Genomic DNA, 115,343 nt, shown 5'->3' with positions numbered 1-115,343 from the left:
ACCGTATAGCGTTATTATGACGGATTATATTATACGTTCAATTGGTATGTCATTCATTATGATGCCAATTATGACAGCTGGTATGAACGCGCTGCCGATGAAATTAATTTCTCACGGTACAGCAACGCAAAATACGTCAAGACAAGTAGCTGGTTCAATTGGAACAGCGATTTTAATTACACTTATGACGCAACAAACAACTGCCCACGTAGCAGATTACGGCAACATGTTAACAACATCAAACCCAATTTTAGTTGATAAAGTACACGGCATGGGTCAAAGCTTAGCGGCCTTAGCTGGATCAGCTCAAGCAGGAGACGCGATGAGCACACAACTATTATATGGACAAATTTCAAAGCTATCTGCAATTAACGGTATTAACGATGCCTTCTTAATCGCAACGATACTTGCAGGTATCGCTTGGGTGTTATCGTTCTTCTTACAATCAGGCAATAAACCAAATAGAAAAGCAGGGAATTAATTTCCCTGCTTTTTTGCCTTTTTAAAGAGTGAGATATAAAAAATGATAACCAGTTACGGAGCACAGCCCTGTTATAAACAAAATTGTCCCCATAGAACAAATACTCGATATTTGCCTGCCGCTTATAATAGCTAATAGTCCAGCTAAAGAGAAGAAGCACCAATATAAAGTTCCCGAAATTGGAACCATCCCCTCTAAATCTATTCCAGAACCTATACAAACAATAGGAACAACGATGAGTAATATGCTAGTGAAACCAGCTATAATGGTAAGTATTTTACGATGTTTCATGCCAGCAATAATTAAAAAAATGCCGACGATGAATTCGCATAACATTAAAGTAAGAGCTAAAATCATCCAAGTTAATATTCCAAACACTTCTGTATTACCTCCGATTTGTAGGTTGCTAAAAAATATTATATATAGAATGAATCACCTACAGACATGAGCTCCCAGAAGATAACACCTAATATTCCAATGGTAAAAATAATGAATCCCATATTACGTATACTTTTAATTTTGGCTTGTACTCCACTTACCCCTGCTAATAATCCAGTTAAAGAAAATGGGGTCCAGTAAAGAGCAGTTGGAATCGGGAAAATTGTATCGATATGAATCCCTACACTTAAAAGAACAAAAGGTAGTGTGACAAAGGATAGGCTAAGTAGCCCCATTAAACCAACGAGTAATTTCCGATATTTAATCCCCGTTACTATTAAAAAAATACCACCAGCAATCCCGCATAGTAAGAGAAGTGGCGTGAAAAGCATCCAAATAATACTGAACATATGTAAACTCCTTTATGTGAATTAAGTTATATTTTACTACATGAGGTTTATTTTGGATATTATTAATGAGTATATATAAATTGAAGGAAATGGGTAATAACGATACGGATTATCAAAAACGCTAACCGCAGAAGAGTTTGAAGTTATGATAAAAGAGTAAAGAGAGGTATCGCGATGATACCTCTTTTTAACTCAAGAATGCCAACATGTTATTCATAATATGAAATAACATAGCTGGAATAATGGACTTTGTTTTTTTACATAAAATGGCCATTAATAATCCCATAAAGAAAGTAATTACCATTACCCCAAGTGAGTATGTATGAGCGATACCGAAGAAGAAACTTGTTACGATGGCTGCAATCCAAAATGGAAAGCGTTCTGAGAAGAAGCGAAGTATAAAACCACGGAAAATAAGTTCTTCAAAAATGGGTGTGAGTATTGCAAAGCTGAGAAGTAATAATATTTGATATTGCTTAAAGACGTCTAAGCTTAGTGCGGAAGATTGCTGCTTTGTTGCGTCTTGGAACACATAATTTAACAAGATGTAATTGAGTATGATGTTGATAACGAAGAAAAGAAGTAAGTATACGTATGTGCGCCATTCTTTCAGTGTTTTAAAGTTAAAAGATTTTAGTAGTAATTTTTTTGCGGGTTCGAATTTAAAAATGAAGAATAACAATACAGCTAGTTGTAATACGGTACTTGCAGTATTTGCAATAGATTCATACAGGGCAACTTGTTTTTTATCTGTAAGACCTGCTGTATAAATTGTTAATGGCATTGCGAGGAACATAGTAATAAGTCCAGTTCCAAAAAAGGCGAATAAAACAGAGCTAATAAATTGTCCCCATGACATCGAGTGTTTTTGTTCATTAGAAAGCTGTGTAGCGGGTTGCATTTGTAAAATCACCTCTTTTATATTTGCATATTTAATTATAAAGTAAGATGTTTTTGAATGTAACATTTAAATATTACATATAAAGTGAAACTTTAATCATTGGGGAGGTTCATCCCCCACTGATTATCAGCCCTCACCAATCGGGCTTTTACGGGCAGTTGATTCTCCACCTAACTTCCTCGTCTTTGCTGAATTTCGAGGTGGGGGTCTTACTGCTCGTTAATGCGGGATAAAGGTTTATTTTCCATAAAATAATAAAAGAGGTATCACCCTGTAGTGATGCCTCTTTCTCATTGATAACTATGTTCTGTCTTGTTATTCAATTTTGCTTGCTCTATTTGCAATTCACGCTCTACCAATCGATCTAATTGCTGAATTGCTTTAAGTGCTTTTTCATAAGAAATTGTTCGATAATGATGCGCTCCGCCCGGTTCTTCATCTGCTTCGTCTGCCCATTTAATAATATTTTGAAGAGATGTTCTTTCAATTTCTTGTTCCACTAAGAAAGAATCTGTATGAAGAAGAATTGCAATAGAAATTTCTTTTGCTAGTTTTGGATGTTCTCCTAATCTAATAAGTAATTTATGTGCTCTTTCAGCGCCTTTAATTGCATGGATATCATTCTTTTTATATAAGTCATAATCCCATTCGCCGCCTGTGTACCACGTATGATGTCCGATATCATGAAGGAAGCCAGCTTTTGTGGCAGCATCGACTGAGGCGTGATGCTTTTTGGCTAGGTGAAACGCATGGTAAGCGACAGCGATCGCGTGGACCATTCCAGAACGGTTTACGTATTTTTGTGTAATGTGGTGTTTAAAAATTTGTTCAAGCGTAATACGGTGCATAAAACATTCACTCCTTTTATCTTATGGTGTATATGAAGAAAAATCGATCGGTTTAAATGTATTTTGAACATTGTACTCCATCATAGTTCGTTAGTAAAGTAGAAATGTTTAGGAGAAGAAAAAATTTTTCTGCAAAAAAATCACCTTAGCTTATGCAAAGGTGATTTTCAAATTGCTTATTTTTTTAATCCTTGCTCTAGTGTTTCTAACATTTCGTGCTTTTCATTTTCATCAGCGTTTTTCCAAATGACTTCAAATAAAACGCCAAGACCTGGAAGCATTTTTTCTTCACCGCTTTGAATTGCATCGACGATTGTTTCTTGTAATTGATCTTGTGAATTTCCAGATACATTCGCTAATACGGCACCGCGTAAATTAAAACTCATTGCTTTCACCTCTTCTTCAGAATTGAAACTGACGTTAGTTTTTGTTCTTTTTTATGTAAATATGTATGAAAAATAGGCTATAATGATAAGACAAGAAGAGAGGGAAATACATATTATGAAAAACATTGATTCAGTACAAAATCCGCGTGTAAAGCAGTGGAAAAAGCTGCAAACGAAAAAAGAACGCGATAAAAAAGGTTTATTTTTTGTAGAAGGATTCCACTTAGTCGAGGAAGCTTTGAAGACAGGAATTGTAACAGAACTTATCGTTTCAGATCAGACAGACCTTCCGAAAGATTGGACAGTTAATGATGTGGAAATGTACATCGTACCTGAGGCGATTGTAAAAATACTTCGTGAAACAGAAACGACGCAAGGTGTATTTGCTGTTTGTGAGAAGCATGAGAAAGAAGTAGCTCTTACTGATGGGAAATTCCTTTTATTAGATGGCCTGCAAGACCCAGGTAATTTAGGAACAATTATTCGTACAGCTGATGCAGCTGGTATTCACGCCGTTGTGCTTGGAGAAGGTTGTGTTGATGTTTACAATAGTAAAGTACTCCGCTCTACACAAGGCTCTATTTTCCACTTACCAATTGTAAAAGGGAACTTAGAAGAATGGGTAGACAAGTTAAAAGAAAATAACGTTCCTGTATATGGAACAGCTCTTGAAAATGGAGTTCCGTATGGTGAAGTAACGCCGGCTGGCAGTTTTGCATTAATTGTAGGAAATGAAGGAAATGGCGTACGCCAAGAAATTCTTGCAAAAACGGATCAAAACTTGTATATTCCGATTTACGGCGGGGCAGAATCATTAAATGTTGCGGTTGCAGCAGGGATTTTAACGTATTATTTGCAAAGCCCGGTTGCGAACAAATAAAAAACTTCTTATAATAAGTTGAAGTACATTATATTAAAAGTTAAATAACGAAAAACGTTGATAGAGAAGAGTAGCTTACAAAATCGCCATATAGGGAGAGAATGTCGTAGACTGAAAGCATTCTTATGGTAGACGAAAGTGAATTCACCTCTGGAGTTGACGCCAGGACCATGTATATGTAAAGGCGTTCCGGTCAGAATTGATCGTTATAACTAATGAGTGGGCAGACATGTTCTGTCAATTTAGGGTGGTACCGCGAATTTACCTCGTCCCTTTTTGGGAGCGAGGTTTTTTTATTTTTAAAATTAGGAGGGTTCCAAAATGGAAGCACGTTTAAAAGAGCTAAAGCAAAAAGCGTTAGAGCTTATTGAAGAAGCGAAAGAGCTGAAAGGCTTAAACGACGTACGCGTAGCGTATTTAGGAAAAAAAGGTCCAATTACAGAAGTATTACGCGGCATGGGAAAATTATCAGCAGAAGAGCGTCCACGTATGGGAGCATTAGTAAATGAAGTACGTGAAGCGATTCAAACGCGTCTAGACGACAAAATTAGTAACTTAGAAAAAGCAGTAATTGAAGCGAAATTAGCTACTGAAACAATTGATGTTACATTGCCAGGTCGTCCTGTTGAAACAGGTTGTCACCATCCGTTAACGGCTGTTGTTGAGCAAATTGAAGATGTATTCATCGGTATGGGTTATGAAGTAGCTGAAGGAACAGAAGTAGAAAAAGACTACTACAACTTCGAAGCACTAAACTTACCGAAAGATCACCCAGCGCGTGATATGCAAGATACATTCTACATCACAGAAGAAACGTTACTACGTACACATACATCTTCTGTGCAAGCACGTACGATGGAAAATAATAAAGAAAAAGGCCCAATTAAAATTATTTGTCCTGGTAAAGTGTATCGCCGTGATGACGACGATGCGACGCATTCACATCAGTTCATGCAAATTGAAGGTCTTGTAATTGATAAAAACATTCGTATGAGTGACTTAAAAGGTACACTGCAAGTATTCGTGAAAAAGATGTTCGGTGAAGATCGTGAAATCCGTCTTCGTCCAAGTTTCTTCCCATTCACAGAGCCATCTGTAGAGATGGATATTTCTTGTATGATGTGTCATGGCAAAGGCTGCGGCACTTGTAAAGGAACTGGCTGGATTGAAATTCTAGGCGCAGGTATGGTTCACCCGAACGTACTTGAAATGGCTGGTTATGATTCAAAAGAATATCAAGGTTTCGCATTCGGTATGGGCGCAGAGCGTATCGCAATGTTGAAATACGGAGTAGATGACATTCGTCATTTCTATACAAATGATGTACGTTTCTTACAACAATTCAAACGAGCGTAAGGGAAGGAGAGGATAAGTATGTTCGTATCATATCGTTGGTTACAAGAGTATGTAGATATTAAAGATGTAACAGCACAAGAACTAGCAGACAAAATCACGAAAAGTGGTATTGAAGTAGAAGGCGTTGAAGTATTAAATAAAGGTGTAAAAGGTGTTGTAGTTGGTCACGTATTAGAATGTGAAAAACACCCAGAAGCTGATAAATTAAGCAAATGCTTAATCGATATCGGTGAAGAAGAGCCAGTTCAAATTATTTGTGGAGCTGCTAACATTGCAAAAGGTTTAAAAGTACCAGTTGCAAAAGTTGGAGCTGTACTTCCTGGTAACTTCAAAATCAAAAAAGCAAAACTACGCGGTGAAGCTTCTCACGGTATGGTTTGTGCTCTTCAAGAGCTTGGTATTGATGGAAAGTTAGTTTCAAAAGAATACGCAGATGGTATCTTCATCTTCCCAAGTGACGCTGAAGTTGGTGCAGATGCACTTGAAATTTTAAACTTACACGATGAAGTACTTGAGCTTGGCTTAACACCAAACCGTGCAGATTGCTTAAACATGTTAGGTGTTGCTTACGAAGTAGCTGCTATTTATGGCCGCGAAGTAAAGCTTCCAGCTATCGACTTACAAGAAACAGCAGAAAAAACTTCTGATTATATTTCTGTAAGTGTAGAAGCGAAAGAAGAAAACCCATTATACATTGCAAAAATGGTTAAAAACGTAAAGATTGGTCCATCACCAATGTGGATGCAAACTCGTCTTATGGCAGCTGGCATTCGTCCAATTAGCAACGTAGTTGATATTACAAACTACATTTTAATGGAATACGGTCAACCGTTACATGCATTCGATTACGATAAATTAGGTTCAAAAGAAATCGTTGTTCGTCTTGCAAAAGAAGGCGAAAAAATTGAAACGTTAGATGATCAAGAGCGTACATTACAAAGCCACCACCTTGTAATTACAAACGGCACGAAAGCTTTAGCTGTTGCTGGTGTAATGGGCGGGGCGGATTCTGAAGTTACAAATGAGACAGTAAACGTTCTAATTGAGTCTGCATATTTTGCAGGTCAAACAGTACGTCGTACATCAAAAGACTTAGGTCTTCGTAGTGAATCAAGTGCACGTTTCGAAAAAGGAATCGACCCAACACGTACATTTGAAGCAATTCAACACGCAGCTGCTTTAATGGCGAAATATGCTGGCGGTGAAGCACTTGAAGGTGTAGTAGAAGCTGACAACTTACAAGTACAAGAGCGTACAGTATCTGTTACTGCTGAAAAAGTAAACCGTGTATTAGGTACAAATATTTCTGCGAGTGAAATGGGTACAATGTTCACAAACTTGAAATTCCCATTCACAGAAGTAGAAGGAACATTCCACGTGAATGTACCAGCACGTCGTCCTGATATTACAATTTCAGAAGACTTAGTAGAAGAAGTGGGCCGTCTATACGGTTATGACCACATTCCAGTTACATTACCTTCTGGAACGATGACTCGTGGTAAATTAACATCAGCACAAACGAAACGTCGTAAAGTACGCCGCTTCTTAGAGGGTGCTGGTTTATATGAAGCAATCACGTATTCATTAACAAGCGCTGACAAAGCGAAACAATATATGGTTGAGCCAAACGAAAAGGCGCCTGTAGGTCTTGCGCTTCCAATGAGTGAAGAACGTAGCCAACTTCGTTTAAGCTTAGTACCGCAATTACTAGAAGCAGTTTCATACAATGTCGCTCGTAAAAACGACAGCGTTGCTTTATACGAAGTAGGTTCTATCTTCTTACCGACAGAAGAAGGAGAACTTCCGAAAGAAGAACAACATCTTGCAGGTGTTATGACAGGTCTTGCTCTTCACCATGCATGGCAAGGTGAGAAGAAAGTAGTAGACTTCTTCGTTGTGAAAGGTGTACTAGAAGGACTATTCGACGTACTTGGCGTTGCAAACCAAATCACATATGCACCAGCAAAACGCGAAGGTATGCACCCAGGCCGTACAGCTGACATCGTATTAGATGGCGAAGTAATTGGTTTCATCGGTCAATTGCACCCAGAAGCAGAAAAACAATTAGATGTGAAAAATACATTCGTATTTGAATTATCTCTTGTAAAAGTATTCGGTGCAGACGCTGAAGAAACTTACTACGCAGCAATTCCACGTTTCCCATCTATGACACGTGACATGGCTGTTGTAGTAACGAAAGAAACAAAAGCTGGTGAAATGAAGCAAGTCATTGCTGAAGCTGGCGGAGAACTTCTGAAAGACGTAACACTATTCGACTTATACGAAGGTGAAAAAATGGAAGAAGGCAAGAAATCACTTGCATTCTCTATGACTTACTTCGATGCAGAACGTACATTAACAGACGAAGAAGTAACAGAAGCACATAACCGTGTATTAACAGCGGTAGAAGAGAAATTTGGTGCGGAGTTACGTAAGTAATTTATAAATAAAAAGGTTGAGTACCCATTGAAGGGAACTCAACCTTTTTATTTTTAATTACATTGTATCTGTTTTTCGTTCTGTAAATACTTCGGTAGCAACCGTTAAAATGGTGTTTAATGCTACAGGAAATCCGGCATATATAATCATTTGCATCATTACTTCAATGATTTCTTCTTCTGTCCATCCGACGTTTAAAGCTCCGGTTATATAAAATTTCAGTTGTTCAGTATTCCCTAAAGCTGTTAATCCAGCAACGGTCGCAAGTAATCGAGATTTCAAGTCAAGACCTGGTCTGGCAAAAATTTGACCGTAGTTAAATTCTACAGCTAATGTTCCTAAATCAGGTGCAACAGAATCTGCAAGGTTATTTACGATGTTTTGGTAATGTTCAGGAGAGATTTTTGCTAAAATTCCCATCCCTTTTTCATAATTCACACTAGTTTCTTTCATTACATACATCTTCCCTTCTAGTATAATTGGGCATTTTTATAAATGAGATTAGTGTAATACTTATCATGGAAATTCCAAGAATACATACTCCGGTCCACTGCCATTTGCTCCAGACGAGCAGTCCGAAGTAAGAGCCTATAGACCCACCGAGAAATGTTGCCACCATGTATATGCCGTTCAAACTACTTCGTTTCTCAGGATGTAATTGCAAAAGGTGTGCTTGACAAGCTACTTGATTTGCTTGAGTGCCAGCTGTAAGTAAAAGAGCCCCTACAATGAGTCCTGGTAACCAGTACCCTGAAAACAAAAATAGTAAAAAAGAAAAAAATGAAATAGACGTACATAAAGCGTTTGCAAATATGGCTCCTTTTTTATCTATAATGCGCCCGATAATAGGTGTTGCAAATGCTCCTACTATTCCTACTAAACCGATTAATCCAACAGTAGAGCTTCCGTAATGATAAGGATGTGTAGTTAATAAGAAAATAAGTGTAGTCCAAAAAACACTGAAAGCTCCAAATACCATCCCTTGACTTAAACAAGCCTTTCGTAACATTTTCTCTTGCAACAAGAGTGGAATGAAAGAAAAGAGAAGCTTTTTATATTGCATGTGATGAGTCTTATCTCCTCTAGGGAAATACATTTTCACTAATAACATAAGAATGAAAGTACTTATGAAAAAAATCCCATAAACAGTTCGCCATCCGAAGTGAATATCAATGAATCCGCTAATTAATCGAGCTCCTAAAATGCCGCAAACTAGACCGATAGATACATTTCCTAAAATTTGACCTCTATTTTGATCAGTGGCGTATTGAGAGACGAAAGGGATTACAATCTGGGGGATGATTGTAACAAATCCAAGAATAAAATTAGCTGCAATTAGCCAAGTCATATCTGTTGAGAAAGCGGCTAAAGCTAAGTTAATACAAATGAGAGACAATAAAATTAAAATTAATTTTTTTCTCTCAAGTATATCCCCTAAAGGAACTATGAAAAGATTTCCTAATGCATATCCGACTTGGGTTACGGTAGCAACAATACCGATTCTAGTTTCTGAAACATGAAAAGTATGGGCTATGCTTACTAAAAGGGTTTGATTTATATACACGTTTGCTACTGTAAAACCACATATTACCGCCATAAATAAAACAAATCGCTGTGTTAGTTCAAAAGAATGTGTTTCTATATTTTTTATTATCATAAAATTCACCTCCTTTACTCATTAAGATAAAGGTAGGTTTATAATGAAAATAGGAGTGTATTTATACTGGTATAAAAACTACCACTAATAAAGGGGAATATTATATGTTAAGCGATGCAGATAGAAGGAAGGAACTAGCAGATTTTTTGAAAAGCCGCCGAGCTAGGTTGACTCCTGAGCAATTTAATTTACCAATTGGTCAGCGAAGAAAAACAAAAGGATTAAGACGGGAAGAAGTTGCACAATTAACTGGAATTGGATTGACATGGTATACATGGTTAGAACAAGGGCGTGATATCCAAGTTTCTCAAGAAGTTATAGAGTCAATTTCTCGTGTGTTTCGGTTGGAGGGAGAAGAAAGAAATCATTTGATTTTATTGGCAAATCTTTCACTACCTTCTCAAATAAGGAAGCCGATTGCTGGACATATAAATGGGGTTTTAGAGGGGTTACTAGATCAATTACAATTTTGTCCTGCTTATGTAATTGATGAAAAACTTAACATTGTTCATTGGAATAAGGCTGCTAGTGTTGTATTTGGTGATTTTGGTGAAATGGATGAGAGAAATCGAAATGCGGTTTGGCGTTGTTTTACATCAAAAGAATACCGTAAACTATTTGAAAACTGGGAAAATCATGCGCAACGTTTAATTGCACAGTTCCGTGCTACATATACACAATTTATTGGGGATGAGTGGTTTAAAAATGTAATTGAGGAACTTACGGAAAGAAGTAGCGAATTTCGTATGTGGTGGTCAAATCATGAAGTGCAAGGAACACCTATTGGTCGGAAAGTACTTTTACATCCTGCCATAGGGACGTTGGTCATGGATCATGTTACACTCCAGGTTTATGATGCACCTGAATTAAAGCTTACAATTTATCAGCCACGTATAGAGGAAGATACAAAAATGAAGATGAAAGAATTATTAAAAGGAAATTAGGATAATACAGTAGGGAATTAATCTCTCATGGAAATCGTTTAAATATATGTTGTTGAAAAAAGAAAAATACTGATATATTTTCCGACATCTTGCATCTTTCTCTCGAATGTAGTACATTAATTTTAGTTTAACAAAATGAAAGACGATGATAAGGAAAAGTAGTATATACTATAATCCAAAGCGAGTCAGGGACGGTGAGAGCCTGATGAGGCGGTATATGTGAAGAACACCTTGGAGTTGCTAACCGAAATTGAATCTCGTATTCAAGAGTAGACTTAGACGGGAATCCGGCCTGTTACAAACCGGGAAGTATGTATTACATACGAGTTAAAGTTGGTCTTTATGACAAATTGGGTGGTACCGCGAAGTTTAACCTTTCGTCCCTTTATGGATGAAAGGTTTTTTTGTATTTAAATATATGAGCAAAGGAGAATTTCACTATGGAAAACACATTAGTAAAAAGTCTGTATAGAGATACAGAAAAGTATGCAGATCAAACAGTACAAGTATCAGGGTGGATTCGTAACTTACGTGATTCAAAAGCATTTGGTTTCATCGAATTAAACGACGGTAGCTTCTTCAAAAGCGTTCAAATCGTTTTCGATACAGAATTAGAGAACTTCAAAGAAATTGCAAAACTTCCACTTAGCTCTTCAGTTAAAGTAGAAGGTAAAGTAATTGCAACGCCTGGAGCGAAGCAACCATTTGAAATTAAAGCAGAAAAAATTGATATCGAGGGCTTATCAGATTCTGATTACCCACTTCAAAAGAAACGTCATACATTTGAATACTTACGTACAATCGCTCACTTACGTCCAAGAACAAATGCATTCTCTGCAACGTTCCGCGTACGTTCTATCGCAGCATTTGCGATTCACCAATTCTTCCAAGAGCGTGGATTCGTACATGTTCATACACCTATCATCACTGGTAGTGATACAGAAGGTGCTGGCGAAATGTTCCGCGTAACAACGCAAGATTTAAATAACCTACCAAAAGGTGAAGACGGAAAAGTTGATGAGTCAAAAGACTTCTTCGGTAAAGAAACAAACCTAACAGTAAGTGGACAGCTGAACGCTGAAGCTTATGCATTAGCATTCCGTGATGTATACACATTCGGACCTACATTCCGTGCAGAAAACTCAAACACAACTCGCCACGCTGCTGAGTTCTGGATGGTTGAGCCTGAGATTGCATTCGCGGAACTAGGGGATGTAATGAACCTTACAGAAGATATGCTGAAATATGCAATGAAATACGTATTAGAGCATGCACCAGAAGAAATGGAATTCTTCAACAGCTTCGTTGATAAAACAGTTCTTGAGCGCATGAACAACGTAATTAACTCAGACTTCGGTCGCATCACTTATACAGAAGCAATTAAAGTACTTCAAGAATCAGGTGCTGACTTCAAATACCCAGTAGAATGGGGAATTGACTTACAAACAGAGCACGAAAGATACTTATCAGAAGAAATCTTCAAACGCCCTGTATTCGTAACTGACTATCCGAAAGACATTAAAGCATTCTACATGCGTTTGAATGAAGACGGTAAAACAGTAGCTGCTACTGACCTTCTAGTTCCTGGCATCGGCGAATTAATCGGCGGAAGTCAACGTGAAGAAAGAATGGACGTTTTAGTAGACAGAATTAAAGAATTAGGTATGAACGAAGAGGACTACTGGTGGTACTTAGAACTTAGAAAATACGGCGGTACAAAACACGCTGGATTCGGTCTAGGTTTCGAGCGCTTCCTAATGTACATCACTGGCATGGCTAACATCCGTGACGTAATTCCATTCCCAAGAACTCCAGGTTCTTCTGAGTTTTAAGATATAAAAAAAGCGAGAGCAACTGCTCTCGCTTTTTTTATTGAGAAAGGTTGTAATTGCAACCTGAACTTTATAAAGTATTTCACGACTAGAAAAGATGTTGTTCATAGTTCAATTCCCACTTCATATATAAGTAAAACGAATGCGACATTTATATAGGGAAGGGGTTTTTATACAATGGGGGAAATTCCAAGTCATACAAAGTGGACATTGCGTGACAAGTATATAGTAATCACTGGTGCAACAAGTGGTATTGGATTAGCGGCAGCTAAGATGTTTGCAAAAAGCGGTGCTAAGCTAGGAATCATTGCACGTAATGAAGCAAAAGCGAATGATGTTATGACTCAACTTGAAAATATAACGGATGGGAATGCAGTGGTAGATATATTTTTCGCTGATATGTCTTCCCAACAATCTATACGCCAGGTAGCTACCGATATTTTAGAAAGATGTCCGAGAATTGATATATTAGTAAATAATGCGGGTGCTTTATTTCAAACAAGACAAATTACAGAGGACGGTTTGGAGATGACCTGGGCGGTAAACCATTTAGGTCCATTCTTACTTACAAATTTGTTGTTGGAGCGTTTAAAAGAAAGTGCTCCTGCTCGCGTCATTACCACTGCATCTCACGGTCATAAAATGGCTAAAAAGGAAATTGATTTCGATGATCTAGATGCAGAACAACTGTATCGCGGTATTAAGAAGTTCATGGGCGGTCCTACAATGCGTTATGCACAAACAAAACTAGCTAACATTTTATTCACCTCTGAATTGGCACAGCGGTTGGAGGGAACGGGTGTTAGTGCTTATAGCTTTGACCCGGGGCTAGTGAATACAAATTTTAACCAGGATAATGGTCTAGCTGCTCGCTTAACTATGGCAGCAATGAAACCTTTCTCCCGTACGCCGGAGAAAGGTGCTGAAACTTTAGTATGGCTAGCAGAATCAACTGGATTTACTAATCAGAGTGGTTATTACTATGCCGATAAACAAGTAGGGGAAATGTCTGAAGCTGCCTTGGATAAGGATGCAGCAAAGCGGCTATGGGACATAAGCGAAAACCAAACACGAGAGTAAAAGAGTAGCGAGTATATGTTCAGATTATTATGTTGAATAGTTTTTTACCCTTAAGTAAAAAGTAACCTTGGGGGTGAGTGCAATGAGTAAAAAAGTGAAAAAAGACCATTCAAGATCAATCCTAGGTTCTCCAGAAGTGGAAGGACAAGGGACAACAACACATGAAACGGGTTCTCATAAAGTATCTTCATCAAATAAGAAGCAGAAACGAAGCTAATATAAAAAAGGGAGAGTCTTGGCGGCTCTCCTTTTTTATAGGGGAATTACTAAAAATGAGTTAATTTAGCGATATAGTTAGAAGAGGAAAATAGTAAATGCAATTACATTGAATCGAGAACACATGAAACAAAAAACAGGAGTTTGTAGGCTCCTGTTTTTGTCGATACTATCTTAATAAGCGAAGCGCCTTCTCCGTATTAGCGAAATGCAGTTTCACAAACTCAGGTAATCGTTCTTTACCAAGCTTTTGAATTAATTTAGCAGCAGCGATATCAACTTGTTTACCAGCACCTTTTGGAAGTGGCATACCAGCTTTTTTACTTAGTTCGTCAAACTGTTTTACGAATGAGTAGCGAGCTAAAATGGAAGCGGCGGCAACAGCTAAATGAACACTTTCACCTTTCGTAGCGAAGTAAACATTTTCACGCTGTACCTGTTTTTGTTTTGCTAAATATTTATAGTATGTATCAGGTTGTGTGAATTGATCGATTAAGACGCCTTCAGGTTTTGTAGGTGCCATTTTAGCTAATAAGTTTGTAATAGCTTTATTGTGTAGTAAAGCTTTTAACTTACCTTGGTTGTTTCCTTTATCAAATAGCTCGTTATATTTTTCGTTATGAAGGACAAGAGAGCTATAAGGAACAACGTGTAGAAGTTGTTTCGCAATGGCAGTAATTTGATCGTCATTTAAGTTTTTAGAGTCTTTTACACCAAGTTCTTTTAGTAGTGGAATTTGCTTTGCATCCACATATACAGCAACGACTGTCATCGGTCCGAAGAAATCACCAGTACCAACTTCATCAGACCCTACAATAGACATTGTACCGATGGAAGCAGGCGGTGCATAACGGTGTGAATCAACAGATTTTTTTGCAGCTGTTTTCGGTGTTTGAGAGACAGTTTGCCAACGAGAAGCTTCTGCTTCAGCGCGGCCTCCTTGGAACATTACTTTTCCAGATTTATACGCTGTAATCGTGCAAGATGGTACCTTTGCCATAAAGATCCCGCCTTGCGGAGTTTTCGGGCTAAGCGAATGTTTATATTGTTGTTTCATGTCTTCAATTACTGTAGAATTTGTTTGAATTACGATAGAATTTGACATAATGGTCGCCCCTTTTTTTATATTGTTATTTTTATCATATCGGATTGTTCTTTCTGTTTCCATATTATGAAGGTTCATGGTATGATAAACTTTAGGATTCTGTACGTGATTGGAGGCCGGTGAGTTGTCACAACAAAAGGGAAAGAAAAGTCGAATTAATGTAGAAATCTATGGTCAGCAATATTCAGTTGTTGGCGATGAAAGTACAAGTCATATCCGCATGGTAGCAGCGATTGTGGATGATAAAATGCGCGAACTCAATGCCAAGAATCCTTCGCTTGACACGAGTAGACTAGCGGTATTGACGGCGGTAAACGTCATACACGATTACATAAAATTAAAAGAAGAACATGAGAAATTGAAAGAAAGTATGACAAAAAAAGGAATGGAATAACATGATTGATATTATTATCATTTTACTGCTTGTTATGGGATTTTTCCTCGGCTTACGCAGAGGGTTTATTCTGCAACTTGTAAAGTTAACAAGCTTTATTATCGCATACCTTGTTGCATACTGGTACTGTAAAGATTTAGCGCCAGCACTTGCGAAATTTATTCCGTATCCATTTGATAAAAACGTATCTGTTCCAGAATGGATTGATGCAAATAATATTGAGACAGTATTTTATCAAGCGCTTGCGTTTATCATATTGTTTATTATCACTAAAATTGCACTTTCATTACTTGGTAATTTGTTAAATATGTTTGCAGAAATACCGGTTTTAAAGCAAGTAAATGCGTTTGCGGGGGCAATCCTCGGATTTTTAGAAGTATATATTATTTTGTTTGTCTTAATTATCATTGGAAATATTCTTCCGATTGAACAAGTACAAACACCATTACAAAAATCATCAATTAGCAAAATAATTGTAGACGATACACCGATTCTATCTGAAAAGGTGAAGGAACTATGGCAGACAGGTAGCAGAGTATAACTTCTCTTTTTTCGGAAAGAGAAGTTTTTTTCTATGAAAGAAAGGCGGGGCAATGATGAAAGTAAATAAAAAACAAGTGATCAAATTATTAGAGACAATCGGGCTTTTTATGGAACTAAAGGGTGCGAATCCATTTAAAATATCTGCATTTCGTAAAGCGGCAGCAGCATTAGAAAGTGACGATCGTAGTCTTTCTGAAATTGAAGATTTCACAAAGATTCCAGGAATTGGAAAAGGAACAGCAGCCGTTATACAAGAATATATAGAATCGGGAACATCTGAAGTATTACAAGAACTTGAAAAAGAAGTACCAAGTAGCTTATTGCCGTTATTAAAACTACCAGGTCTTGGTGGTAAAAAGGTGGCTAAGTTATATAAAGAGCTAGGCGTTATTGATATGGAGACGTTAAAAGCTGCTTGTGAGGAAAATAAAGTACAAGCTTTAGCTGGTTTCGGTAAGAAGACAGAAGAGAAAATATTAGAAGCAATCGATCAAGTAGGCTCTCGTCCAGAGCGTTTACCAATTGCGATGGTATTGCCTATTGCCGGGGAAATAGAGGAGAAATTGTCGAATATTGCTGAAGTAATTCGTTTCTCTCGCGCTGGTAGTTTGCGCCGTGTTCGTGAAACAGTGAAAGATTTAGATTTTATCATTGCAACGACAGAACCAGCAGCGGTACGTGAGCATTTACTACAATTTGATAATATGATTGAAGTAATAGCAAGTGGAGATACGAAAGTTTCTGTCCGTCTTCAATATGAATATGATATTTCAATTGATTTCCGTTTAGTAAAACCAGAAGAGTTTATTACAACTCTTCACCATTTCACAGGATCAAAAGATCATAACGTAAAAATGCGTCAAATCGCAAAAGATAAAGGCGAGAAAATTAGTGAGTACGGTGTAGAGAACTTGGAAACAGGTGAAGTGAAAACATTTGAGACTGAAGAAGACTTCTTTGCTCATTTCGGTTTGCCATTTATTCCGCCAGAAGTGCGTGAAGATGGAAAAGAAATTGAATTAATTAAAGAGTATCCGAACTTAATTCAGTTTTCCGATATACAAGGTGATTTACATATGCATACAACTTGGAGTGACGGTGCTTTTTCTATTGAAGAAATGGTACAAGCGTGCCGTGCTCGTGGATATAAGTTTATGGCGATTACTGATCACTCGCAATACTTAAAAGTGGCGAACGGTTTAACGAAAGAGCGTCTTCGTGAGCAAGCGAAAGAAATTGAACGTATGAATGAAAAGTATCCAGACATTACAATTTTACGCGGAATTGAAATGGACATTTTACCAGATGCCTCGCTTGATTTTGATGATGAAGTATTAGCAGAATTAGATTATGTCATTGGAGCGATTCACTCTAGCTTCTCACAAGACCGTGAAACGATTATGAAGCGTCTACGTACTGCACTTGAGAATAAACATGTCACAATGATTGCCCATCCTACAGGACGTCTTCTCGGGCGTCGTGAGGGTTATGATGTAGATACAGATTTATTAATTGAACTAGCAAAAGAGACAAATACAGTTTTAGAATTAAATGCGAATCCGAACCGTCTAGATTTAAGCGCGAAATTATTAAAACAAGCACAAGATGCTGGTGTGAAAGTAGCGATTAATACGGATGCTCATACGCTTGAAATGTTAGAAGATATGGAAACAGGTGTAGCAGCAGCACGTAAAGGTTGGATTCAAAAAGATAACGTGATTAACACGTGGGATATTGAACGTTTATTAGACTATATTAAACGTAATAAGTAATACAAGGGGGACCTGCAACATGTTAGAAAGAACGTTGCGTGTATTAGAATACAATAAAGTAAAAGAACAATTACTTGAACATACAGCATCTTCACTTGGTCGTGACAAAGTGAAGCATTTAGTGCCGAGCACTGATTTTGAAGAAATTGTAGAAATGCAAGATACAACGGATGAAGCAGCGAAAGTTATTCGTTTAAAAGGTAGTGCACCATTAGGTGGTATTACGGATATTCGCTCAAATGTGAAGCGTGCAAAAATTGGGAGTATGTTAAGTCCAAATGAATTACTTGATATTGCAAATACGATGTATGGTAGTCGTAATATGAAACGCTTCATTGAAGATATGGCTGATAACGGTGTCGAGCTTCCGATTTTAGAAACTCACGTCGCTCAAATTGTATCTTTATATGATTTAGAAAAGAAAATTACAAATTGCATCGGTGACGGCGGTGAAGTAGTCGATAGCGCAAGTGATAAACTGCGTGGTATTCGTACTCAAATTCGTACTGCGGAAAGTCGTATTCGTGAAAAGTTAGAAAATATGACGCGCTCTTCAAACGCGCAAAAGATGCTGTCTGATTCGATTGTAACGATTCGTAACGAACGTTACGTAATCCCAGTAAAACAAGAATATCGCGGCGTATATGGTGGTATTGTTCACGATCAATCGGCTTCTGGACAAACGTTATTTATTGAGCCACAAGTCATTGTAGAATTAAATAATGCACTGCAAGAAGCACGTGTGAAAGAAAAACAAGAAATCGAACGCATCTTATTAATGTTAACAGAAGAAGTGGCAGTAGAAGCGGATATCGTTTTATCAAACGTAGAAGTAGTTGCAAATCTTGATTTCATCTTTGCGAAAGCTTTTTATGCGAAGCGAATTAAAGCGACAAAGCCGATTGTAAATAACGAGCGTTACATGGACTTAAGACAAGCACGCCATCCGCTTATCGATCCAGAAATAATCGTGCCAAATAACATTATGTTAGGGAAAGATTTCACGACAATTGTTATTACAGGACCGAATACAGGTGGTAAAACAGTTACGCTGAAAACAGTTGGTATTTGTGTGTTAATGGCGCAATCTGGCCTTCACATTCCAGTAATGGATGAGTCAGAGATTTGTGTATTCAAAAATATCTTTGCTGATATCGGTGATGAGCAATCGATTGAACAGAGTTTAAGTACGTTCTCCTCACATATGGTGAACATCGTTGATATTTTAGAAAAAGCTGATTTTGAAAGCTTAGTTTTATTCGATGAATTAGGTGCTGGAACAGACCCACAGGAAGGGGCTGCACTTGCCATTTCAATTTTAGATGAAGTATGTAATCGCGGTGCTCGCGTTGTTGCAACGACGCATTATCCAGAATTAAAAGCATACGGATATAACCGTGAGCAAGTTATTAATGCGAGTGTTGAGTTTGATGTAAATACATTAAGTCCAACTTATAAATTATTAATCGGTGTACCAGGCCGTAGTAATGCCTTTGAAATTTCGAAACGTCTTGGATTATCTGATCGCGTTATTGAGCAAGCACGCAATCACATTAGTACAGATACGAATAAAATTGAAAATATGATTGCGAAGTTAGAAGAAAGCCAGAAGAACGCAGAGCGTGACTGGAACGAAGCAGAAGCGCTTCGCAAACAATCTGAAAAACTGCATCGTGAATTACAACGTCAAATCATTGAATTTAACGAAGATCGTGATGAACGATTATTAAAAGCGCAAAAAGAAGGAGAAGAAAAAGTCGAAGCTGCAAAGAAAGAAGCAGAAGGCATTATTCAAGAACTTCGTCAATTGCGTAAAGCACAGCTTGCAAATGTGAAAGACCACGAGCTAATTGAAGCGAAGAGTCGTCTAGAAGGCGCAGCGCCAGAGCTTGTTAAGAAACAAAAAGTAAATGTGAAAAATACTGCACCGAAACAACAGTTACGTGCAGGTGATGAAGTGAAAGTATTAACGTTCGGTCAAAAAGGTCAACTACTTGAAAAAGTAAGCGATACAGAGTGGAGCGTACAAATCGGTATTCTGAAGATGAAAGTGAAAGAATCTAATATGGAATACATTAACACACCGAAGCAAACAGAGAAAAAAGCAGTTGCAACGGTAAAAGGTAGAGACTATCACGTTTCATTAGAACTTGATCTTCGTGGTGAACGATTTGAAAATGCAATGGCGCGCGTTGAGAAATACTTAGACGATGCCCAGCTTGCAAGCTATCCTCGCGTATCAATCATTCACGGTAAAGGGACAGGAGCACTTCGCCAAGGTGTACAAGATTACTTGAAGAAGCATCGCGGTGTAAAAACCTTCCGTTACGGTGACATGGGCGAGGGAGGCCTAGGCGTAACAGTTGTCGAATTAAAATAGAAAACAACGAAACAAAGGGGAAACCATTATATGTTTATGGACAAACTTGCAAAAGTATTGTTAGCTTGTTGTGGAATATTTTTGGTGATTGGGGTTATTTATTTAGTTGTTTTTGCGAAGTGAAAAAGCGTCAATCGTGGCAGAATGATATTGCCATAGATTGACGCTTTTAATATATGTGAAAAGGAATAGAACATGAAAATCAACCAATACATAAGCGAAGCAAAATTATGCTCCAGACGTGAAACAGATCGTCTCATTAAAGCTGGACGCGTGGCTATTAACGGCGAAATATGTACGCACGGTGCACTCGTAAGCGATGGTGATAGGGTAACGATTGATGGGCAAGTTATTGTAAAAGAAGAGAAAGAAAAAGTGTATATCGCATTTCATAAACCAGTCGGAATTACTTGTACAGCAGCCGATCATATTGAAGATAATATTATTGATTATATCAATTACCCAGAGCGAATCTTTCCAGTTGGGCGATTAGATAAAGCATCAGAAGGACTTATTTTATTAACGAATGACGGCGGCATTGCGAATCAAATTTTACATGGTGATCATGAGCACGAGAAAGAATATGTTGTCACAGTAGATAAACCTTTTACGGACTGGTTTATTGATGAGATGTCCCGCGGTGTAAAGATTAAAGATGGAATGACGAAGCCGTGCAAAGTGACAAGAGTCGATCAATCAACATTTCGTATCGTTTTAACGCAAGGAATGAACAGGCAAATTCGTAGAATGAGTCGTGCTTTCGGATTTACTGTAATAAAGCTAAAGCGAGTACGCATTATGAATATAGAGCTAAATGAGCTTGAAGTTGGAAAGTGGCGGAGCGTTACAGCTGAAGAGTTAGAAATTTTAATAGGGCAGTTATAGGGAGGAAAAATTTTCTCCCTATATTTTTTTGTCAGAAAAAATAAAACTATTGATTTTTTAAAAAATAGCCCATATAATAAAAAACAACAAGTTTCGACAAGATATTTTATAAAAGTAATGATGAGGACATGAGTTGTATTTTACGATTCTCAGAGAGGGAAGCCTTAGGCTGTGAGCTTCCTAATACGAAAAGACAAGCTTACCACCTCTAAACTTCAAGAGTGAACTGCATACATGATGCATTGTAATTCTTGGCGGATAAAACCGTTATCAATTTACACGAGCTATAAAATGAGCTTATTTCGTTATAAATTCATTTTATTAGAATAAGGGTGGAACCACGATTTCAACACTCGTCCCTTTATTAGGGACGGGTGTTTTTTGCGTTCTTTTACGGGGAAGTATGCTTGAAAGAGGATATGTGACGGATTTTAATTCAGAATATTTTGTTAATTTATTATTTTAGGAGGTTAGTAGAAATGAAATCATCTTTAAAGTTTTCAGAGATGTTTGCAATAAGTTTAATGTTATTTGCACTGTTTTTTGGTGCGGGTAATATGATTTTTCCACCAGCGTTAGGACAAGGCGCTGGAACAGACGTATGGATTGCGTTGTTTGGTTTTATCGTAACAGGCGTTGGACTACCTTTATTAGGAGTAATTGTTATAGCTTTAAAGGGAGATATTAATGAGCTAGCAGGACGTGTACATCCTATATTCGCACTTGTTTTTATCACTGCAATTTATTTATGTTTAGGCGTATTCGTAAGTGTGCCGCGTACAGGAACAGTAGCTTATGAGATGAGTATTGCACCGTTTTTACCAAGTGAGATAGCTGGTCAGTCATATCCACTTGTTATCTTTACACTTATTTTCTTTGCAGTCACTTTCTATTTAGCTTTAAATCCTTCGAAATTAGTGGGTCGTATTGGTAAAGTGCTAACTCCAATATTATTAGCTGTTATTGCAATTATCGTAGGTAAAGCACTTATTACACCAATTGGAGAATTTGGTGCACCGACAGAAGCGTATAGTGCTCCTCTCTTCAAAGGATTTATTGATGGATATTTAACTTTAGATGGACTTGCAGCACTGGTATTCGGAAATGTTGTAATTCATGCGTTAAAAGAAAAAGGCATTACAAATAAAAACAGTATTGCAAAAGTAACAATCTTTGCAGGATTTATTGCAGCGCTTGGTCTACTACTTGTGTATTTAGCACTTGCTTATCTTGGAGCTTCTAGTGTGTCACTTGGAATGGGCGCAAACGGAGGAATTATTTTAACAAATGTCGTGAATCATTTATTTGGTAGCTACGGAACTTTATTACTAGGGATCGCAATTACAGCAGCATGTTTAACAACTTCTGTAGGTATTGTTGCAGCTTGTGGTGATTACTTCTCTTCTTTATTACCAAAGCTTTCTTATCAAAAAGTCGTTTTCATTTTCTGTGTATTAGCATTTATGGTAGCAAACCTTGGGTTAACTCAGTTAAATGCATTAGCATTACCAATCTTAATCGCAATTTATCCAATTGGAATCGTACTTATCGTATTATCACTTGTTGAAAACTACGTTCGTCTTCCATTAGCGATGTATGTGGGCGGGATTGTAGGAGCATTTGCAATAAGTTTCTTTGATGGGTTACACAATGCAAACCTTCAAATTGCAGCGCTAGCACCTATTTTAGATAAGATTCCATTATATAGTGTAGGGATTGGTTGGTTAGTTCCAGGCATAATCGGTATAGGATTTGGTTATATAGTTTCTAAGTTTCGAAAGCAGGAAATTGCTGTAGAAAAATAGAGAAAAGAGGCTTTCTATAATAGAAAGTCTCTTTTTTTGTAAAAAAAGCCGCATATAGAGAAATTTAGATATTAAAAATTTTATACGTAATATAGTTGACAAAAAATTTATGAGTAGGCTAAGATTGACTTAGTTGTGGAAATATTGGAAGGGAAGTGAGGGAAACGGGGTTTCTATAACTATAGTGTTGTTATGGGAAGAGGTGAAAGAGGAGAAGAGAAAGTTTATTTTTTTGACTTACATTGAGAATGATAATCAATAAATACGTTTTATAATTTTTTCTCAGTTTCTATGCCTTCGTATAAGGAATAGGGTGAGATATTATTTTTAATATCCAATGAGAATGATAATCAATAACACTTATATTACATAAAAGAATGCTAATTAAATAATAGGTAGAAGAGATTATTTTTTTCTTGTGAATTGAGAATAATTATCATTTTCAGAAAAAGTGAAATGAAAGATAACCAAGGAGGAAACAAGAAAAATGAAAAAGGTTTCTGTATTACCCGCTTTTATTATAACGTTCGTATGTATGCTAGCTTTTCTTGTAATGCCATACGGGAATGCTTCAGCAAAACTAGCTGATGGTACTTACGATATTAATTACGTAATTCAAAAAGCGGAAAATGATTCAGCTTCAATGGCAAATGACTATTTTGAAAAGCCGGCAAAATTAATAGTGAAAAACGGTGAGATGAGAGTACAAGTTCCGATGAATCATAGTGCTTGGATTACAGAATTTAAAGCACCAGAGAACGGAAATTTTGTTGATGCGAAAGTTGTTAGTAAAGATGAATCGGCAGATAAAAGAACAGTAGAGTTTAAAGTAGATGATTTATCCAAACCGGCAGCTGTAAAAATTCATGTTGTTGTACCAAGTGCAAACTATGACCACCACTACACAATTCGTTTTGCTTTTGATGCAAATGTAAAAGCTGTAGGTGGCGATAATGGCGTAGCTGCTACAACAAAAAATAATGATCAAGCGAAAACAGATACACAAGTAAAAGAAGAGAAAACAAAAGTAGAGAGTAAGGAAACAGCTAAAGAAGTGAATAAAGAAACAAAAAATGAAAATGGAAAAGCTGAAAAAACAGATAACCCAAAAACAGGCGATGAAGCACGTATTGGATTGTTTGCAGCGTTAATTCTTATTTCAGGTGCTTTCTTAATTCGTAAAGTGAAATTGAGTAAATAAATCTTTTGAAGGGTGATGAATATATGTTTAAACAATTTAAAATGATTATTGCCGTATTTGCTGTTTTATTTACATTTATCGCAACACTAGGTTTACAAGATGCAAAGGCTGCTACAAAACTAGCTGATGGAAAATATAATATTGCTTTTACTGTATGGAAAGGCGATAAAGATGAATCGTCTAGAATGAATAGTTATTTTGAAAGCCCAGCAACATTAACAGTTAAAAATGGAAAACAATATGTTTCATTTAAAGTGAAAGATAGTGCTTCTATTAAAAGTTTCCAAGTAGAAAAAGATGGTCAATTTGTAGAAACAACCGTGTTAAGTGAAAACAAAAAAGATAATACTAGAGTTGTAGAATTTGAAGTTGCTGACTTGTCAAAAAAACTAAATGGCAAGGTGAAAATTAATATTCCAATTATTAATTATAATGCTTCGTATGATATTCGCTTTGTATTTGATGGGAACAGTATTAAATAATTTTCAAAAGGGAGAGTCGTTCCATTGAACAGGTATACAAAAATTATTGTTGCTATGTTTTTAATGATATTTACATTCGTATCAACATTACAACCACTTGCAGTTCAAGCAGCTACCAAGTTGGCTGACGGTGAATATTCAATTGGCTTCAAAGTTTTAAAAGATACATCAGATGAAGAATCGATGATGAATCAATATTCAGTAAGTCCGGGAACTTTAAAAGTGAAGGATGGGAAAAAGAAAGTATCCTTTACATTAACAAATAGTTCATGGATTACGAAATTTGAAACAGAAAAAGCAGGTAAGCTAGTTGCGACAAATGTAATTAGTGAAGATAAAGAAAAAGATACAAGAGTAGTAGAATTTGATGTAGAAGATGTAGAGAAGGTATTAAATGCAAAAGTAAAAGTAGATATTGATTTTTTAAATTATCATCATGAGTACGACGTTCGTATTGCATTTGATCAAAATAGCATTACACCAATTCATGTAGAAAAACCAAATGAAAAAGAGGACCCAGCTAATAAGCCAGATCCAAATGAAACTACCGATCCAGGTCAGAAGCCCGACCAAAAGCCTGACCCAGATCAACAACCAAATTCTAACACAATTACAGATGGTGCGTACAGCATTCCATTTAAAGTGTTAAAAGATCAAACAGATGAAGAATCTAAGATGAATAGTTACATGGTAAATCCAGGAGTATTAAAAGTAGAAAACGGTAAGAAAAAAGCAATTGTAACACTAAAAAGTAGCTCATTAATTAAAAATTTCCAAACGGAAAAAGATGGCGCATTTGTTGATGCAAAAGTAGTGAGTGAGGATAAGGAAAAAGATACAAGAGTAGTAGAGTTTGAAGTAAACGATTTATCTAAAAAACTAAATACAAAAGTATTTATCGAAATGGCATCAAGAAATTATAAGCAAATGCATGATGTACAACTTTTATTTGAACAAGATAAACTTGAACAAATTAAAAATGAAGAGAAACAACCGGAAGCAGAAAAACCGGAAGCAGAAAAACCAGAAGTAGAAAAACCAGATGAAAATAAAAAAACAGATGCTGAAACAATTAAAGATGGTGAATACAGCATCAATTTTAAAGCATTAAAAGATCAAACAGACGAAATTTCAATGATGAACACATATACAAAAAGTCCAGGTGTGCTAAAAGTAAAAGATGGTAAGAAGTATGTATCATTTACGTTAACGAACAGTTCTTGGATTACAAAATTTGAATTTGAGAAAAATGGTTCGTTTGTTGATGCAAATGTAATAAGTGAAGATAAAAAAACTGATACACGCGTAGTGGAAGTAGAAGTACCAGATTTATCGAAAAAGTTAAATGCAAAAGTAAAAGTAGATATCGATTCAATGAATTATCACCATTTTTACGATATTCAATTTGCATTTGATAAAGGTAGCATTAAGTCGTTAGATAACCAAGGTGAAAACAACAACCAAGGTGAAAACACAACAATTGATCCAAAAGCTCTTAAAGATGGTGAATACAGAATTGGCTTTAAAGTGTTAAAAGATCAAACAGATGAAATCTCAATGATGAACACATACACAAAAAGCCCAGGTGTATTAAAAGTAAAAGATGGTAAGAAATACGTATCGTTTACATTAAAAAATAGTACATGGATTACGAAATTTGAATTTGAGAAAAATGGTTCTTTCGTTAATGCAAAAGTGTTAAGTGAAAATAAAGAACAAAATACAAGAGTAGTAGAAGTAGAAGTAAACGATTTGTCTAAAAAATTAAATGCAAAAGTAAAAGTAGATATTGATTCAATGAATTATCACCATTTCTATGATGTTCAATTTGTATTTGATCAAGACAGTATTAAAGCCTTAGGGAACCAAGGCGGAAACGACAACCAAGGCGGAAGCGACAACCAAGGCGGAAGCGACAACCAAGGCGGAAACGACAACCAAGGCGGAAACGACAACCAAGGTGGAAACGACAACCAAGGCGGAAACGACAACCAAGACGGAAACAACAACCAAGGTGGAAATAATAACCCGAAAGTAATAGTTGATCCGAAAAATTTAGTAGATGGCCAATATGATATTACATTTAAAGTATTAAAAGATAAAACAGATGAGATTTCAAAGATGAATGACTATGTTGTAAATCCAGCGAAATTAATCGTAAAAGATGGTAAAAAATATATTGAGATGACGCTGAAAAATAGTGCGTGGATTACGAAATTCCAAACGGAAAACAATGAACTATTCGCTGATGCGAAAGTAGTAAGCGAAGATAAAAATGTAAATACGCGAGTAGTACAGTTTGAAGTAGAAGATCTATTTAAAAAATTAAACGCAAAAGTAAAGGTAGACATCGATGAGATGAACTACCATCATTTCTACGATGTGCAAATTCAATTTGATACAAATAATATCGGCGCGTTAGGAACTCTTAAAGAGGAACCGAAAAATGAACCGAAAAATCCAGTGACTACACCGAAAGTAGATAATGTAAAAACAGTAGGTACTCCTGATTTTAACCGAAATGCAGATGGTCAGAAGAAAAAAGAAGATACAAAAAATGATTCGAAAAAAGAGAAAAACTCAAAAACTGCAGATACAGCACAACTTGGTTTATATATGGTGTTACTGCTAGGTTCACTTGCTTTACTAGTTCGTAAATATAGAGCAGGTAGATTGTAATTTTTGGAGTCTTGATGCATATTCGCGTGCATCAAGACTTGTTTCATATTGTATGGAAAGGAGTGGTGATTGAGAGTGAAGAAAATTGCAAGTGTACTAATGGCTATCATTTTGTTAATGAGTATAGCTGGGTGCTCATCACCCAAAAAAGAAACAGCAAAGCAGGTAAAGAGTGAGAGTAAAGAGCGCGTTGTTGCAACAACAGTGGCTGTTACTGAAATTATGGATGCGTTAGAAGTAGATTTAGTTGGCGTTCCAACAAGCTCTAAAACTTTACCGAAGCGATATAAAGGTTTACCTGAAGTTGGGAATCCAATGAGTCCAGATATGGAAATGGTAAAGTCATTAAAGCCTTCAGAAGTGTTATCTGTGACAACACTTGAATATGAATTAAAGCCAGTTTTTGATGGTGTGGGTATGAAAGCAAACTTTTTAGATTTAACGAGTTTGAAAAATATGCAAAGTTCTATTAGCGATTTAGGTAAGAAATATGGGCGTGAAAAACAGGCCGAAGCAGTAGTAACTAAATTAGATAAAAAGGTTGCTAGCATTCAAAAAGAAGTAAAAGGAAAGAAAGAACCGACAGTGCTTATTTTATTAGGTGTGCCGGGAAGTTATTTAGTAGCAACAGAGCATTCTTATATTGGAGATTTAGTGAAACAACTAGGTGGTAAAAATATTGTGCAAGGTGAACAAGTAGAATATTTAGCTTCTAATACAGAGTATTTAAAGAAAGCTGATCCAGATATTATTTTACGAGCAGCTCATGGTATGCCTGATGAAGTTGTAAAAATGTTTGATAAAGAATTTAAAACAAATGATATTTGGAAACACTTTGCTGCGGTTAAAAATAACCGTGTTTACGATTTAGAAGAGCGTTTATTTGGAACGACAGGCAATTTAGCAGCAATTGAAGCGTTAGATGAATTGAAAAAAATGATGTATCCGTGATGCATTTTAATATAAAGGAAGAGTAGAATGAATAAAAAAACTTGGAGTTTCCTCATTGTTACTGCATTGCTTATTGTTATGACATCATTGTCAGCGATGAAAGGGAGTTTAGAAGTAGGTATTGTTGAACTTGTACAAGGGATATTTACAGGTGGAAATGAAGATGTTGAAGTCATTAAAGATTTACGTTTCCCGCGTATTATTATTGCGTTGTTCACTGGAGCGGCTCTCGCTGTTTCAGGTGTGCTTTTTCAAGCTGTTATGAAAAATCCACTCGCCGATGCTGGGGTAATCGGTATATCTTCAGGAGCAAGTTTTATGACACTCGTTATTATTACGTTGTTTCCGCAATTCTTTTTCTGGACACCCGTATTCGCCTTTTTAGGTGGTGCGCTTGCATGTTATCTCGTTTATTCGTTTTCATGGAAATCAGGATTAAGCCCGCTTCGCATTATTTTAATTGGTATTGCCATTAATGCAATGTTTACTGGATTAAATGAATCATTCGTTACGATCTGTGGGTATTTTATTAAGAGTATTAAGCAAACGACGACTTCTAATATAACAATGAAGACGTGGGGCGATGTAGAAATAATGGTGACTTATGGAACGATTGGTCTTATTCTTGCTCTGTTCGTAGGAGCTTGGTGTAACTTATTATCGCTACAAGATAAGACTGCGAAAAACTTAGGCTTGCACGTGACGAGAGTTCGTCTTATTATTTCTGCCATTGCAGTACTCTTAGCGGCAGTATCAACAGCGATTGCAGGTGTTATTGCTTTTGTAGGATTACTAGTTCCGCATATTTCAAGACAATTAGTCGGTTCAGACCATAAAGTATTAATTCCATTTTCTGCGCTTGCAGGGGCGTTATTAATTTTGACGGCAGATACAATTGGAAGGTTAATTGTGCCACCTAACGAAATTCCAGCAGCAACAATTATGGCGGTTATTGGTGGTCCATTCTTAATATTTTTGCTTAGAAAGAGTGATAAAGTTCATGGAAATTAAAAATGTAACCTTTTCATACGATAACGTAACAAATCGTTTAAAGTCTGTTAGTAGTGAAATAGAAATTGGGAAAATTACAACAATCATTGGACCGAATGGATGTGGGAAATCAACATTACTTAGTGTCATGTCTAGAAACCACGCTCCTAGCAGTGGAGAAGTAATACTTGATGGGAAAGCGATTGGTGAATATAAACCGAAAGAGTTTGCTAGAAAGCTAGCAGTTGTCCATCAACAAAATGAGGCTCCAGCAGATATTACAGTGGAAAAGCTAATAAGCTTCGGGCGTATGCCATATAAAAATATATTCTCTCCGCAAACAGATGAAGATAGAGAAGCGATTGAGCGTGCACTAGTATGTACGAATTTACAAAGTAAGCGTGATAAGCCAATTTATGCTTTATCTGGTGGAGAGAGGCAGCGAGTTTGGATCGCGATGACATTAGCTCAAAATACACCAATGCTCTTCTTAGATGAGCCGACCACATATTTAGATATTTACTATCAGTTAGAAATATTAGAGTTAGTGAAAGAGTTAAATGAAGTGCATGGACTAACGATTGTAATGGTATTACATGATATTAATCAAGCCATTCGTTATAGCGACCATATTATCGTTATGAAAGATGGAGAAATCATTACGAAAGGTATTCCTAATGATGTAATAACAGAAGAAATGGTTAAAGCAATATACGGTGTAGATGTCATTGTAAAGCAGGATGAAGATACCGGATTGTACATGGTACCTATGGGAATCTAAAGGCTGAGCATAATCCGTTTTGAGGTGATAATTTGAATAGTAAGAAAGGACGGAAAAAGAATTCTTTTTTTCAACGCATACTTACAATTGTGTTTTTAGGAATCTTTTTCTATTCAATGTATGAGTTGGGCGGGATTTTCATGGATTATTATGAAAATCGTAAAGTAATGGCTGAGGCACAACATATTTATAAGAGAAGTCCAATGGAAGAAAAATCAGAAAATGGAGAGGTACGTAAACAGTTTCAGGATCTCCAGAAAATTAATCCAGAGATAGTCGGATGGATTACGATGGATGATACACAAATTAATTATCCAATCGTTCAAGCAAAAGATAATGATTACTATTTATTTCGTAATTATAAAGGTGAAGATATGAGAGCGGGAAGCATTTTTATGGACCATCGTAATGATGTGAAATCTCAAAATCGAAATACGATTTTATATGGCCATCGTATGAAAGATGGTTCTATGTTTGGTAGTTTGAAAAAAATGTTGGATGAAGACTTTTTTATGTCTCATCGTAAATTATATTACGATACATTATTTGAAGGATACGACGTTGAAGTTTTTTCAGTATACACGACAACAACGGACTTTTATTACATTGAAACGGATTTTGGAAATGATGCAGCATATGCATCGTTCTTAAAGGAAATTCAAGAAAAATCACTGTACAAAACGGATACGGAATTGACGGCTAATGATGAAATCGTAACACTTTCTACTTGTGATTATGCTCTTGATCCAGAGGCTGGAAGGCTAGTTGTACACGCAAAATTAGTAAAAAGAAATTAAAGAAAAAAGTATAGAATATGAGAAGTGATAGATAACGCTTCTCATATTCTATACTTTAAAAAAGGACTGTTCTTACTGTGCTGCAGCCATTGGCATACGTACAACTTTTACATCATAGTAAGCAATTTTATTATCAAGAATATATTCTGGCATTCCGCCTTGATGTGAGTGAGCATCTTTAAATGCAGCGCTCTTTGTCCAACCTTGGAAATCTTCTTTTGCATTCCAGCGAGTGCTAATTGTTACTTCATCATAATCAACTGTATTTTGTGTTAAAAGAACTTCTAGACCTAAAAAGCCTGGCATCGTTTCAACTTTACCTACTTTATTAAAACGCTCAATTAATTTATGCCCATTTCCCTTTGTAATTTTAGCTGTATTTGTAACAATAATCATGTTTATTCCTCCTATAAATGTAGCTATATTTTCAAGAACTCATATACATCAAATGATAATGAAAATCATTATCATTGTCAATGGTAAATGTGAAATATATAAGTTTTTTTCTATTATTTTGGACAGTGAGATTTTCATTTCAAAACATAGTAAATATGTGGCGGTTAAGTGCGAGAATGAGCTAGTTGTACTAGCAAAGCAATAATATGGTATAGTGAAACGAGGCTGTTTTTTCAGTCTCGTTTTTCAAATGCTTCCTGTAGAGAAAGCATGCAAATGGAAAGGAAGTTATTATATGCGATTAGAAGTAACTGTAAAAATAAAACCGAAATTTATAAAAGAAATTAAAAGTGGATATCCGCTTATTTTAAAAGATGCGATTCAAAATTTAAATGATGTTCGTGAAGAAGGAACAATCATCAAAGTAGTAGATGAGAAGAACAACTTTGTCGGAAAAGGTTATTATGGAAAGCAAAATAAAGGATACGGCTGGATTTTAACGAGAAAAGAGAGTGAACAAATTAATCAATCTTTCTTTGAAAGTAAAATCAAATCTGCCCTACATAAACGAAAGCAATTTTATAAATCAAGTGATACGACAGCATTCCGTGTGGTGAATGGTGAAGGTGATGGTCTTGGAGGACTAATTATCGATTATTATGATGGCTACTACGTAGTAAGTTGGTATAGTGAAGGGATTTACACTTTCAGAGATGAGATTATAGCCGCTCTTCAAAAAGTAGCAAACTTTAAAGGTATTTATGAGAAAAAGCGTTTTGATACGAAAGGGAAATATATTGAGGGTGATGATTTCGTAGCAGGAGAGCGCGGCGAGTTCCCACTTATCGTAAAAGAGAACGGTGTGAACTTTGCGGTTTATTTAAATGATGGGGCAATGGTTGGTGTATTTTTAGATCAACGTAACGTTCGAAAACAAATTCGTGATAAATATGCAAAGGGAAGAACAGTGTTAAATATGTTCTCTTATACAGGTGCTTTCTCTGTATTTGCAGCGCTTGGCGGAGCAAGTAAAACGACGAGTGTTGACCTTGCAAATCGTAGTTTAAGTAAAACGATTGAGCAGTTTAGTGTAAATGAAGTTGATTATGAAGCACAAGATATTATTGTAGAAGATGTATTTCTTTACTTCAAATATGCAGCTAAAAAAAAGATGAAATTTGATATGGTCGTACTTGATCCTCCAAGCTTCGCCCGCTCAAAAAAATATACATTTAGTGCAGCAAAAGATTATAAAAATTTATTAAAAGAAACAATTGCTATTACAGAAAATAACGGTATTATCGTTGCTTCTACAAATTGTAGCGCATTCGATATGAAAAAGTTTAAAGGCTTTATCGATACATCCTTTAAAGAAATGAATGGCAAATATAAAATATTAGAAGAACATTCTTTACCAGAAGATTTCCGTACCATTGATCAATTTAAAGAAGGAGACTACTTAAAAGTAGTTTTCATCGAGAAAATTAAAGGTTAATAAAGAAAAGGAGCTCGAGTTTACTTGAGCTCCTTTTCTTATTGAACGATATTTTGTACTCTACCGACTTGTCCGTCCTGCAATCGCACTTTAATGCCATGCGGATGGGAAGGGGAGTTTGTTAAAATATCTTTTACAATTCCACGTGTTAATTTGCCTGTTCGTTGATCTTGTTTTAATACAATATCAACTTCAAGACCGGGCGCGATATTAGAACGTTTTTGTCCGTTCATTTACACACCTGTACGTCTACGTTGGTTGTTTGTTTTCTTTGTTTGTTGGTTTTGTAATTTTTTTGTTTCTTGGCTTTGATTTTTTGCATTTTGACCATTTCCATTTCCTTGCTTTTTCTTAGCAAGTTGTTCACGCATTAAATCAGCTAAGCTTACTTTTTTGTTTTCTGACATGATAAGTCTCCTTTATATAAAGTTAATTATGAACAATCATAGTGAATTTCATCATATCATTGTTAAGGAAGGAAGGGAAGTTGGTTTGAAAATTCATATATTTGTTTCAAGTCTGTAGTAGTTACGATACAATTGAGTTGTTAACGTTTGTAAAAAGGGGATAGACATATGTCACATCATATTTTATTAGTTGAAGATGATCTCTCAATTCAAGAGATGGTGGAAAAGTATTTGATAAAAGAGGGCTTTCAAGTAACAATTGCGTCTGATGGAGAAGAAGGCGTGAACACATATTTAAAAGGTTCATTTGATTTGATTATCCTCGACATTATGATGCCGAAGCTAGATGGCTTAGAGGTTGTACGAATCATTCGAGAAAAAAGTGCTGTTCCGATTTTAATGATGTCGGCAAAAGATACAGATGTTGATAAAGCTGTTGGATTAGGACTTGGAGCAGATGATTACATTTGTAAGCCATTTTCTATGATTGAATTAGCTGCACGTGTAAAGGCAGGTATTCGAAGATCTACGAAATATTCGGCTACAGAAACAACAGAAAAGATGATTCAAATTGGTGATTTAACGATTGATCCAATTAATTTTACTGTGGAAAAAAACGGGAAGCCTCTCAAACTTACTTTAAAAGAATTTGAGATTCTAAAATTGTTTGTAAAAAATCAAAATCGTGTATTTACAAAAGCACAAATATATACACTAATTTGGAACGAAGAGTATTACGGTGACGATAACGTTATTAATGTTCATATGAGAAGGTTGCGTGAGAAAATCGAAAGTGATCCATCTAATCCAGAATATATTAAAACGTTATGGGGTATCGGCTATAAGTTGGAAGTGATGTAATATGGTCAATTTGTTAATAAGTATTATTTTTATATTGTTATGTGTCATTTACATACAATATAAAATGAGAAAAAATAGTAGTAAAAATTTACGATACACATATGAAAAATTAGAAAATATTGTAAATTTACAAACAGGCGAGACGCTACTCGTTATGACAGATGATCTAGAATTGCAAAAATTATTAGTGGCAATTAATCAATTATTAGATGCAAAACAGAAAACGAATGCAGATCATGCAAAAGTAGAAATTTCGATGAGAAAAATGCTTTCAAATATTTCACATGATTTAAAGACGCCACTAACAGTTATTCTTGGATATACAGAAATGTTAAATAAGGATAAAACGATGAATAAAGAAGAACAGCAAATATTACTTGAAAAGGTGCATGTGAAAACACTAGAAGTAATGGAACTGATTCATAAGTTTTTTGATTTAGCAAAACTAGAATCTGGTGACAAGGCAATCGAGATGACAAAAGTAAATATGAATGAAGTTTGTCGTGAGAAGATTTTATCTTTTTATGATTTAGTGACGGCGAAAGGGTTTCAAGTTCATATTGATATACCAGAAAGAAATATATATGCACTTGGAAATGTAGAAGTATTAGGTAGGGTATTGAACAATTTAATATCAAATGCAATTACATATGGAGACGATGGAAAGATACTGGGTATGACGTTAAGAGATGATGAAACGAATGTGTATATAGACGTATGGGATACAGGAAAAGGGATTGATGAATCTCATATTGATAAAGTGTTTGAGCGTATGTACACACTTGAAGATTCGAGAAATAGATTGTACCAAGGAAGCGGTTTAGGGTTAACGATTACGAAAAGACTGGTGGAAGCGATGGACGGGAAAATCCATCTTTCTAGTAAACCGTATGAAAAAACAATTTTTACAATTGTATTAACAAAGATACAGTTTTAGCTTGTAGAGCAGTAGATTCTACAAGCTTTTTTTCAGCGTAAGGAATTTGTAAGAAACGGGTAAGAAAAAAGAGATTTCCGTTGTCTATTATAGAAATATAGAGTATTGCGAAAGGGGAAAGTAACATGACATATATATTAAAAACAAATCAGTTAACGAAAGTGTTTAAAGGGAAAGAAGTTATTTCCGGTGTTAACATGCATGTGAAAAAAGGAGAAATTTACGGTTTTTTAGGACCAAACGGTGCTGGTAAAACAACGATTATGAAAATGATTACAAATTTAATAAAACCGACGAGCGGTGAGATTGAAATTTTCGGTGAGAAGTTAACAGATACATCTTATGAAGTATTAAAGAGAATGGGGACGATTATTGAATATCCAATCTTTTATGATAAATTAACGGCGAAAGAAAACTTAGAATTACATTGTGAATATATGGGCTATTACGATAAAAATGAAATTGACCATGCTTTACATTTAGTGAAGCTGCAAGGTATAGATAATAAAAAAGTAAAAGATTTTTCATTAGGAATGAAACAACGACTCGGTATTGCAAGGGCAATCGTAACAAAGCCAGAATTACTCATTTTAGATGAACCCATTAACGGTTTAGATCCAATTGGTATTAAAGAATTAAGAGACTTATTTAAAATGCTCTGCAAAGAATATGGCATTACATTATTAGTTTCTAGCCATATTTTAGGTGAGATGGAATTAATGGCGGATACAATTGGTGTCATTCAAAATGGAAAACTAATAAAAGAAGTTTCAATGAAGAGTATTAACGGAAAACAAACAGAGTACATTGAAATTACTGTTCCTGATGTGAAGCGTGCAGCTTATATTTTAGAAGATAAACTTGGTATAAAAAACTACAAAATAATGAGTGGAAACATGATTCGGGTTTATGAAGTGGCGGTGACACAGCAAGCCATTTCCAAAGCACTTATTATGAACGATGTGGAAATTGAAAGTATTAATAAGAAACATAGTTCCTTAGAAGAATATTTCTTAAATGTAATGGATGGAGAGGGCATTCATGCTTAATGGACTGTGGCTGAACCTGGTAAGTGGATTTATCGTAATGCTAGTAAGTGGAATTTTATATTATAGAAAACCAGAGCGGAAATGGTTGTTAATCCTACTAGTGATAGGAATGTTAAGCTTCGTTACTGCTGGAATTAGAATGTTAGCAGCGTAGAGACAGGTATATAAAGAATGGAGGCGTGGTTTATATGTTTAAATTAATGAAGCTCGAATGGAAGAAACATCAATTATCTAGTTACTTTAAAAGTGTAGCAATTTGTATTATAGCAATTTTCGCTGCAGTAAGCCTTATGGCATGGGGAATGAAAGCCGAGGGAGACGTGCTCTTCTTTGACTTCACACAGAACATGGCTTTAGTAAATATTTTTATTAGGATAACATTCATTATTTTTAGTTCAGTCATTTTATCACGTTTAGTAATTGATGAGTATAAGAACAAAACGATACAACTATCATTTATGTATCCGCTACAAAGGAAAATGCTAATGAGTGCGAAATTAACAATTGTTTTCTGTTTTTGTTTTGTGAGCACGATTATCGCGACTTTCATTATTAGCTTGCTCGTATATTTTGTGAGTCCAATGATGGGACTGATTGAAACACCTGCTACGATAGGTGAAATAATAGCTATCGTTCCAGGTACTATTATAAGTGCATTTATGATATCTGGTATAAGTTTAATTCCTTTATTTTTTGGAATGAGAAAGAAATCGACACCGACAACGATTACTTCAGCAGTAATAATTGGCTTGCTGATTAGTGGTAACTATGGTCCTGGAAACGGTCAAGTAAGTATGTTTGATTTTATAGCTATCCCAATCGTGCTCTGTTTATTAGGAATTTTCATTAGTTATCTATCGTTTCGTAAAATCGACAAGATCGATGTGGCGTGAAGCAAGCTTAAAACGAAAACGAACTGGGGTATGAATAGTGAAAAAAATAATAGTAATTGCAATATTATTCATTACAATTGCTAGTGCGGTTTTTGGTTTTAAGATATTTCAGGGGAAAGATTTTAAGAAAGAAAAGTCTTTTGAGATAAATAATATAAAAGAAATAGAAGTAGACAATGAAAACTGGAATCTTGAATTTAAAAGTACAGACGCTAATAAAATAATAATTTCCGCTCAAGGTGAACAAGCAGATAAAGAGATAGATCCCGTCAAAATAGAAAATGATGAAAATAAAATTATGGTTAAGCAAAAACAAGAGGCGAACAAATTTTTTAATGGTTTTACGTTTAGGAAGAAGAATAGTATATGTATAGCTATTCCGAAGAAAGAAATAGATAAAATTGTATTAAATAATAAATCAGGTGATGTGAAAATAAGAGATATAGTAGTAAAAAGTATCGTGACGAAAGGCAAATCTGGGGATGGAATGATTGTAGGACTATCAGCCGAGAAAGGTGAATTCATATCGCAAAGTGGAGAGTTAGTTGTAAAAGATAGTTCAGTACAAGAATTAAATATAAAGTCTACGACTGGTGATAACTATATAACAAATGTAAGTAACTCAAATATGAACATCACTTCAACATTTGGGGAAGTATTGCTGAAAGATATGACAGAAGGAAAATCATTATTTATAGAAACAAAATCAGGGGATATTGGCGTACGGTATAAAGGTGTCCCGGCATCATTGAAGCTTATGGCTAAAAGTAATTCGGCTGACGTAATAGTGGATTTAAAAGAACTTAAGAAAGATAAAAATACAGACAAAATAAAAGTAGGAACGATTGGTGATGCAAAAAACAAAGTGGAGATTTTAAGTAAGACAGGGGTCATTTATATTGATTAAGTCTTAGGAGGAGGGAGGACTATCATGCTACGTCTTATGAAGCTAGAACTGAAGAAAATTAAACTTGGCTGGTACGTGAAGAGAGCAGTAATTGCAAATCTTGCTATACTGGCATTATTGATTTTTGTTAGCATCGTTTCTCAAATAGAGGGAGATCCAGAAATAAGAGATCCGCAGGCCATTTTGTTAATGGCTAGTTCAATAGTGAGAGCAACATTTATTATTTTTGGTGCTGTACTAATAGCTAAGTTAATAATTGATGAATATAAAAACAAAACAATATTATTGATGTTTTCTTATCCAATTAATCGAAAGAAAATAATGATTAGTAAGTTGGCTATTACAGCAATATTAACATTCATAACAGTTATTTTATCTAATATTTTTGTAGTGGGAATTTTCATTGGAATAGATAGTTATTTTTCGATTCTTCCTAATTCATTCGCAGTAGATCAATTGATTCAAGAAGGGATAAATCTCGTTCCTTTAGCCATTGCCACTGCGGGAATAAGCTTAATTCCTCTATACTTCGGGATGCGTAAACGTTCAGTGCCAACTACTATTGTTTCGTCTATTATCGTTGTGCTAATCGCAATTAATAACCCACCAATATTTCCTATAGCGACCTTTCTTCCTCTTCAATTCGCATTTGCAGTGATTGGTGTGGCGATTGCTTATTATGGAATTAAAAATATTGAGAGGGAAGATGCAATATAAAGTTTCACATGAAACAAGTTACAGAAAAAGACAAGATGTGTAAACACCTTGTCTTTTTCTGTTGTTACATTTTAGGAGCTTCCATTCCAGCCGTAGCCCATTCTTCTTTTGCGGGACCATATACGCCAGGAACTGTTAAGCCGGCTTGTCGCATTAAAACCGTCATTTGCCCGCGGTGATGATTTTGATGATTAATAAGTGTCATTAAAAATATAGAATTCGGCATAGGGCGACCAAAGAAGTCATTAATAGTTGCTAAATCTTTATCAGTCCATTCGCTTTGAAGTGCTTCAACAAAAGCCGCGTTCACTTTACGGTACTCATCTGCAATTGTTTTTGCAGAAGTAGGAACAGGATAATCTTTCGTTTCGCCTTCAAACTTTAGCCCTGTGCCAGATAGTATAACAGGAATTGCCGTCACGATATGCCAAGCAACTCTGCCTAACGTCCAATGTCCAGGTGCAATTTCCTGTGATAAAGATGCATCGGTTAATGAATCAAGTATTTTCTGAGTAGACTCTGCTTCGTATGTCCATGATTGCAAGAAGCCTTCAATTGTTTGGTACAATATTGTTATCCCCCTCTACTTATGTTCATAGATTAAGTTCGAGAAGAAATGACAAGTTCCCTTTATGTTTTAATGATGGTATTTAAAATTTTATATATAAATTTTATGATACTATTGAGTGTATATAGAATTATATTAATTTAGGGGGATATTATGAAAAGATTGATTTTAGGAATCATAATTTTATTTTTAATGGTAGGATGTAGCAATGAAACCTATAAAAAAGCAATGGATCAAGGGAAATTGGCGTTAGCGAGTAAAGAATATGACACGGCAGTAGCATCATTTGAGCTAGCATTAGAAGAGAAAAAGGATGATAAAGAAGCAAAGGTATTAAAAGACCAAACTACTAAGATGATAAGTTCGATAAAAGAGAAATCGAGTGGAAATATAGAACAAGCAATAGGTTTGTTTCAAGAAGTAGAAAAGATGAAAGATGGTTCCGCAATCCTTCAAAGTCAAGCGAAAGAACAAAAAGATTCGCTCATAGAGCATAAAGAGTTAAAAGGTCAATATATAGGTCAATTGGAAAAGGCAGAGAAGTTAAAGAATGATAAAAAGTATGAAGAGGCTAAAGGGATAGTAAATAAAATTGTTAACGATACTGGCCAAAATCAACAATTTATTTCGGAAAATCAACGGGCCGAAGAGCTGAATAAGCAAATCGATGGCTTACTAACTCAACAAGCAGAAGTTAAGGAAAAAGAGGAAGAGTTAAAAAATGAAAAGAAAAAAGAGGATGATATTGGAAAGTTAAAAAGGTCTTGGATGTCATCAGAAAGTACAGACAGGCCAGTTGGGTTGGAAATAGAATCTATTAATAGTGAGAAAACAGGCGGAGAATTTATGGAACATAATATTTTTGGGAAAGGGACTACTATAGGAGACTTTCGAATATTAAGTGTGGACCAAGGGATTATTTCTGTAGAGCTTGTATTTTTAGTGGGGGAAATAAAGCATAAGGCTGATTTGAAAATTGAGGAGAACACATTAACTGTATATCATGAGTTTATGGGGAGTACTGAATCTGTGAAATTAGTGAGATCAGAGTAATTTATCCGGCTATTCGTCGGACATTAAAACTTCCACCTCAAGATTCGGCTGGAGCAAAGAAGTTAGGTGGGAGATTCACTGCTCATAAAAGCCCGATTGGTGTGGGCTAATAATTAGCGGGGATGAAGAAAACCCCCACTAAAGAAAGTTAATTAAAAAGGAGGCTTCTAACAAGAAGCCTCCTTTTTAATTAACTTTCTTCCCACTCTTCCTCATCAACCATAAGAAATAAGGTGCTCCAAGTACAGCGACGACAAGACCAGAAGGAATTTCTTTCGGATATGCAATTGTTCGGCCGAGTAAGTCAGCAATGGAAAGAAGAATTGCTCCAAACAGTGCTGAGCAAACGAATAGTCTTTGATGGTTCATACCAACAACAATTCTTGCTAAGTGAGGTGCGACAAGGCCTAAAAAGGCAATTGTACCGACAGCAGCGATATTTACTGACGCAAGTAGTGTCGCTAGCACAATTAGAGCAAGACGTGTTTTATTTACTGGTTGCCCAAGTCCAGTTGCTAAATCGTCTCCCAGTACGAGAACGTCAAGTTGTTTTATTAAGAAAAAGATAATGAATACAAGAATTAGAGATGGATATAGAATGATATTTTCTAAGTGATTCCACCCTCTTGCATACGTACTGCCAGATAACCATGTTAAAGCAGCGGCAACATTCAAATTGGCTCTAACGATAAAGATTTGAATAATTGCTGAGCCAAGCGCAGAAATACCAATCCCTATTAAAGCGAGAGCTGTTGGACTAAATCCTGATTTCCAAGAGAAGAAGAGGACAATTCCAACTGCAAGTAGTCCGCCAATAAATGCACCAATTGGTAGGAAGAAACCAGGAAGTGCAGGAAAGACATACATAATCGTTAAAGCACCGACACCAGCTCCCGATGAAATACCAATAATAGAAGGATCGGCAAGTGGGTTTAGTAATATACTTTGGAAAACAAGCCCACTTATTGCAAGGCATGCGCCAGCAATAGCAGCAACAAGCATTCTTGGTAAACGAAGATTCATCATCATATTTTTGTCAAATTGTGTTAATTGACCTGATATAACATTAGTAATGCTTTCGATATAAGCGTTACTACCGATTGTAACACCAAGAGCAATCGTCACAATACAAAGTGTGATAGATATAATGATTACCTTTTTATAAGAGTAATAGCGGGAACTAGCTCCAGCTGCATTCGCACCGTTATCATTCATATATTGTTTCGATTTCATCATTCGATACACTAAGTAAATAAGCCAAGGAGATCCAATCATTGCTGTGACTGCCCCAACAGGAAGTTCTGCACCGGTTGGATCTATTAATCTACCGACAACATCTGCTCCAAGCAATAATACTGCCCCCCATAAGAAAGAAGAGAGAAGAAGAGTAAAGTGTTGACGGTATCCGATAAGGCGCATTAAATGAGGTGCAACTAAGCCGACAAAGCCAATTGGTCCAACAACAGTAACAATTACTGCTGTTAAAAAGATTGCAGCAATGAAGGCGATAAGACGTGTTACTGCTGTTTTTTCACCAAGAGAAATAGCAACATCATCACCAAGTAAGAGAATGTTGAGTTTACGAGACATAAATAGTAAAACTAGGAAAGAAATAATGATAAATGGAAAAGCAAATTGAACGCCATCCCAGTTATTTTGAATAAGAGAGCCAGCTCCCCATAAAAATAAACCAGCTGTTTCATTTTCATAGAAAAGCTGCATCGTTCCGGTAAAGGCAGAGAGCATTAATGTAACGACCATACCAGCTAATGCCATTCTAAGTGGGGTTCCCTTTTTTCCACCAGAAATACGGTATACAAATAAAGCAGTAATAGCACCACCGATAAATGTGAACAGAAGAGAATTAATTTGTAAATCTTTCGGTAAGAAAATTGTAGCCGCTACTAGAAAGAAATATGCGCCAGAGTGAATACCCATTGTACTGGATTCAGCAAGTGGATTTTTCGTTAACGTTTGTAAAATAACCCCTGATGCAGCAAGAGCGCCTCCAGCTAAAATGGCAATTACAGCTCTAGGTAATCGAAGCATAATTAAAGTTTGATGTTCTAGTGATTGGTTCGGTGAGATAAGAGCATCAATAATCATACTATAGGAAATGTTTGCTTGACCTTGTCCGATATGAATAAAGAAAAGGAGGAGCAAGAGAGCTGCTCCTCCTCCGAATACAAGACTTGCTCGAAGTGTATGTTGTAAGCTATTCATTGTGTAATCACTTCTTCGCTGTCATTACATCTGCTACTTGTGTTGCTAAAGATGTTGCAGACTCAGGACCACCGAAAATCCAAGTGTCGCCTTTTAATTTATACATTTTGTTTTCTTTTTTGAACTTTAATTCTTCCCAAGCAGGGTTGCCTTTTAGTTGCGTGTCAAAAATGTTATCTTCATCCGCTACAATGTAAATGAAGTTTGAATCTTGTACACTTTGTAATGATTCTACAGTTGTTTGTTTAAAACCATCTGGCTCAGATTTTCCTGCTTCAAAAGTATTTGTTAGACCTAATTTTTTTGTAACTTGTAAAGCTAAAGAATTGTCAGTTAAAATACGGAATGTTGGTACGTTTTTAGTAGTAAATGCTTGTGCCATTGCGATGTTTTTATCTTTTAAGTCTGCTTTCTCAATTTTTGCTTTTGCATCAGCGAATGCTTTATCCATATCAGCTAATACTTTTTTACCTTCTTCTTCTTTTCCAACTGCTTTTGCAATTTGTTTAAATGTTTCTGTCATTTCAGCAAAGTGATCGTTATTGCTTGTTGATGGATCAAACATAACTGTTGGTGCAATTTGCTCTAATTCATTTTTAATTGCTTTACCACGGAATGAAGCTGTAATAATTAAGTCTGGTTTTAAACGGCTAATTTCTTCTAAGTTTGGTTGTTGACGTGTCCCTACATCTACAACATCTTTACTCGGTTTTGTTTTTGTATTTACCCATTTATTATAATTCTTAATGTCTGCCATCCCTACTGGCTGAACACCAAGTGCTAATAAGTCTTCAGAATATACCCACTCAAGTACAACTACTTTTTTTGCTGGTTTATCTAACTTCGTTTCCCCTTCAGCGTGTTTAATTGTTAGAGCTTGATTTTTATTGTCCGCTTTTGTTTCTTTTTTCTCCTCTTTTTGCTGTCCGCATCCAACAGCGAATAGAAGAACTACTATGAAAATACTGAGAATTTTCTTCATCTTCTGCCCCCAAATTAAGTGTTTTTTGTAACTAGTACCATAAGTGAAAATGGTTATCAATTACAACACCCAAATCATACTATGAGGATATTTTAAGTGTCAATATATTTTTAAAATTTTGACGAAAAATAACGAACTATACGGATTTTTATATATTATAGTCGCTATTTATGAAAAATAAGCCTCTTTACTAAAAATATTGGCGAATGTGGAAAGTTTAAATGGGAAAGTGGCTGTGTACGATAGTGTAATGTGTATTGTTAATAGTCTGTGGAGATAAGGCGAAAGTACAAGCAAAAGGAGAGTGAATGGCATGTAATAATTACTAGAATGTATGGAGGAAATCTGTGTTTTATCCCCAACTAGGCAAAGTATTTCTTTGTTATTTAGATAGGTGTTTTTTAAGTCGGTGATTGCGCTAAAAAGATCGAATGTAAAGGAAGTGATCAACATGTCTTCATGGAGCAATAACGTAAATGGATATTGTGGGTGTAATAATCAAAATGGTGTACATGTTGATTCATGCTGTTTTAGTTGCGATGGGACAGTTCCTAAGGTTGGTCCAACCGGTCCGACGGGGGCAACAGGAGCAACAGGAGCAACAGGTGGCACAGGCCCAATGGGGGCGACAGGAGTAACAGGCGACACAGGTCCAACGGGAGCGACAGGAATAACAGGAGCAACAGGCCCAACGGGAGCGACAGGAATAACAGGGGCAACGGGTCCAACAGGAGCGACAGGAATAACAGGGGCAACGGGTCCAACAGGCCCAACAGGAGCGACAGGTTCAACAGGGGCAACGGGAGCGACGGGTTCAACCGGGGCAACGGGAGCGACAGGAATAACAGGAGCAACGGGTCCAACGGGAGCGACAGGCCCAACAGGAGCGACAGGTTCAACAGGGGCAACGGGAGCGACGGGTTCAACAGGAGTGACAGGCCCAACGGGAGCAACAGGCTCAACCGGTCCAACGGGAACGACGGGTTCAACCGGTCCGACAGGAGCGACGGGCTCAACGGGTTCAACCGGGGCTACAGGTACAAGTATCACGGCGACATATGCATTTGCAAATAATACGTCGGGAACAGCGATATCGGTAGTTCTTGGTGGAACGAATGTCCCGCTTCCAAATAATCAAAACATCGGTCCAGGAATTACTGTTTCTGGTGGAAACACAGTATTTACGGTTGCAAATGCTGGTAATTATTATATTTCATATACAATTAATATAACGGCTTCATTATTAGTCAGTTCACGGATTACAATTAATGGAGGGGCACTTGCTGGGACGATAAATTCTCCTGCGGTAGCAACCACATCATTTAGTGCAACAATTATTACAACTCTTGCAGCAGGAGATGCTATTAGCTTACAATTATTTGGTTTGTTAGCTGTCGCAACATTATCAACAACTACCCCAGGAGCAGTGTTAACGATAATAAGATTGAGCTAAGCCATAACTCTCTTACTCTTTTAAGATTAAGAGAGTTTCTACATATAATAAGAAGTTAATGAAGTAAAGCATAGTTATATAAAAGTCAGAATATTATGATTGTAACGCTATGGTGACTATAATATAATGAAAATAACCATCATGAATGAACATTCATTTATTTTTTATGTATTTGAAGGGGGAATGAAGGTGGAAAAACCATGGTTGAAAAGTTATCCAGAGGAAATTCCGAGTACGGTTTCTTATGATATTCAGCCGCTTCATAGATATGTAGAACAGATGGCTTCTCGCTACCCAGAAAAGAAAGCGCTTCACTTTTTAGGGAAGGATATTACGTTTTCGGACTTCCATGATAAGGTGAAGCGGTTTGCAAATTATCTTCAAAAGCTCGGTGTGGAAAAGGGTGATCGAGTTGCTATTATGTTGCCGAATTGTCCGCAAGCTGTAATTGGTTATTACGGTACATTACTTGCGGGAGGTATCGTAGTACAAACCAATCCACTGTATACAGAAAGGGAATTAGAATATCAGCTTCATGACTCGGGAGCAAAAGTAATTCTTTGTCTCGATTTAGTGTTTCCAAGAGTAACGAATGTTCAATCTGCTACAAAAATTGAGCATATTATCGTAACTCGTATTGCAGACTTTTTACCATTCCCTAAAAATCTATTGTATCCATTTGTGCAGAAAAAACAGTCGAATTTAGTTGTGAAAGTATCAGAGAGTGAAACGATTCATCTTTGGAATTCAGTAGAAAAAGAAGTGAATACGAATGTTGAGGTGCCTTGTGATCCTGAAAATGATCTAGCTCTTTTACAGTACACAGGAGGAACAACCGGATTTCCGAAAGGAGTTATGTTAACGCATAAAAACCTCGTCTCTAACACGTTAATGGGAGTTCAATGGTTATATAATTGCAAAGAAGGAGAAGAAGTCGTTCTTGGGGTTCTTCCATTTTTCCATGTTTATGGTATGACAGCTGTTATGAATTTAAGTATTATGCAAGGATACAAAATGGTCCTTATTCCAAAGTTTGATATGAAAATGGTTTTTGAAGCGATTAAGAAGCATAAAGTGACATTGTTTCCAGGGGCACCAACTATTTATATCGCTCTTTTAAATAGTCCGCTTTTAAAAGAATACGATATTTCTTCTATTCGTGCTTGTATTAGTGGATCAGCACCACTGCCAGTAGAAGTACAGGAAAAGTTCGAAAAAGTTACAGGTGGTAAACTAGTAGAGGGATATGGTTTAACAGAATCCTCTCCGGTTACACATAGTAATTTTTTATGGGAAAAGCGAGTGCCAGGTAGCATCGGAGTTCCGTGGCCAGATACAGAAGCAATCATTATGTCGCTTGAAACTGGTGAGGCATTACCGCCAGGAGAAATAGGTGAAATTGTAGTGAAAGGCCCTCAAATTATGAAAGGATATTGGAATAAGCCAGAGGAAACAGCGGCTGTATTGCAAGATGGCTGGCTCCATACAGGTGATGTTGGCTACATGGATGAAGATGGATTCTTCTATGTAAAAGATCGCAAGAAAGATATGATTGTCGCGAGTGGATTTAATGTGTATCCTCGTGAAGTTGAAGAAGTATTATATGAGCATGAAAAAGTGCAAGAAGTAGTGACAATTGGAGTTCCAGATTCGTACCGAGGAGAGACGGTTAAAGCATTTGTTGTGTTAAAAGAAGGTACGGAGTGCTCTGAGGAAGAATTAAATCAGTTTGCACGTAAATATTTAGCGGCTTATAAAGTGCCGAAAGTATATGAGTTTAGAGATGAATTGCCAAAAACGACAGTAGGGAAAATTTTACGCCGTGTTCTAATAGATGAAGAGAAGAGAAAGAATGAGGATGAGCAAACGGGCTAAGGCCCTTTCTTTTTGAAAAAATAGGATTGACACTTTTCTAAATAGTCAGTATTATAAGAATATGAATGACTATTCATTCAGTCATCTTCTTGAAGGGGACAGTAAAGTGAAGAAAAATAGACCGAAATACAATCAAATTATTGATGCGGCAGTCATTGTGATTGCGGAGAATGGGTACCACCAAGCGCAAGTTTCTAAAATCGCAAAGCAAGCTGGGGTAGCTGATGGCACGATTTATTTATATTTTAAAAATAAAGAAGATATATTAATATCCTTATTCCAAGAGAAGATGGGAGAATTTGTCGAAACAATTCGTCAAAAAACAGCAGGAATTGAAAGCGCTGTATCGAAGTTATTCATGTTGGTAGAAACGCACTTCTTGCTGTTGTCGCAAAATGATCCTCTTGCTATCGTTACGCAATTAGAGCTAAGGCAGTCCAATCAAGACTTGCGCCTTAAAATAAATGAAGTATTAAAAGGCTACTTACAAGTTATGGATGAGATTTTAGAGACTGGTATAAAACAAGGTGAATTTCAAGCAGATTTAAATGTTCGCGTGGCAAGACAAATGATCTTTGGAACAGTAGATGAAGTTGTGACCAATTGGGTAATGAGCGATCATAAGTATGATCTGGTCGCACTTTCAAAAACGGTACACGGGCTACTTATTGCAGCTTGTGGTTATCGTCAATAATGGGAGGGATCATGTTGAAATTCCTATCTGTAAGAGTTGAAGATCATATCGCGGTGGCGACATTAAATCACGCACCAGCGAATGCGATGTCTTCACAAGTTATGCATGATGTTACTGAATTAATTGATCAAGTGGAAAAGGATGATAACATTCGCGTTGTTGTTATTCACGGTGAAGGACGTTTCTTCTCAGCGGGAGCAGATATTAAAGAATTTACATCTGTTACTGAAGCGAAGCAAGCAACAGAATTAGCACAGCTTGGACAAGTTACGTTTGAGCGTGTTGAAAAATGTTCAAAACCAGTTATTGCGGCAATTCATGGAGCGGCACTGGGCGGCGGCCTTGAGTTTGCTATGTCTTGCCACATGCGCTTTACAACTGAAAGTGCAAAACTTGGTTTACCTGAATTAACACTTGGATTAATTCCTGGCTTTGCAGGTACACAGCGCTTACCACGTTATGTTGGGAAAGCGAAAGCTTGTGAAATGATGTTAACAAGTACACCAATTACTGGTGCAGAAGCATTAAAGTGGGGACTTGTTAACGGATTGTTCTCTGAAGAATCTCTTTTAGATGATACGCTTAAAGTTGCAAAACAAATTGCTGGAAAAAGTCCAGCAACAACTCGTGCTGTACTAGAGTTATTGCAAACGACAAAATCGTCTCATTACTATGAAGGTGTACAACGTGAATCACAAATTTTTGGTGAAGTATTTACGAGTGAAGATGGAAGAGAAGGTGTAGCTGCATTTTTAGAAAAGCGTAAACCTTCATTTAGTGGCAGGTAGTTCAATTATTTTTTTAATATAAATTAACAGAAAATTAAAATTGATAGAATCTTTCTGAAAAACAAGGGGGTAAATGGAATGAACATCTACGTACTCATGAAACGAACATTTGATACAGAAGAAAAAATCGTAATTAAAAACGGTGCAATTTACGATGGCGAAGCGGAATTCATCATCAACCCTTACGATGAATATGCAATTGAAGAAGCAATTCAAGTAAGAGACGCACAAGGTGGAGAAGTTACAGTTGTAACAGTCGGTGGCGAAGATAGTGAGAAAGAACTTCGTACTGCATTAGCAATGGGCTGTGATAAAGCTGTATTAATTAATATTGAAGATGATGTAGAAAATGGTGACCAGTTCACGACAGCAAAAGTGCTTGCTGAATATTTAAAAGATAAAGATGCAGATTTAATTTTAGGCGGAAACGTTGCAATTGATGGTGCATCTGGACAAGTAGGACCACGCGTAGCTGAAGCGTTAAATATTCCGTATGTAACGACAATTACAAAACTTGAAATTGACGGTACAAATGTGAAGATTGAGCGTGATGTTGAAGGTGATACAGAAGTGATTGCAACTTCATTACCAGTTTTAGTAACAGCACAGCAAGGTTTAAATGAACCGCGTTATCCATCGCTTCCAGGTATTATGAAAGCGAAGAAAAAGCCGCTAGAAGAATTAGAATTAGATGATTTAGATTTAGAAGAAGATGATGTGGAAGCAAAGACAAAAACAATTGAAATCTATTTGCCTCCTAAGAAAGATGCAGGAAAAGTGTTACAAGGCGAGCTGCAAGATCAAGTAAAAGAACTTGTATCGTTGCTCCATACAGAAGCGAAAGTAATCTAATAAAATACGAAATTATATATGCAGGAGGGAAAATCTATGGCTCGTAAAGTATTAGTAATGGGTGAAGTTCGTGATGGATCGCTACGTAACGTTTCTTTTGAAGCGGTAGCAGCAGCAAAAACAATTGCAGAAGGCGGTGAAGTAGTAGGTCTTCTAATTGGAGACAGCGTTGCCTCTTTTGCAAATGAATTGATTCATTACGGTGCAGATCGCGTTGTGACAGTTGAAAATGATAAATTAAAATCATATACATCTGATGGTTATGCACAAGCGTTTTTAGCTGTACATGCTGAAGAAAATCCAGAAGGTATCGTTTTTGGACATACAGCACTTGGTAAAGATTTATCACCAAAATTAGCAGCGAAGCTTGAAGCTGGTTTAGTTTCTGACGTAACTGCTTTAGAGGTTGAAGGTGGAAATGTTATCTTCACTCGTCCAATTTACTCTGGTAAAGCATTCGAGAAGAAGATTGTAACAGACGGCATCTTATTTGCGACAGTGCGTCCAAATAATATTGCAACTCTGGAAAAAGATGAGTCTCGCAGCGGTGACGTATCTTCTATTACAGTTGATGTGAAAGATTTACGTACAATCATTCAAGATGTTGTCCGTAAAACAGCAGAAGGTGTGGATCTTTCTGAAGCAAAAGTTATTATCGCTGGCGGACGTGGTGTGAAGAGTGAAGAAGGCTTTAAGCCATTAAAAGAGTTAGCAGACGTACTAGGCGGCGCTGTTGGGGCATCTCGTGGTGCTTGTGACGCTGAATACTGTGATTACTCATTACAAATTGGTCAAACTGGTAAAGTTGTTACGCCAGACTTATACATTGCATGTGGTATTTCTGGTGCGATTCAGCATTTAGCAGGTATGTCTAACTCAAAAATAATCGTTGCGATTAATAAAGATCCAGAAGCAAGTATCTTTAAAGTAGCTGACTATGGTATTGTCGGTGACTTATTCGAAGTTGTACCTCTTTTAACAGAAGAGTTTAAAAAGTTAAAAGTACATTCATGATTTAAGTACCCTTGAGTTCCAAGTGAAGTACCCCTATATATAGAAAAAGGTGAGAGATCCCCTGTCTCTCATCTTTTTAGTATTTAATCCGTATTTTTATATAGTATAAAGGAACATTTTTTTGTTACAATACATAACGATACATATTATTCGCCACGTATATAAGTTAATGATATACTCTTGGTAGAATATACTTGAAGGAGGAAATAAAATGGCAATTGTAAACGCAAATGACCAAAGCTTCGCAGCAGAAACTAGCGAAGGTGTTGTATTATTAGATTTCTGGGCACCTTGGTGTGGACCTTGTAAAATGATCGCTCCTGTATTAGAGGAAATTGATGCAGAACTAGGCGAAAAAGTAAAAGTAGTAAAAGTAGACGTTGATGAAAACCAAGAAACTGCTCGTCAATTCGAAGTAATGAGCATTCCAGCTCTTTTCGTATTAAAAGACGGTAAAGTAGTTGATCAAGCGTTAGGTTACAAACCGAAAGAAGCGTTAGTAGAATTAGTTTCTAAACACTTCTAAAATAAAAAAAGCTACCATTTGGTAGCTTTTTTTATTTTCTTTTTTACAGTCTTTCCGTTACAATAAAAGAACGTATGTTGGGTGTTTGGGCATAGTATGTTTTCAAGGGAAAATAAAAATGCTAAGTATGTAGAAATGGAGGGAGACGAGTGCACGAACATTTGAAAGAGAAGTTGGCTATTTTACCAGATCAACCTGGTTGTTATTTGATGAAAGATAAGCAAGGAACGGTTATATATGTCGGAAAGGCAAAAGTGCTTAGAAATCGTGTGCGCTCGTACTTTACTGGTTCACATGATGGGAAAACACTGCGGCTTGTAGGAGAAATTGTTGATTTTGAATATATTGTAACCTCTTCGAATTTAGAAGCACTTATTTTAGAGTTAAATCTAATTAAAAAATATGATCCGAAATATAATATTCAATTAAAAGATGATAAAACATATCCTTTTATTAAAATTACGGCGGAGAAGCAACCGCGCTTACTCATTACTCGAAACGTAAAAAAGGATAAAGGGAAATATTTTGGTCCTTATCCAAATGCACAATCTGCTCATGAAACGAAAAAACTGCTAGATCGTATGTATCCACTTCGGAAATGCACGAATATGCCAGATAAAGTTTGTTTGTATTATCATATGGGTCAATGTTTAGCGCCTTGTGTGAAAGAAGTGACGGAAGAACAAAATAAAGAAATTGTAGATGAAATTATTAAGTTTTTAAATGGTGGACATAAAGAAGTTCGTTCAGAACTAGAAATAAAAATGTATGAGGCCTCAGAGAAACTAGAGTTTGAACGTGCAAAAGAGTTGCGTGATCAAATTGCTCATATTGATGCGATTATGGAAAAACAAAAGATGATTATGAGTGACTTAGTAGATCGTGATGTGTTTGGATATGCAGTGGATAAAGGATGGATGTGTGTTCAAGTTTTCTTCGTTCGAAAAGGAAAGCTAATTGAACGTGATGTTTCTATGTTTCCAATTTACGATGAACCAGAAGAGGGTTTTTTAACGTTTATCGGCCAATTTTATGAAAACAGTAGTCATTTTAAGCCGAAGGAAATTGTCGTTCCAGGAAGTATAGACTCGGAATTAGTAGAGCGCTTTTTAGAAGTGGAAGCGACGCAGCCGAAACGTGGTAAGAAAAAAGACCTTGTAGAATTGGCAAATAAAAATGCGAAGATTGCTCTTGAAGAGAAGTTTTACTTAATTGAACGTGATGAAGAACGAACGATTAAAGCGGTAGATCATTTAGGGAAGCAGCTTGGGATTGAAACGCCGTATCGTATTGAAGCGTTTGATAACTCAAATATTCAAGGAACAAATCCCGTTTCTGCAATGATTGCTTTTATCGATGGGAAACCGGCGAAGAAAGAGTATCGAAAATATAAAATTAAAACGGTTCAAGGGCCAGATGATTATGAGTCTATGAGAGAAGTTGTGAGGCGCCGTTATACAAGGGCGCTTAAAGAAAATTCACCTTTACCTGATTTGATTATTATTGATGGAGGAAAAGGCCATCTAGCGGCTGCAAGTGATATTTTAGAGAATGAGCTCGGATTATATATTCCGATGGCAGGTCTTGTAAAAGATGATAAACATAAAACCTCCCATTTAATTATTGGGGATCCACCGGAACCTGTGATGCTTGAGAGAAATAGCCAAGAATTTTATTTATTGCAGCGTATTCAAGATGAGGTGCATCGATTTGCGATTACATTCCATCGTCAATTACATGGGAAATCTGTCATTCAATCAGCATTGGATGATATTCCAGGAATCGGTGATAAACGGAAAAAGGTATTGTTAAAACATTTTGGTTCATTAAAGAAGATGAAAGAAGCTTCTATAGAGGAATTTGTCGAAGCGGGTATGCCGAAAAATGTCGCGGAGACGATTTATACGTATTTAACAGATAAGAAGACGTTGTAGTTTACAACGTCTTCTGTTTTTTGGTATAATTTCTGAAGATTTAAAATAAACTCATCTGAATGAAAATACAAAAAAGTCAACTAAACTGATATGTCTAGTTGACTGTAGGTAATGCTTACACTTCAATGAGATCTTTTATATCCCATTTTACAAGAAATGTAATAGAGTCAGAACGTTTTTTCTTTTCTTCGTATGACTCTGCAACGACGTTCCGTTGCTTTTGGATTTGTTCAGCGATGAATCCGGCTTCTAGTTGATAAGAAGAATGTCGTTTTTGTTTTTGACGTTCTGCGATGAGTGTGCCTTTAAGTTGGAACTGCATTTCACGACGCTTATGTTCAACAATGCTTAAAGTGCCCCAGCCAGCCTTTTCAAAGAACTGAATGACTTCTTCAATTGTTTCTAGCGGATATTTTCTTGCAAGGTTTCTACCAGACCAGTATAAAATACCATCTAAATCGTTGCCGATTAAATCAGGTAGTAATTCTTCACGTAGCAATTCATAAGCGAAGGCGTTCAATGAAACATCTTCTAAAGATGTTGTATCGATTGTATTTTTACTCACAATATTCCCCTCTTTCTATAGGGATTATTATATAACATTTCACATTTATAAAAACAGATTTTTCTTTAGGAAAATCTGAATATATAAGAAGAAAAAAAGAATTGGCAAATTATATGCAAATTATGTATACGTTTTCTTGACGCTTCGACAAAAATAGGAGTAAAATGAACTTGGTATCAAATTATGCTGAAATATTTCGAATAATTTTTTCAGTTTTTCTTATGCCAATAGTGAAAAAACATTATTGTCATAAACTAATCTGAAAACAGCAGTCAAACATTCAAGGGGGGTAATGGGGACATGAAAGGCCGCGAGTATACGTTTCGTAAGTGGCACTCATTAATGGGGGTCATCCCGGTTGGTGTCTTTTTGACGCAACATTTAATTGTAAACAACTTTGCAACACGAGGAGCAGAGGCTTTTAACAAAGCTGCAGGCTTTATGGAGCTCCTTCCATTCCGGTATGCGCTAGAAATTTTCATCATCTTTTTACCGATACTGTACCATGCTATATATGGCTTATATATTGCATTTACAGCTAAGAACAATGCGGTTTCTTACGGTTATTTCCGTAACTGGATGTTCGTCTTCCAAAGAATTTCAGGTATCGTTACGCTGATCTTCATTTCTTGGCACGTCTGGGAAACTCGTATTCAAGCAATGTTAGGTAAAGAGGTAAACTATGATATGATGGCAGATATTTTAAACAATCCAGCTATGTTTGCATTCTACTTAGTTGGTGTTGTTTCAACAATTTTCCACTTTGCAAATGGACTATGGACATTCTGCATCAGCTGGGGAATTACAGTATCTCCACGTTCACAAAGAATCTCTACTTATGTAACATTAGCTATTTTCTTAGGTTTATCTTATGTAGGTGTGAGTGCATTATTAGCGTTCATCGATCCACAGCTAGCAAACCAGTAAGGAGTGGGAGAGCATGAAAGGGAAACTTATAGTAGTCGGCGGTGGCTTGGCTGGCTTAATGGCAACGATTAAAGCGGCAGAAGCAGGAGTAAATGTTGAACTGTTTTCTTTAGTACCAGTAAAACGTTCACATTCTGTATGTGCTCAGGGCGGAATTAACGGTGCCGTAAATACGAAAGGTGAAGGGGATTCTCCATGGATCCACTTTGACGATACAATTTATGGTGGGGACTTCTTAGCGAACCAACCACCAGTTAAAGCAATGTGTGAAGCAGCACCTGGTATCATTCATTTAATGGACCGTATGGGTGTTATGTTCAACCGTACGGAAGAAGGACTTCTTGATTTCCGTCGATTTGGTGGAACGCAACATCACCGTACAGCATTTGCTGGTGCAACAACTGGACAGCAATTACTTTACGCATTAGATGAGCAAGTACGTCGTCACGAAGTAGCAGGACTTGTAACGAAATATGAAGGTTGGGATTTCTTACGAGCTGTTGTTGATGATGAAGGTGTGTGCCGAGGAATCGTTGCACAAGACTTACAAACTATGGAGATTAGAAGTTTCGGAGCAGATGCCGTGATTATGGCAACAGGGGGCCCTGGTATCATTTTCGGAAAATCAACAAACTCCATTATCAATACAGGTACAGCAGCTTCTGCTGTATATCAACAAGGCGCATATTATGCAAACGGTGAGTTCATTCAAATTCACCCAACGGCAATTCCTGGAGACGATAAATTACGTCTTATGAGTGAATCTGCACGTGGTGAAGGTGGACGTGTTTGGACATATAAAGATGGTAAACCATGGTACTTCTTAGAAGAAAAATATCCGGCTTACGGAAACCTTGTACCTCGTGACATCGCAACGCGTGAAATCTTTGATGTTTGCGTAGAGCAAAAACTAGGTATTAACGGTGAAAACATGGTGTACTTAGATCTTTCTCATAAAGATCCAAAAGAACTAGATATTAAACTAGGTGGAATTATTGAAATCTATGAGAAATTTACAGGGGATGATCCTCGTAAACTACCGATGAAAATCTTCCCAGCTGTTCACTATTCAATGGGCGGACTATGGGTTGATTATAAACAGATGACAAACATTCCAGGTTTATTTGCAGCAGGTGAGTGTGATTATTCTATGCACGGTGGTAACCGTCTTGGTGCGAACTCACTATTATCAGCAATTTATGGTGGTATGGTAGCAGGACCAAACGCAATTGAGTATATGAAAGGTCTTTCTAAATCATCTGATGCTGTTTCATCTACTGTATATGAGCAAAATGAATTAATCGAAACAGAGAAATTTAACAATATTTTAACGATGGATGGTAACGAAAATGCGTATGTTCTTCATAAAGAGCTTGGAGAATGGATGACAGATAACGTTACAGTAGTTCGTGAAAATAAAAAATTATTAGAAACAGATGCGAAAATTGAAGAATTAATGGCTCGTTACAAACGTATTAACATTAACGATACAGCAAGATGGAGTAACCAAGGTGCTTCATTTACACGCCAACTTGCAAATATGTTTGAGTTAGCACGTGTTATTACAATTGGCGCATATAACCGTAATGAGAGCCGTGGGGCGCATTACAAACCTGAATTCCCAAATCGTGATGATGCAAACTTCTTAAAAACTACGATGGCAAAATTTGAGGGAGAAGGAAATGCACCAGCATTCCATTACGAGGACGTTGATATTTCGTTAATTAAACCGCGTAAACGTGATTATTCTTCAAAACACGATGTAGCTGCTAAGGGTGAAGAGAAGGGGGATAAACAACATGTCTGAGAAAACAATCCGCCTCATCATTACGAGACAAGACGGGCCAGATGCGCAAGCGTTTGACCAAGAGTTTGAAATTCCATATCGTCCGAATATGAATATTATCTCAGCACTTATGGAAATCCGTCGTAATCCTGTTGATTCAAAAGGGAACCAAACAACTCCGATTGCCTGGGATATGAACTGCTTAGAGGAAGTATGTGGTGCATGTTCGATGGTGATTAACGGAAAACCACGTCAATCATGTACGGCACTTATCGATCAATTAGAGCAACCAATTCGCTTAAAACCGATGAAGACATTCCCGGTTGTACGTGACTTACAAGTTGATCGTAGTCGCATGTTTAATGCTCTAAAACGCGTTAAAGCGTGGATTCCAATTGATGGTACGTATGACCTAGGTCCAGGACCAAGAATGCCTGAGAAAAAGCGTCAATGGGCTTATGAGCTTTCAAAATGTATGACATGTGGTGTTTGCTTAGAATCATGTCCAAACGTAAACAGTAAGTCTGACTTTATTGGACCAGCACCGTTATCACAAGCTCGCTTATTCAACTCACATCCAACGGGTGAAATGCATAAAGCAGATCGCTTACGTGCAATTATGGGAGATGGAGGACTAGCAAACTGTGGTAACTCTCAAAACTGTGTGCAATCATGTCCGAAGGGTATTCCTTTAACAACTTCAATTGCGGCATTAAACCGTGATACAACAATTCAATCGTTCAAAGATTTCTTTGGTAGCGATAATAACTATTAATAAATATTGCCTCTTCATATCGAAGAGGCAATATTTATAACTTTATTTTTCTGTTTATTCTGTTTATTTCAAGGTGAAAAGGAGAGATAACAATGAAGAGGATTTCTTATATTGAAGACTTTGAGCAATGGGAAAGTGGTTTTTCGTTTTACAACCCTGTAAAGGTTCGTTTTGGTGAAGTAGATATGTTTGGACATGTAAATAATGTCGTTGCTTTTACTTATTTTGAAGAAGCTCGTATTGCGTTGTTTAAAGAACTTGGATTTATGCAAGAGTGGACACATGCATCATCAGAAACGATGATCGTTGTTGCGGATTTACAATGTAATTTTATTAAGCAAATATATTTTGATGAACAGCTGAAGGTGTATGTAAAGGCAGGATCGGTCGGGAATTCTTCTTTAGATTTACATTATATGGTGAAGAATGCAGCAGGAGAGGTTTGTTTAGTAGGTCGCGGAATGATGGTTCAAGCTTCGAAAAAAACAGGAAGAGGCGAACCATGGCCTGAAGAATGGAAGAAGAAATTACTACAATAATAGAGTGAAAGAAAAATAAGAGAGCAATTTGCTCTCTTATTTTTTGTCTTCCATCGCTTCTTCTAATGTTAAGTGATGTTTATATAGGTATGTAGCGTATGGATTACCAACGTAGCGTAAGTGCCATGGTTCATAGGCATATTCTGTTGTATCTGTTTTATCTTCTAAGTAACGAATGACAAAGCCGAATTCATGAGCATGTTCCGCGACCCATTTTCCTTCTGCTGTCTCTCCGAAGATAGGCTCTAATTGAAATTTAGCTGATTTTGAACTAATATCCATTGCTAAACCCGTTTGGTGTTCACTTGTACCAGGAATTGCGCTTACCGAATTAGCTTCGGCTTTTCCTTGACGTCTAACGTATGTATCATGCAACGATTTTTGGCGTTTGTATGAACGATAACCAGATACAGCTGTAAGATCAAGCCCTTCTTTTTTCGCAGCTTTGAACATGTTTTCAAGTGCCTCGGCAGCATCTTTGCGCAGCAATGTTTTTTCTTTATCTTTTGGACTAATAAATGGTACATTTGGTCTCGTTAAGTCTTCAGGAATGTATCCATCTGGTAGTTTTCGATGTTTATTAATTAAGACAAGATTAGATTTTGGATTTGTTACAACTGAAAAGTCATTGTCTATTTTCTTTGCATTATGATCAGCTTTTGGAAAAGCAGGAATCTCTTCTTTTTTATGGTTATTATGCTTTTGACTTTCGACAGCTTTTGCTTCATTATGTAGTGGTGTTTTAGAACCAAAGTAAGCGAAAGATGTGATCCCGATTACAATAGTAGTGGCAGAAATAATTATTATCTTTTTCATGATGCCTTGTAATCACAGTCCCTTCTTCATAAAATGTGTATTGTTTTTTTTATTATAAATCTAGTTTGTTGGAAAAGGAATATAAGAGTCATAACGTAATAGAAATGCAAAGAAAATGTCAGAAAATGTGTGAATTTGTAGTATTTTTTTATATAATTCATTTCTTATCTTTCATGATTTGCATTTTTTATGTAATATATATACATAAGAAGATGTAGCGATTATCGAGAATAAAGAACTTCTTGTATAGACTAGGAGTGAATGGGAATGGATTTTGCAACAATTATTGGACTTATTTTAGGATTTGTAGCAGTGGTAGTAGGGATGGTCGTCAAGGGCGCTGACGTAACAGCCTTATTAAATCCTGCCGCAGCATTAATTATTTTTATCGGTACATTTGCTGCAGTATGTATTGCATTTCCGATGAATCAACTAAAAAGGGTTCCAAAACTATTTAAAGTTCTTTTTGGTTCAAATAAAAAGGATTTAAGTTATGAACAGTTGCTAGAATTATTTGTTCATTGGACATCTGAAAGTAGAAAATACGGTATTTTGTCTTTAGAGCAACAATTAGACAAAATTCAAGATGAATTTCTTTTGCGCGGTATGAAATTTGTGATTGATGGCGTATCCGCAGAAGATTTAGAGCAGATTTTGGAATCTGAATTAGAAGCAATTGAAGAAAGACATGCAAAGGGAGCTGCTATTTTTTCACAAGCTGGTACGTATGCACCGACATTAGGAGTTTTAGGTGCTGTTATCGGTCTTGTAGCTGCGCTTGGTAACTTAACTGATATTGAAAAGTTAGGTCATGCTATTTCGGGTGCGTTTATTGCAACGATTTTTGGTATTTTTTCAGGTTATGTATTATGGCATCCATTTGCAAATAAGTTAAAGCAAAAATCTTCAGCTGAAATTGAGAAAAAACGTTTAATCATTGATTGTTTATTAATGTTACAAGAAGGTACATATCCGTTTATTATGAAGAACCGCATTTTAGGTGCACTTTCTGCAACTGAGCGTAAAAAGCTAGAAAAAGGAGCAGAAAAAAATGCGGAGTAAGAAAAATAGAAGAGGCAAAAAGAAAAAACATGATGAGCATATCGATGAAACGTGGTTAATCCCATATTCTGATATGTTAACGTTGTTATTTGCATTGTTTATCGTTTTATTCGCAATGAGTAGTATAGATGCTGCGAAGTTTAAACAGATGGCAGTTGCTTTTCGAAGTGAATTAGCTGGGGGAACAGGTAACAAAGAATTTTTAAGTGATCAAAAGCCAAATGATGAAAAAGAATTATCAGCAAGTAGCCTTGAGGCAGAACAAGCAAAAAAACAAGAAGAAGCTAGAGCTAAAGAAAAAAAAGAGATGGATGAATTGAAAGCATTACAAAAAAAGATTGATCAATATATTAATGAAAAACAATTATCTTCTTCTTTTCAAACTAAATTAACTGAAAAGGGATTAATGGTGACAATATTAGAAAATATACTGTTTGATTCGGGGAAAGCAGATGTGAAATTAGAATCTTTAGGGATTGCAAAAGAGATGTCTAGCTTACTTGTTTCAGCGTCACCTCGTGAAATTACAGTATCGGGTCATACGGATAATGTCCCTATTGCCAATGCGCAGTTTGCGTCGAATTGGGAATTAAGTACGCAGCGGGCAGTTAATTTTATGCAAGTATTACTGCAAAATAAAGAATTACAACCAGAAAAATTTAGTGCGATTGGATACGGAGAATACCGTTCAATTGCTCCAAACGATACACAAGAAGGAAAGGCAAAGAATAGACGTGTGGAAGTATTTATCTTGCCTTTAACAGAGAAAGTAAAATAAAAGAGGATGGCGAATGCCATCCTCTTTTATTTTACATCAAATGATTTTAAGTTGTCGCGACGGATTTTATCTTTTTCTGAATCTGATTTTTTGAAATCATAATCATATAAAGCGCCTTCCCAATCGCCATACATTGGATTCGGGAAAATAATGAATTTCTCACCAAATTGTGCTTTTGAATCTGCTACTGTTTGGTTACGATCTTTTACAGATTTTCCATCAAAACCTGTGAAATCAGATAAGTTATCACCGAAGAATAAGACAATATCATGGGTTTGAGAAACGAGTTCACGGCGTTTTTCTTTTCCTTTTTCTTTCGGATCTTGTAGTAATATATGTTCTTTCGTTGCTTGAGGAGCACCTACACGCTCAAGATTTTTAATTGTTGCATCTAGTTGATTCGTTTTACGATTTGAGATGTAGTAAATATCTACACCTTTAGACTCTGTATATTTTAAGAAATCAATTGCGCCTGGAAGGGCTTCAGCCTCAGCTTTTTTAATCCAATCATCCCATTTGTAAGGATAGCCTTTGCCTGTTTTTACGCTCATTGCCTGATGAGGACTGTTATCTAAAACAGTTTCGTCTAAATCAAGCACGATAGCAGGTTTTTTCTCTGTCCCTTTTGCAAGAATTGCATCAAGCTTTAATTGACCAATGTTGTACCCTTGGTAGTAAAGTGCTTTCGTTTCACCGGCTGTTTGATACCATAAATCAGCCATTAATTGTTGTTCTGTTAATTTTACTTTCTCTTCTTTCGCCACTGTTTTCTCTGGTGTTCCTGAACATGCTACAAGTGATGTAGATAGAACCGCTACAGATAATAAAGTGGTAATGCCCCTCTTCATCTTCATATGTATCCTCCTTGATGTTAGAAAATCATTTTATATTATATATTAAAATATAATATTTTTATATGAACATTTGCATATTGTCTTTTGTATATATAGTAGTATGTCCTATATTAGAAAGATGAGCAAAATAATAATAGCTGTTTTGACAAGTTTTATTGTCGTAATGACAATTATAATTGACAAAAAGAACTTTGTTATTTACAATTTTAACTAAATAGAACAAATGATGGATTCATGACGATGTTTACATATAAGAGGATGAAGCGTGGTGCTATATTTTGTCTTGAATAAACATAGTCTTTGAAAGAGAGTACGAATGATACTAAAGGGGAGGCTTTATACTTGAGTTTACAAATTCAAAACTTAACGAAACAATTTGGGGAATCAAAAGCAGTTAACGGTTTGCAAATTTCGTTACCAAAAGGTGAAGTACTAGGGTTACTTGGACGAAATGGTGCAGGGAAAACAACAACAATCAAAATGCTTCTCGGATTATTAACGCCTAATGAAGGTTCGATTACATGGGATGGAAAAGCATTTGGAAATAGTGGTGTAACAATTGGGTATTTACCAGAAGAAAGAGGTTTATATACAAAAAGTAGAGTAATAGATCAGCTGCGATATTTTGGTAGATTAGAAGGAATGTCGAAGAAAGAAGTGGATCACGCTATTGATCACTGGTTAGAGCGTTTAGCGATACCAGAATATAAATTTAAAACGGCTGGAGAGCTTTCAAAAGGGAATCAGCAAAAAATCCAATTAATTGCTGCTCTTCTTCATAATCCGGAACTTCTCATTTTAGATGAACCATTCAGCGGCCTTGATCCAGTTAATGCTGGGATGTTAGCTAGTATTATTGAAGAACAAGTACAGAGCGGAAAGACGATTATTTTATCAAGTCATCGTATGGAACAAGTAGAGGCTTTTTGCCAACATGTATGTATTTTGAAAAAAGGTGAAGCAGTCGTAAAAGGACAGCTAAGTGATATTAAGAAAGAATACGGTTTCCGTAATTTAACGATTGAAGATACAGTAGAGAATGAAAAGGGATTAGAAGCTATACATGTATCGTATGAAAAACAACAAGGCCTTCTTTATGTGAAAGTACAAGACGATGCGGAAGCTCTCAAGATTTTGCAACAGTTGCAAGAGCAAGGTGTTAGCTTACGACAATTCAAAATGTTAGAGCCGACGTTAAACGAAATCTTTGTAGAGAGGGCGAAATAACGATGCGTAAATTTTCTCACGTATTTTCATTTTATTTTAGGGAAGCGTTTTTATCTAAGAAATCATTAATTACGAGTGCGATTTTATTTTTAGTTGTGTTTGGGATTTTTGCATTTAATCATTTTACTTCAGGCGATGATAAAAATAAGGATAAAGATAAAATTGCAGTTGTAGTAGAGAGTTCCACATATAAAGTACAAAAAGATGAGCTAAATAAGCTATTGCCATCAGCAAAAATAACAATTGGTTCAAAGGATGATTTTGATAAACTGCATAAGCAAGTAGAAGAAGGCGATTTAGATGGTCTATTCCATGTGACGGAAAAGGGTGGGGCTCCATCGATTACATATATGTATAATGGATTTCCAAGCCAAGCAACTTCTGCAATTATGGCAGGATATTTAAAGCAACAATATACGATGGTAACGATTGCCAAAAATAATGTTTCACCAGAAATTGCACAGCAATTACAAACAGAAATTCAAGTGAAGCAAGAAGCGATAAAAGATCGTACATCTTCTTTCGGAATTGCCTATTTCTTTACATTTGCTTTATATATGTTTATTGTAGCGTTCGGAAATACAATCGCAATGAATATTGCATCTGAAAAGGCGTCACGTGTAATGGAAGTAATGCTTCCGAAAGTGAAGCCTCTTACGATGATGTATGCGAAAATTTTAGCGGTTGTTTCAACGGCGTTATTGCAACTTGTCGTATTGGCGTGTGGTTATCTTATTCCATATTTGTTAGGTTGGGTCGATTTAGAAAGTGCCTCACTATTTGGTATTCCAATTGACTTTACAAAATTAGATGCAAAAGTTATCAGCATGTTTCTTGTTTATTTCATTACGGGATATTTACTTTATGCGATGATGTATGCTGCTGCTGGAGCTGTCGTATCTAAGACGGAGGATTTACAAGCTGTATCTTTCCCGGTAATGATTTTAATTATGGCTGCATTCTTTATTAGTATTAAATCATTAAGTGATCCGAATAGTACTATCGTTGTTGTAAGTTCTTACGTTCCATTTTTTACACCGATGGTTACCTTCTCACGTATTGTAGCTGGTGAAGCAGGTATGCTAGAAATTACGATAACATTAGCAGTCTTATTGGCGACAATTGCAGTATTAAATGCTGTTACAAGCCGCATTTACGTAAACGGCGTAATGAATTACTCAGATAAAGTGAAATTTAAAGATTTAGCGAAATTTATAAAGCGTCAATAATGAGAGAAAAGCATGATTTCCTATTGAAATCATGCTTTTTCTTTATGTATAAATTAAAAATAGTATATAATAATAAGAGTCGTCTTTTAATAGAATGAATAAAAAGGAGGGTGTGCAGATGGGGATTAGTAGTCGTTTTACAGTAGGTGTTCATATGCTGACATTACTTGCGATAGATCGAAACTCTCGCTGTACCTCTGAATGGATTGCCGGTAGTGTGAATACAAATCCAGTTGTGATTCGTCGCATTACAGGAATGTTGAAGAGAGCAGGACTTGTTGATGTACAAGCTGGTAAAGGTGGTACGACACTTGCTCGAGATTTAGAAGAAATTACATTACTTGATGTATATAAAGCAGTGGAAGTTGTAGAAGAAGGACAACTATTTTCCTTCCATGAAAATCCCAACATTGAATGTCCAGTAGGAGCTAATATTCAATCAGTATTAGAAATTATTTTAATGCAAGCGCAAGAAGCGATGGAAAACGTACTTGCAAATGTAACGGTAGATCAATTAGTTACAAATTTAAAGTCTAAAATGAAAGAATAAAAAAAGCGAGCTTCCTCATAATGAGGGCTCGCATTTTTTTATTCAGAAATATTGAAAATTCTATTTTTCAGTATTTAAAATGAATTTACCTACGATAGCTGCGAAGATACCACCAAGAATTGGTGCTACGATGAATACCCATAGTTGAGAAAGTGCTTCTCCACCAACAAATAAAGCTGGTGCGATACTACGAGCTGGGTTAACAGATGTTCCAGTTAACGGAATTCCTAATAAGTGAATTAAAACTAATGTGAAACCAATTACTAGTCCAGCTAAAGAAGAACTTCCTTTTTTACCTGTTACAGCAACGATAACTAAAATAAATACGAAAGTTAAAATGAACTCAACTAAAAATGCTCCAGATAAACCAAGAGTTCCGAAACCATTTTGTCCTAAATTATCTAAAGGTGTTTTAGCAGATTTTAAAATTGTTACTAACGTTGCAGTTCCTAATAAACCACCTAAAATTTGAGCTAATACATAATAACAAAGTTCCATAGCGTTCATTCGTTTGTTGATGAACATAGCTACTGATACTGCTGGGTTAATGTGACATCCAGAAATTGTTCCGATGCTATATGCCATAGCTACAATAGATAAGCCGAAAGCCATAGCGATTCCTAATGTTCCAATTCCTTCAATTCCGCCGCCAGTGACAGCTACTCCAGTTCCGAATAATACAAGTACAAATGTACCAATAAATTCAGCGATTGCTTTTTTTAACATAATTTACCTCCTATTAATGCGCATGAAACGTATTATAACATAAGTTTTAGTATAAACAGCCAATGAAATACTATTCTGATAAGGCGAAATAGGGGGACAATAAAAAAGAGTATGGTTCATCTCTATAGAACCATACCCTTTTTTTATGCCGATTTTTTCTGTTTAACGACTGGAACAGAACGGTTTAAAATACTATTTGCAACCATTCCTAACATGATAATAATCATTCCGATGAGAGAAAGTCCTCCAGGGAGTGAACCATTTAAGAAAATGATTTCTCCAAGTACGGTAAAGACCATCGTTCCAGCTTGTGTTGCTTCAACAGCTCCAAGTAGAGCGAGGTTATCTTTTGCTAAGTCAGTAGCAAAGAAAAATGTCATCGTTGCAATAACGCCGGAACATAATGCTAACAAAAATCCTTGAAGCATTTGGTTGGATGTTGGAATGCCAGTAGTAGAAAATCCGTATATACCAAGCAAGATTGTTATAGGAAGACTTCCAATTGCCATTCCTAATACACGTTGGAACGTATCAAGGCGTCCACCAACAAGCTCCATCATTTTTCGGTTACCGAACGGATATAAGAAAGCGGCTAATACGACAGGTAAAAAACCTGAAATGAACTGAGTCATTGTAATATGGCCTGCGGCAGTTGCTTGCATACAAATTACACCAAGTAAAATAAATAATGCAACATATAAGCTACGAAGTGGAATTTTTCCGCGTACAAGTTTCGTACCTGATTTTGTTTCTATTTTCACGAAAAATAGTGGTGATAGTAGTAAACCAGCTAAAATCGTAACTTGCCAAGTTCCAGCAACGAGCCAAGCTGGAGAAAAGACAGCTGAGAAACTTAATAAAGAATAAAAACCAATACCGGCAACAGAACCCCATCCGATCCATGCCAATGGATGTTTTTTTAACTCTTCACATAATCCCCTAAAGTTTTTGCGAAATAAAACGATAAGGAATAAAATAGGAAGAGCAAATAAAAAACGGAAGGAAGCTGTCCAAGCCCAGCTCGTTCCAGATACATTCATTGCTCTATTAATAATAAAGGTTGCAGAAAAAAAGGCCGATGATAAAAGACCTAATAAAATTGCGCGCATGAAGTATAGCACTCCTTTCGAAAATAAATAATTATGTATAGTATGATATACTTTTAATTTTTAAAAGTAAACTATTTTATACTTTGAGGTGGTTTTATATATGAAAGAAAATGAAGATATGCAAACGAAAGAAGTCATTCAACAAGTTGGACAGTTATTGAGACAAATTCGAAATGAACAGAAATTAAGTTTAGAAGAATTAGCCCATAAAACAGGAGTTAGTAAATTAACATTAGGAAAGATCGAAAGAGGGGAAACAAATCCGACACTAGCTGTCATTTGGAAAATAACGAAAGGGTTATCAATTCCTTTATCCAGATTAATGGTTGTTGGAGAACCTGTAGCTGTTGCGCGCTGTGGAGAAGGATTTGCAGTAGATGAAGGACAAGCGTGGCATTTAGAAACGATGTTCCGTTATACGAAAGAAACAGGGATGGAAATGCACCGTGCTTGTTTACGATCAAATAGTATATATGAGCCAGAAGCTCATCATGAAGGTGCGATTGAGCTTGTAACGGTAATGAAAGGGAAAGTGTCTATTCAAGTGGAGAATGATGTATACGAATTAAATGAGTTTGATTCCATTCAATTTGAAGCGAATAAGAAGCATATTTATAAAAATGAAGAAGAAGAAGTGGCGGTATTACATTTAACGATGAAATATTCTTCATGAAAAAATCACCTATAGGATTCTATAGGTGATTTGCTCTTCTTAAGTATGTGAAATGATGCCATTAGTACGAACGTGGCATAAGTAATAAACAAATGAAATAAACTAAAAATCCTGTCCCAAAACATAAAACAGCAATAACCCAAATGATACGAATAAGAGTAGAGCTAATATCAAAATATTCTCCTAAACCACCACATATACCAAATAGCATTTTATCAGTTTCGGATTTACATAACTTTTTTGACATATTCCAATCAACTCCTTTTTATATCAAACTGCATACTTTTATTCTATATGGAAATTTATGAGAAGACTATGGGGTTGTATTACATTTTTTTTGTGAGAAGCGATCGTATTAATTGTCTTAATTTTCAGTGGATATTAAACTTGTAGTTATGAGGTGATTTTTAATAAAGGGTGGGGAAATAGAGATGACAGTATATTGGTTGACTAACGTAATGCTTGAATCAGGGTATACATATGAAGAAGAGAGAATTTCACAAACAGAAACAGAATTATGCAGTTTACTTATTGAAGATGGTCGAATTAAAAAAATTATAAAAGGGATTGTTCAAGAGGAAGATATAGTAACTTTTGATGCTAAGAACTTATTAATGTTGCCAGCTTTCAAAGAGATGCACATTCACATTGATAAAACATATTATAGTGGCCCATGGAAAGCTTGTATGCCAGCAGAAAGTATTTTTACACGTTTTAATGAAGAAGAAAAAATTTTACCAAAGCAATTAGCGACTGCTCAAAATAGAGCGGAAAATATGCTAGAGTTACTACTGCAAAATGGTGCAACGAATATTAGAACGCATTGTAATGTTGATCCAATTATTGGGCTTGGTAATTTGGAGGCGACGTTAGCGGCATTAGAAACATATAAAAATCGAGTATCTAGTAGAATTGTTGCGTTTCCGCAACATGGATTATTGCGCAGTAATTCTGTGCAACTCGTGAAAGATGCGATGCGTATGGGTGCCCATCTAGTCGGAGGAGTAGATCCAGCTACAGTGGATAATGACATTGAAAAGTCATTACATACAATTATGGATATCGCAGTCGAATTTAATGCGGATGTTGATATTCATTTGCACGATGCGAATAATCTTGGAACGTTTACGATGAAGAGATTGGCAAGTTTAACAGAAGAAGCAGGATGGCAAGGCCGTGTAACGATTAGTCATGCACTTGGACTTGGTGGTGTTACTGATAAAGAGGCTGAAGAAGTGGCAGAAAGACTCGCAAATGTAAATATTGATATTACTTCAACAGTGCCAATTGGTAAACAAGTAATCCCAATTCCGTTATTAGATAAAAAAGGTGTTAAGGTTTCATTAGGCAATGATAGCATTACAGATCATTGGTCACCGTTTGGAACAGGTGATATGCTTCAAAAGGCGAATCGATTAGCAGAGCGTTTTGGGTGGAGTGACGAAAGGTCTTTAGGAAAAGCACTCCGCTTTATTACAGGAGGAAAAGAAACGTTAAATAAGGAAGGGAAGCGAGTATGGCCGAATGTAGGGGATGAAGCGAGCTTTGTTTTGACGAATGCGACATGCGCTGCTGAAGCAGTAGCGCGTCAAACAGAAAAACGTTTAGTCGTGTATAAAGGAAATATTGTTGTTGGAAGTTTAAATGAGGTGGAATTAAATAATCTTGTGTAGAAGAATCGTTTAAATATTTTGAGGAGGGTTCTAATGGTGAGTATAGAACTCTTCTTTTTTATTCTTACAATATATTTTTATAGGAAAGCTAGAAGGGATGAAAAAATTGGACAATCAACATAACCAAAATCATATTATGGGAACTTTGCAATGGTTTATATTTTTATTAGCAAATTCAATCGCACTACCAATTGTCGTTGGCGGATTATTTCATCTTACGACGGAAGAAATATTTTATTTAATGCAGCGTACGTTTTTTGTAGTTGGTATATCTTCTTTTTTACAAGGATGGCTTGGGCATAGACTACCAATTGCGGATGGGCCGGCTGGATCTTGGGTTGGTGTATTTACCGTACTTGCTTATGCAACGGCCGGACAAGATCAATTACATAGTACACTGCAAATTTTAGAATTAGGAATGATAATCTCCGGTATTATTTTAATAGGATTAGGAGTAACTGGTTTTATAGGACGTATTTTATTTTTATTTACGCCGCTTGTGACAGGGACGTTTTTACTTTTATTATGTTTACAATTAAGTGGTGTATTTTTAAAAGGAATGTTAGGAATTACAGCTACTATTTCTCAAATCGACGGATTTACAGCAATGATCGCGTTTAGTATATTTCTGTTCGTTATTATACTATCTAATTTTGGAAAAGGCTTTGTCAAAAGTTATGCAGTTTTAATAGGATTAATTAGTGGGTGGATTATTTTTCTCATTGCAGGAAAAGTGACAATCCCATCTCAAGTAACTCATTTTGTGCAACTTCCACATATATTTGCTTGGGGACTTCCAAAATGGAATACAGGTATGGCTGTATCAAGTTTTGTTATGGTATGTATTTTAGTTTCGAATACGGTGGCAGCTATTATAGCAATTAATCAAGCAACTATTCATAAAGCGACTATTGAACAAAAACAGTTGAAAGATGGAACATGGGTTGGGGGGATTTCGCATATCATCTCTTCTGTATTTTCAACTGTAGGTGTCGTTCCGTTACCAGCAACGGCAGGATTTATACGTTTAACAAAACAAAAATATATCCGATCGTTCTTAATGGCATGTGCGTTACTAGTCGTAATGTCTCTTTTTCCAAGTATTATTCGTTACTTAGCATCTTTACCATCAGCTGTCGCATCGGCTGTTTTAATGGCTTCGTTCGTACAGTTAATTGGAATTGGATTTAATAATATAAAACAAGTGCCGATGAGTGAAAGGAATGTAACGATTTTAGGCGTTGCAGTATTATTTGGCAGCGGCGTTATGTTTTTACCGTCTGGAGCACTCCAATCCTTGCCGTCTGTTATGCAATATATATTCGGTAATGGCTTATTTGTAGGTACGGTTGTAAGTATATTGCTAGAACAAATATGGCGCGTTGGAAAGTAAGTGGATAAAAAGAGTGTACGCACTGTATAAAAGTCTAAAATAACATAGGAAATAAAGCCCATTTTCATTCACCACCTGCACATTTCGTTCATACAATATCTTGACTAAATAAACACCCAACTTACACATACACAGCTCTGGCTTAAGCAAGGAGGGTTATACCAGTTGAAGGAAAAAGCGTATCAATCTAAACCTTTACTCACAAAGAGAGAGAGAGAAGTATTTGAATTGCTGGTTCAAGATAAAACAACGAAGGAAATTGCAGGTGAACTTTTTATAAGTGAAAAGACAGTTCGCAACCACATCTCAAACGCAATGCAAAAGCTAGGGGTTAAAGGACGTTCACAAGCAGTTGTGGAGCTTCTTCGTATGGGAGAGCTCGAATTATAAGAAAGCAGCCGACTTTTATATAAAAGTCGGCTATTTTTTTGTTTGCTTCACTTGCTATATGAATGATAAAAACGTTTCATACATAAATAGGTAATAAGGAGGGGATATGTTGAAAAGGATACTGTTAGTTTCAACAAGTGCTCATGATATGAATGGACACCCGACTGGTTTGTGGCTTGAAGAGCTCGCAGCTCCTTATCATGTATTAAAAAAGGCTAAGTTTGATGTTGATATTGTGTCAATAAAAGGCGGGAGAGTACCTATAGATAGAGTGTCTATTCCGAATGGTATACCTCGCGAATTCAAGCATGTAGCTTCTTTATTGCAAAATACGAAGCCGATTTCAAATGTTCATTTTTCGGATTATGATGCGGTTTTATTTGGTGGTGGGCACGGGGCGATTGTAGATTTTCCAGGTAATCCATATGTAGCAAATTTGATTGAGAATATGTATAACAATAACCGGATTGTAGCGGCTGTTTGTCACGGAGTAAGCTCTTTAGTCGGTGTGAAAAATAAGGATGGCTCGTTTTTTGTTGCGGGTAAGCGTATAACAGGTTATACAAACGATGAAGAAAGAGCTGTACATTTAGAAAAGCGCGTTCCGTTTTTGCTAGAAAGTAAGTTGAAAGAAGAAGGAGCTTTGTTTTATGTAGCCCCCAATTTTACGCCGCATGTAGTAGTAGATGGTCATTTAATTACAGGACAAAATCCACAGTCTAGCGTGGAAATAGGTAAGGCTATAAAAAGGGCTGTAAATAAATTATAGAAAAAGTACCCGCTACTAACAAAGGTAGTGGGTATTTTTATCCCTCTATTTGCCGGGCAGTAGGACCCCCGATTGGTGAGAGCTAATAATCAGTGGGGATGAACGCCCCCCCACTGATTAAAGTTTCACTGTATTCTAAAATTCCCGCCTCGAAATTGGTTTGTAACCGTCCAGTTGGTAATAATTGATTATAGTTTTTTATGTATAGTATATGAAAATGTAATAAACTAAAAAGGCATAGTGAGTATAATAACTTCATTTATAATCATTCGTGAATTTGCTATACTATTTTGTATGGACAAAAGGGGAGGCTCTTTTAAATGAGAAAAGTCGCATGTGCAAATACTTATATTAATAAAATAAAGCCCATTATTAGAAAGACAAGTTTTAGCCAATTGAAAATAGATGAAATTGCGAAATATATGGATATTAGTAAAGCTACTTTATATAAACGTTTTTCTTCGAAAGATGAAATTATTGAGGCGGTAGTAGAGGATTTCATGAACTATCTACTCGAAGGTGATGCGGATAATCAAGATGAAAGTATGTCATTTACAGAACGTTTCCAAAAGACGTTTATCCATTCTTTAAAATGTGTGACATATATTTCGGATGTTTTTTTGCAAGATTTGAAAGAAGCATATCCGCATTTGTCGGATCAATTAGTCGCTGCCCAACAAAATCGTAACCATAATTTGCAAATGTTTTTTGAAGCGGGTATGGAACAAGGTTATTTTAATAAAATGAATGCACAATTATTTATGGTACAAGATGATGTGATGTTAAGACGTATTATAGATCATTCTTTTTGTATTCAGTACGATATTACGTTAAAGAAAGCGATACTTGATTTTTATCAATTAAAGAAGTATCAACTTTTTAAACCAGAGTATATAGAAGCAATTGATGATTCTGAAATTGAAAAAGAAGTTATTGCTATTTTGCAAATGATTTCGTAAAAAAGCAGATCTCCCTTAATAGAGGAGAATCTGCTTTTTTAGTACATATTATTTTTGCAACTGTTTTAATACTAATTCGGCTACTAGACCACCTGAAGCTGGGTTTTGACCAGTGATAACACGATTATCTTCTAGAGCATAAGCTTCCCACGGTTGCGCGGCTTTTTCGTAAAGTCCTCCATTTTTAATGAGTTTATCTTCTGTTAAAAATGGAACGAATTGATCTAATTCAGCTAATTTTTCTTCTTCATTTGAAAAGCCTGTTACCTTCTTACCGCTAATTAAACGATCCCCATTGCTTAATGTAATATGAAATAAACCAGCAGCTCCATGACAAACCGAAGAAACAATTCCGCCGTTTTCATAAATATTGCGGCTAATATTTTGAAGTTCTTTATTTTCTGGGAAGTCCCAAATAACCCCGTGGCCACCTGCGTAATAAATAACAGCGTAGTCTTCTGGATTCACTTCACTTGGTTTCATTGTAGAACCGAGGCGATTCATAAACTCTTTCTTTTGATACCATTCCCAATCGATACTCTCCGCCATTGCTAAACTATGTGGATCAATTGGTGTATAACCGCCTTGTGGACTGACGTAATCAACTTCGTAACCCGCTTCTTCTACTTTTTTTACGAAATGTACAGCTTCACCAAGCCAAAGTCCGGTAGCCCTATTTAAATTTGGGTATTTTTCTACGCTTGTTAATACAACTAACATTTTTCTCTTCATCATAATCCTCCTATAATGTCTCTTCTATATAAAAGTTCTGTATGCGTTTCATTTTATTAAGTTAAAAAATGTAAATTTGAATAATCATGCCAGTCCTCCTTATATCGGCTTCGAAATTAGTGTATAATAACTTTTGAACAAAGTAAACTAAAAAGGCTTAATTAGTTTAATTTGTATATTTTTCGTTGACAAACTGTAATGCTGAAACTATGATAGTTCCATGAATATCGAACAACATACGTGTTTCGTTTCGAATTCAATTTACCCCGCATTAACGGGCAGTAAGACCTCCATCTCAAAATTCAGCGGAAGCAAAGAATTTAGGTAGGGGTTGGGCTGCCCGTAAAAGCCCGATTGGTGAGGGCTAATAATCAGTGGGGGATGAACACAAACCTCACTGATTAAAGTTTCACTTTATCGCGCGATAAATTAGCAACTTTTACACATTTAATGAAGTTGTTTAGTGGTGATACAACATTTAAATAAGTTCATTTTTTTATCTATAGTTTGATAGTTTTAAAATTGCAATCAGGAGAGTGTTACACATGGGGAAAGATATAAGAAACCATTCGAAATGGTTTGTTTTTACATTATGTTTTATTGTTTTGTTAGGACCGATGAACGCTGTGTTATTTAATGTAGCGCTAGAGGATATTGCCAATGATTTATCAATTAGTCAATCGAAAGTAAGCTGGATTGTAGTAGGGTATTCCTTAGTTGTCGGTATTGGTTCGATAATATATGGAAAGCTGGCTGATCGTTACAGTGTAAAAAGACTATTAATTATTTCTATTATCATATTTGTAGCTGGTTCTATTGTTGGATTTATGAATCAATCTTATGAAATTATCATTTTCGCAAGGTTAGTGCAGGCGAGCGGGGGAGCAGCGTTTATTGCGCTTAGTATGATTGCGGTGGCGAAATTAGTTGCTCCAGCTAAAAAACCAGGTGCGTTAGCAATGATTAGTTCTTCTATTGCATTAGCGGTTGGTATTGGACCTTTAGTAGGTGGGGCAATTACAAATACGTTAGGGTGGCCGTATTTATTTTTATTTATGGTTATTTCAATGATTGGTATTTTCTTACTCGTAAAATTTATGCCAGAAGAGGCGCGACATACAGATGAAGTGTTTCGCTTTGATTTCATTGGAGCAGTTTTATTATTTGTATTGATTACGACCATTTTATTAGGAGTGAATATTAATAGTTGGCTTTTTGTGTTATCTGTTATTTTTCTATTTTTATTTAAGGCTCATATGAAGAGAACAGAGTCGCCGTTTATTGATATTGAGTTATTTACAAATAAACCATTACTTCGTTTAATAGCGGTCGGATTTATCATTAATGTGGCGTTATGTGCTAGTTTATTATTATTACCATTACTGTTAGGAAGAGGACATGGATTGTCTCCATTCGTTATTGGAATTGTATTGTTTATTGCATCTCTCTTTGGTATTGTATCTAGTTTTATTACCGGAAAGATTATTCCTTCGTTTGGGAATGTGAAGATGATGTATGTAGCTTCTGTAGTTATGATCATTGGCTTTTTAATTTTAGGGATTATTCCGGACGGGAACTTACTCTTTATTTTATTTGCGGTTATTTTAACATTTATGAGTTATTCGGCAATTCAAGTATCATTAAACACATTTATCCCGAAAACATTAAATCCAGCTAAAGTTGGAGTCGGTCTTGGTTTATATAATTTAATTAACTTTTTCGGTATGGCATTTGGACCAGCTGTAGCGAGCAAAATTATGGAATCTACAAATAGTTATCGATTAAATTTTATTTTGATCGTCATTTTAATTGCTGCTCATTTCTTCTTATTGATGGGAATGTCTTCTTTTCAAAAAAAGATGGAGCAATGAATATGCACTTTATATAGAAGAAACCGACTTTCTTATAGAAGGTCGGTTATTTTTCTATCTTGCAAATTACGAAAAAAAGGAGCAAAATAAAAAAGGTCCTAGTCTATACATGGGAAAATGAAAATTTTCATACAGAAGCATTTGAAGTGAGCGAACTTAAAGTGTGTAAAATATAATGATAAACATAAAAGATGATGAATGAGAAAACGGGTGATGAAGTTGAATAGAGCAATCGGTGTTATCGATTCAGGAGTTGGCGGTTTAACAGTAGCGAAGGAATTAATTCGTCAGTTGCCGAAAGAGCGTATCATATATTTAGGAGATACAGCACGTTGTCCTTATGGTCCACGTTCTCGAGAAGAAGTACGTCAATTTACGTGGGAAATGACAGAGCATTTACTAGACTTAAATATTAAAATGTTAGTTATTGCGTGTAATACAGCAACTGCAGTTGTATTAGAAGAGATGCAAAAACAATTACCAATTCCAGTAGTAGGAGTTATTCACCCAGGATCACGTACAGCTTTAAAAGTGACAAACACGTATCACGTTGGGATTATTGGAACGATTGGAACGGTGAAAAGTGGTGCATACGAAGAGGCGTTAAAGTCTATTAATAACCGTGTTATGGTAGAAAGTTTAGCTTGTCCACCTTTCGTTGAACTTGTAGAGAGTGGGAATTTCGAAAGTGAAATGGCGTATGAAGTTGTAAGAGAAACGTTGCAACCACTGAAAAGTACCGATATTGATACACTTATATTAGGGTGTACACATTATCCGATTTTAGGACCTGTTATTAAAAAAGTAATGGGAGATAAAGTGCAACTAATTAGTTCTGGTGATGAAACAGCACGTGAAGTAAGTACAATCTTATATCATAGTAAAATGTTGAATGAAGGAGAAGAACAAAGCGATCATCTCTTCTTAACAACAGGAAAAATAGGCTTGTTTAAAGAAATTGCATCAAAATGGTTCGGTCAACCGATTGAAAATGTGAAGCATATTCATTTAGAAAAAGAATAATAGTAGAATTTATATAAGTGAGCTCCTGAGAAATCAGGAGTTTTTGTTTTATCTTGCTATTTGCTGGGGAGTAAGACCCCTACTGATTAAAGTTTCAATTTATAAGAGGCGCAGCTTGTTCTAAAACGTGAAACAGCTCGTATACATAATAGTACAAACTTAGATTTTAGGGGGGAATGGCATGCCTAAATCCACTTTTAAATGGGTTGTTGGTGCTACTGTGAGCGCTGTTTTACTAACAGGGTGTGGCTTTATAAATCAAGAGAAAGCAACTGAACAAATTGATCCGCCAAAACAAGTTACGTATACAGAGGGTGGGGAGAAAGAAGTAGCTAAAAAAGATAAGCAAGGGCAAATGGTAAACAGAGAACTATACCTTGTTGATAAAAATGGTTATGTTGTACCACAAACGTTAGCTATACCTACTCCGAAAGCAAATGAGACTGTGAAGCAAACGTTAGAATACCTTGTGAAAGATGGACCGGTAACGAATTTATTACCGAATGGGTTTCGTGCAGTCATTCCGGCGAATACAACGATGACTTTAGATTTGAAAAAGGACGGAACGGCAGTTATTGATTTCTCTAAAGAAATGAAAAACTATGCGAAAGAAGAAGAGCGTCAAATCGTTGAATCTATAGCTTGGACGTTGACGCAATTTACAGAGATAAAACAAGTGCAGTTCCAAATAAATGGTGAGAAATTGGCAAAGATGCCGGTTGGTGGTACACCGCTTGGTGAAGGAGTGAGCCGTGCAAATGGTATTAACTTCGATGATGAACAAGTAGCAGATGTAACAAATACAAAACCAGTCACACTGTATTTTATGGCGCAAAATAATAATAAACAGCAATACTACGTACCAGTCACACGCCGCGTTGCGGAAGGTAAAGAAAATGACTATGCAGCAATTATAGATGAACTTGTAAAAGGTCCGATCCATCAATCGCTCCTGAATGATTTTAATCCAGGCGTTAAGCTTATTACGAATCCGAAATTACAAGACGGAAATCTTACATTAAACTTTAATGAAAATATATTTGTAAACCCAGATAAAAATATGATCTCAAATTACGTATTGAAGTCGTTAGTTTTATCTTTAACAGAAAAGAAAGGTGTGAAAAATATTTCTATTGAAGTGAATGGAAAAGCAAATCTTATAGATGAAAAGGGCGGAAAGTTAATAAAACCTGTAGATCGTCCAGAAAACGTGAATACAGGTAGTTTTTAATCTTGAATAATTTGATATACTTAAGTAAGAAAGGAGAATTGTTTTTTGGGTTCTCCTTCTTTTATTGTATACATATCATACATTTAAATTTGGCTATACTAACGAGTAGTAATTAAGAGGAGGTTATTTTTATGCGAGTAGATGGTAGAGAGAAAACAGAATTACGCCATATACATATTCATACGAATTATTTAAAACATCCAGAGGGATCTGTATTAATTGAAGTTGGGGATACAAAGGTGATTTGCTCAGCAACAATTGAAGAGCGTGTACCACCGTTTATGCGTGGAGAAGGAAAAGGATGGGTAACAGCTGAATACGCGATGATTCCGCGTGCAACAGAACAACGTACGATTAGGGAGTCAAGCAAAGGGAAAGTAACAGGGCGTACAATGGAAATCCAGCGCTTAATTGGACGAGCATTACGTGCGGTAGTTGATTTAGAAGCGCTTGGCGAGAGAACAGTTTGGATTGACTGTGATGTCATCCAAGCAGATGGTGGAACGAGAACAGCTTCTATTACAGGTGCATACGTAGCGATGGTATTAGCGTTTGAGAAGTTATTACAAGCAGAAAAAGTATCTAAAATTCCAGTAAAAGATTATTTAGCAGCAACGTCAGTAGGAATTGTTGAAGAGCAAGGTGTTGTTTTAGATTTAAACTATGCAGAAGATTCTAAAGCAGACGTTGATATGAATGTAATTATGACTGGAAAAGGTCAGTTTGTTGAAGTGCAAGGAACTGGAGAAGAAGCGACGTTTAGTAGAGCGCAGTTAAATGAATTACTTGATGCAGCAGAACAAGGCATTTTCCAACTGATTGATATGCAAAAAGAAGCGTTAGGTGACATCGTATCTCATATAGAGTAGAGGTGGAAAGTATGAAACAAGTTGTTGTAGCGACAAAAAATATGGGGAAAGTACGTGAATTTGCTGAGTTATTTGAGCGATTTGATTTAGAAGTGAAATCATTACACGATTTTCCTCATATTGAAGAAGTCGAAGAAACTGGTGAAACATTTGAAGAAAATGCGATCTTAAAAGCGGATAGTTTGAGTAGACAGTTGAATGCAATTGTAATTGCGGATGATTCAGGTCTTATTGTAGATGCGTTAAACGGGAAACCAGGCGTGTATTCAGCTCGTTTTGCTGGAGAGCCAAAAGATGATCAAGCGAATATTGATAAAGTTTTACAAGAATTAAATGAAATACCGTTTGATAAGCGTAAAGCTCGCTTCTACTGTGCATTAGCAGTAGCTTTCCCTGAAGGTGATAAAAAGCCTGTCATTGTAAACGGGACATGTGAAGGATTTATTTTAGAACAACGCCGCGGAGAAAATGGCTTTGGATACGATCCGATCTTTTATGTGGAAGAATACAAAAAAGCAATGGCGGAATTAAGTTCAGATGAAAAAAATGCTATTAGTCACCGCGGACGTGCTCTTCGTAAGCTAGAAGAAAAAATCCCTGAATGGTTTTTAGGAGAATAAGGGAGAGAGATTGATGAAAGCTTTAATCGTAAGCGATAGTCATAGCTCTGTGAAGGAATTACAGCAGTTAAAAGAGAAGTATGAAGGGAAAGTAGATATCATGATTCATTGCGGTGATTCAGAGCTAACGCCTGCTCATGAAGAGCTGCAAGGTTTCCATGTTGTAAAAGGAAATTGTGATTATGCTAACTTTCAAGATGAAATTGTAACTGATGTAGATGGAATTCGCTTCTTAGTTGTACATGGGCATCGACATAATGTAAAAATGACATTACAAACGCTAGCGTATCATGCTGAAGAAGTGGGAGCGCAAGTTGCATGCTTCGGACATTCTCACGTATTAGGTGCGGAATTAATCGAGGGCGTTTTATTTATTAATCCAGGCAGTATTTTATTACCACGTCAGCGTGTAGAAAAGACATTTGCTTTATTAGAAATGGATGAAAATCAAATGGAAGTTCGTTTTGAAACGTTAGACGGACAACTAGTTGAACAGGCAGTTTTTAAAAGAGGATAAGAAAATTTATCCTCTTTTAAAAAAGGTGTTGACTTTATGTGTGGTTATACATATAATAAATATTGTCGATAGGGCAACGGCGCTAACGAATAAAAGAAAATAACATATGCGGGTGTAGTTTAGTGGTAAAACAAGAGCCTTCCAAGCTCTGGTCGAGAGTTCGATTCTCTTCACCCGCTCCATGTCCCAGTAGCTCAGCCGGATAGAGCATACGCCTTCTAAGCGTACGGTCGGGAGTTCGAATCTCTCCTGGGACGCTAAAAAAACCTTGTTATCAAAAGATAACAAGGTTTTTTGTTTGTCTAAAATTTGATGTTTGGGTTATAAGTGTAGTTCATGCTTAATATTTGCGACCTTTCCTTTGATATTAAGCAGTTGCATATGTACTTTTTTTCTTAAATAAAAAGAGCGCCATTTATGTGCCCTATTCATCTTATTTAATTTAAAGAATTAATAGGTTTATGATGGAACTCAAATCCATATCCAGATTCTCTTAATTGTTTACTTGCAATATTATAAAATTCTTTACCATTCTAGTACGGTTGAGCAGCAGTTATCGGAACTTATCCCCGGCAGTGTGTTACAATTAATAGAAGCGGAAAATGAGAATCTCCAATTGACTGGACCTGTGATTGGTTAGATGGTTTAAGAAGGTCGTATAAAAAAGGGAGATGGCGCAAAGATGGCGAGATCAAATGAGAATGATTTAACGGAGAAATTGGCAGAAGGCCACCGAAAATATGGTGATGGCAATTTTACAGTACAGAACATCGGTGATGAAACTAACCCGAATTGGACTGTCGTAAAAAATGTGAGGAAGGGATCGGCAGGCATTCGCGAAGGAGAAGATATATTAAGACTGCGATCAAAATATATAAAATAGTACGGAAATGGGCGGAGCGGGAGTTCGAATCTCTCCTGGGACGCTAAGAAAACCTTGTTATCTCTTGATAACAAGGTTTTTTGTGTATTTGAAATTAGTTGTTAATAAACTTCTCAAATACAAAACCATAATCTTTCACATTATATTGTTTCTTCGTATCAACAAGCCAGTTAAAGGCAATCTCGTTCATTTCTTTAAATTGCTCTGCTAAATTTACTTGTGCGTTTGAAATGCGGCTAAAGGCATTAGATGCCATATCTAAACTTTTATGTGCATATTGTAATGTAATATCGTTGTCGTATGAAATTTCTTCGATTTTAAGTAAAGCCTTATATAAATCTTTTAATTCTTCAATATGTTTTTTATGAACATCAATTGAGTAATGTTCATCGCCCATTTGAAACTTAATTTCTACATCTAAATCAATCGTTCCTGCAGTTTCGAGTGCTACGTTTTTAATTTGATATTTACTATAACGAAAGCGGCGTAGTGTACGTTTTTTACTTGTTGCGCTTGTACCGTCTAAGTGAATTAACCCTTTGTTTGTGAAGCAATATTCATCTGATTTCGATTTAATTAGAAAGTAAATTTTCTCTCCATCTTCATGCATTACATAATCATCGGCATCGACCTTATCATAGTCTTTAGGTGTAATAACAGAACCTACATCGCTTAGTCCTAATACATCTGCGGCCATTTTTTTAAACATATATAATCCCCCTTGTAAATTAAATTCTTAATTGTATAAAAATATATTAACATGATTTTCATCCTTTGTTTTCTTGTAATACGAAAATATCTGAAGGTAAGTTAAGAAAAGTAATGAATAATTATTTTGATCCTAAATTATTTAGTAAATCTATTAGTTTAAGATTGGATTCTCCGAAAAATAACCAAGAGAAAAAAGTTAATTTTGCAAGTGATTATAGAGAAATTCCGTGAAAGCACCTCAAGCTATGTGAGGTGTTTTTCTATCCTCTTTTGAAATCTTACAATTCTGTAAGGTAACTGTAAGGTAGTTCGATGGTAACAAATTGCTAATCTTTTATAATGAAGATAACAACGATAAAACGAGGAGGCAGAAATGATGAAAGGATTAGTTGTAACGGGCTTAACGGTTGCTTTTGGATTTGTAGCATATGAGAAATTAACGTATGTAGTTGATGTTGTGAAACATTTGATTGCTTAGAGAAAACAGCCATGAGAGGGAAAGGGAATGAGTGAATGAATGGAATGGTTATTTGGAATTATAGGTACTTGTAGTGTAGTGTTATTGTTCTTTGTCCCAAGTGGTATACTTAGTTCGACAACAAGTTTGTTCTTCTTAAGTTTGTTTGCTTGTACGATGCTTATTATTATGTTTTTAATGAAGCGAAGTAAACCAATCTTCTATTTTAGCATGATTGTTATGGCAATTATTGTTCTCCAAATTATTACCCTTGTAATATACCCCACAATTATAAAAGCTTTCCATTAATGATGAATCCTCTGCGCTTGTTGCTGGGGATTTTTATTTGTACAATTTTAATTTTTAGTAGAGATTTATTCGTATTGGAATGTAAAAATTAAATATTTTTATATTTCAAACAAATAGTTTTGGGATGTTGTGTTCTCATTACGCATTTGATATATTTACTTTGAACATAATTAAAATCAAGAAAAAGAGGCGGACGTATGGATAAAAAAGAAAATACGGTCGTATTGTTTCCACAACTATCAGAGCGCTATATTGATGAAGGTTTTTTAGCGCTGAAAGAGCGGAAGTTCGAAGATGCATTGCGCTGCTTTGAAATATTACGTCAGTATAATGCGGAAACGGAACAAACGGAATTAGCTTCAGTTATTTGTTTACTCGAATTAAAACGTATGGAAGAAGCGAAAGACAAATGTGAACAGTTGCTTAAAACAGGAGTTGTCTTATTTGGTGATATTCTTGAAACGTACGTGACTATTTTAGTTCAAACAAATGATTATGAAGGTGTTATTGAAACTGTTGAAAAGGTTTTACAAACGAAAGATATAATGCCTGATCAAAAGGAAAAATTAGCGCAACTTGCTTTATTTGCAGAAGGTATGCTCAATGAGGGAGACGCATCGCTAGTCGATTCAAATTTTGAGTTGGATGAGTTTACTAATGAAATTTTTGGAGAAAACTTTGGACAGAAGCTAAGAGCGATTCAGCGACTTTCGTTAAAAGACTTAGATCTTGCATTACCTGTTTTAAAGAAATTTTTAATAGAAGAAGAGCAACACCCCTATTTGAAAACTTCTATTTTGTATAAAATGATAGAAAGTCAGGTAGAAGAGGAAATAGAGGTAGAAAAGTTTGGGAATACGATTAAGGTAATTCCAGCATTTACAGGTCATAATGAGGAGCAATCCAATAACATTATACATAAATTATCAAGTCGATTAGAGCAAAATTATCCCGATATATTTGAAGCAATGGTTACATTTTGGAAAGAATTGCAAATTAGTGTTTTCCCATTTGCTCTATTAATGGATAAAGAAGAGATTTGGTCAGCTGTTTTAGAGAGAATTGGAAGAAAGCGTTTCGGATTGGCTATTGATGAAGAAGAGCTTATGGCAGCATACAATATCGAATTGGAAGAGTTTCATATTGCCTATCAATGGTTATTACGTGTTGAAAGAGAAGGATATTTGCCCGTATAATTATGAAAAAGAATCGTTCAGTTCTTGAAACGAGCATATTCTATGTTATAATGTAAGGGTTGCAAAAGGCAGAAAACTGCCTGTTTGTAAGAGAAGAGAAGTGTAATTCTCTTACTTAATATGTTTCATATTATTCTCGAACAAAATATACCGTAGTTGTCTTCTGGGCAATTAGTAGATTGGAACATTATATCTGAAAGCTTTTGCTAGAGGATTATTTGTCTATTTGTTATTTCAAAAAAGAGATAATGAAGATCTTAATCTATAGAGGTATGTGCATACATTATTATAGTTGGAGGGAAAGAATAAATGTCTACAAAATGGGAAAAATTAGAAGGTAACGTTGGCGTTTTAACAATCGAAGTTGATGCTAAAGAAGTAAACAACTCTATCGACGCTGCGTTCAAAAAAGTAGTAAAAACAATTAACGTACCAGGTTTCCGTAAAGGAAAAATGCCTCGTCCATTATTCGAACAACGCTTTGGTATTGAATCTTTATACCAAGATGCTTTAGATATCATTTTACCAAAAGCATACGGTGAAGCGATTGAAGAAGCTGGTATCTTCCCAGTTGATCATCCTGAAATCGACATCGAGAAGTTCGAAAAAAATGCTAACCTTATCTTCACTGCAAAAGTTACAGTGAAACCTGAAGTTAAATTAGGTGAGTACAAAGGTTTAGCAGTAGAAAAAGTTGAAACAACTGTAACTGACGAAGATGTAGAGAACGAATTAAAATCTTTACAAGAACGTCAAGCTGAACTAGTTGTTAAAGAAGAAGGAACTGTTGAAAACGGTGATACAGCTGTAATCGACTTCGAAGGTTTCGTTGATGGCGAAGCATTTGAAGGCGGAAAAGGCGAAAACTACTCTCTAGCAATCGGTTCTGGTACATTCATCCCAGGTTTCGAAGAGCAAGTAATCGGTCTTAAATCTGGTGAGTCTAAAGACGTTGAAGTATCATTCCCAGAAGAGTACCATGCTGCTGAATTAGCTGGCAAACCAGCAACATTCAAAGTAACAATTCACGAAATCAAAACAAAAGAACTTCCTGAGTTAAACGACGAGTTCGCTAAAGAAGCAGACGAAGCGGTTGCAACTCTTGATGAATTAAAAGCAAAACTTCGCACAAACTTAGAAGAAGGCAAAAAGCACGAAGCTGAGCACAAAGTACGTGACGAAGTAGTAGAATTAGCTGCTGCTAACGCTGAAATCGAAATTCCAGAAGCTATGATCAACACTGAGTTAGATCGTATGGTTCGTGAATTCGAGCAACGTTTAAGCCAACAAGGTATGAACCTTGAGCTTTACTACCAATTCACAGGTACTGATGCTGACAAATTAAAAGAGCAAATGAAAGAAGATGCACAAAAACGTGTAAGAATCAATCTTGTTCTTGAAGCTATCATTGAAGCTGAAAACATCGAAGTTACTGAAGAAGAAGTAACTGCAGAAGTTGAAAAAATGGCTGAAATGTACGGTATGCCAGTAGACGCTATCAAGCAAGCTCTTGGAAGCGTAGACGCTTTAGCTGAAGATCTTAAAGTGCGTAAAGCTGTAGACTTCTTAGTAGAAAACGCTGCATAATAAAATAACAAGGCACGATTAAAATCGTGCCTTGTTTTATAAATATAGAAATATATTTATAAAACTTTTCGATGGAGAAGGAAAAGTTCCTTTACAAGTCGAATATACATATTTCAAAAGTTTTAAAATTTTTTTATTTGTACATAACTAGTCATATTATTTGTATTTCTCGCCACGTAGTGACATAATATGTATTTACATACGATACATTTATCGTGTACATACGAAGGCAAGAGGTTAGCACTTTGTAAGGGGTGTGAAAATATGTTTAAATTTAATGATGAAAAAGGGCAATTAAAATGTTCTTTCTGTGGTAAAACACAAACGCAAGTTCGAAAGTTAGTGGCAGGTCCAGGTGTTTACATTTGTGATGAGTGTATCGAACTTTGTACTGAAATTGTACAAGAGGAGCTTGCGAAGGACGAAGAAGTAGAATTCAAAGATGTACCGAAACCGGTAGAAATTCGTGAAATCTTAGATGAGTATGTCATCGGGCAAGATAGCGCGAAAAAAGCACTAGCGGTAGCGGTATATAACCATTACAAACGCATTAATTCTAACAGCAAAATTGATGATGTAGAATTAGCGAAGAGTAATATCGCACTTATCGGGCCAACAGGTAGTGGTAAAACATTACTTGCACAAACGTTAGCGCGTATTTTAAATGTTCCATTTGCAATCGCGGACGCAACATCTTTAACAGAAGCTGGATATGTTGGGGAAGATGTAGAAAATATCTTACTAAAATTAATTCAAGCAGCTGATTATGATGTAGAGAAAGCGGAAAAAGGAATTATTTATATTGATGAGATTGATAAAGTGGCACGTAAGTCCGAAAATCCATCAATTACACGTGATGTATCTGGTGAAGGTGTGCAGCAGGCACTTCTGAAAATTTTAGAAGGTACTGTAGCAAGCGTTCCACCTCAAGGTGGTCGTAAGCATCCGCACCAAGAGTTTATTCAAATTGATACAACGAACATCTTATTCATTTGTGGTGGAGCGTTTGATGGCATTGAGCCGATTATTAAACGTCGCCTTGGTGAAAAAGTAATTGGATTTGGTTCTGAGAAGAAAAATGCTGATGTGAATGAGAAGCATGTTTTATCTCACGTATTACCAGAGGATCTTTTAAGATTTGGTTTAATTCCAGAGTTTATCGGTCGTCTTCCAGTTATTGCGAACCTAGAGCCACTTGATGAAGATGCTCTTGTTGATATTTTAACGAAACCGAAAAATGCACTTGTTAAGCAATTCCAAAAATTATTGGAGCTTGACGATGTTGAGTTAGAGTTTGAAGAAGGTGCACTAATCGAAATTGCGAAAAAAGCAATTGAACGTAAAACGGGTGCTCGTGGACTTCGTTCTATTATTGAAGGCTTAATGCTTGATGTAATGTTCGAACTTCCATCTCGTAAAGATATCGAGAAGTGTATTCTTACAAAAGAAACAGTAGCTGATAATGAGCCGCCAAAATTGGTGTTACAAGACGGTACTGTACTTGATACAAAAACATCTGCATAATGCGAAAGGGAAACAGCAATTTTTATAATTGCTGTTTTTCTTTATGTTTAGCTACGTTCCTCCGCGGAAATACTAAGAGATAAAATATTGCGGGAGGAAATAAATAATGAGCTGGACAAATATATTTTTAGTTGTTCAACTTGTTTTTGGTGTAATTGTCGGATTGTATTTCTGGCATTTACTTCGAAATCAACGAACACAAAAAGTTTCAATTGATCGAGAATCGAAAAAAGAATTAGAACAGCTTCGTAAAATGCGTGAGATTTCTTTAACAGAGCCGCTAGCAGAAAAGGTGCGTCCTACAACCTTTTTAGATATTGTAGGGCAAGAGGACGGAATTAAGTCGTTAAAAGCGGCTCTTTGTGGTCCGAATCCGCAACATGTAATCATATATGGCCCGCCAGGTGTTGGGAAAACAGCGGCAGCACGTCTTGTATTAGAAGAAGCGAAACGAAATCCTAAATCTCCATTTCGTACGAATGCAACATTTATTGAACTTGATGCGACAACAGCTCGGTTTGATGAACGTGGTATCGCAGACCCTTTAATAGGTTCGGTGCATGATCCGATTTATCAAGGTGCTGGGGCGATGGGGCAAGCAGGTATTCCGCAACCGAAAAAAGGTGCTGTAACAGATGCACATGGTGGTATTTTGTTTATTGATGAGATTGGCGAGCTCCATCCGATTCAAATGAACAAAATGTTAAAGGTGTTAGAAGATCGAAAAGTATTTTTAGAAAGTGCGTACTATAGTGAAGAAAATACGATGATCCCAACATATATACATGATATTTTCCAAAAAGGCTTACCGGCAGATTTTCGCTTAGTTGGAGCAACGACACGTTCGCCAGAGGAAATTCCTCCTGCTATTCGGTCACGTTGCTTAGAAGTATTTTTCCGTGAATTAGATACGGAAGAAATTCAAAAAGTAGCGAAAAATGCCGCGGAAAAAGTGGAAATGCAAATAGGTGAAAATGGTATTGAAATGATCGGGATGTATGCAAGGAATGGACGAGAAGCGATTAATCTCGTGCAAATCTCTGCTGGTATGGCGATAAATGAAGAACGTTCTTTCATTAAGGATGAAGATATAGAGTGGGTTGTTCACTCAAGTCAGCTTACACCGAAATATGAAAAGCGCATTTATCCGATTCCAAGGATTGGTCTTGTAAATGGTCTTGCTGTATACGGACCAAATACAGGTGTGTTATTAGAAATTGAAGTAACAGCAATCAAGGCGAAAGATAAAGGATCGGTAAATGTTACCGGAATTGTGGAAGAAGAAAGTATTGGTAGTCAAACGAAATCGATTCGTCGTAAAAGTATGGCGAAAGGCTCTGTTGATAATGTATTAACAGTACTTCGTTCTTTAGATGTGTTGCCAGAAGGATATGATATACATATTAATTTTCCAGGTGGTATCCCGATTGATGGCCCTTCTGCAGGAATCGCTATGGCAACAGGTGTATATTCTGCGGTGCACCGCACGTATGTAAATAATGAAGTAGCGATGACAGGGGAAATAAGTATACACGGAGAAGTAAAACCTATTGGTGGCGTGTACGCAAAAATAAAAGCTGCGAAAAAAGCGGGAGCTAAGAAAGTCATTATTCCTGCTGAAAATATGCAACCATTTTTGTATACGATCAAGGGAATTGAAATTATTCCTGTCCGTAAGTTAAAAGAAGTATTTGAGTTAACGTTTATGCAAGAAAATATGCATAGAGAGCTAGATGTACATACTAAGGTAGACGAAACTGATGCACAATCTATGTGAAAATAAACAATAATAAAATTTGCCAGACTTCGTTTAAGTTTGTATGCTTAATCGGAGTCTTTTTTCTTTTCGTGAGGTAGAAAAACAAGCTATTTACAATTGCGCGGAATCTCAGCAATTGCATCTAGGTGTATTGTAATATAAAATAGTTGAACAGGAGTTTAATTTATTATGGAGGTGCTATGTCTAGTATGAATACGAACGAAAGAATCGTGCCCCTCCTACCATTAAGAGGCGTTCTCGTATATCCAACGATGGTTTTGCATCTTGATGTAGGACGTGATAAATCGATACAAGCACTAGAGCAGGCGGCAATGGATGAAAATATCATCTTTTTAGCAATGCAAAAAGAAATGAATATCGATGATCCGAAAGAAGATGACATATATAGTGTAGGTACGGTGGCGAAAGTGAAGCAAATGTTAAAATTGCCGAACGGTACGCTTCGTGTCCTTGTGGAAGGTTTACATAGAGCAGAAGTAATAGAGTTTATCGAAGAAGAAAATGTAGTACAAGTGTCGATTAAAACGGTAACTGAAGAAGTAGAAGATGATTTAGAAGAGAAAGCTCTTATGCGTACGTTACTGGAGCATTTCGAACAATATATTAAAGTTTCGAAAAAAGTTTCAAATGAAACATTTGCAACGGTAGCTGATGTGGAAGAACCAGGGAGATTAGCTGATCTAATTGCTTCTCATTTGCCGATTAAAACGAAGCAGAAACAAGAGATTCTAGAGATTGTATCTGTAAAAGAACGATTACAAACACTTATTTCAATTATTCAAGATGAACAAGAGTTACTTAGCCTAGAAAAGAAAATTGGGCAAAAAGTGAAACGTTCCATGGAGCGCACGCAAAAAGAATATTTCTTACGTGAGCAAATGAAGGCGATTCAAACTGAACTTGGCGACAAAGAAGGCAAGGGCGGAGAAGTAGAAGAACTTCGTGAGAAAATTGAACAGTCAGGAATGCCGGAAGAAACAATGAAGGCTGCGCTGAAAGAATTAGATCGTTATGAAAAGTTACCAGCAAGTTCTGCGGAGAGTGGTGTTATTCGCAATTATATTGATTGGTTATTAGCGCTTCCGTGGACAGAGGCAACAGAAGATATAATTGATCTTGCTCATTCGGAAGAGATTTTAAATAACGATCATTACGGTCTTGAAAAAGTGAAAGAGCGTGTACTTGAATATTTAGCTGTACAGAAGTTAACGAATTCATTAAAAGGACCTATCCTTTGTTTAGTAGGCCCTCCTGGGGTCGGCAAAACTTCGTTAGCGCGTTCAATTGCAACATCATTGAATCGTAACTTCGTCCGTGTATCTCTTGGTGGTGTGCGTGATGAATCTGAAATTCGTGGTCACCGCCGTACATATGTTGGAGCAATGCCAGGACGCATTATTCAAGGTATGAAAAAGGCGAAAACAGTTAATCCAGTCTTCTTATTAGATGAGATTGATAAAATGTCTAACGATTTCCGTGGAGATCCATCAGCGGCATTACTTGAAGTATTAGATCCAGAACAAAACCATAACTTCAGTGATCATTACATTGAAGAACCATATGATCTATCAAAAGTTATGTTTGTAGCAACTGCTAATACACTTTCAAGTATTCCAGGTCCATTACTTGACCGTATGGAAATCATTTCGATTGCTGGCTATACAGAACTTGAAAAAGTACACATTGCTCGTGAGCATTTATTGCCGAAACAATTAAAAGAACATGGCTTACGAAAAGGTAATTTACAAGTGCGTGATGAAGCGCTGCTTGAGATTATTCGTTATTATACACGTGAGGCTGGTGTTCGTACGCTAGAGCGCCAAATTGCAAAAGTTTGCCGTAAAGTAGCGAAGATTATCGTTACAGCAGAACGTAAACGTATCGTTGTGACAGAGAAAAAGATTGTTGATTTACTTGGTAAACACATATTCCGTTATGGGCAAGCTGAAAAAACAGACCAAGTTGGTATGGCAACAGGTCTAGCTTACACAGCAGCAGGCGGCGATACACTTGCCATTGAAGTTTCTGTAGCGCCAGGAAAAGGGAAACTAATTTTAACAGGGAAACTTGGGGATGTTATGAAAGAATCAGCACAAGCTGCGTTTAGTTATATACGTTCTCGTGCAGAAGAGCTTCAGATCGATCCGAATTTCCATGAGAAAAATGATATTCATATTCACGTTCCAGAAGGAGCAGTTCCAAAAGACGGACCGTCAGCAGGTATTACGATGGCAACGGCACTTATTTCTGCGCTAACAGGTATTCCTGTAAGTAAAGAAGTCGGTATGACAGGTGAAATTACACTTCGTGGTCGTGTATTACCAATTGGTGGTTTAAAAGAAAAAACATTAAGTGCTCACCGCGCAGGCTTAACAAAAATTATTTTGCCAGCAGAAAACGAGAAAGATTTAGATGATATTCCAGAGAGCGTAAAAGAAAACCTTACGTTTGTGCTTGCATCTCATTTAGATGAAGTATTGGAGCACGCATTAGTAGGAGTGAAACAATGAAAGTAACAAAAGCAGATATTGTAATTAGTGCTGTTAAACCAGAACAATATCCAGACAGTGATTTACCAGAAATTGCATTAGCAGGTCGTTCAAATGTGGGGAAGTCTTCCTTTATTAATAAAATTTTAAATCGTAAAAAGTTAGTACGTATTTCTTCTAAACCAGGAAAAACGCAAACGCTGAACTTTTTCTTAATCAATGAGATGATGCACTTTGTTGACGTTCCAGGTTATGGATATGCGAAAGTATCTAAATCGGAGCGCGCTGCATGGGGGAAAATGATTGAAACGTACTTTACAACGCGTGAACAATTAGACGCAGCTGTATTAGTAGTTGATTTACGTCACCAACCAACAAGTGATGACGTGATGATGTATGATTTCTTAAAGCATTATGAAATCCCAACAATTATTATTGCGACGAAAGCCGATAAAATTCCGAAAGGGAAATGGCAAAAGCATTTAAAAGTTGTAAAAGAAACGCTTGCTGTTGAAATTGGCGATGAAATTGTTCTATTCTCTTCTGAAACAGGACTTGGAAAAGAAGAAGCGTGGAAAGCAATTCATAAATTTACAAAAACAAAAAACGCGTGACGAATGTCGCGCGTTTTTGTTTTGCTAAATTTTTTAGCGTACGTTTAATGTAACTTCAATATTTCCTCGTGTTGCTTTCGAGTAAGGACATACACCGTGAGCCGCTTCTACAAGTTCTTGTGCTTCGCTATGTGAAACGCCAGCCACATGTACATCAAGTACAGCAGATAGGCCGAAACCACCATCTGTATCTTTTCCGATAGAAACGTGAGCAGTTACTTCTGTACTTTCTACTTTCACACGTTTTGTACGAATGACAAGTTGTAATGCACTATCGAAACAAGCTGCATAACCAGCTGCAAATAGTTGTTCTGGATTTGTTGCTTCTCCGCCTGCACCACCTAGTGCTTTCGGCATTTTTACATCAAGATTTAATATGCCATCATCTGAAACTACTTTCCCATTTCTTCCACCTGTTGCTGTTACTGAAGCAGTATATAATTTATCCATATTTATTCCCCTTTTCCATCATTAATTGTTTTCATTGTGTCAATCAGTTTATTTAGTTGAATTAATAAAGAGCGATATTCTTGCTCTGTAATTCCTAAGTTTGTAGCCATCGTTGTCGGTAATGAACAAGCCTTTTCCTTTAAATCTTTGCCCTGTTCTGTTAATTCAATACAAACTTTTCGCTCGTCTTCTTTGGAACGAACACGTTTTACAAGTTTTAATGATTCCATACGTTTTAACATAGGTGTTAACGTACCAGAATCTAAAAATAGACGTTCTCCAATTTCTTTTACTGTTAGTCCATCTTGCTCCCATAGTACGAGTAAAGTAATGTACTGGGGATACGTAATACCCATTTCTTCTAAATAAGGTCGATAAAAACGAGTAACCTCTCTAGAGCAGGCGTAAATAGAAAAACAAAGTTGGTTATCTAGATGCAAAGAGTCTTCTGTCATAAATAACTCCCTTCTAATTAAGTTGTGCACAATTTAATTTTGTAAAACTAATATAACGAAAAAGAAATGCAATGTCAAATACATTGTATTGAGAAAGTCTTTGTTACATTTTGGAACAATCATACATATTTTCCTTCATGATGAAAGAAGATAGGGAAGATGATGTTATAATTTATATGGAATAGTTTCCATCACTTGATTATGAGGGCTTTTTTTGGTAACGTACAAATAGAGTTATTAATTTATAATCATTATAAAGTAGAAATTTTTTTATTAGTGTTACTGAATCTCCTTTATTACATACGGAGAATAATTAAAAAATAATCGGTTGTTCACACGATTGTCAGATTCATAAGAGGAAAGTTGTATTATGATAGTAGATAAAGTGATAAAACGGGTGAAGGGGGACATGCTGCGTGCATATTCTTGTTGTTAGTGTAAATTATCGAACAGCCCCTGTAGAATTTCGTGAGAAACTCACATTTCAGGCAGCAGAACTAGAGCGAGCGATGACTACATTACAAAATCAAAAGAGCGTGTTAGAGAATGTCATTGTGTCAACTTGTAATCGCACTGAGATTTATGCTGTTGTCGATCAATTACACACGGGACGGTATTATATTAAGAAGTTTTTAGCTGATTGGTTTCAGCTTGAAATAGAAGAAGTCGCGCCATATTTAACTATTTTTGAACAAGATGGCGCAATAGATCATTTATTCCGCGTAACGTGCGGTTTAGATTCAATGGTAGTCGGAGAAACGCAGATTTTAGGTCAAATAAAAGATAGCTTTTTAGAAGCGCAACAAGTTAAAGCAACAGGCACAATTTTTAATGAATTGTTTAAGCAAGTCATTACATTAGCAAAACGTGCCCACTCAGAAACAACAATCGGGGAAAGTGCAATGTCTGTTAGTTATGCTGCTGTTGAGCTTGGAAAGAAAATATTTGGCGAGTTAACAGATTGTCATGTGCTTATTCTTGGTGCTGGTAAAATGGGCGAACTTGCACTACAAAACTTATATGGAAGTGGTGCTCGTAAAGTAACAGTTATGAATAGGACGCTTTCGAAAGCAGAAGTAATGGCTGAGAAATATATGGGACATGCAAAATCGTTAAGCGAATTACAATGTGCATTATTAGAAGCAGATATTTTAATTAGTTCAACTGGTGCATCTGAGTATGTCATTACGAAAGAGATGATGACAAAGGTGGAGAAAATGCGCTCTGGTCGTCCATTATTTATGGTTGACATTGCAGTGCCGCGTGATATTGATCCAGCGATTGATGAGCTAGAAGGTTCTTTCTTGTATGATATTGATGATTTACAAGGAGTAGTGGAGGCAAACCGTGCTGAGCGTTTGAAAGAGGCAGAGAAAATTCAATTTATGATTGAAGAGGAAATTGTTCTGTTTAAAACGTGGTTAAGTACACTTGGTGTTGTTCCATTAATATCAGCTCTTCGTGATAAGGCACTTGCAATCCAAAGTGAAACGATGGTAAGCCTAGAGCGAAAAATACCAAACCTTAGTGATCGTGAGAAAAAAGTTATTAGTAAGCATACGAAAAGTATTATTAATCAATTATTAAAAGACCCAATTTTAGTAGCGAAAGAAATAGCTGCTGAAGAGGGAGCGAGCGAAAAATTAGCGTTATTTGCAAAGATTTTTGATTTAGAAACGGAAGAAGTAGAGAGTCGTGCGGAAGAAGTAGAACATAAAAGAGTGTGGACACCATCCGTTCCATCTTTATAATTTGGAAGGATGATCGGATGAGTTTTTTAAATAACAGTATTATTTATCATATTGCAATTATTTTATATGCTTGTAGCATTAGTTTATATTTTATAGATTATTTCCAAAGTAACCGAAAGGCGAACCGATTTGCTTTTTGGTTACTTGCGATTGTATGGGTCCTGCAGTCTATTTTTATGTTGCTTAGAGCTACAGATTCAGAAACGAATCCTATTTTAACTTTATTATCAGGGATTTATTTTTATGTTTGGTTATTGATTACGATGTCGTTAGTTATTAATCGATTTATGAGAATTGACTTTTTAGTCTTTTTTACAAATGTTGTAGCATTTGGCGTAAGCGCTTTTTCTATTTTTACACCGCTCGGAAAGATGTCGCCAGTACTTGCGGAACAATTAGTTTCAGAACTTGTATACGTGCATGTCGGTATGGCAATTATTTCTTACGCAACGTTTACTGTATCGTTCATTTTTTCTATTATGTATTTATTGCAATATCGCCTATTAAAAAAGAAAAAATGGAATGCGAGATTAAGAAGGTTAGGGAATTTACCGAAGCTAGAATCTATGTCTTACGGATTAAATTTATTTTCTGTTCCATTTTTCTTACTAGCAATTTTATTAGGATGTATATGGGGATATACAAAATTGGATAATTTCCATTGGTATGATACGAAAGTAATCGGATCTTTTGTCGTTCTATTTGTGTATTGCACAGGTTTATATTTACGAGCGGCAGATGTGTTGCAAGGTAAGAAAATTGTACAGTGGAATATCGGATCGTTTCTCGTAATGCTAGTAAACATTTTTCTATTAAGCAGTTTGTCCAATTTCCACTTTTGGTATTTATAATGAGGAGAGAGAATTATGCGCAAAATTATTGTAGGGTCACGAAAGAGTAAACTAGCATTAACGCAAACAAACTGGTTTATTGATCAGTTAAAAGCCCTAGGTCTACCATATGAATTTGAAGTGAAAGAAATTGTCACAAAAGGTGATGTTATTTTAGATGTTACTCTTTCAAAAGTAGGCGGAAAAGGCTTGTTCGTTAAAGAAATTGAGCATGCGTTACTTACGAAAGAAATCGATATGGCTGTACATAGTATGAAAGATATGCCAGCCGTACTTCCAGAAGGTTTAATGATTGGCTGTACACCAAAGCGTGTTGACCCTCGTGATGCTTTTATCTCAAAAAATGGAGCATCGTTTAAAGAGTTAGCGGAAGGTGCTATTTTAGGTACGAGTAGTTTAAGACGTAGTGCACAGCTACTCGCTGCGAGACCAGATTTACAAGTGAAGTGGATTCGCGGGAATATCGATACACGTTTACGTAAATTAAAAGAAGAAGATTACGATGCGATTATTTTAGCGACAGCTGGATTACAAAGAATGGGCTGGGATAATGATGTTATTACAGAACATTTAGATGATACGTTATGTGTACCTGCTGTAGGACAAGGTGCATTAGCGATTGAGTGTCGTGAGGATGATAAGGATTTATTGCAGTTGTTAGCGCATATTAATGATACGATAACAGAAAGAACAGTGGCAGCGGAGCGAGTATTTCTTCATAAACTTGAAGGTGGATGCCAAGTTCCAATTGCTGGATATGCAACCCTTACAGAAAACGATGCAATCGAATTAACAGCTCTTGTCGGCTCTATGGATGGCTCTGTTTTATTAAAAGAGACAGTAGTGGGTACTAATCCTGAGGAAGTAGGGTTAGAGGCCGCGGACCGTTTAATTAAACAAGGCGCCAAAGAACTCATTCTTGCTGCAAATAAGGAGCAACAATAAATATGAACGCTCTCGCTGGAAAAACGGTATTGATTACACGTGCCCAGCATCAAGCGAAACAAATGAGTGTAGCAGTGAAAGAAAAGAGCGGAATTCCATTGGAAATTCCGCTTTTGCGTATGGAAGGTATGTCTCATAGGCAAATTCAACATATTGAAGAGCAGCTACATTCATACGACTGGGTTATTTTTACGAGCAGAAATGGTGTAGCTTTTTTTCTAGATAGTTTAAAAAAAAAACTACCGCTAACCATTAGAATCGCTGCGGTAGGTGTGAAAACAAAATTAGAGTTAGAAAAAAGGGGCTATCAAGTTCATTTTGTTCCGACTTCATTTGTTGCAGAAGCATTTGCAGAAGAGTTTCTAAAAGAATTAAGTGGAAACGAACGTATTTTATTTCCGAAAGGGAATTTAGCAAGAGAGGTAATTCCGGTTGCACTTCGGGAAATTGGTGTTTCTCTAGATGAGCTAATCGTATACGGTACGAAAGTGAATATAGAAAAAAAGCAAGAACTTATAGCAGCATTGAAGTTAGGGAAAGTAGACATTATTACATTTACGAGCCCTTCAACTGTTACTAGTTTTGTTCGTTTACTTGAGGGTACAAACTGGAGAGAATGGACAAAAAAATGTACAATTGCTTGTATAGGACCTATTACGGAAAAAGAGGCAAGTCTTTATTTTCCGTCTGTTATTGTGCCGAAAGAGTACACTGTAGAAGCATTACTACAATATGTTTGTGAATCTATAAAATGAAAGAATGGGGATAGAAATCTATGAACTCTTTACAATTTAATCGTCATCGTCGTTTAAGACAAAGCGGGGGCATGCGTGCACTTGTGCGTGAAACGTTTTTACATACGGAAGATTTTATTTACCCTATTTTTGTATTAGAAGGTGAAAATGTTCGTAATGAAGTTCCTTCTATGCCGGGCGTATATCAAATGTCTTTAGATTTATTGCAAGCTGAAATGCAAGAAGTTGTTGATTTAGGTATTCGTTCTGTTATTGTATTTGGTTTACCTGCTGAAAAGGATGAAGTTGGATCATCAGCATATTGTGATCATGGAATTGTACAACGTGCTATTCAGCAAATTAAAGGTGATTTCCCTGAGCTAGTAGTAGTTGCAGATACATGTTTATGTCAATTTACAAGCCATGGTCATTGCGGTGTAATTGAAGATGGGATTATTTTAAATGACGAGTCTCTTGCAGTTCTTGCGAAAACAGCTGTAAGTCAAGCGAAAGCAGGAGCGGATATTATTGCGCCATCAAACATGATGGACGGCTTCGTAACAGCAATTCGTCATGCATTAGACGAAAATGGTTTTGGACACGTGCCAGTTATGTCGTACGCTGTGAAATATTCATCAGCATTTTATGGACCATTCCGTGATGCTGCGCACGGTGCACCGCAATTTGGTGACCGTAAAACATATCAAATGGATCCGGCAAACCGTATGGAAGCATTCCGTGAAGCAGAATCAGATGTAATGGAAGGTGCAGATTTCTTAATCGTAAAACCAACTCTTTCTTACTTAGATATCGTTCGTGATGTGAAAAATAACTTTAATTTACCAGTTGTCGCTTATAATGTAAGTGGTGAATATTCGATGATTAAAGCGGCAGCGCAAAATGGTTGGATTAATGAAAAAGAAGTTGTTCTTGAAAAATTAATTAGTATGAAACGTGCAGGGGCAGATTTAATTATTACGTATCATGCAAAAGATGCAGCAAGATGGTTACAAGAAGGAGGCGCTAAATAATGAAAAAGTTTGATAAGTCAATTGCAGCGTTTGAAGAGGCGCAAGACTTAATGCCTGGTGGCGTAAATAGCCCGGTTCGTGCCTTTAAGTCTGTTGGGATGAATCCGTTGTTTATGGAGCGTGGAAAAGGCTCTAAAGTATATGATATCGATGGGAATGAATACATCGACTACGTATTATCATGGGGTCCTTTAATTCATGGTCATGCAAATGATCGTGTTGTAGAAGCGTTAAAATCTGTTGCTGAAAGAGGTACAAGCTTCGGTGCACCAACAGAAATTGAAAATAAATTAGCAAAACTTGTTATTGAGCGCGTGCCATCAATTGAGATTGTGCGTATGGTTAACTCTGGAACGGAAGCAACAATGAGTGCACTACGTTTAGCTCGTGGTTATACAGGTCGTAATAAAATCTTGAAATTTATTGGTTGTTACCACGGTCATGGTGATTCGTTATTAATTAAAGCTGGTTCTGGTGTGGCGACTTTAGGTTTACCAGATAGTCCTGGTGTACCAGAAGGTGTAGCGAAAAATACGATTACAGTAGCTTATAACGATTTAGAAAGCGTAAAATACGCGTTTGAACAATTCGGTGATGATATTGCTTGTGTAATTGTAGAACCAGTAGCAGGAAATATGGGGGTTGTTCCTCCGCAGCCTGGATTTTTAGAAGGTCTTCGTGAAGTAACAGAACAAAACGGTGCATTGCTTATTTTTGATGAAGTAATGACAGGGTTCCGAGTAGCTTATAATTGTGGCCAAGGTTATTATGGCGTAACGCCTGATTTAACATGCCTAGGTAAAGTAATCGGTGGTGGTTTACCGGTAGGAGCATACGGTGGTAAAGCGGAAATTATGCGCCAAGTTGCGCCAAGCGGACCGATTTACCAAGCTGGTACTTTATCAGGTAATCCACTTGCAATGGCGGCAGGTTATGAAACGTTAGTACAGTTAACGCCAGAATCATATGTAGAATTTGAGCGTAAAGCTGAAATGTTAGAAGCTGGATTACGTAAAGCAGCTGAAAAACATGGCATTCCGCATCATATTAACCGTGCAGGCTCTATGATTGGTATTTTCTTTACGGATGAACCCGTTATTAATTACGATGCAGCAAAATCTTCAAACTTAGAATTCTTTGCGGCTTACTATCGTGAAATGGTAGAACAAGGTGTATTCTTACCACCATCTCAATTCGAAGGTTTATTCTTATCGACAGCACATAGTGATGCAGATATTGAAGCGACGATTGCAGCAGCTGAAATTGCAATGTCAAAATTAAAAGCGTAGTGTATTAGAGAAAATCGCTCTCCATAAGGGGAGCGATTTTTTTTATTCATAAAGTAAGCTTCCCACACATAAATCTGTAATGACATATAGTTTGGGAGGGGGAAAAGAAGTGGCTACAGATCATTCATTACGATTTTCATTAAAAGAATCTGTGTGGTTCCAAAAAGGACAGGAAGTCGAAGAACTTTTGTCAATTTCGTTAGATCCAGACGTTGAGATAGAAGAGCTTGATCATGAAGTAATCGTGAGAGGACAATTAGATTTAACGGGAGAGTATGTTGCACGAAAAGATGATTCCGCGTATTCATTAAGAGAACTATCGCCAGCAAAGTCAATTGATTATGTAGAAACAAGAGAAGATGGGGTTAATGAACTTGTTCATTCCTTTCCACTTGAAATATCAATTCCGAGAAATCGAGTGAAAGTAATTGAAGAGCTATATGTATCAATCGAGGAATTTGATTATGAATTAAAGGAAAATGGTTGCTTACAATTATTAGCGGATATATCTATTACCGGTTTGTGTGATGAAGAGAGAAGCGAGGATGAAGTTGAAGAGGAAGAAACGGTGTATGCTGAGTTAGAAGAAGATTCAGCGCAAGAGGATGAAAATAGACCGGCGCCGCATGTAGAAGAACCAGCATATAAGGAATCAGATGAGTGGGAAGATTACGCATTTGAACCGTTCCAATTAGAGGAAAGAAAAGAGCAGGAATTAGAAGAAGAGAAAATAGAAGAACATGAATTTGTGGAACGTGAAGAGGAGCAAGAAACAACGCCGCAATTTGAACTGTTCGGACGAAAAGATTTCAAGAAAGAAAAAGCGAAAAAGCAGGAAGAACAAGAAGAAGAGTACTCACAGCGAGATGAAAATGCGCTTTATTTAACAAAACTATTTACGAAAGAACCGGAAGAAGAATTTACAAAGTTAAGAATGTATTTCGTGCAAGAAGGGGATACAATTGAATCTATTGCAGACCGTTATGAAACGTCTGTACAAAATTTATACCGTGTCAATCAAACAGAAGATATATTTTTAAATACGGGGCAAATTATTTATATTCCCGTTTCAAGGGTAAAGGCGAAATAAGGAAGTGAGTGTTTTCACTCACTTCCTTTCTTAGAGGCTATGTTTTGAATAGAAAGGGTTATTCGTATGGATATTGAGTTGCGAAATCACTATGAACCTATCGTGAGGCAATATAGATTGGATACGCAGCATATGGAAGAGCACGGAAATGTAATGAAAATTTATACGAATCAAGGTCCATATGCACTCAAGAAAATAGAAGGCAGAAAGTTAGAGCGGAATAACTTTCTGCATCATATTCAATATTTGAAGGAGAAAGGTTTTTCAAATTATGTACCTATATATCATGCGACGGATGGAAGTTATATTTTAAGTGACGGGACGTATAATTATTATTTAATGCCTTGGTTAGAACGTGCAGAAGGAAACGGTGAGGACAATGATCAATACCATAAAATGTTTCAGACACTTGGAACGTTGCATCAAAAAACTGTGAAGGAAGAAACGTATACGGAAGAAGATTTAGAAAAACATTATACAAGTATATCCGATCGTTGGGAAAATGATGGTGAGATGTTAGAAGAGTTTCTCGTAGAATCTGAATCAAAATGGTATATGTCCCCGTTTGAATTGCAATATTGTACGTACTATCATCATGTAATGAGAGCGCGTGAATTTGCAACGAAGCAATTAAATGAGTGGAACGATGCGATGAAAGAAAAGGAGAAAACGCGTATTACTTTTGTGCATGGTAATGTGTCACTGAATCATTTTTTATTTGACTATGAACGGAATGGCTATTTTATTAGTTTAGAAAAATCGAAGTTTGCAACGCCTGTGCAAGATATAGTAGGTTTTTATTCACGGTCTTTAAACACATATCCAATCGCAAGAAGTGATCGGTTTGAATGGTTTCAAATGTATCAAAAAAATTTCCCTTTTACGAAAGAAGAGCAACTACTTATGTTTGCGTATATGACGTATCCATCGCAATTTATTCGGCAAATCCAGTCTTATAAGAAAAGAAGAGATAATCATAACGAGGAAAATGAACTGCGCGGAGTAAAGAGTTTGCAACAATCGCATTGGCTCGTTAGCAATATAGAATATTTCCTGTCACAATTACAAGCTGCCCAGCAAGGGAACGGATAAAGTAAACATTCCCCGCTGATGATTAGCCTTCACTAATTGGGCGTTTACGGGCACCAGGGCTCCCATCTAACTTCTTTGCTTCAGCTGAGTTTTGAGGTGGAGGTCTTACTGCCCACAAATAGCGGGGTAAAGAAGATAAGTAGAGGATTCTACTTATCTTCTTTTTGGCACCAAAAGCTGTAGTTTTAAATTTATCTTGACGAATAAGGTTTCGTTTTTTACACTATTGTATATAATAATTAACAATCATATAAATGCCTTGAAGGGGAAGAGTATAACATGAAACGTCTTCAGAGAGGAGAATCATTAGCTGGGAGATTCTCTAGATAGTTATGTTAGAAGGTAGCCCTGGAGCATCTTTTCTGAACGGAATAGTTCTTATTAGGAAAAGACGGATTTGTCCGTTATCAAATTAAGAGTATAAGCAAATTATGAATTTGTTTGTAAATAAAGGTGGTACCGCGATGTCCCTCGTCCTTTTTGGATGAGGGACATTTTTTATTTTAAGGAGGGAAAATAATGTCAAACACGGAAAAGAATTTACCAACTAAATATGATCATATGTCCGTTGAAGAAGGCCTTTATCAATGGTGGCTTGAAGGCAAATATTTTGAAGCAACAGGAGACGAGAAGAAACAACCGTATACAATTGTAATTCCACCTCCGAACGTAACTGGTAAGTTACACTTAGGTCATGCTTGGGATACAACTCTTCAAGATATTTTAACTCGTACGAAGCGTATGCAAGGATACGATGTACTATGGCTTCCAGGAATGGACCATGCTGGTATCGCAACACAAGCGAAAGTAGAAGGAAAACTTCGTGAAGAAGGTATTTCACGTTACGATCTTGGCCGTGAAAAATTCCTTGAAAAAGCTTGGGAGTGGAAAGAAGAGTACGCTTCTCACATTCGTCAACAATGGGGGAAAGTTGGTTTAGGACTAGACTATTCTCGTGAACGCTTCACATTAGACAAAGGTTTATCAGATGCGGTTAATAAAGTATTCGTTCAATTATACGAAAAAGGCTTAATTTACCGTGGTGAATATATCATCAACTGGGATCCAGCAACACGTACAGCTCTTTCTGATATTGAAGTAATTCATAAAGAAGTTCAAGGTGCATTCTACCATATGAACTATCCGTTAACAGATGGTTCTGGTCACATTCGTCTTGCTACTACTCGTCCAGAAACGATGCTTGGTGATACAGCAGTAGCAGTTCATCCAGAAGACGATCGTTACAAACATTTAATCGGAAAAACAGTTACACTTCCAATCGTAGGCCGTGAGATTCCGATTATTGCTGATGAGTACGTAGAAAAAGATTTCGGAACGGGCGTTGTAAAAATTACACCAGCTCATGACCCGAATGACTTTGAAGTAGGTAACCGTCATGACTTACCACGCATCTTAGTAATGAACGAAGATGGATCGATGAACGAAAAAGCTGGTAAGTATAACGGTATGGATCGTTTCGAATGCCGTAAAGAATTAGTAAAAGACTTACAAGAAGCTGGCGTATTAGTAGAAATCGAGCCACATATGCATTCAGTAGGTCATAGTGAGCGTAGCGGTGCGGTTGTTGAGCCTTATTTATCAACACAGTGGTTCGTAAAAATGGCTCCACTTGCTGAAAAAGCAGTAGCGCTTCAACAAAAAGAAGAAGAAAAAGTAACGTTCGTACCAGAGCGTTTTGAAAACACATATTTACGTTGGATGGAAAATATTCATGACTGGTGTATTTCTCGTCAATTATGGTGGGGACACCGTATTCCAGCTTGGTACCATAAAGAAACTGGTGAAGTATACGTAGGTACAGAAGCACCAGCAGATATTGAAAACTGGAATCAAGATAACGATGTACTTGATACATGGTTCAGTTCAGCATTATGGCCATTCTCCACACTTGGTTGGCCAAATGAAGATTCAGCAGACTTCAAACGTTACTATTCAACAGATGCACTAGTAACGGGTTATGATATCATCTTCTTCTGGGTATCTCGTATGATTTTCCAAGGTTTAGAGTTTACAGGCGAGCGTCCATTTAAAGATGTATTAATTCACGGTTTAGTTCGTGACGAGCAAGGTCGTAAAATGAGTAAATCTCTTGGTAACGGTATTGATCCAATGGATGTTATCGAGAAGTACGGTGCAGATGCAATGCGTTTCTTCTTATCAACAGGAAGTGCACCAGGTCAAGATTTACGTTTCAGCATGGAAAAAGTAGAATCTACTTGGAACTTCATTAATAAAATTTGGAACGCATCACGTTTCGTATTAATGAACATGGATGATATGAAGTATGAAGAAATCGATTTAACTGGTGAAAAATCAGTTGCGGATAAGTGGATCTTAACTCGCTTAAACGAAACAATCGAAAGCGTAACACGTAACATGGATAAATATGAGTTCGGTGAAGCTGGTCGTTCATTATACAACTTCATTTGGGACGATTTCTGTGATTGGTATATTGAAATGGCGAAACTTCCACTATACGGTGAAGATGAAGCAGCTAAGAAAACAACTCGTTCTATTTTAGCTTACGTATTAGATCAAACAATGCGTCTATTACACCCATTCATGCCATTCGTAACAGAGAAAATTTGGCAACATTTACCGCATGAAGGCGAGTCTATTACAGTAGCTGCGTGGCCAACAGTTCGCGAAGATTTACAAGATACGGAGGCTGCGGCAGAAATGCACCTTCTAGTTGATATCATTCGCTCTGTTCGTAACATCCGTGCAGAAGTAAATACGCCAATGAGCAAAAAAGTTCAAATGCAAATTAAAGCAAAAGATGAGGCTGTACTTGTTCAACTTACGAAAAATAGCTCTTACATTGAGCGTTTCTGTAACCCAAGCGAATTAACAATTCAAACGGAATTACAAGCGCCAGAAAAAGCAATGACTGCAATCGTATCAGGTGCAGAGTTATTCTTACCGTTAGCTGATCTTATCAATCTTGATGAAGAGAGAGCTCGTCTTGAGAAAGAACTTGAGAAGTTCGATAAAGAAGTAGAACGTGTACAGAAGAAACTTTCTAACCAAGGTTTCGTAGCGAAAGCTCCTGCAGCGGTTATTGAAGGAGAGCGTGCGAAAGAGCAAGATTACCTAGAAAAACGCGAAGCAGTTCGTCAACGTCTAGCAGATCTTGAAAAGTAAAAATGTTTTTAGAGACTCACTATATTGGTGAGTCTCTTTTCTTTGCGTATAATAGAACTATGAAAGTTGTCTTTTGAAAGGGGAAAAATATACGTGATACATACATACGAAGAAGCGATAGGGTGGATCCATAGCCGATTGAAATTTGGAATTAAGCCAGGATTAGAAAGAATGAATTGGATGTTAGAAGAACTTGGAAATCCAGAGCGTCATATAAAATGTGTTCATCTTGCTGGTACAAATGGAAAAGGTTCAACGTTAACATATATGCGTTACATGTTAGAAGGCGCGAAATATAAGGTAGGAACGTTTACCTCTCCTTACATCGAATCATTTAATGAACGCATTAGTGTGAATGGAACACCAATTGCAGACGAAGAGATTACTGAACTTGTAAAGCTGGTAAAACCAGTCGTGGAAAAACTAGATGAAACGGATTTAGGGGAAGCGACAGAGTTTGAAATTATTACTGTTATGGCGATTTGCTATTTCGGCAAATTCAATTTCTGTGATGTTGTTTTATTTGAAACAGGGCTTGGTGGACGTTTTGATTCTACCAATGTTATACACCCTGTTCTCACGATTATTACGAATATCGGTCACGATCATATGCATATTTTAGGAAATACACTAGGAGAAATTGCATATGAAAAGGCGGGGATTATTAAGTCTGGCGTGCCGGTAATTACTGGTGTACAAGATGAAGAAGCTTTGCAAGTCATTCAAAATGTTGCAAAGGAAAATCATGCAAACTTATACGAGATGGGCAACCATTTTACAGCATTACATAAACAGTCTAGTGAAGATGGAGAACAGTTCGATTTCACTTGTCCTTTCGCCTCTTTTGAAGATGTGCGAATCACAATGAAAGGCAGCCACCAAGTAGGAAACGCAGCACTTGCGCTTATGGCAGTCATGTATGTAAAAACATACTTATCATTTTTAATTGAGGAAGAAGAAATAAGAACTGGATTACAGGAAGCGTATTGGGTGGGGCGCTTTGAAAAACTGCAAAATAATCCAGATATTATTATAGATGGTGCTCATAATCCAGAAGGTATCGAAAGCCTTGTGAAAACAGTAGAAGCGCATTACAAAGATAAAAATGTAATAGTGTTATTTACTGCCCTTGGTGATAAACAATTACATAACATGGTAGGCCAATTAGAAACCATTGCAGATGAAATTATTTTTACAACATTCGCCTTTGATCGTGCTATTTCTGCTGATAAGCTTGCATCATATTCACAGAAAGAATCAAAATTAGTTTTTGAAAATTGGAAAGAGGCAATTGATACAAAAGTTGAAATGATAGCAGAAAATGATGTTTTTATCATAACAGGTTCTCTTTATTTCATTTCTGAAGTACGAAAATATATTTGCGAGAAAAACTAGATAGTCTTTGCTATCTAGTTTTTTTGTTCTACAAATGAAGTCAAATGCATACATATAAGATAAATATATAGGGTTATTTGGCGAATTCCTCTGACAAATATCTCGTTTTTTTATGAAATGAATATGATATGATGCGGACAACGATAAGAGGTGAGGTGTGAGTGTATGGACAAGCAATCACGAACGATCTCAGTGAAAGTGAATGGAACAGAAGCGAAGTATGAGGAAAAAAAGAAAGATGAATTTGAATGGATGGTAGTAGAAAGTGAACGACCGAAAAATGTTGTTCCGTTTCAAAAAGCGAAATCAATGTCTGTGGAAAAATACCGAAAGAAGTGGAGTAATACATTAATTGTAATCGTTGCAACTGCAATCATTATCGGTACGGCGTTTGGAATGGGGATGCTTCATTTACTTACTGGACAAGGAACGACAGGAGGAAGTGAAGTGACAGCTTCAAGGCCGAGTGGAAATGGAGAATCAAAGGTGGGTGGAACGGCAGAACAAACACCAGCACCGAAAGAAGAAAAACAAAAAGCACAAGCAGGAACGTCATTGGATCCAATGAAATTATTTTTTGTTCAAGGGGGGCTTTATTCTTCTGAAGAAAAGGGACAGGCAGCTCTTGAAGAATGGAAAGGCAATGGGGGCATTGGTGCTTTGAGACCGAGCGGTGATAAGTATGCAATAGTTGTTGGTATTGCTAGCGATGAACAGTCTATAAATCAATTAATGACTAAGTATAAAAATGATGGTGTCTCCGTTTTAAAAAAGAACTGGGATATAACAGATAAAGCATTGCTGAAAGATGATAAAGAAGTAGGAACATTTTTAACAAAAGTGCAGCCATTATACACTCATTTAGCAAAATATGCTTCTAGCGTACAAGTTGGTGGAAAAAGCAGCGCAAAAGATATAGAAGTAATTGAAAAAGAATGGAAAAAGGTTGAAAAAGAAGGGAAAAGTATGAAACAAGAAGAAGCAAAGAAACTGTATATGTATACGTCGGTAGCTGTACAAACAGTAAAAGATGGGAAGATGGATAAGGAATCTTTGGCGAAATTAAATCAAGTTATTATTGATGGTTTACTCTCGTATGAAAAAATTGTTTCGTAGAAAGTGAAATGATAGGATAATAAAATGAGTAAGAAAGAAGTACATGTACTTCTTTCTTTTCTTTTGAATTTAGAGCAAAGTGCTTTCTCTATGACAGGAATATAATCGTATGCAATAAAGAAGTGTTATTTTAGTTAGAGAAATTAATATTTCTTTCATTTGTGGGCAAACTATTCCTTTGATACGATTAATATAAATTGTTCTGCTTCATGTGAGAAAGGAAGGAGAAAATATGAGAAAAATAATTTTAGCTTCAGGGTCACCTCGGAGGAAGGAATTGCTTGAGTTAGCTAGTGTGCCATTTGAAATCGTTGTAAGTGAAGTAGAGGAAACAATTGGTGCATATTCATCGCCTTCTGATATTGTAATGTCGCTTGCCTTGCAAAAAGCATCAGCGGTGGCAGAAAATAATAGTGATCACATTGTGTTAGGTGCAGATACAATTGTTATATATGAGTCGCGTATTCTTGGTAAGCCTTCTAATGAGGATGAGGCGAAAGAGATGTTGCAATTACTATCAGGGAAAACACATGAAGTGTATACAGGTGTTGCAATTATAGCAAAAGAAAAAACGGTTACTTTTTATGAGCGTACAGAAGTTACATTTTGGGAGTTAACAGAAGAGGAAATTGATACATACGTCGCGTCGAAAGAACCTTTTGATAAAGCCGGTAGTTATGGGATTCAAGGTAAAGGATCTATTTTCGTTCAAAATATTCAAGGGGACTACTATAGTGTAGTTGGCTTACCAATTGCACGTCTCGTTCGGGAATTAAAACAATTTGATATTGATGTAACCCATGCGTAAAATTGCATGGGGTTTTCTTTGAGAGAACAAATAAAGGGGTGGAGAGATGAACGGTATTCGTGATGTTGTAAGAGAAGAACAGCCACGGGAGCGTTTATTGTTAGAAGGTGCTGGAAGTTTATCAAATCGAGAGCTTCTCGCAGTGTTACTCAGAACAGGTTCTAAAGAAGAAACAGTTTTAAAGTTGTCAGATAAAATTTTACATCAATTTGATGGCTTACGTATGTTGAAAGATGCAACATTAGAAGAGCTAATTAGTATACATGGTATTGGGATTTCAAAGGCATCGCAACTTATGGCAGCCTTTGAACTAGGCAGAAGAATGGTACGTTTAGAATATCAAAATAGATATAGTATTCGAAGTCCAGAAGATTGTGCGAAATACATGATGGAAGAAATGCGTTTTTTACAACAAGAGCATTTTGTTTGTTTATATTTAAATACAAAAAATCAAGTTATACATAGGCAAACGATCTTTATTGGAAGTTTAAACACGTCAATTGTACACCCGAGGGAAGTTTTTAAAGAAGCCTTCCGTCGTGCAGCAGCCTCTATCATATGTCTTCATAACCATCCCTCAGGAGATCCCACGCCGAGCCGTGAAGATATTGCAGTAACAAAACGCTTAGTAGAATGCGGCCAGATTATCGGAATTGAAGTGCTTGATCATATTATAATAGGTGACCATAAATTCGTGAGTTTAAAGGAAAAAGGTCATATTTAAGACTATGCTTTTTACTTATTTTGTTTTATAATGTGATTTATGAGTTTTTTGTAGAAATTTATCTACAAAAAGGATAAAGATATAAAAAACGTACTGTTTTTATAATATAAAGTAAGAAAAAATGAGTCCGTGAAAACAAGAAAGGAAGATAAATAATATGTTTGGATTTGGTGGATTTACTCGCGATCTTGGAATAGACTTAGGAACTGCGAACACGCTTGTATATGTAAAAGGAAAAGGTGTAGTTTTACGTGAACCTTCAGTAGTTGCGTTACAAACTGATACGAAACAAATCGTTGCTGTAGGTAGCGATGCAAAACAAATGATTGGTCGTACACCAGGGAACGTTGTGGCACTTCGCCCGATGAAAGACGGTGTAATTGCTGATTATGAAACAACTGCAACAATGATGAAATATTACATTCAACAAGCTCAAAAATCAAACGGTTTCTTCTCACGTAAGCCGTATGTAATGGTATGTGTACCATCTGGTATTACAGCTGTAGAAAGACGTGCAGTAATCGATGCGACTCGTCAAGCGGGTGCTCGTGATGCTTATCCTATCGAAGAGCCATTTGCAGCAGCAATTGGTGCAAACTTACCTGTTTGGGAACCAACTGGTAGTATGGTTGTTGATATCGGTGGTGGTACAACAGAAGTTGCAATTATTTCTCTAGGTGGTATTGTAACAAGCCAGTCAGTCCGTGTTGCTGGTGATGATATGGACGATTCAATCATTCAGTACATTAAGAAAAGCTATAACTTAATGATCGGTGAAAGAACAGCTGAAGCATTAAAATTAGAAATTGGTTCTGCAGGCGAGCCAGAAGGTATCGAGCCTATGGAAATTCGCGGTCGTGATTTAGTAAGTGGTTTACCAAAAACAGTACTAATTCAGCCAGAAGAAATTGCAGATGCATTAAAAGATACAGTAGATGCGATTGTAGAATCAGTTAAAAATACGTTAGAAAAAACTCCACCTGAATTAGCGGCTGATATTATGGACCGCGGTATCGTATTAACAGGTGGCGGGGCATTACTACGTAATTTAGATAAAGTAATTAGTGAAGAAACGAAAATGCCAGTTCTTGTTGCAGAAGATCCATTAGATTGCGTAGCAATTGGAACAGGTAAAGCATTAGACAATATCGATCTTTTCAAAACTGCTGCTCGATAATATTGCAAAATAAAAATCAGTGAAATTAAGAGGGTGTGAACGTGCCACAGTTTTTCTTAAACAAAAGATTAATTGTTTTGTTGGTTAGTATTATTCTTCTCGTGGCATTGATTGGAATCTCATTGAAAGAACGGAACAGTTTAACATGGCCAGAGCAGTTTGTTAAAGATACTGTCGGTGTTGTAGAACGTGTATTCCAAAAGCCAGCGAAATACGTAGCTGGATTCTTCGAAAATGTAGAGGATGTAAAGCGCACGTATGAAGAGAATAAAGAATTAAAAGCAAAATTAGATAATTATGCAGGTCTATCAGGGAAAGTAAAACAATTAGAAGATGATAACAAGAAGTTACAAGAGCTAACTGGTAAAAAAGAGTTAAATAGCGGGTATACTGAAATTCCAGCTACTGTTGTTTCTCGTAATCCAGATAAATGGTACGATTTAATTGGAATTGATAAAGGGGCACAGCAAGGAATTAAAAAAGATATGGCTGTAGTAACTTCACAAGGGTTAGTTGGAAGAGTGAAAAGTGTATCTCAGTTTACATCATCAGTAGAATTACTAAGTTCTATGAGCCGAACAAATCGCGTTTCTGCTATTGTACAAGGGCAAGAGAAAATCTTTGGATTGATTGAAGGTTATGACAAAGAAAAGCAATTACTTCTTTTCACAAAGATTGGCTCTGATGCACCGGTAGAGAAAGATCAACTAGTTGTAACATCTGGACTGGGTGATATTTTCCCGAAAGGTCTTGTAATTGGAAAAATCGTTGAAGTTCAGCCGGATGCATATGGCTTAACAAAAACAGCTTATGTAAAACCTGCCGCTGATTTAAATGACGTAGAGCATATTACGGTTGCTAAACGTGCAACACCTTCAGCGCCATTAGAATAGGAGGAGAAGAAGAGATGATGAAGATATTAAAAAGAGCAGCTCTTCCTCTTTTGCTCCTTTTTGTGTTTCTATTTGAAAATATGTTTGCTACTGTTGTTCCAACGGATGTGTTTTGGAAAGACAGCATAGCAGCACCGCATTTCTTTATAATCGTCTTATGTTTTATTACAGTGTATTATAGTCCGGTCCAAGGGATTTATTACGGACTATTATTTGGCTTCTTATTTGATACCGTATACACAGAACTTGTCGGGATATATATTTTTGCTTATCCGATTTTAGCTTATTTAGTATATAGTGTGATGAAAGTACTACAATTGAATTTATTTATTGTTGTTTCTATCATATTAGCTAGCGTTGTAGCACTAGAGTATTATGTGTATGGATTCTTAACTTTATTAGGACGTACTCATATGCCAGCGTATGTCTTTTTCACAGATCGTCTCCTTTCTACTTTATTGTTAAATGCTATTTTCTTATTGATAGTTTGTTTCCCACTGAGACGATATATAGTGCGTCTTTCAAAAGCGATGGAAGAAAAAGAAAAAAGGATTTTCTAATTTTATGTCGAATTGAATCGGTGGGGTGAACTTTAGTGGAAGAAAAAAAGCAACAAAATGTAACGATAAAAGGGACAAAAGATGGGATAACGCTTCATTTAGATGATTGTTGTTCATTCTCAGAATTATTGATGGAATTAGACGAAAAACTTTCTACACATTACTACGATGGTGATGGGCGCTCTTTAATTGAAGTGCATGTGAAAGTAGGAAATCGTTATTTAACAGAAGTCCAACAAGAAGAGATTCGTACGTTAATTCGTAATAAAAAGAATCTTGTTGTGGATTCAATTGAAAGTGATGTTATCACTAAAGCAGAAGCAATAGCTTGGAAAGAAGAAACAGAAATTGTCCCTATTTCCAAAATTGTTCGCTCTGGACAAGTTTTACATGTAAAAGGAAATTTGTTGTTAATTGGAGATGTTAATCCAGGCGGAACGGTTATCGCTGGGGGGAATATTTTTGTCGTAGGATCATTAAGAGGAATTGCACATGCTGGGTATTATGGGGATTCGGATGCTGTAATCGCTGCATCTGTTATGAACCCGATGCAACTTCGAATTAGTGATGTGGCAATGCGGGCTCCGGAAGAGAAAGAAGACGGAGCGGAGGCGGCAGAATGTGCGTATATTAATGAGAACAATCACATTGTTGTCGATCGCCTGCAACTTCTCACTCATCTTAGACCTAATTTAACAAAGTTAGAAAGGGGAATTGTATAGCTGTGGGAGAGGCAATAGTAATTACATCTGGAAAAGGCGGAGTAGGTAAAACTACTACATCTGCGAACATTGGTACGGCCCTAGCGTTATCTGGAAAGAAAGTGTGCTTAATTGACACAGATATCGGTCTTCGAAATTTAGACGTAGTAATGGGGCTGGAAAATCGTATTGTATTTGATCTTGTTGATGTCGTTGAAGGGCGTTGCCGTTTACCTCAGGCTCTTATTAAAGACAAACGTTTTGATGATCTTTATTTATTACCTGCAGCACAAACGAGTGATAAATCAGCGGTAACACCTGAACAAATGGATGAATTAATACAAGTATTACGTCAAGATTATGATTACATATTAATCGATTGTCCTGCGGGGATTGAGCAGGGATTTAAAAATGCGGTAGCTGGTGCGGATAAAGCAATCGTTGTTACGACTCCAGAAGTATCCTCAATGCGCGATGCGGATCGTATTATTGGGCTTTTAGAAAAAGAGGATATTGAACCACCCAAACTTGTTATTAACCGTGTACGTAGTCATATGCTTCATGAACAGGATATGTTAGATGTTGATGAAATTGTACGTACATTGTCAATCGAGCTTCTTGGTGTTGTCGAAGATGACGATGAAGTTATTCGAGCTACAAATACAGGTGAACCTGTGGCGTTGCAACCAAGCGGAAAAGCAGCGTTGGCTTATCGTAATATTGCAAGACGCTTGTTAGGTGAGAATGTACCATTACAAGCATTTGAACAAGAAAAGGTATCGGTATTTGCAAAGGTGAAAAACTTCTTTGGAATCCGTTAAGAGCACTTCGCACATATGCGAGGTGCTTTCTTTTTTCTTCACACGAATATCTTTCTTTCTTAGCTCATACATATGTACAAACTGTATACAACTGTTTCTAATGAAATTAGCTTAACGAAAGAAAGGAGACAGTATGAAGAATAGACGCGTAGAAGAAATTAAAAAGCGGATTGCAAAAAGGAAGGCCGAGCAAGAAAGGATGGAGGAAGAGCAGTATTTTAACGGAGGGAATTTTGATAGTGAAGCAGTATTTATTGAAGATGGAGAAAAGGAAATGCATCCTTTATTTCGAAAGGAAGTCTTTTTCTTCAAAGTTTTATTATCAGCAATATTAGTTCTTTCGGTTGCTATTTTATATAAGAATGCTCCTTCTTCATTCAATGGAGCTAAAGCTGTTACAGAAAAAGTGATGAAAGAGGAATTTCAGTTTGCTACTGTAGCGAAATGGTACGAAAAGCAATTTGGAAAACCGCTTGTATTCTATTCGCCGAACGAGAAAAAAGAAGGAAGTATTCAGCAAAAAGATTATGCAATTCCTGCTTCTGGAAAGGTAATGCAAGGGTTTCAAAAAAATGGCCAAGGTGTATTTGTCCAAACAGCTACAAATGCAAAAGTGGAGTCAGTAAATGAAGGGTTAGTTGTTTTTGCAGGCAAGAAAGAGGAACTTGGAAATACAGTTCAAATTCAACATGCAGATGGTACGGAGTCATGGTATGCAAACTTAAACGATATGTCAGTGAAATTATATGATTACGTTTCAAAGAAACAAAAAATTGGAACGGTGAGTAATGATACAAATGATAAAAATGGAAAGTTTTATTTCGCGATAAAAAAGAATGAGAAATTTATTGATCCGATCCAGGTGATATCATTTGATTAAATATAGGGACGTTTTAACGAAAATTTCCGTGCATCCATTATTTTGGGTTATTATTGTCATTGGTATTTTTACTGCGCGTTTTAAAGAGTTACTACTGTTATTTTGTATTGTTCTTATTCATGAACTTGGGCATGCTTTTGCAGCAGCACACTATAATTGGCGTATAAAAAGAATTCAGCTTTTGCCGTTTGGTGGCGTTGCCGAGCTTGAGGAACATGGTAATAAGTCATTGAAAGAGGAACTTGTTGTCGTAATTGCAGGACCGATTCAACATGTTTGGATGATGCTGGTAGGTTATATGTTGTTCAAAGCTGGTTGGCTGAATGCAGATTTATATTATTTCTTCATGTGGAATAATATAATTATTTTAGCATTCAATTTACTTCCTATTTGGCCGTTAGATGGCGGGAAAGTATTGTTTAATGTATTATCATATCGTTTCCCTTATTTACAAGCACATGAAAAGATGATGCAATTGTCATGTGTTTTTTTTAGTGTAATATTAGGATGGCAGTTACTTTGGAATAGTAACAATATTATGATGTGGGTACTACTCATATTTTTAGCAGTGTCATTATATCAGGAGTGGAAACAAAGACGGTATGCATTTATGCGTTTTTTATTAGAACGTTATTATGGAAACAAAAGAGGAATCGAAAAGATTGCACCTATTGAAGTGCAAACGGAAGATCGTTTATATACGATCTTCACAAAATTTCGTAGAGGATATAAGCATTCTATTATCGTCCGTGGAAAATATAAAGAGCATTACACATTGGATGAAAATGAATTGCTCTATGCATATTTTACTGAAAAACGAACAACTTCATCAGTTGAAGAATTAATCGGTTAGTGTTGACGATAGCACTAACCTTTTATTATTGTAAAAGCAAAGAAGATTATAAAGTGAGGAAATAATTTTGAAAACGTTATATGTGAATTACGCTGGTTCGGAAAAGCGCGTTGCAATTGAAGAGAAGAAAAAGATTGTTGAGTTTTTATGGAAACGTAATGAAGAGCAAGAGATTGTTGGGCATATTTATGTTGGACGTGTCGTAAGAACAATTGCTGGAATGAATGCAGCTTTTGTAAACATCGGTTTAGAAAAACATGCTTACCTTTCATACGATGATGTACCATCTTCTTATCGTATACATGAAGGGCAAGCGATACTCGTACAAGTTGTGAAAGAGGCAATTGATACGAAAGGGCCTAAATTGACAGCGAATATAGAATTTACCGGGAAATATGTCGTTTATATGCCGTTTGATGAGATGCGCGCTGTTTCTCGAAAAATAAAAAATAATAAAAGAAGACAACAGTTACTCCAAATTGAAATAGAGGGAACGGGGGGGTACATTTTCCGTTCTGCTTCTGAAAAAGGAGCAATTGAAGAAATACAAGCTGAAATGCAAGGATTACAACAGTTGTATGAAGAGTTAAAAAGAAAAGAGGGTCAAGGAAAGGTGCCGTTATTACTTCATCGACCGGCGACCTTTTTAGATCGTGTATTTCAAGAGAACCCAATTGAAACAATTGAAAAAGTAGTTGTAGATACAAGAAGTATAGTAAAGGAATTAGAAGACAAAGTTGGAAAAGAAAAAGTATCTTTTTATAATGAAAAGTCTTCGATGTTTAACCATTTTGGAATAGAGCGTGAGATTGAGAAAGCACTCCAAAAAATTGTTTGGCTTCCAAATGGTGCTTATTTAATTGTAGAACAAATGGAGACGATGACTGTAATTGATGTGAATACGGGCAAGTTTACGGGAAAACAAAATTTACAAGATACAGTACTTCGTACAAATGAGCTAGCCGCTGAAGAAATTGCACGCCAATTAAGACTTCGTGATATTGGTGGTATGATATTAATTGATTTTATTAATATGAAAAAAAGAGAAGATAAAGAAAAGGTAAGAGAATGTCTCATAGCTGCTATGCAAGATGACCGAACATATACAAGGGTGCTCGGCTTTACGGAGCTAGGGATTTTGGAAATGACACGTAAACGTAAAAAGCATTCTTTACGGGACGTATTATTAAAAGAGTGTGTACCTTGCAAAGCGACGGGTTATGTGATGTCGCATGAAACAATTGCGTATGAGTTAGAGAGAGAACTAATCACATATGGCAATATAGAAGATGAAGCAGTATTAATCGCTGCGCCTAAAGAACTGCAAAAACAGTTTTTGCAAAAAGGATTACAAAAAAATATTCCATTTGAAATTTATTTCAAAGATGATATTATCGAAAAGTATGCTATCGTTCGTTTTGGAAGTAAAAAAGAAATTGTAGAACGGAAAAAATAGTTAGCAGAACATTTATTGACAACCGTCTATGATTCATGATAACATCTTTATGTTATAGTTTATAGCACCTAAACGGCTATATGCTACAACCGCACAAGACAGGTTCCCTAAAGGCATTTATGTCTACCTCGTTTTTGGCGAGTCTTAGTAAGTAAGAGGAGGTGCAAGTATGTACGCAATTATCGAAACAGGTGGAAAACAAATTAAAGTTGAAGCTGGTCAAGCAATCTACATTGAAAAATTAGATGTTGAAGCTGGTGAAACTGTTACTTTTGACAAAGTTCTTTTCGTTGGTGGCGAAAACGTTAAAGTTGGTAGCCCAGTTGTAGAAGGTGCAACAGTTACTGCGAAAGTTGAAAAACAAGGTCGCGCTAAGAAAATCATCGTTTTCAAATACAAAGCGAAAAAGAACAATCGTAAGAAACAAGGTCATCGTCAACCTTACACTAAGCTAGTTGTTGAAGCTATCAACGCTTAATTCTGGTTAACATGATTAAAATTACGATAAGTCGCACGAAATTAGGAAGTATCCAATCATTTAAAATGACTGGACATGCCGATTATGCGCCACATGGACAAGACCTTGTCTGTGCTGGAACTACAGCGGTTGTGTTTGGTTCTATAAATGCAGTGGAAGAACTTTGTAATGTGCAAGCAACTATTGAACTCGGAAGTGATGGCGGATTCTTAACGTATGAATTGCCTAATGATTTAGACGTTCATGCAGCAGAAAAAGCACAAACGCTTTTAGAAGGATTAGTTGTTTCGCTTAAGACGATCGAACTTGATTACGGAAAGTATATCCGTTTAATAGAAAAAGTGCAGGAGGTGTAACGTATGTTAAGATTAGATCTTCAGTTTTTCGCATCTAAGAAAGGTGTAGGTAGTACAAAGAACGGTCGTGACTCTCAGTCAAAACGTCTTGGTGCTAAACGCGCAGATGGTCAAACGGTTACAGGTGGTTCAATTCTTTACCGTCAACGCGGTACAAAAATTTATCCAGGTGTTAACGTTGGTCGTGGTGGCGATGACACTTTATACGCGAAAGTTGACGGCGTAGTACGCTTTGAGCGTCTTGGTCGTGACCGCAAACAAGTGAGCGTATATCCTGTTGCTCAAGAAGCATAAGAACTCACGGAAAACTCTAACCTGAGTGCAGGTTAGAGTTTTTCTATATTAAGGGGTATCTAAATGAATGAAAAATGGACAATTATAGATGCATTGCGCCATTCAAGACATGATTGGCTCAATCGTATGCAGATGGTGAAAGGAAACCTTTCCCTTGGAAAAGTGGAAGAAATTCATAGTCTCATCGATCGTTTTGTCCAAGAAGCGAGACAAGAATCCAACCTGATGGGGCTATCAATGCCTTTATTTTCAGAGTGGATTTTAACATATAATTGGAAACAGCAGCCGTGCTTATTGGAGTACGAAGTATTAGGGAAATTACATAACTTATCTCACTTAGATGAGACTGTATGTACATGGACGAATCAATTTTTCTCGATGCTTCAGCATAGTTTAGACGTATATGTTGAAAATTATGTTTGTATCACAATTGAATGTGACGCGGATAATGCTCGTTTCTTTTTTGATTTTCGTGGTAAGCTAACGAGTGTAGAAGAACTACAGAATTGGCTTGCGACCCAAAACAATAAATGGTATTCCATTTCTTATACAGTGCGAGACGAAGAAG

Annotated in this window: 116 protein-coding genes, 2 tRNA genes, 1 pseudogene and 5 other annotated features (2 of these 124 running past the window's edge); of the genes and pseudogenes, 94 read left to right on the top strand and 25 right to left on the bottom strand. The window is 36.4% G+C overall.

The features are described from left to right. Positions 1 to 481 carry the end of a DHA2 family efflux MFS transporter permease subunit gene (locus ACUN13_RS04205; RefSeq protein ID WP_000095295.1) on the top strand. The gene continues 1,319 nt to the left of window position 1, outside the view, so the window shows 481 of its 1,800 coding nt (coding positions 1,320–1,800); the start codon falls outside the window, past its left edge; it ends in the stop codon at positions 479 to 481. A gap of 21 nt (positions 482 to 502) precedes the next feature. On the opposite strand, the gene ACUN13_RS04200 is transcribed toward ACUN13_RS04205, so the two are convergent. From ACUN13_RS04200 to sspI, 5 genes are all read right to left on the bottom strand, one after another. Then, positions 503 to 859 (bottom strand): ammonia permease, encoded by a 357-nt coding sequence (locus ACUN13_RS04200; protein ID WP_445423680.1) that lies wholly within the window; start codon positions 857 to 859, stop codon positions 503 to 505. Between the two features lie 38 nt (positions 860 to 897). Further along, positions 898 to 1,269 carry a DNA-binding protein gene (locus ACUN13_RS04195; RefSeq protein WP_445423679.1) on the bottom strand — a complete coding sequence of 124 codons (372 nt, stop codon included), beginning with the start codon at positions 1,267 to 1,269 and terminating at the stop codon, positions 898 to 900. Between the two features lie 187 nt (positions 1,270 to 1,456). After that, the gene (locus ACUN13_RS04190; RefSeq protein ID WP_001182108.1) at positions 1,457 to 2,170 is read right to left on the bottom strand and encodes a CPBP family intramembrane glutamic endopeptidase; all 714 of its coding nucleotides are present in this window, start codon (positions 2,168 to 2,170) and stop codon (positions 1,457 to 1,459) included. Positions 2,171 to 2,460: 290 nt separating this feature from the next. Then, a complete protein-coding gene (locus tag ACUN13_RS04185; protein ID WP_000554786.1) occupies positions 2,461 to 3,018 on the bottom strand; it encodes an HD domain-containing protein in 558 nt (185 codons plus the stop codon). Positions 3,019 to 3,194: 176 nt separating this feature from the next. Continuing rightward, positions 3,195 to 3,404 (bottom strand): small acid-soluble spore protein SspI, encoded by a 210-nt coding sequence (sspI, locus tag ACUN13_RS04180; protein WP_000009509.1) that lies wholly within the window; start codon positions 3,402 to 3,404, stop codon positions 3,195 to 3,197. A gap of 82 nt (positions 3,405 to 3,486) precedes the next feature. Here sspI and ACUN13_RS04175 point away from each other — a divergent pair, with 82 nt between their 5' ends. The 3 genes from ACUN13_RS04175 to pheT all read left to right on the top strand — a co-directional run bounded on the left by ACUN13_RS04175 (position 3,487) and on the right by pheT (position 8,079). After that, positions 3,487 to 4,284, top strand: coding sequence for a TrmH family RNA methyltransferase (locus ACUN13_RS04175; protein ID WP_002026395.1), 798 nt, complete (start codon positions 3,487 to 3,489; stop codon positions 4,282 to 4,284). Positions 4,285 to 4,332: 48 nt separating this feature from the next. Further along, positions 4,333 to 4,561, top strand: a binding site (T-box leader). Between the two features lie 44 nt (positions 4,562 to 4,605). Next, positions 4,606 to 5,640, top strand: coding sequence for a phenylalanine--tRNA ligase subunit alpha (gene pheS, locus ACUN13_RS04170; RefSeq protein WP_000388219.1), 1,035 nt, complete (start codon positions 4,606 to 4,608; stop codon positions 5,638 to 5,640). An 18-nt stretch (positions 5,641 to 5,658) separates the two neighbouring features. Then, the gene (gene pheT, locus ACUN13_RS04165) at positions 5,659 to 8,079 is read left to right on the top strand and encodes a phenylalanine--tRNA ligase subunit beta (RefSeq protein ID WP_078187112.1); all 2,421 of its coding nucleotides are present in this window, start codon (positions 5,659 to 5,661) and stop codon (positions 8,077 to 8,079) included. A gap of 57 nt (positions 8,080 to 8,136) precedes the next feature. On the opposite strand, the gene ACUN13_RS04160 is transcribed toward pheT, so the two are convergent. Both ACUN13_RS04160 and ACUN13_RS04155 read right to left on the bottom strand, forming a co-directional pair. After that, positions 8,137 to 8,532 carry a carboxymuconolactone decarboxylase family protein gene (locus ACUN13_RS04160; RefSeq protein ID WP_089607802.1) on the bottom strand — a complete coding sequence of 132 codons (396 nt, stop codon included), beginning with the start codon at positions 8,530 to 8,532 and terminating at the stop codon, positions 8,137 to 8,139. Then, positions 8,519 to 9,736 (bottom strand): MFS transporter, encoded by a 1,218-nt coding sequence (locus tag ACUN13_RS04155; RefSeq protein WP_445423678.1) that lies wholly within the window; start codon positions 9,734 to 9,736, stop codon positions 8,519 to 8,521. Before ACUN13_RS04155 ends, ACUN13_RS04160 begins: the two co-directional genes overlap by 14 nt. A 104-nt stretch (positions 9,737 to 9,840) precedes the next feature. Between ACUN13_RS04155 and ACUN13_RS04150 the strand changes: the two genes are divergently transcribed. The 4 genes from ACUN13_RS04150 (at position 9,841) to ACUN13_RS04135 (ending at position 13,809) form a co-directional block, all read left to right on the top strand. After that, on the top strand, positions 9,841 to 10,680 hold the full coding sequence (locus ACUN13_RS04150) for a helix-turn-helix transcriptional regulator (RefSeq protein ID WP_048656150.1): 840 nt from the start codon (positions 9,841 to 9,843) through the stop codon (positions 10,678 to 10,680). Positions 10,681 to 10,816: 136 nt separating this feature from the next. Further along, positions 10,817 to 11,068 (top strand) — a binding site (T-box leader). A gap of 52 nt (positions 11,069 to 11,120) precedes the next feature. After that, on the top strand, positions 11,121 to 12,512 hold the full coding sequence (asnS, locus tag ACUN13_RS04145) for an asparagine--tRNA ligase (RefSeq protein ID WP_000432177.1): 1,392 nt from the start codon (positions 11,121 to 11,123) through the stop codon (positions 12,510 to 12,512). 177 nt (positions 12,513 to 12,689) lie between these two features. After that, positions 12,690 to 13,592: an SDR family oxidoreductase gene (locus ACUN13_RS04140; protein ID WP_445423677.1), complete on the top strand. Its 903-nt coding sequence runs from the start codon at positions 12,690 to 12,692 to the stop codon at positions 13,590 to 13,592. Positions 13,593 to 13,674: 82 nt separating this feature from the next. Beyond that, positions 13,675 to 13,809: a YuzL family protein gene (locus ACUN13_RS04135; protein ID WP_000039591.1), complete on the top strand. Its 135-nt coding sequence runs from the start codon at positions 13,675 to 13,677 to the stop codon at positions 13,807 to 13,809. Positions 13,810 to 13,977: 168 nt separating this feature from the next. Here ACUN13_RS04135 and rnhC read toward each other — a convergent pair whose 3' ends face one another. Continuing rightward, positions 13,978 to 14,913 carry a ribonuclease HIII gene (rnhC, locus tag ACUN13_RS04130; RefSeq protein WP_000071587.1) on the bottom strand — a complete coding sequence of 312 codons (936 nt, stop codon included), beginning with the start codon at positions 14,911 to 14,913 and terminating at the stop codon, positions 13,978 to 13,980. Between the two features lie 124 nt (positions 14,914 to 15,037). Here rnhC and zapA point away from each other — a divergent pair, with 124 nt between their 5' ends. The 13 genes from zapA to srtB all read left to right on the top strand — a co-directional run bounded on the left by zapA (position 15,038) and on the right by srtB (position 30,573). Next, positions 15,038 to 15,307, top strand: coding sequence for a cell division protein ZapA (gene zapA, locus ACUN13_RS04125; protein ID WP_000082701.1), 270 nt, complete (start codon positions 15,038 to 15,040; stop codon positions 15,305 to 15,307). 1 nt (position 15,308) lies between these two features. Further along, positions 15,309 to 15,848: a CvpA family protein gene (locus ACUN13_RS04120; RefSeq protein WP_000565409.1), complete on the top strand. Its 540-nt coding sequence runs from the start codon at positions 15,309 to 15,311 to the stop codon at positions 15,846 to 15,848. A gap of 55 nt (positions 15,849 to 15,903) precedes the next feature. Next, the gene (gene polX, locus ACUN13_RS04115) at positions 15,904 to 17,622 is read left to right on the top strand and encodes a DNA polymerase/3'-5' exonuclease PolX (RefSeq protein WP_000867515.1); all 1,719 of its coding nucleotides are present in this window, start codon (positions 15,904 to 15,906) and stop codon (positions 17,620 to 17,622) included. 19 nt (positions 17,623 to 17,641) lie between these two features. Continuing rightward, entirely contained in the window at positions 17,642 to 20,002 is a 2,361-nt protein-coding gene (locus tag ACUN13_RS04110) for an endonuclease MutS2 (RefSeq protein WP_000893715.1), read from the top strand. A gap of 195 nt (positions 20,003 to 20,197) precedes the next feature. Then, a complete protein-coding gene (locus tag ACUN13_RS04105; RefSeq protein WP_000700716.1) occupies positions 20,198 to 20,887 on the top strand; it encodes a 23S rRNA pseudouridine(2604) synthase RluF in 690 nt (229 codons plus the stop codon). A 108-nt stretch (positions 20,888 to 20,995) separates the two neighbouring features. Beyond that, positions 20,996 to 21,251: a binding site (T-box leader), on the top strand. A gap of 115 nt (positions 21,252 to 21,366) precedes the next feature. After that, entirely contained in the window at positions 21,367 to 22,692 is a 1,326-nt protein-coding gene (gene brnQ6 / locus ACUN13_RS04100; RefSeq protein ID WP_000842636.1) for a branched-chain amino acid transport system II carrier protein BrnQ6, read from the top strand. Between the two features lie 487 nt (positions 22,693 to 23,179). Next, a complete protein-coding gene (isdC, locus tag ACUN13_RS04095) occupies positions 23,180 to 23,893 on the top strand; it encodes a heme uptake protein IsdC (RefSeq protein WP_000757953.1) in 714 nt (237 codons plus the stop codon). A gap of 23 nt (positions 23,894 to 23,916) precedes the next feature. After that, positions 23,917 to 24,375, top strand: a complete 459-nt coding sequence (locus tag ACUN13_RS04090) for an NEAT domain-containing protein (protein ID WP_000476164.1) — start codon at positions 23,917 to 23,919, stop codon at positions 24,373 to 24,375. A 24-nt stretch (positions 24,376 to 24,399) separates the two neighbouring features. Then, complete coding sequence (locus ACUN13_RS04085) at positions 24,400 to 27,054, top strand: NEAT domain-containing protein (protein ID WP_445423676.1); 2,655 nt, start codon at positions 24,400 to 24,402, stop codon at positions 27,052 to 27,054. Positions 27,055 to 27,123: 69 nt separating this feature from the next. Continuing rightward, positions 27,124 to 28,005 carry a heme ABC transporter substrate-binding protein IsdE gene (gene isdE, locus ACUN13_RS04080; RefSeq protein WP_142292933.1) on the top strand — a complete coding sequence of 294 codons (882 nt, stop codon included), beginning with the start codon at positions 27,124 to 27,126 and terminating at the stop codon, positions 28,003 to 28,005. A 27-nt stretch (positions 28,006 to 28,032) separates the two neighbouring features. Continuing rightward, the gene (locus ACUN13_RS04075) at positions 28,033 to 29,016 is read left to right on the top strand and encodes a FecCD family ABC transporter permease (RefSeq protein ID WP_001036848.1); all 984 of its coding nucleotides are present in this window, start codon (positions 28,033 to 28,035) and stop codon (positions 29,014 to 29,016) included. Continuing rightward, on the top strand, positions 29,006 to 29,776 hold the full coding sequence (locus ACUN13_RS04070; protein WP_000403758.1) for an ABC transporter ATP-binding protein: 771 nt from the start codon (positions 29,006 to 29,008) through the stop codon (positions 29,774 to 29,776). Before ACUN13_RS04075 ends, ACUN13_RS04070 begins: the two co-directional genes overlap by 11 nt. A 32-nt stretch (positions 29,777 to 29,808) precedes the next feature. Further along, positions 29,809 to 30,573, top strand: coding sequence for a class B sortase (gene srtB / locus ACUN13_RS04065; protein WP_001086126.1), 765 nt, complete (start codon positions 29,809 to 29,811; stop codon positions 30,571 to 30,573). Between the two features lie 72 nt (positions 30,574 to 30,645). On the opposite strand, the gene isdG is transcribed toward srtB, so the two are convergent. Then, positions 30,646 to 30,969: a heme oxygenase gene (gene isdG / locus ACUN13_RS04060; protein WP_000587818.1), complete on the bottom strand. Its 324-nt coding sequence runs from the start codon at positions 30,967 to 30,969 to the stop codon at positions 30,646 to 30,648. 295 nt (positions 30,970 to 31,264) lie between these two features. On the opposite strand from isdG, the gene ACUN13_RS04055 reads away from it, so the two are divergent. Then, positions 31,265 to 32,464 carry a class I SAM-dependent methyltransferase gene (locus tag ACUN13_RS04055; RefSeq protein WP_088345210.1) on the top strand — a complete coding sequence of 400 codons (1,200 nt, stop codon included), beginning with the start codon at positions 31,265 to 31,267 and terminating at the stop codon, positions 32,462 to 32,464. A 38-nt stretch (positions 32,465 to 32,502) separates the two neighbouring features. Here ACUN13_RS04055 and ACUN13_RS04050 read toward each other — a convergent pair whose 3' ends face one another. Beyond that, positions 32,503 to 32,697, bottom strand: coding sequence for a YwbE family protein (locus ACUN13_RS04050; protein ID WP_001014310.1), 195 nt, complete (start codon positions 32,695 to 32,697; stop codon positions 32,503 to 32,505). Further along, entirely contained in the window at positions 32,698 to 32,871 is a 174-nt protein-coding gene (locus tag ACUN13_RS04045; RefSeq protein ID WP_001293578.1) for a hypothetical protein, read from the bottom strand. It lies immediately after the preceding gene. Between the two features lie 168 nt (positions 32,872 to 33,039). Between ACUN13_RS04045 and ACUN13_RS04040 the strand changes: the two genes are divergently transcribed. The 7 genes from ACUN13_RS04040 to ACUN13_RS04010 all read left to right on the top strand — a co-directional run bounded on the left by ACUN13_RS04040 (position 33,040) and on the right by ACUN13_RS04010 (position 38,235). Continuing rightward, positions 33,040 to 33,732 (top strand): response regulator transcription factor, encoded by a 693-nt coding sequence (locus ACUN13_RS04040; protein ID WP_000018056.1) that lies wholly within the window; start codon positions 33,040 to 33,042, stop codon positions 33,730 to 33,732. 1 nt (position 33,733) lies between these two features. Next, complete coding sequence (locus ACUN13_RS04035; protein ID WP_000247684.1) at positions 33,734 to 34,669, top strand: HAMP domain-containing histidine kinase; 936 nt, start codon at positions 33,734 to 33,736, stop codon at positions 34,667 to 34,669. Between the two features lie 125 nt (positions 34,670 to 34,794). Then, positions 34,795 to 35,718 carry an ABC transporter ATP-binding protein gene (locus tag ACUN13_RS04030; protein ID WP_000221069.1) on the top strand — a complete coding sequence of 308 codons (924 nt, stop codon included), beginning with the start codon at positions 34,795 to 34,797 and terminating at the stop codon, positions 35,716 to 35,718. Next, positions 35,711 to 35,872, top strand: a complete 162-nt coding sequence (locus tag ACUN13_RS04025) for a hypothetical protein (protein WP_000931817.1) — start codon at positions 35,711 to 35,713, stop codon at positions 35,870 to 35,872. The genes ACUN13_RS04030 and ACUN13_RS04025 overlap by 8 nt, the downstream gene beginning before the upstream one ends. Positions 35,873 to 35,906: 34 nt before the next feature. After that, positions 35,907 to 36,611 carry an ABC transporter permease gene (locus tag ACUN13_RS04020; protein ID WP_000475549.1) on the top strand — a complete coding sequence of 235 codons (705 nt, stop codon included), beginning with the start codon at positions 35,907 to 35,909 and terminating at the stop codon, positions 36,609 to 36,611. A 37-nt stretch (positions 36,612 to 36,648) separates the two neighbouring features. Continuing rightward, positions 36,649 to 37,518, top strand: coding sequence for a DUF4097 family beta strand repeat-containing protein (locus tag ACUN13_RS04015; RefSeq protein WP_088345208.1), 870 nt, complete (start codon positions 36,649 to 36,651; stop codon positions 37,516 to 37,518). Between the two features lie 24 nt (positions 37,519 to 37,542). After that, positions 37,543 to 38,235 (top strand): ABC transporter permease, encoded by a 693-nt coding sequence (locus tag ACUN13_RS04010; RefSeq protein WP_000945198.1) that lies wholly within the window; start codon positions 37,543 to 37,545, stop codon positions 38,233 to 38,235. A gap of 64 nt (positions 38,236 to 38,299) precedes the next feature. On the opposite strand, the gene ACUN13_RS04005 is transcribed toward ACUN13_RS04010, so the two are convergent. Beyond that, positions 38,300 to 38,803 (bottom strand): DinB family protein, encoded by a 504-nt coding sequence (locus tag ACUN13_RS04005; protein ID WP_000284968.1) that lies wholly within the window; start codon positions 38,801 to 38,803, stop codon positions 38,300 to 38,302. Between the two features lie 153 nt (positions 38,804 to 38,956). Between ACUN13_RS04005 and ACUN13_RS04000 the strand changes: the two genes are divergently transcribed. After that, complete coding sequence (locus ACUN13_RS04000; protein WP_445423675.1) at positions 38,957 to 39,856, top strand: hypothetical protein; 900 nt, start codon at positions 38,957 to 38,959, stop codon at positions 39,854 to 39,856. 186 nt (positions 39,857 to 40,042) lie between these two features. Here the strand turns inward: ACUN13_RS04000 and fhuB are convergent, their stop codons facing one another. Next, entirely contained in the window at positions 40,043 to 42,079 is a 2,037-nt protein-coding gene (fhuB, locus tag ACUN13_RS03995; protein WP_445423674.1) for a Fe(3+)-hydroxamate ABC transporter permease FhuB, read from the bottom strand. Positions 42,080 to 42,086: 7 nt separating this feature from the next. Then, positions 42,087 to 43,061 (bottom strand): ABC transporter substrate-binding protein, encoded by a 975-nt coding sequence (locus tag ACUN13_RS03990; protein ID WP_088345806.1) that lies wholly within the window; start codon positions 43,059 to 43,061, stop codon positions 42,087 to 42,089. 451 nt (positions 43,062 to 43,512) lie between these two features. On the opposite strand from ACUN13_RS03990, the gene ACUN13_RS03985 reads away from it, so the two are divergent. The 8 genes from ACUN13_RS03985 to uvrC all read left to right on the top strand — a co-directional run bounded on the left by ACUN13_RS03985 (position 43,513) and on the right by uvrC (position 52,197). Further along, a complete protein-coding gene (locus ACUN13_RS03985) occupies positions 43,513 to 44,514 on the top strand; it encodes a BclA C-terminal domain-containing protein (RefSeq protein WP_445423673.1) in 1,002 nt (333 codons plus the stop codon). Positions 44,515 to 44,703: 189 nt separating this feature from the next. After that, entirely contained in the window at positions 44,704 to 46,389 is a 1,686-nt protein-coding gene (locus tag ACUN13_RS03980; RefSeq protein ID WP_445423672.1) for a long-chain-fatty-acid--CoA ligase, read from the top strand. Between the two features lie 106 nt (positions 46,390 to 46,495). Continuing rightward, a complete protein-coding gene (locus ACUN13_RS03975) occupies positions 46,496 to 47,083 on the top strand; it encodes a TetR/AcrR family transcriptional regulator (RefSeq protein ID WP_000742223.1) in 588 nt (195 codons plus the stop codon). An 11-nt stretch (positions 47,084 to 47,094) separates the two neighbouring features. Continuing rightward, positions 47,095 to 47,871, top strand: a complete 777-nt coding sequence (locus ACUN13_RS03970; RefSeq protein ID WP_088345808.1) for an enoyl-CoA hydratase — start codon at positions 47,095 to 47,097, stop codon at positions 47,869 to 47,871. Between the two features lie 78 nt (positions 47,872 to 47,949). Further along, entirely contained in the window at positions 47,950 to 48,723 is a 774-nt protein-coding gene (gene etfB, locus ACUN13_RS03965) for an electron transfer flavoprotein subunit beta (RefSeq protein ID WP_001029028.1), read from the top strand. Positions 48,724 to 48,759: 36 nt separating this feature from the next. Continuing rightward, the gene (gene etfA, locus ACUN13_RS03960) at positions 48,760 to 49,737 is read left to right on the top strand and encodes an electron transfer flavoprotein subunit alpha (protein WP_000101945.1); all 978 of its coding nucleotides are present in this window, start codon (positions 48,760 to 48,762) and stop codon (positions 49,735 to 49,737) included. Between the two features lie 211 nt (positions 49,738 to 49,948). Continuing rightward, positions 49,949 to 50,263, top strand: a complete 315-nt coding sequence (gene trxA / locus ACUN13_RS03955) for a thioredoxin (RefSeq protein WP_001018943.1) — start codon at positions 49,949 to 49,951, stop codon at positions 50,261 to 50,263. A 149-nt stretch (positions 50,264 to 50,412) separates the two neighbouring features. Then, the gene (uvrC, locus tag ACUN13_RS03950) at positions 50,413 to 52,197 is read left to right on the top strand and encodes an excinuclease ABC subunit C (protein ID WP_445423671.1); all 1,785 of its coding nucleotides are present in this window, start codon (positions 50,413 to 50,415) and stop codon (positions 52,195 to 52,197) included. Between the two features lie 115 nt (positions 52,198 to 52,312). Here uvrC and ACUN13_RS03945 read toward each other — a convergent pair whose 3' ends face one another. Next, positions 52,313 to 52,762, bottom strand: coding sequence for a YslB family protein (locus ACUN13_RS03945; RefSeq protein WP_000042226.1), 450 nt, complete (start codon positions 52,760 to 52,762; stop codon positions 52,313 to 52,315). Positions 52,763 to 53,062: 300 nt separating this feature from the next. On the opposite strand from ACUN13_RS03945, the gene sdhC reads away from it, so the two are divergent. The 4 genes from sdhC to ACUN13_RS03925 all read left to right on the top strand — a co-directional run bounded on the left by sdhC (position 53,063) and on the right by ACUN13_RS03925 (position 56,789). Further along, the gene (sdhC, locus tag ACUN13_RS03940; protein ID WP_000678354.1) at positions 53,063 to 53,689 is read left to right on the top strand and encodes a succinate dehydrogenase cytochrome B558; all 627 of its coding nucleotides are present in this window, start codon (positions 53,063 to 53,065) and stop codon (positions 53,687 to 53,689) included. 13 nt (positions 53,690 to 53,702) lie between these two features. Further along, entirely contained in the window at positions 53,703 to 55,496 is a 1,794-nt protein-coding gene (gene sdhA, locus ACUN13_RS03935; RefSeq protein ID WP_000676750.1) for a succinate dehydrogenase flavoprotein subunit, read from the top strand. Further along, positions 55,489 to 56,250, top strand: coding sequence for a succinate dehydrogenase iron-sulfur subunit (gene sdhB, locus ACUN13_RS03930; RefSeq protein WP_001291827.1), 762 nt, complete (start codon positions 55,489 to 55,491; stop codon positions 56,248 to 56,250). The genes sdhA and sdhB overlap by 8 nt, the downstream gene beginning before the upstream one ends. Before the next feature lie 92 nt (positions 56,251 to 56,342). Beyond that, a complete protein-coding gene (locus ACUN13_RS03925; RefSeq protein ID WP_000822734.1) occupies positions 56,343 to 56,789 on the top strand; it encodes an acyl-CoA thioesterase in 447 nt (148 codons plus the stop codon). Between the two features lie 36 nt (positions 56,790 to 56,825). On the opposite strand, the gene ACUN13_RS03920 is transcribed toward ACUN13_RS03925, so the two are convergent. Beyond that, on the bottom strand, positions 56,826 to 57,605 hold the full coding sequence (locus ACUN13_RS03920; protein WP_000720201.1) for a M15 family metallopeptidase: 780 nt from the start codon (positions 57,603 to 57,605) through the stop codon (positions 56,826 to 56,828). A gap of 267 nt (positions 57,606 to 57,872) precedes the next feature. On the opposite strand from ACUN13_RS03920, the gene motA reads away from it, so the two are divergent. Together motA and motB are read left to right on the top strand one after the other, a co-directional pair. Continuing rightward, complete coding sequence (gene motA, locus ACUN13_RS03915) at positions 57,873 to 58,667, top strand: flagellar motor stator protein MotA (protein WP_000344859.1); 795 nt, start codon at positions 57,873 to 57,875, stop codon at positions 58,665 to 58,667. Then, positions 58,657 to 59,445 carry a flagellar motor protein MotB gene (gene motB, locus ACUN13_RS03910; protein ID WP_001256734.1) on the top strand — a complete coding sequence of 263 codons (789 nt, stop codon included), beginning with the start codon at positions 58,657 to 58,659 and terminating at the stop codon, positions 59,443 to 59,445. The genes motA and motB overlap by 11 nt, the downstream gene beginning before the upstream one ends. A 26-nt stretch (positions 59,446 to 59,471) precedes the next feature. On the opposite strand, the gene ACUN13_RS03905 is transcribed toward motB, so the two are convergent. Beyond that, the gene (locus tag ACUN13_RS03905; RefSeq protein WP_088345812.1) at positions 59,472 to 60,299 is read right to left on the bottom strand and encodes a 5'-nucleotidase, lipoprotein e(P4) family; all 828 of its coding nucleotides are present in this window, start codon (positions 60,297 to 60,299) and stop codon (positions 59,472 to 59,474) included. A gap of 342 nt (positions 60,300 to 60,641) precedes the next feature. On the opposite strand from ACUN13_RS03905, the gene ACUN13_RS03900 reads away from it, so the two are divergent. From ACUN13_RS03900 to ACUN13_RS03890, 3 genes are all read left to right on the top strand, one after another. After that, positions 60,642 to 61,526, top strand: a complete 885-nt coding sequence (locus tag ACUN13_RS03900) for an ABC transporter ATP-binding protein (protein ID WP_000058117.1) — start codon at positions 60,642 to 60,644, stop codon at positions 61,524 to 61,526. Positions 61,527 to 61,528: 2 nt separating this feature from the next. Beyond that, a complete protein-coding gene (locus tag ACUN13_RS03895) occupies positions 61,529 to 62,755 on the top strand; it encodes an ABC transporter permease (RefSeq protein ID WP_001224982.1) in 1,227 nt (408 codons plus the stop codon). A gap of 118 nt (positions 62,756 to 62,873) precedes the next feature. Beyond that, positions 62,874 to 63,305 (top strand): Rrf2 family transcriptional regulator, encoded by a 432-nt coding sequence (locus ACUN13_RS03890; RefSeq protein WP_000512998.1) that lies wholly within the window; start codon positions 62,874 to 62,876, stop codon positions 63,303 to 63,305. A 60-nt stretch (positions 63,306 to 63,365) separates the two neighbouring features. Here ACUN13_RS03890 and ACUN13_RS03885 read toward each other — a convergent pair whose 3' ends face one another. Continuing rightward, on the bottom strand, positions 63,366 to 64,031 hold the full coding sequence (locus ACUN13_RS03885; RefSeq protein WP_000913213.1) for an aquaporin: 666 nt from the start codon (positions 64,029 to 64,031) through the stop codon (positions 63,366 to 63,368). Between the two features lie 143 nt (positions 64,032 to 64,174). Next, positions 64,175 to 65,140: a DMT family transporter gene (locus tag ACUN13_RS03880; protein WP_088345814.1), complete on the bottom strand. Its 966-nt coding sequence runs from the start codon at positions 65,138 to 65,140 to the stop codon at positions 64,175 to 64,177. Positions 65,141 to 65,240: 100 nt separating this feature from the next. Between ACUN13_RS03880 and ACUN13_RS03875 the strand changes: the two genes are divergently transcribed. After that, the gene (locus ACUN13_RS03875; protein ID WP_000661924.1) at positions 65,241 to 65,813 is read left to right on the top strand and encodes a helix-turn-helix domain-containing protein; all 573 of its coding nucleotides are present in this window, start codon (positions 65,241 to 65,243) and stop codon (positions 65,811 to 65,813) included. A 61-nt stretch (positions 65,814 to 65,874) separates the two neighbouring features. Here ACUN13_RS03875 and ACUN13_RS03870 read toward each other — a convergent pair whose 3' ends face one another. Further along, entirely contained in the window at positions 65,875 to 66,060 is a 186-nt protein-coding gene (locus tag ACUN13_RS03870; RefSeq protein ID WP_000038411.1) for a PspC domain-containing protein, read from the bottom strand. A 184-nt stretch (positions 66,061 to 66,244) separates the two neighbouring features. Between ACUN13_RS03870 and ACUN13_RS03865 the strand changes: the two genes are divergently transcribed. The 5 genes from ACUN13_RS03865 (at position 66,245) to ACUN13_RS03845 (ending at position 70,997) form a co-directional block, all read left to right on the top strand. Then, positions 66,245 to 67,486, top strand: coding sequence for an amidohydrolase family protein (locus ACUN13_RS03865; RefSeq protein WP_000219564.1), 1,242 nt, complete (start codon positions 66,245 to 66,247; stop codon positions 67,484 to 67,486). Between the two features lie 97 nt (positions 67,487 to 67,583). After that, entirely contained in the window at positions 67,584 to 68,879 is a 1,296-nt protein-coding gene (locus ACUN13_RS03860) for a purine/pyrimidine permease (RefSeq protein WP_000732140.1), read from the top strand. A 165-nt stretch (positions 68,880 to 69,044) separates the two neighbouring features. Then, positions 69,045 to 69,269 (top strand): spore germination transcription factor GerE, encoded by a 225-nt coding sequence (gene gerE, locus ACUN13_RS03855; RefSeq protein WP_000659484.1) that lies wholly within the window; start codon positions 69,045 to 69,047, stop codon positions 69,267 to 69,269. Between the two features lie 106 nt (positions 69,270 to 69,375). Continuing rightward, entirely contained in the window at positions 69,376 to 70,038 is a 663-nt protein-coding gene (locus ACUN13_RS03850) for a type 1 glutamine amidotransferase domain-containing protein (RefSeq protein ID WP_000919607.1), read from the top strand. Positions 70,039 to 70,358: 320 nt separating this feature from the next. After that, on the top strand, positions 70,359 to 70,997 hold the full coding sequence (locus ACUN13_RS03845) for a TetR/AcrR family transcriptional regulator (RefSeq protein ID WP_001233006.1): 639 nt from the start codon (positions 70,359 to 70,361) through the stop codon (positions 70,995 to 70,997). 48 nt (positions 70,998 to 71,045) lie between these two features. Here the strand turns inward: ACUN13_RS03845 and ACUN13_RS03840 are convergent, their stop codons facing one another. Next, entirely contained in the window at positions 71,046 to 71,729 is a 684-nt protein-coding gene (locus ACUN13_RS03840) for a type 1 glutamine amidotransferase domain-containing protein (RefSeq protein WP_000823849.1), read from the bottom strand. Between the two features lie 545 nt (positions 71,730 to 72,274). Between ACUN13_RS03840 and ACUN13_RS03835 the strand changes: the two genes are divergently transcribed. From ACUN13_RS03835 to ACUN13_RS03800, 8 genes are all read left to right on the top strand, one after another. Next, on the top strand, positions 72,275 to 73,600 hold the full coding sequence (locus ACUN13_RS03835; protein ID WP_088345816.1) for an MFS transporter: 1,326 nt from the start codon (positions 72,275 to 72,277) through the stop codon (positions 73,598 to 73,600). Positions 73,601 to 73,813: 213 nt separating this feature from the next. Further along, the gene (racE, locus tag ACUN13_RS03830; RefSeq protein WP_000774005.1) at positions 73,814 to 74,623 is read left to right on the top strand and encodes a glutamate racemase; all 810 of its coding nucleotides are present in this window, start codon (positions 73,814 to 73,816) and stop codon (positions 74,621 to 74,623) included. Between the two features lie 181 nt (positions 74,624 to 74,804). Beyond that, positions 74,805 to 75,854, top strand: a complete 1,050-nt coding sequence (gene gerM / locus ACUN13_RS03825) for a spore germination protein GerM (RefSeq protein ID WP_445423670.1) — start codon at positions 74,805 to 74,807, stop codon at positions 75,852 to 75,854. Between the two features lie 131 nt (positions 75,855 to 75,985). Beyond that, a complete protein-coding gene (gene rph / locus ACUN13_RS03820) occupies positions 75,986 to 76,723 on the top strand; it encodes a ribonuclease PH (RefSeq protein WP_001261765.1) in 738 nt (245 codons plus the stop codon). An 11-nt stretch (positions 76,724 to 76,734) separates the two neighbouring features. Continuing rightward, positions 76,735 to 77,343, top strand: coding sequence for an XTP/dITP diphosphatase (locus ACUN13_RS03815; RefSeq protein WP_000815939.1), 609 nt, complete (start codon positions 76,735 to 76,737; stop codon positions 77,341 to 77,343). Positions 77,344 to 77,356: 13 nt separating this feature from the next. After that, entirely contained in the window at positions 77,357 to 77,860 is a 504-nt protein-coding gene (locus ACUN13_RS03810; RefSeq protein WP_000645488.1) for a metallophosphoesterase, read from the top strand. A 108-nt stretch (positions 77,861 to 77,968) separates the two neighbouring features. Next, positions 77,969 to 78,042, top strand: a tRNA-Gly gene (locus ACUN13_RS03805). Between the two features lies 1 nt (position 78,043). Continuing rightward, positions 78,044 to 78,117 (top strand) — tRNA-Arg (locus tag ACUN13_RS03800). 180 nt (positions 78,118 to 78,297) lie between these two features. Here ACUN13_RS03800 and ACUN13_RS03795 read toward each other — a convergent pair. After that, positions 78,298 to 78,390 (bottom strand): annotated as a pseudogene (locus ACUN13_RS03795) (DUF6572 domain-containing protein); the annotation flags it as partial. Positions 78,391 to 78,542: 152 nt separating this feature from the next. Here ACUN13_RS03795 and ACUN13_RS03790 point away from each other — a divergent pair. Next, a complete protein-coding gene (locus ACUN13_RS03790) occupies positions 78,543 to 78,743 on the top strand; it encodes a hypothetical protein (protein WP_000124460.1) in 201 nt (66 codons plus the stop codon). A gap of 94 nt (positions 78,744 to 78,837) precedes the next feature. Here ACUN13_RS03790 and ACUN13_RS03785 read toward each other — a convergent pair whose 3' ends face one another. Then, positions 78,838 to 79,452, bottom strand: a complete 615-nt coding sequence (locus ACUN13_RS03785) for a PH domain-containing protein (RefSeq protein WP_000473863.1) — start codon at positions 79,450 to 79,452, stop codon at positions 78,838 to 78,840. 519 nt (positions 79,453 to 79,971) lie between these two features. Here ACUN13_RS03785 and ACUN13_RS03780 point away from each other — a divergent pair. From ACUN13_RS03780 to ysxC, 7 genes are all read left to right on the top strand, one after another. Beyond that, positions 79,972 to 80,220, top strand: a complete 249-nt coding sequence (locus ACUN13_RS03780; RefSeq protein WP_001983650.1) for a hypothetical protein — start codon at positions 79,972 to 79,974, stop codon at positions 80,218 to 80,220. A 197-nt stretch (positions 80,221 to 80,417) separates the two neighbouring features. Then, positions 80,418 to 81,416, top strand: coding sequence for a hypothetical protein (locus ACUN13_RS03775; RefSeq protein WP_445423669.1), 999 nt, complete (start codon positions 80,418 to 80,420; stop codon positions 81,414 to 81,416). A 309-nt stretch (positions 81,417 to 81,725) separates the two neighbouring features. Next, the gene (gene tig, locus ACUN13_RS03770; protein WP_000105215.1) at positions 81,726 to 83,003 is read left to right on the top strand and encodes a trigger factor; all 1,278 of its coding nucleotides are present in this window, start codon (positions 81,726 to 81,728) and stop codon (positions 83,001 to 83,003) included. A 264-nt stretch (positions 83,004 to 83,267) separates the two neighbouring features. After that, positions 83,268 to 84,527 (top strand): ATP-dependent protease ATP-binding subunit ClpX, encoded by a 1,260-nt coding sequence (clpX, locus tag ACUN13_RS03765; RefSeq protein WP_000472289.1) that lies wholly within the window; start codon positions 83,268 to 83,270, stop codon positions 84,525 to 84,527. Between the two features lie 106 nt (positions 84,528 to 84,633). After that, positions 84,634 to 86,304 (top strand): ATP-dependent protease LonB, encoded by a 1,671-nt coding sequence (gene lonB / locus ACUN13_RS03760; RefSeq protein WP_445423668.1) that lies wholly within the window; start codon positions 84,634 to 84,636, stop codon positions 86,302 to 86,304. A gap of 182 nt (positions 86,305 to 86,486) precedes the next feature. Then, positions 86,487 to 88,817, top strand: a complete 2,331-nt coding sequence (lon, locus tag ACUN13_RS03755) for an endopeptidase La (RefSeq protein WP_000097289.1) — start codon at positions 86,487 to 86,489, stop codon at positions 88,815 to 88,817. Further along, the gene (gene ysxC / locus ACUN13_RS03750) at positions 88,814 to 89,410 is read left to right on the top strand and encodes a ribosome biogenesis GTP-binding protein YsxC (RefSeq protein WP_000869116.1); all 597 of its coding nucleotides are present in this window, start codon (positions 88,814 to 88,816) and stop codon (positions 89,408 to 89,410) included. The genes lon and ysxC overlap by 4 nt, the downstream gene beginning before the upstream one ends. A gap of 33 nt (positions 89,411 to 89,443) precedes the next feature. On the opposite strand, the gene ACUN13_RS03745 is transcribed toward ysxC, so the two are convergent. Further along, positions 89,444 to 89,860: an organic hydroperoxide resistance protein gene (locus ACUN13_RS03745; protein ID WP_000359781.1), complete on the bottom strand. Its 417-nt coding sequence runs from the start codon at positions 89,858 to 89,860 to the stop codon at positions 89,444 to 89,446. A 2-nt stretch (positions 89,861 to 89,862) separates the two neighbouring features. Beyond that, positions 89,863 to 90,315, bottom strand: a complete 453-nt coding sequence (locus ACUN13_RS03740; RefSeq protein WP_000133916.1) for a MarR family winged helix-turn-helix transcriptional regulator — start codon at positions 90,313 to 90,315, stop codon at positions 89,863 to 89,865. A 416-nt stretch (positions 90,316 to 90,731) separates the two neighbouring features. On the opposite strand from ACUN13_RS03740, the gene hemA reads away from it, so the two are divergent. The 25 genes from hemA to ACUN13_RS03615 form a co-directional block, all read left to right on the top strand. After that, positions 90,732 to 92,066, top strand: coding sequence for a glutamyl-tRNA reductase (hemA, locus tag ACUN13_RS03735; protein ID WP_000547868.1), 1,335 nt, complete (start codon positions 90,732 to 90,734; stop codon positions 92,064 to 92,066). A gap of 17 nt (positions 92,067 to 92,083) precedes the next feature. After that, positions 92,084 to 92,917, top strand: a complete 834-nt coding sequence (locus ACUN13_RS03730; protein WP_000008991.1) for a cytochrome c biogenesis protein — start codon at positions 92,084 to 92,086, stop codon at positions 92,915 to 92,917. Positions 92,918 to 92,932: 15 nt separating this feature from the next. Further along, entirely contained in the window at positions 92,933 to 93,862 is a 930-nt protein-coding gene (gene hemC, locus ACUN13_RS03725) for a hydroxymethylbilane synthase (RefSeq protein ID WP_001226407.1), read from the top strand. Between the two features lie 2 nt (positions 93,863 to 93,864). Next, positions 93,865 to 94,617: a uroporphyrinogen-III synthase gene (hemD, locus tag ACUN13_RS03720; RefSeq protein ID WP_000992353.1), complete on the top strand. Its 753-nt coding sequence runs from the start codon at positions 93,865 to 93,867 to the stop codon at positions 94,615 to 94,617. Positions 94,618 to 94,637: 20 nt separating this feature from the next. Beyond that, a complete protein-coding gene (gene hemB / locus ACUN13_RS03715) occupies positions 94,638 to 95,627 on the top strand; it encodes a porphobilinogen synthase (protein WP_088345820.1) in 990 nt (329 codons plus the stop codon). Then, positions 95,627 to 96,916, top strand: a complete 1,290-nt coding sequence (gene hemL, locus ACUN13_RS03710) for a glutamate-1-semialdehyde 2,1-aminomutase (protein WP_000712943.1) — start codon at positions 95,627 to 95,629, stop codon at positions 96,914 to 96,916. Before hemB ends, hemL begins: the two co-directional genes overlap by 1 nt. A 79-nt stretch (positions 96,917 to 96,995) precedes the next feature. After that, positions 96,996 to 98,006 (top strand): stage VI sporulation protein D, encoded by a 1,011-nt coding sequence (gene spoVID, locus ACUN13_RS03705; protein WP_002024850.1) that lies wholly within the window; start codon positions 96,996 to 96,998, stop codon positions 98,004 to 98,006. 66 nt (positions 98,007 to 98,072) lie between these two features. Next, the gene (gene ysxE / locus ACUN13_RS03700; protein WP_088345821.1) at positions 98,073 to 99,098 is read left to right on the top strand and encodes a spore coat protein YsxE; all 1,026 of its coding nucleotides are present in this window, start codon (positions 98,073 to 98,075) and stop codon (positions 99,096 to 99,098) included. A gap of 250 nt (positions 99,099 to 99,348) precedes the next feature. Beyond that, positions 99,349 to 99,580 (top strand) — a binding site (T-box leader). Between the two features lie 37 nt (positions 99,581 to 99,617). Then, positions 99,618 to 102,263, top strand: coding sequence for a valine--tRNA ligase (locus ACUN13_RS03695; RefSeq protein ID WP_445423667.1), 2,646 nt, complete (start codon positions 99,618 to 99,620; stop codon positions 102,261 to 102,263). Between the two features lie 93 nt (positions 102,264 to 102,356). After that, on the top strand, positions 102,357 to 103,658 hold the full coding sequence (locus ACUN13_RS03690) for a bifunctional folylpolyglutamate synthase/dihydrofolate synthase (protein ID WP_445423666.1): 1,302 nt from the start codon (positions 102,357 to 102,359) through the stop codon (positions 103,656 to 103,658). Positions 103,659 to 103,823: 165 nt separating this feature from the next. Then, on the top strand, positions 103,824 to 104,774 hold the full coding sequence (locus ACUN13_RS03685) for a stage II sporulation protein B (RefSeq protein WP_445423665.1): 951 nt from the start codon (positions 103,824 to 103,826) through the stop codon (positions 104,772 to 104,774). Between the two features lie 232 nt (positions 104,775 to 105,006). Continuing rightward, the gene (locus ACUN13_RS03680) at positions 105,007 to 105,582 is read left to right on the top strand and encodes a Maf family protein (protein WP_445423664.1); all 576 of its coding nucleotides are present in this window, start codon (positions 105,007 to 105,009) and stop codon (positions 105,580 to 105,582) included. A gap of 46 nt (positions 105,583 to 105,628) precedes the next feature. After that, a complete protein-coding gene (gene radC / locus ACUN13_RS03675; protein ID WP_001013390.1) occupies positions 105,629 to 106,306 on the top strand; it encodes a RadC family protein in 678 nt (225 codons plus the stop codon). A 157-nt stretch (positions 106,307 to 106,463) separates the two neighbouring features. After that, entirely contained in the window at positions 106,464 to 107,483 is a 1,020-nt protein-coding gene (gene mreB / locus ACUN13_RS03670) for a cell shape-determining protein MreB (protein ID WP_000466736.1), read from the top strand. A gap of 41 nt (positions 107,484 to 107,524) precedes the next feature. Next, a complete protein-coding gene (mreC, locus tag ACUN13_RS03665) occupies positions 107,525 to 108,376 on the top strand; it encodes a rod shape-determining protein MreC (protein WP_001135488.1) in 852 nt (283 codons plus the stop codon). A 14-nt stretch (positions 108,377 to 108,390) separates the two neighbouring features. Then, positions 108,391 to 108,936: a rod shape-determining protein MreD gene (gene mreD / locus ACUN13_RS03660; RefSeq protein WP_000975766.1), complete on the top strand. Its 546-nt coding sequence runs from the start codon at positions 108,391 to 108,393 to the stop codon at positions 108,934 to 108,936. 35 nt (positions 108,937 to 108,971) lie between these two features. Continuing rightward, on the top strand, positions 108,972 to 109,658 hold the full coding sequence (gene minC, locus ACUN13_RS03655; RefSeq protein ID WP_000391521.1) for a septum site-determining protein MinC: 687 nt from the start codon (positions 108,972 to 108,974) through the stop codon (positions 109,656 to 109,658). A 2-nt stretch (positions 109,659 to 109,660) separates the two neighbouring features. Continuing rightward, positions 109,661 to 110,458 carry a septum site-determining protein MinD gene (gene minD / locus ACUN13_RS03650; protein ID WP_000503309.1) on the top strand — a complete coding sequence of 266 codons (798 nt, stop codon included), beginning with the start codon at positions 109,661 to 109,663 and terminating at the stop codon, positions 110,456 to 110,458. A 133-nt stretch (positions 110,459 to 110,591) separates the two neighbouring features. Next, complete coding sequence (spoIVFA, locus tag ACUN13_RS03645; RefSeq protein WP_000797471.1) at positions 110,592 to 111,338, top strand: stage IV sporulation protein SpoIVFA; 747 nt, start codon at positions 110,592 to 110,594, stop codon at positions 111,336 to 111,338. Further along, positions 111,331 to 112,191 carry a stage IV sporulation intramembrane metalloprotease SpoIVFB gene (gene spoIVFB / locus ACUN13_RS03640; protein WP_000599058.1) on the top strand — a complete coding sequence of 287 codons (861 nt, stop codon included), beginning with the start codon at positions 111,331 to 111,333 and terminating at the stop codon, positions 112,189 to 112,191. Before spoIVFA ends, spoIVFB begins: the two co-directional genes overlap by 8 nt. A 67-nt stretch (positions 112,192 to 112,258) precedes the next feature. Next, positions 112,259 to 113,647: an Rne/Rng family ribonuclease gene (locus ACUN13_RS03635; protein ID WP_000855491.1), complete on the top strand. Its 1,389-nt coding sequence runs from the start codon at positions 112,259 to 112,261 to the stop codon at positions 113,645 to 113,647. Between the two features lie 77 nt (positions 113,648 to 113,724). After that, positions 113,725 to 113,802: a sequence feature (ribosomal protein L21 leader region), on the top strand. Positions 113,803 to 113,816: 14 nt separating this feature from the next. After that, the gene (gene rplU, locus ACUN13_RS03630) at positions 113,817 to 114,125 is read left to right on the top strand and encodes a 50S ribosomal protein L21 (protein WP_000270907.1); all 309 of its coding nucleotides are present in this window, start codon (positions 113,817 to 113,819) and stop codon (positions 114,123 to 114,125) included. Between the two features lie 11 nt (positions 114,126 to 114,136). Further along, positions 114,137 to 114,481: a ribosomal-processing cysteine protease Prp gene (locus tag ACUN13_RS03625; RefSeq protein WP_001973720.1), complete on the top strand. Its 345-nt coding sequence runs from the start codon at positions 114,137 to 114,139 to the stop codon at positions 114,479 to 114,481. Between the two features lie 3 nt (positions 114,482 to 114,484). After that, positions 114,485 to 114,775: a 50S ribosomal protein L27 gene (rpmA, locus tag ACUN13_RS03620; RefSeq protein WP_000944958.1), complete on the top strand. Its 291-nt coding sequence runs from the start codon at positions 114,485 to 114,487 to the stop codon at positions 114,773 to 114,775. Positions 114,776 to 114,838: 63 nt separating this feature from the next. Beyond that, positions 114,839 to 115,343, top strand: partial view of a sporulation initiation phosphotransferase B gene (locus ACUN13_RS03615; protein ID WP_001003584.1) — the 5' portion only. 44 nt of this gene lie beyond the right edge of the window; the window shows 505 of its 549 coding nt (coding positions 1–505); the start codon lies at positions 114,839 to 114,841; its stop codon lies off the right edge, out of view.

Source organism: Bacillus cereus group sp. Bce041 (genome assembly GCF_052646455.1).
This window is presented reverse-complemented; position numbering and strand designations above follow the sequence as displayed.

Excerpts from the sequence above, each read along its gene's own strand:
- ACUN13_RS04195 (WP_445423679.1), bottom strand. The coding sequence starts at position 1,269 with ATGTTCAGTATTATTTGGATGCTTTTCACGCCACTTCTCTTACTATGC.
- ACUN13_RS04190 (WP_001182108.1), bottom strand. The coding sequence starts at position 2,170 with ATGCAACCCGCTACACAGCTTTCTAATGAACAAAAACACTCGATGTCA.
- ACUN13_RS04185 (WP_000554786.1), bottom strand. The coding sequence starts at position 3,018 with ATGCACCGTATTACGCTTGAACAAATTTTTAAACACCACATTACACAA.
- sspI (WP_000009509.1), bottom strand. The coding sequence starts at position 3,404 with ATGAGTTTTAATTTACGCGGTGCCGTATTAGCGAATGTATCTGGAAAT.
- ACUN13_RS04175 (WP_002026395.1), top strand. The coding sequence starts at position 3,487 with ATGATAAGACAAGAAGAGAGGGAAATACATATTATGAAAAACATTGAT.
- pheS (WP_000388219.1), top strand. The coding sequence starts at position 4,606 with ATGGAAGCACGTTTAAAAGAGCTAAAGCAAAAAGCGTTAGAGCTTATT.
- pheT (WP_078187112.1), top strand. The coding sequence starts at position 5,659 with ATGTTCGTATCATATCGTTGGTTACAAGAGTATGTAGATATTAAAGAT.
- ACUN13_RS04160 (WP_089607802.1), bottom strand. The coding sequence starts at position 8,532 with ATGAAAGAAACTAGTGTGAATTATGAAAAAGGGATGGGAATTTTAGCA.
- ACUN13_RS04155 (WP_445423678.1), bottom strand. The coding sequence starts at position 9,736 with ATGATAATAAAAAATATAGAAACACATTCTTTTGAACTAACACAGCGA.
- ACUN13_RS04150 (WP_048656150.1), top strand. The coding sequence starts at position 9,841 with ATGTTAAGCGATGCAGATAGAAGGAAGGAACTAGCAGATTTTTTGAAA.
- asnS (WP_000432177.1), top strand. The coding sequence starts at position 11,121 with ATGGAAAACACATTAGTAAAAAGTCTGTATAGAGATACAGAAAAGTAT.
- ACUN13_RS04140 (WP_445423677.1), top strand. The coding sequence starts at position 12,690 with ATGGGGGAAATTCCAAGTCATACAAAGTGGACATTGCGTGACAAGTAT.
- ACUN13_RS04135 (WP_000039591.1), top strand. The coding sequence starts at position 13,675 with ATGAGTAAAAAAGTGAAAAAAGACCATTCAAGATCAATCCTAGGTTCT.
- rnhC (WP_000071587.1), bottom strand. The coding sequence starts at position 14,913 with ATGTCAAATTCTATCGTAATTCAAACAAATTCTACAGTAATTGAAGAC.
- ACUN13_RS04120 (WP_000565409.1), top strand. The coding sequence starts at position 15,309 with ATGATTGATATTATTATCATTTTACTGCTTGTTATGGGATTTTTCCTC.
- polX (WP_000867515.1), top strand. The coding sequence starts at position 15,904 with ATGAAAGTAAATAAAAAACAAGTGATCAAATTATTAGAGACAATCGGG.
- ACUN13_RS04110 (WP_000893715.1), top strand. The coding sequence starts at position 17,642 with ATGTTAGAAAGAACGTTGCGTGTATTAGAATACAATAAAGTAAAAGAA.
- ACUN13_RS04105 (WP_000700716.1), top strand. The coding sequence starts at position 20,198 with ATGAAAATCAACCAATACATAAGCGAAGCAAAATTATGCTCCAGACGT.
- brnQ6 (WP_000842636.1), top strand. The coding sequence starts at position 21,367 with ATGAAATCATCTTTAAAGTTTTCAGAGATGTTTGCAATAAGTTTAATG.
- isdC (WP_000757953.1), top strand. The coding sequence starts at position 23,180 with ATGAAAAAGGTTTCTGTATTACCCGCTTTTATTATAACGTTCGTATGT.
- ACUN13_RS04090 (WP_000476164.1), top strand. The coding sequence starts at position 23,917 with ATGTTTAAACAATTTAAAATGATTATTGCCGTATTTGCTGTTTTATTT.
- ACUN13_RS04075 (WP_001036848.1), top strand. The coding sequence starts at position 28,033 with ATGAATAAAAAAACTTGGAGTTTCCTCATTGTTACTGCATTGCTTATT.
- ACUN13_RS04070 (WP_000403758.1), top strand. The coding sequence starts at position 29,006 with ATGGAAATTAAAAATGTAACCTTTTCATACGATAACGTAACAAATCGT.
- isdG (WP_000587818.1), bottom strand. The coding sequence starts at position 30,969 with ATGATTATTGTTACAAATACAGCTAAAATTACAAAGGGAAATGGGCAT.
- ACUN13_RS04055 (WP_088345210.1), top strand. The coding sequence starts at position 31,265 with ATGCGATTAGAAGTAACTGTAAAAATAAAACCGAAATTTATAAAAGAA.
- ACUN13_RS04050 (WP_001014310.1), bottom strand. The coding sequence starts at position 32,697 with ATGAACGGACAAAAACGTTCTAATATCGCGCCCGGTCTTGAAGTTGAT.
- ACUN13_RS04045 (WP_001293578.1), bottom strand. The coding sequence starts at position 32,871 with ATGTCAGAAAACAAAAAAGTAAGCTTAGCTGATTTAATGCGTGAACAA.
- ACUN13_RS04040 (WP_000018056.1), top strand. The coding sequence starts at position 33,040 with ATGTCACATCATATTTTATTAGTTGAAGATGATCTCTCAATTCAAGAG.
- ACUN13_RS04035 (WP_000247684.1), top strand. The coding sequence starts at position 33,734 with ATGGTCAATTTGTTAATAAGTATTATTTTTATATTGTTATGTGTCATT.
- ACUN13_RS04030 (WP_000221069.1), top strand. The coding sequence starts at position 34,795 with ATGACATATATATTAAAAACAAATCAGTTAACGAAAGTGTTTAAAGGG.
- ACUN13_RS04025 (WP_000931817.1), top strand. The coding sequence starts at position 35,711 with ATGCTTAATGGACTGTGGCTGAACCTGGTAAGTGGATTTATCGTAATG.
- ACUN13_RS04020 (WP_000475549.1), top strand. The coding sequence starts at position 35,907 with ATGTTTAAATTAATGAAGCTCGAATGGAAGAAACATCAATTATCTAGT.
- ACUN13_RS04010 (WP_000945198.1), top strand. The coding sequence starts at position 37,543 with ATGCTACGTCTTATGAAGCTAGAACTGAAGAAAATTAAACTTGGCTGG.
- ACUN13_RS04000 (WP_445423675.1), top strand. The coding sequence starts at position 38,957 with ATGAAAAGATTGATTTTAGGAATCATAATTTTATTTTTAATGGTAGGA.
- fhuB (WP_445423674.1), bottom strand. The coding sequence starts at position 42,079 with ATGAATAGCTTACAACATACACTTCGAGCAAGTCTTGTATTCGGAGGA.
- ACUN13_RS03990 (WP_088345806.1), bottom strand. The coding sequence starts at position 43,061 with ATGAAGAAAATTCTCAGTATTTTCATAGTAGTTCTTCTATTCGCTGTT.
- ACUN13_RS03985 (WP_445423673.1), top strand. The coding sequence starts at position 43,513 with ATGTCTTCATGGAGCAATAACGTAAATGGATATTGTGGGTGTAATAAT.
- ACUN13_RS03970 (WP_088345808.1), top strand. The coding sequence starts at position 47,095 with ATGTTGAAATTCCTATCTGTAAGAGTTGAAGATCATATCGCGGTGGCG.
- etfB (WP_001029028.1), top strand. The coding sequence starts at position 47,950 with ATGAACATCTACGTACTCATGAAACGAACATTTGATACAGAAGAAAAA.
- etfA (WP_000101945.1), top strand. The coding sequence starts at position 48,760 with ATGGCTCGTAAAGTATTAGTAATGGGTGAAGTTCGTGATGGATCGCTA.
- trxA (WP_001018943.1), top strand. The coding sequence starts at position 49,949 with ATGGCAATTGTAAACGCAAATGACCAAAGCTTCGCAGCAGAAACTAGC.
- sdhC (WP_000678354.1), top strand. The coding sequence starts at position 53,063 with ATGAAAGGCCGCGAGTATACGTTTCGTAAGTGGCACTCATTAATGGGG.
- sdhA (WP_000676750.1), top strand. The coding sequence starts at position 53,703 with ATGAAAGGGAAACTTATAGTAGTCGGCGGTGGCTTGGCTGGCTTAATG.
- sdhB (WP_001291827.1), top strand. The coding sequence starts at position 55,489 with ATGTCTGAGAAAACAATCCGCCTCATCATTACGAGACAAGACGGGCCA.
- ACUN13_RS03925 (WP_000822734.1), top strand. The coding sequence starts at position 56,343 with ATGAAGAGGATTTCTTATATTGAAGACTTTGAGCAATGGGAAAGTGGT.
- ACUN13_RS03920 (WP_000720201.1), bottom strand. The coding sequence starts at position 57,605 with ATGAAAAAGATAATAATTATTTCTGCCACTACTATTGTAATCGGGATC.
- motA (WP_000344859.1), top strand. The coding sequence starts at position 57,873 with ATGGATTTTGCAACAATTATTGGACTTATTTTAGGATTTGTAGCAGTG.
- motB (WP_001256734.1), top strand. The coding sequence starts at position 58,657 with ATGCGGAGTAAGAAAAATAGAAGAGGCAAAAAGAAAAAACATGATGAG.
- ACUN13_RS03905 (WP_088345812.1), bottom strand. The coding sequence starts at position 60,299 with ATGAAGATGAAGAGGGGCATTACCACTTTATTATCTGTAGCGGTTCTA.
- ACUN13_RS03895 (WP_001224982.1), top strand. The coding sequence starts at position 61,529 with ATGCGTAAATTTTCTCACGTATTTTCATTTTATTTTAGGGAAGCGTTT.
- ACUN13_RS03890 (WP_000512998.1), top strand. The coding sequence starts at position 62,874 with ATGGGGATTAGTAGTCGTTTTACAGTAGGTGTTCATATGCTGACATTA.
- ACUN13_RS03885 (WP_000913213.1), bottom strand. The coding sequence starts at position 64,031 with ATGTTAAAAAAAGCAATCGCTGAATTTATTGGTACATTTGTACTTGTA.
- ACUN13_RS03880 (WP_088345814.1), bottom strand. The coding sequence starts at position 65,140 with ATGCGCGCAATTTTATTAGGTCTTTTATCATCGGCCTTTTTTTCTGCA.
- ACUN13_RS03875 (WP_000661924.1), top strand. The coding sequence starts at position 65,241 with ATGAAAGAAAATGAAGATATGCAAACGAAAGAAGTCATTCAACAAGTT.
- ACUN13_RS03870 (WP_000038411.1), bottom strand. The coding sequence starts at position 66,060 with ATGTCAAAAAAGTTATGTAAATCCGAAACTGATAAAATGCTATTTGGT.
- ACUN13_RS03865 (WP_000219564.1), top strand. The coding sequence starts at position 66,245 with ATGACAGTATATTGGTTGACTAACGTAATGCTTGAATCAGGGTATACA.
- ACUN13_RS03860 (WP_000732140.1), top strand. The coding sequence starts at position 67,584 with ATGAAAAAATTGGACAATCAACATAACCAAAATCATATTATGGGAACT.
- ACUN13_RS03850 (WP_000919607.1), top strand. The coding sequence starts at position 69,376 with ATGTTGAAAAGGATACTGTTAGTTTCAACAAGTGCTCATGATATGAAT.
- ACUN13_RS03845 (WP_001233006.1), top strand. The coding sequence starts at position 70,359 with ATGAGAAAAGTCGCATGTGCAAATACTTATATTAATAAAATAAAGCCC.
- ACUN13_RS03840 (WP_000823849.1), bottom strand. The coding sequence starts at position 71,729 with ATGAAGAGAAAAATGTTAGTTGTATTAACAAGCGTAGAAAAATACCCA.
- ACUN13_RS03835 (WP_088345816.1), top strand. The coding sequence starts at position 72,275 with ATGGGGAAAGATATAAGAAACCATTCGAAATGGTTTGTTTTTACATTA.
- racE (WP_000774005.1), top strand. The coding sequence starts at position 73,814 with ATGAAGTTGAATAGAGCAATCGGTGTTATCGATTCAGGAGTTGGCGGT.
- gerM (WP_445423670.1), top strand. The coding sequence starts at position 74,805 with ATGCCTAAATCCACTTTTAAATGGGTTGTTGGTGCTACTGTGAGCGCT.
- rph (WP_001261765.1), top strand. The coding sequence starts at position 75,986 with ATGCGAGTAGATGGTAGAGAGAAAACAGAATTACGCCATATACATATT.
- ACUN13_RS03815 (WP_000815939.1), top strand. The coding sequence starts at position 76,735 with ATGAAACAAGTTGTTGTAGCGACAAAAAATATGGGGAAAGTACGTGAA.
- ACUN13_RS03810 (WP_000645488.1), top strand. The coding sequence starts at position 77,357 with ATGAAAGCTTTAATCGTAAGCGATAGTCATAGCTCTGTGAAGGAATTA.
- ACUN13_RS03790 (WP_000124460.1), top strand. The coding sequence starts at position 78,543 with ATGGCGAGATCAAATGAGAATGATTTAACGGAGAAATTGGCAGAAGGC.
- ACUN13_RS03785 (WP_000473863.1), bottom strand. The coding sequence starts at position 79,452 with ATGTTTAAAAAAATGGCCGCAGATGTATTAGGACTAAGCGATGTAGGT.
- ACUN13_RS03780 (WP_001983650.1), top strand. The coding sequence starts at position 79,972 with ATGGAATGGTTATTTGGAATTATAGGTACTTGTAGTGTAGTGTTATTG.
- ACUN13_RS03775 (WP_445423669.1), top strand. The coding sequence starts at position 80,418 with ATGGATAAAAAAGAAAATACGGTCGTATTGTTTCCACAACTATCAGAG.
- tig (WP_000105215.1), top strand. The coding sequence starts at position 81,726 with ATGTCTACAAAATGGGAAAAATTAGAAGGTAACGTTGGCGTTTTAACA.
- clpX (WP_000472289.1), top strand. The coding sequence starts at position 83,268 with ATGTTTAAATTTAATGATGAAAAAGGGCAATTAAAATGTTCTTTCTGT.
- lonB (WP_445423668.1), top strand. The coding sequence starts at position 84,634 with ATGAGCTGGACAAATATATTTTTAGTTGTTCAACTTGTTTTTGGTGTA.
- lon (WP_000097289.1), top strand. The coding sequence starts at position 86,487 with ATGTCTAGTATGAATACGAACGAAAGAATCGTGCCCCTCCTACCATTA.
- ysxC (WP_000869116.1), top strand. The coding sequence starts at position 88,814 with ATGAAAGTAACAAAAGCAGATATTGTAATTAGTGCTGTTAAACCAGAA.
- ACUN13_RS03745 (WP_000359781.1), bottom strand. The coding sequence starts at position 89,860 with ATGGATAAATTATATACTGCTTCAGTAACAGCAACAGGTGGAAGAAAT.
- ACUN13_RS03740 (WP_000133916.1), bottom strand. The coding sequence starts at position 90,315 with ATGACAGAAGACTCTTTGCATCTAGATAACCAACTTTGTTTTTCTATT.
- ACUN13_RS03730 (WP_000008991.1), top strand. The coding sequence starts at position 92,084 with ATGAGTTTTTTAAATAACAGTATTATTTATCATATTGCAATTATTTTA.
- hemC (WP_001226407.1), top strand. The coding sequence starts at position 92,933 with ATGCGCAAAATTATTGTAGGGTCACGAAAGAGTAAACTAGCATTAACG.
- hemD (WP_000992353.1), top strand. The coding sequence starts at position 93,865 with ATGAACGCTCTCGCTGGAAAAACGGTATTGATTACACGTGCCCAGCAT.
- hemB (WP_088345820.1), top strand. The coding sequence starts at position 94,638 with ATGAACTCTTTACAATTTAATCGTCATCGTCGTTTAAGACAAAGCGGG.
- hemL (WP_000712943.1), top strand. The coding sequence starts at position 95,627 with ATGAAAAAGTTTGATAAGTCAATTGCAGCGTTTGAAGAGGCGCAAGAC.
- spoVID (WP_002024850.1), top strand. The coding sequence starts at position 96,996 with ATGACATATAGTTTGGGAGGGGGAAAAGAAGTGGCTACAGATCATTCA.
- ysxE (WP_088345821.1), top strand. The coding sequence starts at position 98,073 with ATGGATATTGAGTTGCGAAATCACTATGAACCTATCGTGAGGCAATAT.
- ACUN13_RS03695 (WP_445423667.1), top strand. The coding sequence starts at position 99,618 with ATGTCAAACACGGAAAAGAATTTACCAACTAAATATGATCATATGTCC.
- ACUN13_RS03685 (WP_445423665.1), top strand. The coding sequence starts at position 103,824 with ATGGACAAGCAATCACGAACGATCTCAGTGAAAGTGAATGGAACAGAA.
- ACUN13_RS03680 (WP_445423664.1), top strand. The coding sequence starts at position 105,007 with ATGAGAAAAATAATTTTAGCTTCAGGGTCACCTCGGAGGAAGGAATTG.
- radC (WP_001013390.1), top strand. The coding sequence starts at position 105,629 with ATGAACGGTATTCGTGATGTTGTAAGAGAAGAACAGCCACGGGAGCGT.
- mreB (WP_000466736.1), top strand. The coding sequence starts at position 106,464 with ATGTTTGGATTTGGTGGATTTACTCGCGATCTTGGAATAGACTTAGGA.
- mreD (WP_000975766.1), top strand. The coding sequence starts at position 108,391 with ATGATGAAGATATTAAAAAGAGCAGCTCTTCCTCTTTTGCTCCTTTTT.
- spoIVFA (WP_000797471.1), top strand. The coding sequence starts at position 110,592 with ATGAAGAATAGACGCGTAGAAGAAATTAAAAAGCGGATTGCAAAAAGG.
- rplU (WP_000270907.1), top strand. The coding sequence starts at position 113,817 with ATGTACGCAATTATCGAAACAGGTGGAAAACAAATTAAAGTTGAAGCT.
- ACUN13_RS03625 (WP_001973720.1), top strand. The coding sequence starts at position 114,137 with ATGATTAAAATTACGATAAGTCGCACGAAATTAGGAAGTATCCAATCA.
- rpmA (WP_000944958.1), top strand. The coding sequence starts at position 114,485 with ATGTTAAGATTAGATCTTCAGTTTTTCGCATCTAAGAAAGGTGTAGGT.